The 115,343-nt window shown below is 56.8% G+C and carries 100 protein-coding genes (2 of these 100 running past the window's edge); 55 read left to right on the forward strand and 45 right to left on the reverse strand.

Annotated features, from left to right (window positions below; genetic code table 11):
• Both murA and D6851_RS04570 read left to right on the forward strand, forming a co-directional pair.
• Positions 1-282, forward strand: partial view of a UDP-N-acetylglucosamine 1-carboxyvinyltransferase gene (murA, locus tag D6851_RS04565; RefSeq protein WP_120323699.1) — the end only. Its footprint begins 999 nt before the window's first position; the window shows 282 of its 1,281 coding nt (coding positions 1,000-1,281); its start codon lies off the left edge, out of view; its stop codon occupies positions 280-282.
• Positions 283-441: 159 nt separating this feature from the next.
• Complete coding sequence (locus tag D6851_RS04570; RefSeq protein ID WP_338014730.1) at positions 442-669, forward strand: hypothetical protein; 228 nt, start codon at positions 442-444, stop codon at positions 667-669.
• A gap of 40 nt (positions 670-709) precedes the next feature.
• Here D6851_RS04570 and D6851_RS04575 read toward each other — a convergent pair whose 3' ends face one another.
• The 3 genes from D6851_RS04575 to D6851_RS04585 form a co-directional block, all read right to left on the reverse strand.
• Complete coding sequence (locus D6851_RS04575) at positions 710-973, reverse strand: ribbon-helix-helix domain-containing protein (protein WP_120323700.1); 264 nt, start codon at positions 971-973, stop codon at positions 710-712.
• A 56-nt stretch (positions 974-1,029) separates the two neighbouring features.
• On the reverse strand, positions 1,030-1,752 hold the full coding sequence (gene phbB / locus D6851_RS04580) for an acetoacetyl-CoA reductase (RefSeq protein WP_120323701.1): 723 nt from the start codon (positions 1,750-1,752) through the stop codon (positions 1,030-1,032).
• 172 nt (positions 1,753-1,924) lie between these two features.
• Positions 1,925-2,629, reverse strand: coding sequence for a hypothetical protein (locus D6851_RS04585; RefSeq protein ID WP_238473939.1), 705 nt, complete (start codon positions 2,627-2,629; stop codon positions 1,925-1,927).
• Between the two features lie 569 nt (positions 2,630-3,198).
• Between D6851_RS04585 and D6851_RS04590 the strand changes: the two genes are divergently transcribed.
• Genes D6851_RS04590 through holA form a run of 4 tightly spaced genes read left to right on the forward strand, consistent with a single transcriptional unit; the run spans position 3,199 to position 7,693 of the window.
• Positions 3,199-3,606 carry a DUF3576 domain-containing protein gene (locus D6851_RS04590; protein WP_238473961.1) on the forward strand — a complete coding sequence of 136 codons (408 nt, stop codon included), beginning with the start codon at positions 3,199-3,201 and terminating at the stop codon, positions 3,604-3,606.
• A gap of 21 nt (positions 3,607-3,627) precedes the next feature.
• A complete protein-coding gene (leuS, locus tag D6851_RS04595) occupies positions 3,628-6,156 on the forward strand; it encodes a leucine--tRNA ligase (RefSeq protein WP_120323703.1) in 2,529 nt (842 codons plus the stop codon).
• Positions 6,156-6,650, forward strand: coding sequence for an LPS assembly lipoprotein LptE (gene lptE / locus D6851_RS04600; protein WP_420797093.1), 495 nt, complete (start codon positions 6,156-6,158; stop codon positions 6,648-6,650). The genes leuS and lptE overlap by 1 nt, the downstream gene beginning before the upstream one ends.
• Complete coding sequence (gene holA / locus D6851_RS04605) at positions 6,647-7,693, forward strand: DNA polymerase III subunit delta (protein ID WP_120323705.1); 1,047 nt, start codon at positions 6,647-6,649, stop codon at positions 7,691-7,693. Before lptE ends, holA begins: the two co-directional genes overlap by 4 nt.
• Before the next feature lie 28 nt (positions 7,694-7,721).
• Here the strand turns inward: holA and D6851_RS04610 are convergent, their stop codons facing one another.
• Genes D6851_RS04610 through D6851_RS04620 form a run of 3 tightly spaced genes read right to left on the reverse strand, consistent with a single transcriptional unit; the run spans position 7,722 to position 9,627 of the window.
• The gene (locus tag D6851_RS04610) at positions 7,722-8,288 is read right to left on the reverse strand and encodes an LptA/OstA family protein (RefSeq protein ID WP_120323706.1); all 567 of its coding nucleotides are present in this window, start codon (positions 8,286-8,288) and stop codon (positions 7,722-7,724) included.
• Between the two features lie 52 nt (positions 8,289-8,340).
• Positions 8,341-8,985 (reverse strand): LPS export ABC transporter periplasmic protein LptC, encoded by a 645-nt coding sequence (gene lptC, locus D6851_RS04615; RefSeq protein ID WP_120323707.1) that lies wholly within the window; start codon positions 8,983-8,985, stop codon positions 8,341-8,343.
• 24 nt (positions 8,986-9,009) lie between these two features.
• Positions 9,010-9,627, reverse strand: a complete 618-nt coding sequence (locus D6851_RS04620; RefSeq protein ID WP_120323708.1) for a ribonuclease D — start codon at positions 9,625-9,627, stop codon at positions 9,010-9,012.
• A gap of 78 nt (positions 9,628-9,705) precedes the next feature.
• On the opposite strand from D6851_RS04620, the gene ung reads away from it, so the two are divergent.
• Positions 9,706-10,404 (forward strand): uracil-DNA glycosylase, encoded by a 699-nt coding sequence (ung, locus tag D6851_RS04625; protein ID WP_120323962.1) that lies wholly within the window; start codon positions 9,706-9,708, stop codon positions 10,402-10,404.
• A gap of 50 nt (positions 10,405-10,454) precedes the next feature.
• Positions 10,455-11,621, forward strand: a complete 1,167-nt coding sequence (locus D6851_RS04630; protein WP_120323709.1) for a S41 family peptidase — start codon at positions 10,455-10,457, stop codon at positions 11,619-11,621.
• A 46-nt stretch (positions 11,622-11,667) separates the two neighbouring features.
• Here D6851_RS04630 and D6851_RS04635 read toward each other — a convergent pair whose 3' ends face one another.
• Positions 11,668-12,348, reverse strand: a complete 681-nt coding sequence (locus D6851_RS04635) for a YggS family pyridoxal phosphate-dependent enzyme (protein ID WP_120323710.1) — start codon at positions 12,346-12,348, stop codon at positions 11,668-11,670.
• Between D6851_RS04635 and D6851_RS04640 the strand changes: the two genes are divergently transcribed.
• Positions 12,332-12,979, forward strand: a complete 648-nt coding sequence (locus D6851_RS04640; protein WP_338014731.1) for a thiamine phosphate synthase — start codon at positions 12,332-12,334, stop codon at positions 12,977-12,979. The genes D6851_RS04635 and D6851_RS04640 overlap by 17 nt on opposite strands.
• A 68-nt stretch (positions 12,980-13,047) precedes the next feature.
• Positions 13,048-15,399 carry a DNA translocase FtsK gene (locus D6851_RS04645; RefSeq protein ID WP_120323712.1) on the forward strand — a complete coding sequence of 784 codons (2,352 nt, stop codon included), beginning with the start codon at positions 13,048-13,050 and terminating at the stop codon, positions 15,397-15,399.
• Positions 15,400-15,516: 117 nt separating this feature from the next.
• On the opposite strand, the gene D6851_RS04650 is transcribed toward D6851_RS04645, so the two are convergent.
• Positions 15,517-17,943 (reverse strand): TonB-dependent receptor, encoded by a 2,427-nt coding sequence (locus D6851_RS04650; protein WP_120323713.1) that lies wholly within the window; start codon positions 17,941-17,943, stop codon positions 15,517-15,519.
• Positions 17,944-18,099: 156 nt separating this feature from the next.
• On the opposite strand from D6851_RS04650, the gene D6851_RS04655 reads away from it, so the two are divergent.
• Together D6851_RS04655 and ald are read left to right on the forward strand one after the other, a co-directional pair.
• Positions 18,100-18,579: a MarR family winged helix-turn-helix transcriptional regulator gene (locus tag D6851_RS04655; RefSeq protein ID WP_120323714.1), complete on the forward strand. Its 480-nt coding sequence runs from the start codon at positions 18,100-18,102 to the stop codon at positions 18,577-18,579.
• A 94-nt stretch (positions 18,580-18,673) separates the two neighbouring features.
• Positions 18,674-19,789, forward strand: a complete 1,116-nt coding sequence (gene ald, locus D6851_RS04660; protein ID WP_120323715.1) for an alanine dehydrogenase — start codon at positions 18,674-18,676, stop codon at positions 19,787-19,789.
• Here the strand turns inward: ald and D6851_RS04665 are convergent, their stop codons facing one another.
• Both D6851_RS04665 and D6851_RS04670 read right to left on the reverse strand, forming a co-directional pair.
• Positions 19,790-20,200 (reverse strand): acyl-CoA thioesterase, encoded by a 411-nt coding sequence (locus D6851_RS04665; RefSeq protein ID WP_120323716.1) that lies wholly within the window; start codon positions 20,198-20,200, stop codon positions 19,790-19,792. It abuts the gene before it with no gap.
• Entirely contained in the window at positions 20,197-22,290 is a 2,094-nt protein-coding gene (locus D6851_RS04670) for a S9 family peptidase (protein WP_120323717.1), read from the reverse strand. The genes D6851_RS04665 and D6851_RS04670 overlap by 4 nt, the downstream gene beginning before the upstream one ends.
• Positions 22,291-22,317: 27 nt before the next feature.
• Here D6851_RS04670 and D6851_RS04675 point away from each other — a divergent pair, with 27 nt between their 5' ends.
• The 5 genes from D6851_RS04675 (at position 22,318) to D6851_RS04695 (ending at position 29,799) form a co-directional block, all read left to right on the forward strand.
• Positions 22,318-24,126 carry an aminopeptidase P family protein gene (locus D6851_RS04675; protein ID WP_120323963.1) on the forward strand — a complete coding sequence of 603 codons (1,809 nt, stop codon included), beginning with the start codon at positions 22,318-22,320 and terminating at the stop codon, positions 24,124-24,126.
• Positions 24,127-24,361: 235 nt separating this feature from the next.
• Positions 24,362-24,904 (forward strand): EF-hand domain-containing protein, encoded by a 543-nt coding sequence (locus D6851_RS04680; RefSeq protein ID WP_120323718.1) that lies wholly within the window; start codon positions 24,362-24,364, stop codon positions 24,902-24,904.
• Between the two features lie 17 nt (positions 24,905-24,921).
• Positions 24,922-25,659 carry a response regulator gene (locus tag D6851_RS04685; protein WP_120323719.1) on the forward strand — a complete coding sequence of 246 codons (738 nt, stop codon included), beginning with the start codon at positions 24,922-24,924 and terminating at the stop codon, positions 25,657-25,659.
• Complete coding sequence (locus D6851_RS04690; RefSeq protein ID WP_120323720.1) at positions 25,659-27,047, forward strand: sensor histidine kinase; 1,389 nt, start codon at positions 25,659-25,661, stop codon at positions 27,045-27,047. The genes D6851_RS04685 and D6851_RS04690 overlap by 1 nt, the downstream gene beginning before the upstream one ends.
• A gap of 82 nt (positions 27,048-27,129) precedes the next feature.
• Positions 27,130-29,799, forward strand: coding sequence for a M1 family metallopeptidase (locus D6851_RS04695; protein WP_120323721.1), 2,670 nt, complete (start codon positions 27,130-27,132; stop codon positions 29,797-29,799).
• Between the two features lie 58 nt (positions 29,800-29,857).
• On the opposite strand, the gene D6851_RS04700 is transcribed toward D6851_RS04695, so the two are convergent.
• The gene (locus D6851_RS04700) at positions 29,858-31,456 is read right to left on the reverse strand and encodes a helicase HerA-like domain-containing protein (RefSeq protein ID WP_120323722.1); all 1,599 of its coding nucleotides are present in this window, start codon (positions 31,454-31,456) and stop codon (positions 29,858-29,860) included.
• Positions 31,457-31,561: 105 nt separating this feature from the next.
• Between D6851_RS04700 and pabB the strand changes: the two genes are divergently transcribed.
• The 8 genes from pabB to ribA all read left to right on the forward strand — a co-directional run bounded on the left by pabB (position 31,562) and on the right by ribA (position 38,791).
• Positions 31,562-33,376 carry an aminodeoxychorismate synthase component I gene (gene pabB, locus D6851_RS04705; RefSeq protein ID WP_120323723.1) on the forward strand — a complete coding sequence of 605 codons (1,815 nt, stop codon included), beginning with the start codon at positions 31,562-31,564 and terminating at the stop codon, positions 33,374-33,376.
• The gene (locus D6851_RS04710) at positions 33,373-34,560 is read left to right on the forward strand and encodes a pyridoxal phosphate-dependent aminotransferase (protein WP_238473940.1); all 1,188 of its coding nucleotides are present in this window, start codon (positions 33,373-33,375) and stop codon (positions 34,558-34,560) included. Before pabB ends, D6851_RS04710 begins: the two co-directional genes overlap by 4 nt.
• A complete protein-coding gene (locus D6851_RS04715; RefSeq protein WP_120323724.1) occupies positions 34,557-35,216 on the forward strand; it encodes an RluA family pseudouridine synthase in 660 nt (219 codons plus the stop codon). The genes D6851_RS04710 and D6851_RS04715 overlap by 4 nt, the downstream gene beginning before the upstream one ends.
• Complete coding sequence (gene arfB / locus D6851_RS04720; RefSeq protein WP_120323725.1) at positions 35,209-35,613, forward strand: alternative ribosome rescue aminoacyl-tRNA hydrolase ArfB; 405 nt, start codon at positions 35,209-35,211, stop codon at positions 35,611-35,613. Before D6851_RS04715 ends, arfB begins: the two co-directional genes overlap by 8 nt.
• Positions 35,614-35,748: 135 nt before the next feature.
• A complete protein-coding gene (gene rpmG / locus D6851_RS04725) occupies positions 35,749-35,916 on the forward strand; it encodes a 50S ribosomal protein L33 (protein WP_120323726.1) in 168 nt (55 codons plus the stop codon).
• A gap of 77 nt (positions 35,917-35,993) precedes the next feature.
• Positions 35,994-36,665 carry a LolA family protein gene (locus D6851_RS04730; RefSeq protein ID WP_420797089.1) on the forward strand — a complete coding sequence of 224 codons (672 nt, stop codon included), beginning with the start codon at positions 35,994-35,996 and terminating at the stop codon, positions 36,663-36,665.
• Between the two features lie 261 nt (positions 36,666-36,926).
• Positions 36,927-37,721, forward strand: a complete 795-nt coding sequence (locus D6851_RS04735) for an exodeoxyribonuclease III (protein ID WP_120323727.1) — start codon at positions 36,927-36,929, stop codon at positions 37,719-37,721.
• Between the two features lie 8 nt (positions 37,722-37,729).
• Positions 37,730-38,791, forward strand: a complete 1,062-nt coding sequence (gene ribA / locus D6851_RS04740; RefSeq protein WP_238473941.1) for a GTP cyclohydrolase II — start codon at positions 37,730-37,732, stop codon at positions 38,789-38,791.
• A 19-nt stretch (positions 38,792-38,810) separates the two neighbouring features.
• On the opposite strand, the gene D6851_RS04745 is transcribed toward ribA, so the two are convergent.
• From D6851_RS04745 to recQ, 3 genes are all read right to left on the reverse strand, one after another.
• Positions 38,811-39,077 carry a DksA/TraR family C4-type zinc finger protein gene (locus D6851_RS04745; protein WP_120323729.1) on the reverse strand — a complete coding sequence of 89 codons (267 nt, stop codon included), beginning with the start codon at positions 39,075-39,077 and terminating at the stop codon, positions 38,811-38,813.
• 82 nt (positions 39,078-39,159) lie between these two features.
• A complete protein-coding gene (locus D6851_RS04750) occupies positions 39,160-40,149 on the reverse strand; it encodes a right-handed parallel beta-helix repeat-containing protein (protein ID WP_238473942.1) in 990 nt (329 codons plus the stop codon).
• A gap of 67 nt (positions 40,150-40,216) precedes the next feature.
• A complete protein-coding gene (gene recQ / locus D6851_RS04755; RefSeq protein WP_120323730.1) occupies positions 40,217-42,004 on the reverse strand; it encodes a DNA helicase RecQ in 1,788 nt (595 codons plus the stop codon).
• A 149-nt stretch (positions 42,005-42,153) separates the two neighbouring features.
• On the opposite strand from recQ, the gene D6851_RS04760 reads away from it, so the two are divergent.
• Both D6851_RS04760 and D6851_RS04765 read left to right on the forward strand, forming a co-directional pair.
• Complete coding sequence (locus tag D6851_RS04760) at positions 42,154-42,465, forward strand: hypothetical protein (protein ID WP_120323731.1); 312 nt, start codon at positions 42,154-42,156, stop codon at positions 42,463-42,465.
• A gap of 181 nt (positions 42,466-42,646) precedes the next feature.
• Positions 42,647-42,898: a hypothetical protein gene (locus D6851_RS04765; protein WP_238473943.1), complete on the forward strand. Its 252-nt coding sequence runs from the start codon at positions 42,647-42,649 to the stop codon at positions 42,896-42,898.
• A 99-nt stretch (positions 42,899-42,997) separates the two neighbouring features.
• On the opposite strand, the gene D6851_RS04770 is transcribed toward D6851_RS04765, so the two are convergent.
• A complete protein-coding gene (locus tag D6851_RS04770) occupies positions 42,998-43,372 on the reverse strand; it encodes a nuclear transport factor 2 family protein (protein ID WP_120323732.1) in 375 nt (124 codons plus the stop codon).
• Between the two features lie 238 nt (positions 43,373-43,610).
• On the opposite strand from D6851_RS04770, the gene phhA reads away from it, so the two are divergent.
• The gene (phhA, locus tag D6851_RS04775) at positions 43,611-44,549 is read left to right on the forward strand and encodes a phenylalanine 4-monooxygenase (RefSeq protein WP_120323733.1); all 939 of its coding nucleotides are present in this window, start codon (positions 43,611-43,613) and stop codon (positions 44,547-44,549) included.
• Between the two features lie 94 nt (positions 44,550-44,643).
• Here the strand turns inward: phhA and D6851_RS04780 are convergent, their stop codons facing one another.
• From D6851_RS04780 to D6851_RS04795, 4 genes are all read right to left on the reverse strand, one after another.
• Positions 44,644-44,901 (reverse strand): hypothetical protein, encoded by a 258-nt coding sequence (locus D6851_RS04780; RefSeq protein ID WP_120323734.1) that lies wholly within the window; start codon positions 44,899-44,901, stop codon positions 44,644-44,646.
• Positions 44,902-44,986: 85 nt separating this feature from the next.
• The gene (locus D6851_RS04785; protein WP_120323735.1) at positions 44,987-45,256 is read right to left on the reverse strand and encodes a GlsB/YeaQ/YmgE family stress response membrane protein; all 270 of its coding nucleotides are present in this window, start codon (positions 45,254-45,256) and stop codon (positions 44,987-44,989) included.
• Between the two features lie 160 nt (positions 45,257-45,416).
• Complete coding sequence (locus tag D6851_RS04790) at positions 45,417-47,576, reverse strand: M13 family metallopeptidase (protein ID WP_120323736.1); 2,160 nt, start codon at positions 47,574-47,576, stop codon at positions 45,417-45,419.
• 166 nt (positions 47,577-47,742) lie between these two features.
• Positions 47,743-49,533 carry an ABC transporter transmembrane domain-containing protein gene (locus D6851_RS04795; RefSeq protein ID WP_120323737.1) on the reverse strand — a complete coding sequence of 597 codons (1,791 nt, stop codon included), beginning with the start codon at positions 49,531-49,533 and terminating at the stop codon, positions 47,743-47,745.
• A gap of 160 nt (positions 49,534-49,693) precedes the next feature.
• Here D6851_RS04795 and D6851_RS04800 point away from each other — a divergent pair, with 160 nt between their 5' ends.
• The gene (locus D6851_RS04800) at positions 49,694-50,926 is read left to right on the forward strand and encodes a polyhydroxyalkanoate depolymerase (protein ID WP_120323738.1); all 1,233 of its coding nucleotides are present in this window, start codon (positions 49,694-49,696) and stop codon (positions 50,924-50,926) included.
• Positions 50,927-50,971: 45 nt separating this feature from the next.
• Here D6851_RS04800 and D6851_RS04805 read toward each other — a convergent pair whose 3' ends face one another.
• Both D6851_RS04805 and D6851_RS04810 read right to left on the reverse strand, forming a co-directional pair.
• Positions 50,972-52,375, reverse strand: a complete 1,404-nt coding sequence (locus tag D6851_RS04805) for a putative O-glycosylation ligase, exosortase A system-associated (protein WP_120323739.1) — start codon at positions 52,373-52,375, stop codon at positions 50,972-50,974.
• Positions 52,368-52,550: a hypothetical protein gene (locus D6851_RS04810; protein ID WP_120323740.1), complete on the reverse strand. Its 183-nt coding sequence runs from the start codon at positions 52,548-52,550 to the stop codon at positions 52,368-52,370. The genes D6851_RS04805 and D6851_RS04810 overlap by 8 nt, the downstream gene beginning before the upstream one ends.
• A 93-nt stretch (positions 52,551-52,643) precedes the next feature.
• Between D6851_RS04810 and D6851_RS04815 the strand changes: the two genes are divergently transcribed.
• From D6851_RS04815 to D6851_RS04830, 4 genes are all read left to right on the forward strand, one after another.
• Positions 52,644-53,849, forward strand: a complete 1,206-nt coding sequence (locus D6851_RS04815; RefSeq protein WP_120323741.1) for a TIGR04063 family PEP-CTERM/XrtA system glycosyltransferase — start codon at positions 52,644-52,646, stop codon at positions 53,847-53,849.
• Positions 53,850-53,914: 65 nt separating this feature from the next.
• Complete coding sequence (locus D6851_RS04820) at positions 53,915-55,675, forward strand: hypothetical protein (RefSeq protein ID WP_120323742.1); 1,761 nt, start codon at positions 53,915-53,917, stop codon at positions 55,673-55,675.
• 275 nt (positions 55,676-55,950) lie between these two features.
• On the forward strand, positions 55,951-60,594 hold the full coding sequence (gene gltB, locus D6851_RS04825) for a glutamate synthase large subunit (protein ID WP_238473944.1): 4,644 nt from the start codon (positions 55,951-55,953) through the stop codon (positions 60,592-60,594).
• Between the two features lie 11 nt (positions 60,595-60,605).
• Complete coding sequence (locus D6851_RS04830) at positions 60,606-62,042, forward strand: glutamate synthase subunit beta (protein WP_120323744.1); 1,437 nt, start codon at positions 60,606-60,608, stop codon at positions 62,040-62,042.
• 88 nt (positions 62,043-62,130) lie between these two features.
• On the opposite strand, the gene D6851_RS04835 is transcribed toward D6851_RS04830, so the two are convergent.
• The gene (locus D6851_RS04835; protein ID WP_120323745.1) at positions 62,131-64,905 is read right to left on the reverse strand and encodes a [protein-PII] uridylyltransferase; all 2,775 of its coding nucleotides are present in this window, start codon (positions 64,903-64,905) and stop codon (positions 62,131-62,133) included.
• A gap of 129 nt (positions 64,906-65,034) precedes the next feature.
• Here D6851_RS04835 and lgt point away from each other — a divergent pair, with 129 nt between their 5' ends.
• On the forward strand, positions 65,035-65,898 hold the full coding sequence (gene lgt, locus D6851_RS04840; protein WP_120323746.1) for a prolipoprotein diacylglyceryl transferase: 864 nt from the start codon (positions 65,035-65,037) through the stop codon (positions 65,896-65,898).
• Positions 65,895-66,947 carry a class I SAM-dependent methyltransferase gene (locus D6851_RS04845; protein ID WP_120323747.1) on the forward strand — a complete coding sequence of 351 codons (1,053 nt, stop codon included), beginning with the start codon at positions 65,895-65,897 and terminating at the stop codon, positions 66,945-66,947. Before lgt ends, D6851_RS04845 begins: the two co-directional genes overlap by 4 nt.
• Here D6851_RS04845 and D6851_RS04850 read toward each other — a convergent pair.
• Genes D6851_RS04850 through D6851_RS04860 form a run of 3 tightly spaced genes read right to left on the reverse strand, consistent with a single transcriptional unit; the run spans position 66,944 to position 70,767 of the window.
• Positions 66,944-68,497: an ABC transporter permease/substrate-binding protein gene (locus D6851_RS04850; protein ID WP_120323748.1), complete on the reverse strand. Its 1,554-nt coding sequence runs from the start codon at positions 68,495-68,497 to the stop codon at positions 66,944-66,946. The two genes, D6851_RS04845 and D6851_RS04850, sit on opposite strands and share 4 nt — an antisense overlap.
• Positions 68,494-69,261 carry an ATP-binding cassette domain-containing protein gene (locus D6851_RS04855; protein ID WP_120323749.1) on the reverse strand — a complete coding sequence of 256 codons (768 nt, stop codon included), beginning with the start codon at positions 69,259-69,261 and terminating at the stop codon, positions 68,494-68,496. The genes D6851_RS04850 and D6851_RS04855 overlap by 4 nt, the downstream gene beginning before the upstream one ends.
• Before the next feature lie 3 nt (positions 69,262-69,264).
• Positions 69,265-70,767, reverse strand: coding sequence for a sensor histidine kinase (locus D6851_RS04860; protein ID WP_238473945.1), 1,503 nt, complete (start codon positions 70,765-70,767; stop codon positions 69,265-69,267).
• Positions 70,768-71,013: 246 nt separating this feature from the next.
• Here D6851_RS04860 and D6851_RS04865 point away from each other — a divergent pair, with 246 nt between their 5' ends.
• Positions 71,014-71,499, forward strand: a complete 486-nt coding sequence (locus tag D6851_RS04865; protein ID WP_120323751.1) for a hypothetical protein — start codon at positions 71,014-71,016, stop codon at positions 71,497-71,499.
• A 96-nt stretch (positions 71,500-71,595) separates the two neighbouring features.
• Here the strand turns inward: D6851_RS04865 and D6851_RS04870 are convergent, their stop codons facing one another.
• Positions 71,596-73,359: a bifunctional metallophosphatase/5'-nucleotidase gene (locus D6851_RS04870; RefSeq protein ID WP_120323752.1), complete on the reverse strand. Its 1,764-nt coding sequence runs from the start codon at positions 73,357-73,359 to the stop codon at positions 71,596-71,598.
• 151 nt (positions 73,360-73,510) lie between these two features.
• On the opposite strand from D6851_RS04870, the gene D6851_RS04875 reads away from it, so the two are divergent.
• A complete protein-coding gene (locus D6851_RS04875) occupies positions 73,511-74,035 on the forward strand; it encodes a MarR family winged helix-turn-helix transcriptional regulator (RefSeq protein WP_120323753.1) in 525 nt (174 codons plus the stop codon).
• A 260-nt stretch (positions 74,036-74,295) separates the two neighbouring features.
• A complete protein-coding gene (locus tag D6851_RS04880) occupies positions 74,296-75,324 on the forward strand; it encodes an alpha/beta hydrolase (RefSeq protein WP_120323754.1) in 1,029 nt (342 codons plus the stop codon).
• A 68-nt stretch (positions 75,325-75,392) separates the two neighbouring features.
• Here D6851_RS04880 and gyrB read toward each other — a convergent pair whose 3' ends face one another.
• Positions 75,393-77,876, reverse strand: coding sequence for a DNA topoisomerase (ATP-hydrolyzing) subunit B (gene gyrB, locus D6851_RS04885; protein WP_120323968.1), 2,484 nt, complete (start codon positions 77,874-77,876; stop codon positions 75,393-75,395).
• Between the two features lie 121 nt (positions 77,877-77,997).
• On the opposite strand from gyrB, the gene D6851_RS04890 reads away from it, so the two are divergent.
• Positions 77,998-78,696: a ZIP family metal transporter gene (locus tag D6851_RS04890; RefSeq protein ID WP_120323755.1), complete on the forward strand. Its 699-nt coding sequence runs from the start codon at positions 77,998-78,000 to the stop codon at positions 78,694-78,696.
• A gap of 72 nt (positions 78,697-78,768) precedes the next feature.
• On the opposite strand, the gene D6851_RS04895 is transcribed toward D6851_RS04890, so the two are convergent.
• The gene (locus D6851_RS04895; RefSeq protein ID WP_120323756.1) at positions 78,769-79,080 is read right to left on the reverse strand and encodes a UrcA family protein; all 312 of its coding nucleotides are present in this window, start codon (positions 79,078-79,080) and stop codon (positions 78,769-78,771) included.
• 331 nt (positions 79,081-79,411) lie between these two features.
• Positions 79,412-79,534, reverse strand: coding sequence for a hypothetical protein (locus D6851_RS18180; RefSeq protein ID WP_274379043.1), 123 nt, complete (start codon positions 79,532-79,534; stop codon positions 79,412-79,414).
• A gap of 169 nt (positions 79,535-79,703) precedes the next feature.
• Here D6851_RS18180 and guaA point away from each other — a divergent pair, with 169 nt between their 5' ends.
• The 3 genes from guaA to D6851_RS04910 all read left to right on the forward strand — a co-directional run bounded on the left by guaA (position 79,704) and on the right by D6851_RS04910 (position 82,632).
• Positions 79,704-81,278, forward strand: coding sequence for a glutamine-hydrolyzing GMP synthase (guaA, locus tag D6851_RS04900; RefSeq protein ID WP_120323757.1), 1,575 nt, complete (start codon positions 79,704-79,706; stop codon positions 81,276-81,278).
• Positions 81,279-81,291: 13 nt separating this feature from the next.
• On the forward strand, positions 81,292-81,534 hold the full coding sequence (locus D6851_RS04905) for a YrhK family protein (protein WP_120323758.1): 243 nt from the start codon (positions 81,292-81,294) through the stop codon (positions 81,532-81,534).
• 120 nt (positions 81,535-81,654) lie between these two features.
• Positions 81,655-82,632, forward strand: a complete 978-nt coding sequence (locus D6851_RS04910; protein ID WP_120323759.1) for a zinc-binding dehydrogenase — start codon at positions 81,655-81,657, stop codon at positions 82,630-82,632.
• A gap of 30 nt (positions 82,633-82,662) precedes the next feature.
• Here D6851_RS04910 and D6851_RS04915 read toward each other — a convergent pair whose 3' ends face one another.
• The 5 genes from D6851_RS04915 to D6851_RS04935 all read right to left on the reverse strand — a co-directional run bounded on the left by D6851_RS04915 (position 82,663) and on the right by D6851_RS04935 (position 85,915).
• The gene (locus D6851_RS04915) at positions 82,663-83,217 is read right to left on the reverse strand and encodes a DUF924 family protein (RefSeq protein WP_120323760.1); all 555 of its coding nucleotides are present in this window, start codon (positions 83,215-83,217) and stop codon (positions 82,663-82,665) included.
• Between the two features lie 5 nt (positions 83,218-83,222).
• Positions 83,223-83,618 carry a hypothetical protein gene (locus D6851_RS04920; protein WP_120323761.1) on the reverse strand — a complete coding sequence of 132 codons (396 nt, stop codon included), beginning with the start codon at positions 83,616-83,618 and terminating at the stop codon, positions 83,223-83,225.
• A gap of 70 nt (positions 83,619-83,688) precedes the next feature.
• On the reverse strand, positions 83,689-85,113 hold the full coding sequence (tldD, locus tag D6851_RS04925; protein WP_120323762.1) for a metalloprotease TldD: 1,425 nt from the start codon (positions 85,111-85,113) through the stop codon (positions 83,689-83,691).
• A gap of 105 nt (positions 85,114-85,218) precedes the next feature.
• Positions 85,219-85,479 carry a zinc-finger domain-containing protein gene (locus tag D6851_RS04930; protein WP_120323763.1) on the reverse strand — a complete coding sequence of 87 codons (261 nt, stop codon included), beginning with the start codon at positions 85,477-85,479 and terminating at the stop codon, positions 85,219-85,221.
• A 61-nt stretch (positions 85,480-85,540) separates the two neighbouring features.
• A complete protein-coding gene (locus tag D6851_RS04935) occupies positions 85,541-85,915 on the reverse strand; it encodes a hypothetical protein (protein WP_120323764.1) in 375 nt (124 codons plus the stop codon).
• A gap of 152 nt (positions 85,916-86,067) precedes the next feature.
• Between D6851_RS04935 and D6851_RS04940 the strand changes: the two genes are divergently transcribed.
• Positions 86,068-87,009 (forward strand): ABC transporter ATP-binding protein, encoded by a 942-nt coding sequence (locus tag D6851_RS04940; RefSeq protein ID WP_120323765.1) that lies wholly within the window; start codon positions 86,068-86,070, stop codon positions 87,007-87,009.
• A gap of 551 nt (positions 87,010-87,560) precedes the next feature.
• A complete protein-coding gene (nadB, locus tag D6851_RS04945; protein WP_120323766.1) occupies positions 87,561-89,159 on the forward strand; it encodes an L-aspartate oxidase in 1,599 nt (532 codons plus the stop codon).
• Here nadB and D6851_RS04950 read toward each other — a convergent pair.
• Together D6851_RS04950 and D6851_RS04955 are read right to left on the reverse strand one after the other, a co-directional pair.
• Positions 89,124-89,543 (reverse strand): MerC domain-containing protein, encoded by a 420-nt coding sequence (locus tag D6851_RS04950; RefSeq protein ID WP_183029990.1) that lies wholly within the window; start codon positions 89,541-89,543, stop codon positions 89,124-89,126. The genes nadB and D6851_RS04950 overlap by 36 nt on opposite strands.
• Before the next feature lie 175 nt (positions 89,544-89,718).
• On the reverse strand, positions 89,719-89,961 hold the full coding sequence (locus D6851_RS04955; RefSeq protein WP_120323768.1) for a GlsB/YeaQ/YmgE family stress response membrane protein: 243 nt from the start codon (positions 89,959-89,961) through the stop codon (positions 89,719-89,721).
• Between the two features lie 454 nt (positions 89,962-90,415).
• Here D6851_RS04955 and D6851_RS04960 point away from each other — a divergent pair, with 454 nt between their 5' ends.
• Together D6851_RS04960 and D6851_RS04965 are read left to right on the forward strand one after the other, a co-directional pair.
• Complete coding sequence (locus D6851_RS04960) at positions 90,416-91,117, forward strand: 2OG-Fe(II) oxygenase family protein (protein ID WP_120323769.1); 702 nt, start codon at positions 90,416-90,418, stop codon at positions 91,115-91,117.
• Between the two features lie 590 nt (positions 91,118-91,707).
• Positions 91,708-93,693, forward strand: coding sequence for a ribonucleoside-diphosphate reductase subunit alpha (locus D6851_RS04965; RefSeq protein WP_120323770.1), 1,986 nt, complete (start codon positions 91,708-91,710; stop codon positions 93,691-93,693).
• Positions 93,694-93,776: 83 nt separating this feature from the next.
• Here the strand turns inward: D6851_RS04965 and D6851_RS04970 are convergent, their stop codons facing one another.
• Both D6851_RS04970 and D6851_RS04975 read right to left on the reverse strand, forming a co-directional pair.
• Positions 93,777-95,846 carry a TonB-dependent siderophore receptor gene (locus D6851_RS04970; RefSeq protein ID WP_120323771.1) on the reverse strand — a complete coding sequence of 690 codons (2,070 nt, stop codon included), beginning with the start codon at positions 95,844-95,846 and terminating at the stop codon, positions 93,777-93,779.
• A 93-nt stretch (positions 95,847-95,939) separates the two neighbouring features.
• A complete protein-coding gene (locus tag D6851_RS04975) occupies positions 95,940-97,172 on the reverse strand; it encodes an MFS transporter (RefSeq protein ID WP_120323772.1) in 1,233 nt (410 codons plus the stop codon).
• Between the two features lie 250 nt (positions 97,173-97,422).
• Between D6851_RS04975 and D6851_RS04980 the strand changes: the two genes are divergently transcribed.
• Complete coding sequence (locus D6851_RS04980; RefSeq protein WP_120323773.1) at positions 97,423-98,070, forward strand: YitT family protein; 648 nt, start codon at positions 97,423-97,425, stop codon at positions 98,068-98,070.
• Positions 98,071-98,077: 7 nt separating this feature from the next.
• Here the strand turns inward: D6851_RS04980 and D6851_RS04985 are convergent, their stop codons facing one another.
• A complete protein-coding gene (locus D6851_RS04985) occupies positions 98,078-98,809 on the reverse strand; it encodes an Nmad3 family putative nucleotide modification protein (protein ID WP_120323774.1) in 732 nt (243 codons plus the stop codon).
• Between the two features lie 138 nt (positions 98,810-98,947).
• Between D6851_RS04985 and D6851_RS04990 the strand changes: the two genes are divergently transcribed.
• From D6851_RS04990 to D6851_RS05005, 4 genes are all read left to right on the forward strand, one after another.
• A complete protein-coding gene (locus tag D6851_RS04990; protein ID WP_120323775.1) occupies positions 98,948-99,778 on the forward strand; it encodes a CmcJ/NvfI family oxidoreductase in 831 nt (276 codons plus the stop codon).
• A gap of 134 nt (positions 99,779-99,912) precedes the next feature.
• A complete protein-coding gene (putA, locus tag D6851_RS04995; RefSeq protein WP_120323776.1) occupies positions 99,913-103,032 on the forward strand; it encodes a bifunctional proline dehydrogenase/L-glutamate gamma-semialdehyde dehydrogenase PutA in 3,120 nt (1,039 codons plus the stop codon).
• A 56-nt stretch (positions 103,033-103,088) separates the two neighbouring features.
• A complete protein-coding gene (dcd, locus tag D6851_RS05000) occupies positions 103,089-103,643 on the forward strand; it encodes a dCTP deaminase (RefSeq protein WP_120323777.1) in 555 nt (184 codons plus the stop codon).
• A 126-nt stretch (positions 103,644-103,769) separates the two neighbouring features.
• Positions 103,770-104,390, forward strand: coding sequence for a nuclear transport factor 2 family protein (locus tag D6851_RS05005; RefSeq protein ID WP_120323778.1), 621 nt, complete (start codon positions 103,770-103,772; stop codon positions 104,388-104,390).
• 84 nt (positions 104,391-104,474) lie between these two features.
• Here the strand turns inward: D6851_RS05005 and D6851_RS05010 are convergent, their stop codons facing one another.
• The 4 genes from D6851_RS05010 to D6851_RS05025 form a co-directional block, all read right to left on the reverse strand.
• The gene (locus tag D6851_RS05010) at positions 104,475-106,550 is read right to left on the reverse strand and encodes a TonB-dependent receptor (RefSeq protein ID WP_183029991.1); all 2,076 of its coding nucleotides are present in this window, start codon (positions 106,548-106,550) and stop codon (positions 104,475-104,477) included.
• A gap of 196 nt (positions 106,551-106,746) precedes the next feature.
• Complete coding sequence (locus D6851_RS05015; RefSeq protein WP_238473946.1) at positions 106,747-108,885, reverse strand: TonB-dependent receptor plug domain-containing protein; 2,139 nt, start codon at positions 108,883-108,885, stop codon at positions 106,747-106,749.
• A gap of 111 nt (positions 108,886-108,996) precedes the next feature.
• Positions 108,997-109,416 (reverse strand): DUF2946 family protein, encoded by a 420-nt coding sequence (locus D6851_RS05020; protein ID WP_147395433.1) that lies wholly within the window; start codon positions 109,414-109,416, stop codon positions 108,997-108,999.
• A gap of 71 nt (positions 109,417-109,487) precedes the next feature.
• Positions 109,488-110,111, reverse strand: a complete 624-nt coding sequence (locus D6851_RS05025; RefSeq protein WP_120323781.1) for a DsbA family protein — start codon at positions 110,109-110,111, stop codon at positions 109,488-109,490.
• A 235-nt stretch (positions 110,112-110,346) separates the two neighbouring features.
• Between D6851_RS05025 and paoA the strand changes: the two genes are divergently transcribed.
• The 3 genes from paoA to paoC are packed head-to-tail and all read left to right on the forward strand — an operon-like array spanning position 110,347 to position 114,172.
• Positions 110,347-111,003, forward strand: a complete 657-nt coding sequence (gene paoA / locus D6851_RS05030) for an aldehyde dehydrogenase iron-sulfur subunit PaoA (protein WP_120323782.1) — start codon at positions 110,347-110,349, stop codon at positions 111,001-111,003.
• Positions 111,000-111,950, forward strand: coding sequence for an FAD binding domain-containing protein (locus D6851_RS05035; RefSeq protein ID WP_120323783.1), 951 nt, complete (start codon positions 111,000-111,002; stop codon positions 111,948-111,950). Before paoA ends, D6851_RS05035 begins: the two co-directional genes overlap by 4 nt.
• Before the next feature lie 14 nt (positions 111,951-111,964).
• Positions 111,965-114,172 (forward strand): aldehyde oxidoreductase molybdenum-binding subunit PaoC, encoded by a 2,208-nt coding sequence (paoC, locus tag D6851_RS05040; protein WP_120323784.1) that lies wholly within the window; start codon positions 111,965-111,967, stop codon positions 114,170-114,172.
• Positions 114,173-114,280: 108 nt separating this feature from the next.
• Here the strand turns inward: paoC and D6851_RS05045 are convergent, their stop codons facing one another.
• Both D6851_RS05045 and D6851_RS05050 read right to left on the reverse strand, forming a co-directional pair.
• Entirely contained in the window at positions 114,281-114,505 is a 225-nt protein-coding gene (locus tag D6851_RS05045) for a DUF2171 domain-containing protein (RefSeq protein ID WP_120323785.1), read from the reverse strand.
• 211 nt (positions 114,506-114,716) lie between these two features.
• Positions 114,717-114,935: a hypothetical protein gene (locus D6851_RS05050; RefSeq protein ID WP_120323786.1), complete on the reverse strand. Its 219-nt coding sequence runs from the start codon at positions 114,933-114,935 to the stop codon at positions 114,717-114,719.
• Positions 114,936-115,156: 221 nt separating this feature from the next.
• On the opposite strand from D6851_RS05050, the gene D6851_RS05055 reads away from it, so the two are divergent.
• Positions 115,157-115,343, forward strand: the 5' end (the start) of a protein-coding gene (locus tag D6851_RS05055; protein WP_120323787.1) for a ribonucleotide-diphosphate reductase subunit beta. It continues 872 nt past the right edge of the window; 187 of the gene's 1,059 nt are visible here — the first part of the coding sequence; it begins with the start codon at positions 115,157-115,159; the stop codon falls past the right edge of the window.

Here is a 115,343-nt window from a genome sequence, read left to right on the forward strand (position 1 = left end):
ACCATTTTTGAAAACCGTTATATGCATGTGCCTGAACTCAATCGCATGGGAGCCAATATCGAAACCTCGGGGCGGACGGCGATTGTTCACGGTGTCCCCAAACTGATGGGTGCTGAAGTCATGGCCACCGATCTGCGCGCTTCGATGAGTCTGGTTATTGCCGGGCTTGCTGCAGAGGGCGAAACGGTGGTGCATCGGCTCTATCACCTCGACCGCGGTTACGCGCGGCTTGAAGAAAAGTTGGCGCTGGTGGGCGCGGATATCGAACGGGTCGGCGAATAAGCAGGCGGGCAGGTTGCCTCGGACGATACGCCGGAGCGAGGCAATTCGGCCACTATTATGAAAAGTAAAGCGCGGCAGGGCAATCGCTCTGCTGTGCTTTGTTTTGGACCTTTCCGATCATGCGGGCGTTGGGCCTATGTAACGGAAAGGAGTGCAATTATGCTTCTTAAGCTCGCAGTTCTCGGTGGCCTCGGTTATGCAGGCTACAAATATTATGAAAAAAACCGGCGCGACCATGCCGCTGCCTATGCTGGCGGACAGAAATCGGGTTCGGTGCGCGATGCCGGCCCGGAGGCCATGGCGGATAAGCCCAGACGGCACTGGAACGATGTAGATCAGGCCAGCGACGAGAGTTTTCCGGCCAGTGATCCGCCTGCAAAATATTGAGAAAAGCAATTCGGCATGATGGCAGGAGCATGTCCTTCCATCATGCCCCTTGCGAATGTTTGCTCGTTTCCCGGCTGAGATAAAGCGTCAGCCAGATGCGTATAGCGCTTGCAAGTCCGGGAGGATTATCCGCACGAATACGCTGCGCGTCTATTTCCGCAATCAGAGCGTTGAGCGGAAGGGCGCGACTGGCAGCAGCCTGGCGCAGCAATTCCCAGAAAACCGGCTCAAGACTGATCGAGGTCTTGTGCCCCGCAATTTCGACCGAATGTTTGACCGGTGGATGATACGGACTGTCCGTCAAGGATAATGCTCCTGGAAACGGTGTGCCCCGGGTTATTTTCCCGGAGCACATTGCCATCAATACATGTGCTGGCCGCCATTGATGGAAAGTGTGGAACCGGTAACGAAAGCACCGTCTTCCGCGCAAAGAAATGCCACGCCACGGGCGATTTCATGCGCATGGCCCAAGCGCCCGATCGGGATGCGGGACACAATCTTCTGAAGCACATTTTCGGGAACGGCTGCAACCATATCGGTGTCTATATAACCCGGCGCAATCGCGTTCACGGTCACACCGTATTTTGCACCTTCCTGGGCTAGCGCCTTGGTGAAACCATGAATGCCGCTTTTGGCTGCGGCATAATTCACCTGACCATATTGTCCGGCCTGCCCGTTGATCGACCCGATATTGACGATGCGGCCCCATTTGCGTTCACGCATGGCCGGAAAGCAGGCTTTGGCCATATTAAAGCAGCCGCCCAGATTGATGCGGATAACTTCGTCCCAATCCTCGAAAGACATTCTCTGCAGCGTACCGTCGCGCGTGATGCCGGCATTATTGACTACGATATCGATGGGGCCGACTTCCTGTTCGACTCTTTCACAGCCAGCCAGCGTCGCCTGATGATCGCCAACATCCCATTTATAGGCCGGAATACCGGTTTCCTCAGTAAAGGCCTTGGCCTTTTCTTCATTGCCGCCATAATTGGCGACAACAGTGACGCCGTCTTCCTGAAGTGCAAGGCAGATAGCCTTGCCGATGCCTCTTGTTCCGCCGGTAACGATTGCCACACGTGCCATAATTGCCAGTTACTCCTCTCTCGTCATGGTAACCAGAGGGCAGCGTAGGCAGCAAAAATCACGTAATCAAAGGAAAATCAGGCCCGAGACAATATAGCCTCTGAAACGGGTTGAGCCGCATTATTCATACGATGAATTGCTGATTTAACCGAGACTTGTAAGTTTGATGGAATCAGAAGCGGAACTGGGTTCCGACATAAACAGCCTGACTGTCTTTTTCATCACTGTCGGTCAGCGGTGCGAGGCGATCGCGTTCCTGCGAATAGCGCACACCGGCTGTAACATTGAGGTTGCGTGTCAGGCTGTAGCTGCCAGCGACATCAAGCGTCTGATTGCTGACCGAATCGACCGTGTTGGGCGCGCGACCATGCTTGCTTTCTTCCTGCAGCGAGATACGGGCGCCGAAACGACTCTGTTTGGACGCTGTGCTTTCCTTGTCTTTCTCGGGCACGAACTTGAATTCGGCCAGATCGGGCATGGCTGCTTCGCTTAATGCTTTATTGAGCGAGGAAGGTGCCTGAGATGCTTGCGCGAAACTCTGATAACCGCGGGAAATGCCGAGATTGTAGCGTGTCGGAGTGATACCGAGATTGCGCTCCAGGCCAACCTTATCCTTGGTTTTAGCCAGAGCCGAGCGCACCGAAATAGCACGGGCGGTTTCTTCATCGACGCGAACGGCCACAGTGACTGCCCGGTTGGGCCGTTCATCCATACCCGCAGGCGTAAAGCGCATCAGACGGCCTTTGCCATTGCCATAATCGGCAATCAGTCTGGCCATTTTGGGGTCGACAGAAGCAGGGGTGAAGGAAGCGAAACTACCGCGTGCCGCGAGACTTACCGGCTCATTGCTATCCCGGACGAGAGATCCAACGGCCATGCCCGCTGTCGGTAAAGCAGCAATGCCGAGGGCCGCCGTACCAAGCAGGCAAACGGCCTTGCCGCTGCTCCAACGCCTGATCCGCTTAAACCCCATCTTACCAACTAGCCCCTAAATTTCAGACCTGCACTATGCTCAATCATAATTCCGCTGAACACAGGATGACTTGCGCCATCGCCAGGCAGGCTTCTCCAATTACCACAACATATGCTCTTATTTTGAATGCGTGTTACGCTTCTAGTCTAGGGATGACCAGTTCTTTTGCCTTTTGCAACTCCGGGTTTTGTCTGAGTGTTGCACAGAGTACACATAAATCTCAGTGTTAAGCGCCTATTCACCGCGTTTCCCGCCAATGTCCTGCCAAAACGCGGCCTTGTCGCAGGCTGTGTGCAAGGTATAGAGACCCAAGAGAAAACAGCACTGAATTTGCCCTGGAGGTCGCCCGCTTCATTCTGCACAGGTGGCCTTCATTCTGAACAGGACCAAGCATGGTAATTTCGAATATCCGCAAGACTGGAACCGGCATGTCCCCGCGCCTGACAAAAGGCAGACTGGCTTTGCGGGCTGCAATGGCCGGTGGCGTTGCTCTGGGTCTGGCGGCCTGTGGCGGCGGGAATGACCGTCCCAAGGCGGATGTGGCGGCAGCCAAGATCACGACAATCGGCGTGAATTCCTATCTCTGGCGCGCTTCGCTCGAAACTCTGTCTTTCATGCCGCTGGCACAGGCCGACAGTTCCGGCGGTGTGATCGTGACCGACTGGTATTCCAAGCCCGATTCTCCCGGCGAGCGGATGAAGGTTTCGGTATCGATTCTCGATCAGGACCTGCGTGCCGATGCCCTGCGGGTAGCAGCGAGCCGTCAAGTTTATCAGAACGGTGTCTGGGTCGACGCGCCGGTACAGGCTGCGACCGTGCAGAAGCTTGAAGAAATTATCCTCACCAAGGCCCGCGACATTCGTCGCTCCGCAATCGGTTGATCGCGGCAGGGGGCACGGCAAATGAGCGAGACACGTTTCGATCCGTCACAGGCTGACGGGCGCTGGCAGCGCGCATGGGACGAAAAAGACTGCTTCAGGGCTGACAGCGCGAGCGACAAGCCGAAGAGCTATGTACTGGAGATGTTCCCCTATCCTTCGGGGCGCATTCATATCGGCCATGTCCGCAATTATACGATGGGCGATGTACTGGCGCGTTATAAACGGATGCGCGGCCATGAAGTGCTGCATCCGATGGGCTGGGATGCTTTCGGCATGCCGGCGGAAAATGCTGCGATGGAAAAGAAAGTCCATCCGGGCGAATGGACCTATCAGAATATCGACAATATGAAGGCGCAGCTGAAGCGCCTCGGTTTCGCGCTCGACTGGAGCCGCGAAGTCGCTACCTGCGATCCCGCTTATTACGGGCATGAACAGGCACTATTTATCGATTTCTACGAATCAGGCCTCGTTTACCGCAAGGAAAGCGCGGTCAACTGGGATCCGGTAGACCAGACCGTGCTGGCCAACGAGCAGGTGATCGACGGGCGGGGCTGGCGTTCGGGCGCTCTGGTCGAGAAGCGTAAGCTCAGCCAGTGGTTTCTCAAGATCACACATTTCGCGCAGGATCTGCTGGACGGGCTGGAAGGTCTCGAAAACTGGCCCGAAAAGGTCCGGCTGATGCAGGAAAACTGGATCGGCAAGAGCAGTGGCCTGCAGTTCCGCTTCGCCCTGTCCGATGGCGATTCGGTGGAAGTCTATTCCACTCGGCCCGATACGATTTTCGGGGCGAGCTTCGTGGCTGTTGCAGCCGATCATCCGATCGCGCAGAAAGTGGCCGAAGGTAATGCCGGGGCGCAGGCCTTTATTGAGCAATGTCGTGCAGGCGGGACCACGGCTGAAGAGCTGGAAACGGCGGAAAAGCTCGGTTTCGATACCGGGCTGACCGCGCAGCATCCGCTCGAACCCGCGCGGCAACTGCCCGTCTATATCGCAAATTTCGTATTGATGGATTATGGTACGGGTGCGGTTATGGCCGTACCGGGGCATGACCAGCGCGATTTCGAATTCGCGACCAAATATGGTCTGCCGATCCCGCGCGTTGTGGCGCCGACGGTGGAAGAAGCCGACAAGCCGTTCGAAGGCGAAGCAGAATCCGGTGACGGTGTACTGGTCAATTCAGGGCCGCTCGATGGAATGAGTGTGGCTGAAGCTAAGGCTCTGGTGATTGCACGTGCCGAAAGCGAAGGCTGGGGCGAAGGCAAGACCGTCTGGCGTTTGCGCGACTGGGGTGTGTCGCGCCAGCGTTACTGGGGCACGCCGATTCCCTTTATCCATTGCGAAAGCTGTGGTGTGGTGCCGGTGCCCAAGGATCAGCTTCCGGTCACATTGCCCGAGGATGTCGATATCTCGACACCGGGCAATCCGCTGGAACGCCATCCGACCTGGAAGCATACGACATGCCCGCAATGCGGCGCGAAGGCGCTTCGTGAAACCGATACGCTCGATACATTCGCCGACAGTTCATGGTATTTTATCCGCTTTGCCAGCCAGCCGGCGGACAAGCCGTTCGATCCGGCGGAAGCGGCAGCCTGGTTGCCGGTGGACCAGTATATTGGTGGCATCGAACATGCCATTTTGCATCTGCTCTATGCCCGTTTCTGGACCCGGGCACTGAAATATATCGGCCAGCTCGATGTAGCGGAACCTTTCGCCCAGCTTTTTACGCAGGGTATGGTTACGCATGAGACCTATTCGCGCAAGGAAGCGAAGAGCGGTCAGACTATCTATTATAATCCGGCGGAAGTGAATCGCACCGGCGAGGGGGCGGTTCTGAAAGTCGATGGCGATCCGGTCGATGTCGGGCGGGTCATCAAAATGTCCAAGTCGAAGAAAAATGTCGTCGACCCGGATGAAATTATCGATTCCTACGGGGCCGATGCGGTGCGCTGGTTCATGCTGTCCGACAGCCCGCCCGAGCGCGATCTTCCCTGGTCCGAAGCAGGCATTGAGGGCTGTGCGCGTTTTGTGCAGCGCCTGTGGCGTTTGTTCGGGCAATATGACCCTGCTGCAGAAGGTGATGACAAGGTTCTGGCGCGAAAAACGCATCAGACCATTGCCGCTGTGGCCGAGGATATAGAAGCGCTTTCTTTCAACAAGGCAGTGGCACGGATTTACGAACTGGCCGGGGCAGTCGAAAAGGCCAGCCCCTCAGCCAGTCGCAGCGAGGCGATCCGCGCGATATTGTTGCTGATTGCCCCGATGATGCCGCATCTGGCCGAAGAAGGCTGGGTGTCCATGCAGGAAAGCGGTCTCGTGGCCGAGACGGCATGGCCGGCGGTCGATGAGAATCTGCTGGTGGATGACGAAGTCACCATCGCCGTTCAGGTGAAGGGCAAATTGCGCGATACGCTGACTGTGGCCAAGGGCTTGCCCAAGGATGAGCTGGAAGCGCTTGCGCTTGAAAGCGAGAAGGTGCAGCGTTTCCTCGATGGTGCCGATATCCGCAAGGTGATCGTGGTGCCTGACCGTCTGGTGAATATCGTTATATGATCCGTTTTGCGCTTCTTCTGCTTCTGGCCACCGCTCTTTCGGGCTGTGGATTGCAGCCCATGTATGCGGGTGGCAGCAATGGTGCCGTGGCGCGTGGGCTGGCAGCGGTGGAAGTGGCTCCGATCAAGGGCAGGGCCGGCTGGCTGATGCGCAACGAATTGCGCGACCGGCTCGGCCAGTCCGGCGCGGATGTCAGCCCGCGTTACCGGCTCGATGTCGTGCTGGACGACAAGCTCGAAGGGCTGGGGCTGCTGACGGACGATACGATCGGGCGGGAAAGGCGCACTTTGCGGGCGCGTTATCAGCTTGTCGATACGGCCAGCGATGAAGTGCTGCTCGATGCCACTGCCGGTTCGGATGCCGGTATCGATGTGGTCTCCTCGGAATATGCCACGATTGCGGCGGAACAGACAGCGCTGGAAAATCTCGCCAGGGAAGTGGCCGACCGGATTGTGACCCGGCTGTCGCTGACGTTGCGCAAGCAGGATTCGTGAAAGCCACTCAACGCGACTTCAACGCAACGGCCGTGAAAGCGGCCCGGCAATGCCGAATCTTTTTCTTTTGCGGCCCGGATGAGGCAGGCGCTTCGGCGGCAGCAGCCAAGATTACCGCGGCACTCAACACTCCCGGGGAGCGGATCGAGATGGGCGGATCGGATCTGCGACGCGATCCGGTGCGACTGAGCGACGAAGCCCGCTCGACCTCCTTATTCGGCGATGCACGGCATCTTTTTGTGCGCGCTTCGGGCGATGAAACGCATGATGCACTGAAAATTCTCACCGAAGCAATCGATTCGGGAGAAGCGAAAGACGCCTGGCCGGTGCTGATCGTCGCGACATCGGCGACCGATAAGTCTCGCAGTGCCAAACTGCTTGCCGGTCGGGACGATGCGCTGGTGGCGATGTTCTATCCGCCCGATCTGCGCAGCGTGACGGCCGATGTGCGCAGTATGGCCGACGCGGCTGGCCTGCGCCTCAATGGTGATCTGGCGGAACGGATCGCCCGCAGTGCCGGGCTCGATGTGCGGCTGGCGCAATCGGAAGTGAACAAGCTTGCTTTGTATCTCGATGCTTCGCCGCAGGCACCGCGGCTCGCCGATGCCGAAGCGCTCGATGCGGTCGGTGCGAGTACGGAAGAAGAAGGCTTCATGCCGCTGGTCAATGCCGCGCTCGCAGGGGACGGAGCGAAGCTGCCTGGCGAGCTGAAACGTATGCGCGAACTGGGATTGAATCCGGTCGGTCTGTTGCTGGCGTTAGAACGGCGAGCCGCGCAACTTGCTGCGCTGGCTGCCAAGCTCGGCCATAGCAGCGATGTGAACGGATTGCTCGAAGCAGAGCAAAAGGCGCGGCGGATTTTCTGGAAAGACCGCGCCGATCTCGCCGTGCAATTGCGCAACTGGCGGGGGCGCAAGCTGGACCGGCTGGTGGCGCGGCTGGTGGAAACGCATCGCGCTTTGCTGGCCGATAATCGTTCGGCCGAATTACTGCTGGCGCAGGCGCTGGCGGAAATCACCCGCGCTGCTGCGCCGCGCCGGTGAACGGGCCTTCTGCGGACTGTTCTGCCTGTCAGTTCTGGTCGGGAACCGAGAAGGTGCCTGTCACACGGCCATTGTTTGTGCTGGTGTTCCCTGGCCCGCTGCTGCTGCCCGATGAACGGCCATCGACGCTGGACAGCCCGGTATTGAGATCGATCACCAGCCGTCCGCCGTTCAACGTATCGCCTCCGCGCCGCAGGGCCACATTGCCCGTCAGCGTGATGATCCGTTTATTGAAATCGTAGACTCCGGCAGAGCCACGCGCTGATTCGTTGCCGCGCGTGACATTCACACCGCCGGTCGCATCGATCCGCTGAATGCGCAGCTTGTCGCCATTCTGATAGGCGACGGTGGTGCGCGCAGCGGTTAGCCGCAAATCACCCTGATCGATGATGACATTACCGGAAAGCACAACCCGTTCCTGCCGGTCCTGCAATTCGATCCGGTCAGCAGCGAAATCCACCGGCGCGTTGGAATTGAAACCGGCAATATCCTGTGCGCCAGCCAGCGTGTTGAAACCGATCGTGGCGATGCCGCCAGCCAGCAGGCCACCGAACAGGCTGCGCAAGGCAAGGTGTTTGAGCGAAAGACGGGTCATGAAACGCTGATAGAACCTTCCTGCTTTTTCGCCAACTGAATAGGGCGATAGATCATGGCGTTTGCACTTTGTTGGGAATCATGCGCAGGCCCGCATTGCCCTCCAGAGAAAGGGTGCGGTCGGCGAGATTGCCGCGAATCGCATCCCCATGGAATGTTCCGGCCGGGCCGGAGCCTTCCACCCTGCCATCGCCATATAACGTCTTGTCGGCCAGATTGACCGTCACATTGCTGGCGGACATGCGATAACCGTCTGCGGCTGTGAAACGAACCATGCCATCGATGAACATTTTGTCTTCACCGAAATTATAGCGCCCCTTTCCGGCCTGCAACATAGCGGGGCCATCGGGCAGCAGAATGCGGGCGATCAGGTCGTTCATTTCCACCACCGGAGTGGCGGCGCTTTCCTGCACTGCTTCTCCGGCGCGCAGTGAAAAAGGCCGTCCGCGATTATCCTGTCCGCGATACATGGCATTGTCGACCCGCAGGCGATCCTGCGCCACATTCACTTCATTACGATCGAGCAGAAAACTGACTTCGCCGCGCGGGCTGAGCGGTGTGAGGAGCATCAATGCGGCGACCACCCCGACCAGCCCCGGCAGAACGATGGCCAGCCAGCGCACCATTCGGTCATGCGCACCACCGGGAGCCGCGACGTGGCGGCGCCTGTTGCGCATCTGATCAGCCTGAATGGTCATCGGGGTATGTCGCGGTTTCGGGGCCTATTCGTGGCTAAAAATATCCTTGTCTTCCCAGCCGGCTATGTCGAGCCGGGCACGGGTCGGCAGGAAGTCGAAACAGGCCTGGGCAAGCTCCAGCCGATGCTCACGCCGGAGCCGTTCGATTAGAATTTCGCGCAGGCGATGGAGAAAACGCACATCGGATGCGGCATAATCGCGCTGCGCATCGCTCAGGACCGCGCCACCCCAGTCGCTCGATTGCTGCTGCTTGGAGATTTCCGCACCGAGCAGCTCGTTGACCAGATTTTTGAGTCCGTGGCGATCCGTATAGGTTCGCGTCATCTTGCTGGCGATTTTGGTGCAGAAGATCGGAGCAGCCATCACGCCGAGATAATATTCGAGTGCAGCAATATCGAAGCGGGCGAAATGGTAGATCTTGATCCGTTCGGGATCGGCCAGCACCTGTTTCAGATTGGGCGCATCATATGCACTGTCAGGACCGAAGCGCACCAGATGTTCATCGCCTTTACCATCGCTGATCTGCACCACACACAGGCGGTCGCGCCGGGTGACGAGCCCCATGGTTTCGGTATCGACGGCAACAGGCCCGGGCGCAAGCACGCCTTCGGGCAAATCTTCTTCGTGGAAATATACAGCCATGTCTGAGGCCTTAGGCGCATTGCGGAAAGAGGGAAAGTGGCGCTTTTGCAACTCTGATTAACGCGCTAGATGGGGATCATGGCCAAAGAGGCAATCCCCCCTAGCTGGGCTCCCGTGCTGGAGCCTGTTCTTTCGACACCCGAAAGCCGTCGTCTGGGCGGCTGGCTGCAAGCTGAAGAAGCGGCGGGCAAGACCGTTTATCCTCCGCGCGGCCAGCGTTTGCGCGCATTGGAGCTGACACCGCTCGACAAGGTGAAGGTCGTGATCCTGGGGCAGGACCCTTATCACGGACCCGGGCAGGCGCACGGCCTGTCTTTTTCGGTGCCACCGGGCGTGAAAATCCCGCCCTCACTGGTCAATATATACAAGGAATTGCGCGAGGATTGCGGTGTGCCGATTCCCGACCATGGCAATCTGGAACACTGGGCACAGCAGGGCGTGCTGTTGCTCAACAATTCGCTGACCGTGGAAGCGGGGCGCGCCGGATCGCATCAGAGGCGTGGCTGGGACGCAATCACCGACGCTGCGGTGGCGGCCGTGGCCGCGCGTGAAGAACCCAGCGTGTTCATTCTATGGGGCAGCCACGCGCAGAAAAAGGCTCGCAATGTTCCCGAGCTGGGTGCGGACACGCGCCATCTCGTGATTGCATCCCCGCATCCCAGCCCGCTTTCCGCCCATCGCGGCTTTTTCGGTTCCAGACCGTTCAGCCGGGCAAATACGTTTCTCGAAGAACATGGCCGTGGTGCGATCGACTGGGCCGTTCCGCCAGTGAGCTGAGAGGGACAGACGGCATCCGCTCTATGTATTAGCAAAAGGGAGTGAAGACTATGCGGCTCGGGATCAGGCGATGCGTTCTGATTATGTGTGCGGCATTGTCACTGGGGGCGGCTGCGGAAGAGAACCGTTATGCCATCGCTGCCCGGGCGCTGGATGATACGATTCGCACCGAATATGCCTATCCCGACAAATTACCGGGTGGTGTTTTGCCGCAATCGCCTGAATTGAGCCGACAGCGCCTGGCGGTCCACGACCGGACTTCCCTGTTGCATTATGCGGAAAACAGAATGGCTTCTCTGGCGGATCACCATGCCATTACCGGAAGCTCCTTTGCCGATAGCTGGGCTATTATTCCGACCTATACGGACCTGTGGATCATACAGGCCGATGACGGTTTCCTTGTCGATGCGGTTCGCGAAAACAGCGTCGCGGCGAAAGCCGGGATCGAAAAAGGGCAGCGCCTTGTCGCGGTGAACGGTGTTCCGGCGGATCAGGCCGTCAAGGCATTCTGGGACGAACTCGGTCTCGAAGTCACACCCCGCCGGGCTGCCTATGCCGCGCGGGTTCTGGCAGCCGGGCGCCGGGATCGCGACCGGCATCTGACTATTGCCGATCGCGCCGGTACGTTGCGGCAAGTGGTGTTGCCCTCCTTATATGGCCAGCAGGTGTCGCAGGTGCCGCTCAGCGTCAGTTCGGACGGGTCGCATACGGTCATCCGGTTTAACAACAGTCTTGGCGATGAGCGGACGATCGCTGCTTTCGATGAGGCCATGCGCCGGGTTCCGTCTCAAAACGATCTGGTGCTCGATCTTCGCGACACACCGTCGGGCGGTAACACCACCATTGCCAGGGCGATCATGGGATGGTTCGTCAGCAAAGCGCAGAATTACCAGATTCATAATAGGCCTGCTGAAAAGCGTGAAACGGGTATTGCCCGGCAGTGGGTGGAACAGGTTCTACCCCGTGAGGGCAGGCATCGCGACAGGTTGCCGGTCATTCGTGTCGGGCGCTGGACAGGCAGCATGGGAGAGGGGCTGGCTGTCGGTTTCGCGGCAATGGGGGCTTCTGTGCAGGGGGCACCCATGGCAGGATTGAATGGCGCGGTGGAAGATCTGCCTGTCGGGGACACCGGGCTGACGGTCAAATTGCCGACAGAACGGCTCATGACGGTTTTCGGCCAGCCCCGGGAGGATTTCGTACCGGAGCCCTTATCCTGAGAGCGACGGTTTCAGAGCTTCAGCGTCAATTTCCCATCGCTCTGTTTCAGCCTTCGCGAGTTCCGAATAATGCACTGCCGACACGAATATGTGTGGCGCCCAGCATGATAGCGGTTTCGAAATCGCCGCTCATACCCATGCTGAGCCCGCCGCCTTCTGCTTCCGACAGGCCATTGTCGCGCGCCAGCTTGTCGAGAAGGGCGAAAAAGGGGGCCGGTTCGACGCCGAAAGGTGGCACACACATCAGCCCGGCAAGAGGAATATCGGCCTCGCGCGCCCGTTCCAGCAGATCGGGCAGATCGGTGATGGCGCAGCCGCCTTTCTGCTCCTCCTCGCCGATATTGACCTGCACGAAACAGGGCACACGCTTACCGGCTTTTCCCATGGCTTTGGCGAGGGCTTTGACCAGGCTTGGCCGATCGAGCGAGTGGATGCAGTCGAACAGCGCGACCGCTTCATCGGCCTTGTTGGATTGAAGCTGGCCGACCAGATGCAGTTCCGTATCGGGATAGCGTTCCAGCAATTGAGGCCATTTGCCTTCGGCTTCCTGCACGCGATTCTCGCCGAAAATACGCTGCCCCTCTTCCAGCAGAGGTGCGATTCGCTCCGCCGGATGCGTCTTGCTGATGGCTATCAGCGTGATATCTTCCGGCTGGCGTCCGGCGATCCGGGCGCTGCGGGCGATTTTCTCGTTAATCTGGCTGAGGGGTGTGACTGCGCTTTCCATAACATTGCGCTATACAAATCCCATGCCTGAGCGCCAGACCCAGAAATGTCCCGAATTGCCGGAAATATGGCTGATCTCCGATTCACGGAACGATGCAATGCTCGAACAGTCACTGGCAGCCCTGCCGCGCGGATCGGGTTTTATCTATCGTCATTATCACCTGTCTGCCGAGGCGCGTGAAGCGCGTTTCAAATCGCTGAAATCGGTGGCACGACGCTATGGGCATATCGTTATTCTGGCCGGACCGCCGCCAGTGGCGCGATGCTGGCGGGCCGATGGTGTCTATGGTGCAGCAGAGCAAATCCGCAAGGCGCCCGCCGGGCTGCTTCGGCTCGCCACAGCGCATTCGCTGCGCGAAGTGGGTGAGGCCGGTCGGATCGGAGCCGATGCGGTTCTGCTCTCCCCGGTTTTTTCGACCCGTTCGCATCCGGGGGGCAAGCTACTTGGTCCGCTGCGTTTTCGCCTGCTGGCGCAACGGGCTGCCATGCCGGTTATTGCGCTGGGCGGGATGACCCGGCACAAAGCGGCCATGCTTGCCAGAGGCGGCCCGCTGAATCGCGATCATGCGTTTCACTGGGCCGCCATTGACGGGCTGTCCCGCCGGAATCCGGTCCCTCGCGCCTCCGCGTAGAATCACGATTCTTGACGGCGAGTCCGCAGTGCGGGCATTATCCGGTTCTGCTTTGAAGGGGATTTGACATGGCGACACGCGCAGGCGGTAAAGCGCCCGCAGCCGACTGGCGCGCGGCTTTTCGCCGTTCGATGCGGCGCGCCGCGCAGCTTGGCGGGGCCGGAATCCTGATTCTGGGAGCGGTCTTCCTCGCTCTGGCGCTGCTGTCCTATCATCAGACGGATCCTTCGCCATCCACCGCGGCCGGGGGTTTGGTGGAGAACTGGATGGGCCTGCCGGGGGCCTGGATCGCGGAACGGGCGCTGTTTTTCTTCGGCCCCGTGGCCATTCTGTGGCTGCCTTTGCTCTATGTCTTTGCCAGCAAATTATGGCGCGATGCGGAAGAGGAAGAAACGCCGCATGGCCGCCGATGGTGGCGTACAGTGGCGATGGTTTTGCTGGCCATGCTGCTGTTCTGCACTGTCATGTCGCTGACTTTCGATGCACCGGGTGGCAGCCTGCCGGCTTCGCTGGGCGGGATATTCGGCCTGCTCGGGGCCGGGGCAATCGAAGCTTTGGCCGGGCGGCTGCCCGATGGCGTGCAGGGCTGGGCCATTCTGGGTGTGGCGCTGTTGTGTCTGGCCGGAGGGGGTGTGCTGGTCACCCGGGTCTTTGCGATAGACTGGGCACAATTGCTGACATTGCCTGCCGTACTGAAACGGGCGCCTTCGCTATCCACGAAGGATCTGCCTTTCGTTTCCGCCAGGGAAAAGCCACCCAAAGAGGTGAAAAGCATCAGCAATACGCCCGTTTCCGAAAGCGTGCCGCAGCCGCAGCCTTCGCGCAAACCGCCGGAGATTTCCGACCCTTCGGCACCGCCCAAACTGGCGACCTTTACCGGCAAACCCAAGCAGAAGGATTTCTTCGACGAATTCGACCTGCCCAGCCTCGATCTCCTCGAAGATGCACCGGCCGATACCGGGCCTGCGCTCGACAAGCTGGCGCTGGAGCGCAATGCCCGTCTGCTCGAAAATGTGCTCGATGATTTCAATGTGAAGGGTGAAGTCACGGCGGTGCGGACCGGTCCGGTCGTGACGATGTATGAGATGGAGCCGGCACCGGGTACCAAAGCGGCGCGTGTGATCGGTCTGGCAGAAGATATCGCCCGTAATATGAGCGCTATTTCCGCGCGTGTGGCGACCATTCCGGGTAAGACGGTGATGGGTATCGAACTGCCCAATGCCGACCGTAAAATGGTGTCTTTCAAGGAGCTGATTGCCTGCGAGGCTTTCGCCAATGCCAAGGGCAATCTGCCGATTATTCTGGGCAAGGATATTGCCGGGGAGCCAGTAGTGGCGGACCTTGCCTCCATGCCGCATCTGCTGGTTGCCGGGACGACCGGTTCGGGTAAGTCGGTCGGTCTCAACTGTATTCTTCTCTCGCTGCTCTATCGCTTCAGCCCCAGTGAATGCCGGATGATTCTGATCGATCCGAAGGTGCTGGAACTGAAGAGCTATGACGATATTCCGCATCTCCTTTCCCCGGTGGTGACCGAACCGCATAAATCGGTTCGGGCGCTTAAATGGGCGGTCGAGGAAATGGAGAAGCGCTATCGCATGATGTCCTCTATCGGTGCGCGCAATCTCGGCGGGTTCAACGAACGCGTTCGCGCCGCCAAAGCCAAGGGCAAGCCGCTCGGTCGCCGGGTGCAGACCGGCTTCGATCCCGATACGGGGGAAGAGCTCTATGAAGAGGAGCAGCTCGATTACGAAGTGCTGCCGCAGATCGTCCTGATCGTGGACGAGCTGGCCGATCTCATGGTTACGGTGGGCAAGGAAATCGAAGTGCTCATCCAGCGCCTCTCGCAGAAATCGCGTGCGGCGGGTATTCATCTCATCATGGCAACACAGCGGCCTTCGGTCGATGTCATCACCGGGGTTATCAAGGCCAACCTGCCGACCCGGATCAGCTTCAATGTCACCAGCCGGATCGACAGCCGCACCATTCTGGGCGAACAGGGGGCTGAACAGCTTTTGGGCAAAGGGGACATGCTTTATAAGCCGACCACCGGCCCGCTGGTGCGTGTCCACGGCCCTTTCGTCTCGGATGAGGAAGTCGAGCATGTGGCCGAACACTGGCGCGCGCAGGGGCAGCCCGATTATGTCGCTTCGGTCACCGAAGAGCCCGAGGATGGCGGACTGACATTCGAAGACGATCTGACCGCTTCGGATAATCCCGAGGAACGCAAATATCGTCAGGCCTGCCAGATCGTGATCGAGAATCAGAAAGCTTCGGGAAGCTGGCTCCAGCGACAGATGAGTGTGGGATACAATACCGCCGCCAAATGGATCGAGCGCATGGAGGAAGAAGGGCTGGTCGGCCCGGCCAACCATGTCGGCCGCCGCGAGATTTTCCGTGACCGGGACGGGAATCCTCTCTGACCGGAGTTTCAGCCGGGATTTCGCGCGCAGGCGCGATCATTCGCCGGCCCACAGAAAAGCAAGAGCGGGCCGTCCCCTCGGGGATGACCCGCTCTTTTTGTCCGTCAGGCAGGCAGGTCAGAACTCGGCGGAGATCTGCACATACCAGTTGCGCGGACGGGCATAGATTTTCTCGGCATAACCCAGCGTGGCGAGTGAGGCATTACCCTGGATGAGATAATCCTTGTCGAACAGGTTGATAACACCGGCCTGCACTTTCCAGCGATCATCCACCGCCAGTTCGAGCGAGGCATTGGCCACGAAATAGCCATCCTGTTCGATCTCCGGCACGCTGCCGGTGATGAAAGTGACATGCGATGTATAGCTGCCGTCGAAGCGCGGCGTGAGCGTGTAGCGCTCGCCCAGCGGCAATTCGTAACTGATCGCGAAATTGCCCTGGAAGGACGGGGTCAGAGGCAACCCCTCGCCCGGCTCGACCGTGGCGGTGGCGCCGGGAATTTCGGTAATCGAGAGAATCTTGTCGTCCAGCGTGCTCATCCCGGCATCGATCCGCAGACCGCTGCCCCATGGATGGTAGCTCGCTTCGGCTTCGAAACCGCGAATCCGCGCCTTACCGGCATTGAAGAGCAGCGGCACCGCGCCTTCGCGGAAGACGAGCTGGATATCCTTGTAATCGGCCTGAAAGGCAGCGAGGTTGAGGCGGAAATCACCGAAATCCATTTTCGCCCCGATTTCATAGCTGTCGACGGTTTCTTCATCGAAGGGCACCGGTTCGAAATCGGGCGGGGGCGCATTGTAGCGCGTGTTGAAACCGCCCGATTTGAAGCTGCGGGCATAGGATATATAGCCATTCAGCCAGTCGGTGAATTCATACCGCGCACTGGCCGATCCGGTCAGCGCATTGAAGGTTTCGCGATTGGGCGTGTTGTAAATGTAAAGCGGGCCGCCATCGGGGATCGCTTCTGTCGGCAGCGGGTCCGGATCGGGCAGCGTTTCGGGGAACAGGTTGAAGACGGTGCCCTGATAGGTTTTCCGGTCTTCGGTGTAGCGCAGCCCGCCGGTCAGTTCGAGGCCGGTGAGGATTTCATAGGATAGTTCCCCAAAAGCGGCGATGGAACGGGTTTCGAGATCCGAAACCTGCAAATCGCGCGAACCGGGGCCACCTGCGAGCAACGATCCGATCACTTCCGGCGTGGGCGGGAAGGCGAGCGGCACGGTGGCTCGCTCATCGGTGTCCTCATCGAAATAATAGGCCCCGAGAATGCCGCTGACCGGCCCCGAATCATATTGCAGTTGCAGTTCCTGACTGAACTGCTTGGATTTGGAGCCGACATCGGTGGTGAGTATCGGGAAAGGCGTATTGTCGGCATCGCGAATGCCGCGCGATTCCGTCGAACGGTAAGCGGTGATACTCTTTACGGTAAAAGCGTCGCTGAGGTCGAGCGTGGCCGTGCCCGATACGCCCCAGACTTCGGACGTGCTCAGGACATCGGCGGTGCCGCCATTCACATATTTACCGTCGGCCTGAAAGTCATTGGCGCAGCGTGCATCGTCGATCATCGGCACGAAAGGGGCACCGAAACGCGGATCGCCGGGGGTGAGCGGGGCGAAGGGAATGGTCGCGCCGGGGCATCCTGCTGCCACGCTGGCAATCGCGGGTACGGGCGCGTTTTCATTGATTCCGGCAAAGACGAAAGGCGCACCGTTCTCGTCACGCTTGGTATAATCGCCGCGCAGCGAAATGGTGAGCGCGGAAGTCGGCTCCCAGCGGAAGGCGGCATTGAGCGTCCGGCTGTCATCATTGCCCAGATCGAGCCCGTCAAAGGCGCGGATGACATAGCCATCGCGCTTGCGAAAACCACCGGACACACGCGCCGCGGCATTGTCGGCAATCGGCAGGTTGAAGGCGGCAAAGCCTTCATACAGGCTGTCCGACCCGACGCGGAACCGGCCGCTGCCGGATAATTCGTTGAATTCGGGGTCTTTGGTGCGGACCAGAATGGCCCCGCCGATCGTGTTCCGGCCGAACAGCGTTCCCTGCGGGCCGCGCAGCACTTCTACACTGGCAATATCGCCGAATTCGATGGTCCCGCCGACCGAGCGGCCGACATAGACATCGTCAATATACATGCCGACACCGGGGTCTACCGCAGCGGTCGGGTCGAGTTGCCCGATGCCGCGAATGAAAACGACCGATGCTGCGCTGTTGCCCGAAAGCTGCCCGGCGGGTTTGAATTGCAGGCTGGGGGTTATCTTTTCCAGATCCTGCGTCTGGGTTACCTGCCGGTTTTCGAGCGTATCGGCGGAAAAGGCCGAGACGGCAATCGGGGTTTCCTGAAGCGATTCTTCACGCCGCCGCGCAGTCACTACGATAGTGGTATCGGGCTGGGCCTGTGTGCGGGCTGCAACACCCTGCTGTGCTGTATCTGTATCGCTATCCTGTGCGCTGGCAGGCACGGCCCAGCACAGGCCGGCCGAGACAATCCCGGCCCAGGCGCATTCTGACAATAGAGGTGCCTTACACCACGTCGAAAAACGTTTCATACCCTGTCCTCTCCCTGTTGAGTCCCTGCTTTATGCAGTTTGACTAATCGCTGTATTTGTTAATCACTATAACAAATACAGGCAATAACAATTGGGTTGCCAATAGGTAATCATATCGTAATTCTTGAGAGAAAGGGTCGTGTGAGATTGAGCGATATGACGAATTTGTCCGAAGATTCCGCCGTTTTACGGCTTCCCCGGCTGGCTGATGAGGAGGTGGATTTCGGTCTGCTGGCCGAGATGACGGGCTTTTCCGTCAAGCTGGTGTGGATTTTGGGCTACACTTATCTCACCCGGGCGATCGACGATGCAGGGATTACACCGCAGCGATTCTCCATGCTCGAACTGATCGGCGTCAATCCGGGACTGACCCAGACACAGCTTGCCCGCGCGCTGGGCCTGTCCCGTCCGGCCACCTCTCTGACGATCGATTTCTGGGAAGGTCGTGGCCATGTGGAGCGGCGCATTGCGGCGCAGGATCGCCGCTCTTTCGGCATTCATCTGACGGCACAGGGTAAAACGGCGCTGGAAGGGCTGCGGGTCCGTGTGCGCGAAGCCGATGACGCCCTGACGCGCAAGCTCGGCCCGGAGGAAATCGATCAGTTGCGCGGGTTGCTGGCCAGGATTTACGAGTAGGCCGCGTGTCAGGCGAGTGTCTGGCGGGCACTCAAAAGCCTCTCCGCCGTTGACGGGTAAAGATTTAAAACTGCCCCGGCACAGGAGAGAGCGTATGCGTATTGGCTGCCCCAGAGAGATCAAGAATCATGAATATCGCGTCGGGCTCACACCGGAAAGCGCTTTCGAACTGACCACGCATGGTCATGAGGTGCTGATCGAAGCCGGGGCGGGCGAGGGGATTGGCGCTGCCGATGCGCAATACCGGCAGGCTGGCGCTGCCATTGCCGACAGCGCAGCGGATATTTTTGCCGCTTGCGACATGATGGTGAAAGTGAAGGAGCCCCAGCCCGAAGAGCGTGTGCAATTGCGCGAAGGGCAAATTCTTTACACCTATCTCCATCTCGCGCCCGATCCGGCGCAGACGGCCGATCTGGTGAAAGCCGGTGTCACCGCCATTGCCTATGAAACGGTGACCGGGCCGGGCGGCCGCCTGCCTTTGCTGACACCGATGAGCCAGGTCGCCGGGCGAATGAGCATCCAGGCGGGGGCTACTGCACTGGAAAAAGTCCATGGCGGGCGCGGGGTACTGCTGGGCGGCGTGCCGGGTGTTATGCCGGGCAAGGTGGCTGTGATCGGTGGTGGTGTGGTGGGCTTCAATGCTGCGCAGATGGCTGTCGGGCTCGGCGCACAGGTCACTATTCTCGACCGTAATCCGGCGGTTCTGGAAACCGTAGGAACTCATTTCGAGAACCGGGCAGCCACCCGTTTCGCCAATCGGACCAATATTTATGAAAGCGTGTGCGAAGCTGATCTGGTGATTGGCGCGGTTCTGATTCCCGGAGCGGCCGCACCCAAGCTGGTGGCGCAGGAGACGCTGAAGGATATGAAACGCGGTGCGGTGCTGGTCGATGTCGCCATCGATCAGGGGGGCTGTTTCGATACCAGCCATCCCACCACGCATGACGATCCGACTTATGTGCAGGACGGGATCGTCCATTATTGCGTTGCCAATATGCCCGGCGCGGTGGCCCGCACCAGTACCTATGCGCTCAACAATGTCACATTGCCGCATGCTTTGCGGATTGCCGATCTCGGCTGGCAGGAAGCCATGCGCACCGACCCGCATCTTGCCGCCGGGCTCAATGTCCATGCCGGGCATGTCACCTATCCCGCAGTGGCGCAGGAACTGGGTTACGATCTGCTCAGTCTGGACGAAGTGCTGGGCTGATCAGTTGGTGGATTCCGGCAAAAAGGGTGCCGCCACTTCGGGCGGGACACGCATGACGCGCCCGCTTTCGAGATCGATCATCGCCCATTGTGTCTGGGCGCGGACAATTTCTTTTCCCCCGGCATTGGTGAAGCTGTAATGCCGGGTGAAGCGGGCGCCGCGCGGGCCTTCGCGGATTTCAGTGAAACCGCGCGCGCTTTCACCTTCCTTTATATTGCCACGATAATCGATCTCGTGGCGCGTCACCACCCAGGCATAGCGGCGCTGATGTTCGGGCGGGGCGATGGCTTCCCAATGGGCCGTGGACAGGTCTTCCATCCACTGCACCCAGACGGCATTGTTCACATGCCCGTTCACATCGATATGTTCTGCCCGGGCGGTGAAAGTCAGGCTGTAACTATTCGCGCTCATCCTTCGATGCCGAGCTGCCACAGGATAAAGGCGAATTCCTCCGCGGTTTCATGCAGCGACTGGAAACGGCCCGATTTGCCGCCATGGCCTGCGCCCATATTGGTCTTGAAGATCAGTTCGTTGGAATCGGTCTTCAGTTCGCGCAGACGGGCGACCCATTTGGCGGGCTCCCAATAGGTTACGCGCGGATCGTTAAGCCCGGCGGTGACCATGAGCGGGGGATAAGCCTGCGCACGGACATTGTCGTAAGGGCTGTAGCTGCGGATCAGTTCAAAGGCTGCGCGATCCTCGATCGGATTGCCCCATTCGGGCCATTCGCCCGGTGTCAGCGGCAGCGATGCGTCGAGCATGGTCGCCAGCACGTCGACAAAGGGCACATGGGCAACACAGGCGCCGAACAGTTCGGGATCGGAATTGATAACCGCGCCCATCAATTCGCCACCGGCCGAACCGCCTGAAATGCTGATCCGGCCTTTTGCAGTGTAATCACGGTCGATCAGCCCTTTCGCTACATCGACGAAATCGGTGAAGGCATTGGTGCGGTGTTCGAGCTTACCCGCTTTATACCAGGCGCGCCCGAGATCGTCTCCGCCGCGAATATGGGCGATGGCATAGGCAAAGCCGCGATCGACCAGGCTGAAGCGCGTGGTGGAGAAGCCGGGCGGAATGGAAATGCCGTAAGCCCCGTAGCCATAGAGATGGAGCGGGCCGGGCCGGGGGCGATCCTTGCGATACATGATGCTTACCGGAATATCGGTGCCATCGCGCGCAGGGATGGTCAGCCGCTCGGTCGTATAAAGATCGCGATTATAGCCCGAGGGGATTTCCTGAACCTTGAGCACTTCGAGCTGCCGTGTTTCGACATGGTAGTCGTAGGTGGTCGCCGGGCTTATCATGCTTTCATAAGAAAGGCGCAAAGCGCTCATGTCCCATTCGGGATTATCCGCCAGACCTGCCGAATAGCTTTCTTCGGGGAAAGGGATCTCTTCAACCGGCTTCTGGCCCTCATAGGTCCTTATCTGGACCTTATCGAGTCCGTTCAGCCGCCCTTCGGTCACGAAAAAACGCTTAAAAAGTTCGAAGCCGGTGAGATAAAATTCGTCGGATCCTGCAATCAGCGTGGTCCATTCGGCAGGATCGGATAGCGGTGCCGTGGCGAGACGAAAATTTTCATGCTCGTCATTCGTATGGATAAAAAGCGTATCCTCGCGCAGATCGACATCGTATTCCACGCCGGTTTTCCGCGGTTTTACGAGGATCGGCGATGCCAGCGGATCGGCCGCGGGGACCAGCCGCACTTCGCTGGTTTCATGGTCTCCGGTGCCGATAATCAGCCATTCCTCATTGGCCGAAAGCGAAGCGGAAACGCGGAAACCCTCATCGTCTTCGTGGAATAGCTCGACATCGTCGGAAAGCGGTGCACCAAGCCAGTGAAGCCGTGCATTATCCGTCCGCCAATTCGCATTAGCCAATGAATAAACTATGCCTGTATCGTCCGCTACCCAGATAAGGGAAGACAGAGTCCCGGGAATTTCATCAGTAAGTAATTCGCCCGTTTCGAGGTTTTTGATCCGCGCAGTAAACCGTTCCGACCCGTTATCGTCCACAGCATAAGCGAGCAATTTGCCGCTCCGGCTGATCGAGAAAGCGCCGAGGCGGAAATAGTCTTTCCCTTCTGCCAGAGCCACTTCATCGAGGATCAGCTGATCCTTGCTGCCATCTTCGGCAGCCCCCACCGGGCGGCGCCACCATTTCTTATATTCGGCACCTTCCTCATATTCGACCCAGTAGAGATAATCGCCATCTTTCTGCGGTACGGATTTATCCGCTTCCTTGATCCGTCCGCGCATTTCTCTGAACAGATTATCTATGCGCGGCTGATGCGGCTTCATTCGCGTTTCAAACCAGGAATTTTCCTGTTCGAGATGCGCAAGAATCTTCTTGTCGGAGACGTCCGGATAATTGGAATCGCGAAGCCAGGCATAGGAATCCTCAACGGTAATTCCATGATGCGTGAAGCTGGAGGGTTTCTTGGCCGCAACGGGCGGGTGAGCGGGCAGGGTGCCGGTGGAATTGGTCATGCGAAGCATCTATGTATGCAGGGAAAGGACCGCAATATGTTGATGCAAACCCATGAAGCCCGTCTCGACGCTCTGCGCAAGGAATTGCAACGCCGTGAGCTCGACGGTTTCGTCGTTCCGATCTCCGATGAGCATATGAGCGAATATGTCGGAGCTTATGCGCAAAGGCTTGAATGGCTGACAGGTTTCGGCGGTTCTGCCGGTTCCGCTGCGCTACTGGCTGACAAGGCCGCTATTTTTGTGGATGGCCGTTATACCAGTCAGGTGCGGGATCAGGTCGATGGTTCGCTGTGGGAATATAAGTCCGTTCCGGCAGACAGCATGGCTGAATGGCTGGGGCAGAACGCAGCGAAGGGAGCAAGGATCGCCTATGATCCCTGGCTTCATACGAGGGGCTGGGCGCAAGCTGCCGCGAAAGTGCTGGCTGGATATGATGTTGAGCTGGTTGAAGCGGACAGCAATCCGCTCGATGCCGTGTGGAAAGATCAGCCTGTTCCGTCCGATGCGCCGGTTTTTGTGCAGGATGAAGAGCTGGCTGGGCAGTCGAGCGCGGATAAACGCGCAAAAATCGCCGAATGGCTGCAGGAGATGCGTTACGATGCCACGGTGATTTCAGCACTCGATTCTGTGGCCTGGCTGCTCAACATTCGCGGAACCGATGTTGTGCACACGCCGGTGGCCCTGTCTTACATTATCCTCAATCAGGACGGTACGGCGGACTGGTTTATTGCTCCCGACAAAGTGCCCGATGATGTAACTCGTCAACTCGGCAATGCGGTGCGCATTCGTCCTCGTGATGGCTTTGAAGAAGCGCTGAAGAAGGATTATGCTGGTAAGCGCTTAGCTGTCGACCCCGATCGCACTGTCGCGGCGGTTTTTCAGGCTCTCGAAGCCGGCGGAGCTGAAACAGTCAGGGCGATGGATCCGGCGGTTTTGCCCAAGGCGATCAAGAATGAGGCGGAAATTCGCGGCCAACGCGCTTCGCAAAAACGCGATGGGGCTGCGGTTTCACGTTTCCTTCACTGGCTGTCGGTCGAGGCACCGCAAGGCCGGGTGGATGAACTGTCGGCAGCTGCCAAGCTGCATGAATGCCGTAAAAATTGCGGCGATTTGCGAGATTTGTCATTCGACACGATTTCCGGTTCGGGCCCCAACGGTGCCAATCCGCATTATCGGGTGAATGAGGAAACCAACCGTCAACTGGAACCAAATAGCGTCTATCTGGTCGATTCCGGAGGGCAATATCCCGATGGAACAACCGATATTACGCGGACCGTTTGGGTGGGGCCCGATACGCCGCCGGCTGAAGTGAAAGACCGTTTTACCCGCGTGCTCAAGGGGCATATCGCACTCGACAGACAGGTTTTTCCGGCAGGAACGAGCGGCGGACAGCTCGATACGCTGGCGCGACAATATCTGTGGATGGCAGGAGTCGATTACGGCCATGGCACGGGTCATGGTGTCGGCAGTTTCCTTGCCGTGCATGAAGGGCCGCAACGTATTGGTAAATCACGCGGCGGTCAGGCCGGCACGGGACAGGAATTGTTTGAGGGTATGATCCTCTCGAATGAGCCGGGTTACTACAAACCAGGCGCCTTCGGTATCCGGATCGAAAATCTGGTATTGATCGAAAAACGCAAGATTGAAGGTATGGAAGGGGAATATTTCGGTTTCGAAACGCTGACCTTTGTGCCGATCGACAAGACTCTGGTTGAGCGTGATTTGCTGACAGCGGATGAGCGGGAATGGTGGAATCTTTACCATGCTAAAGTGCATGATCTGCTTGCTCCGCAGCTTGAAGGCGAAGTGCGTAGCTGGCTTGATGAGGCCTGTCAGCCTCTTTGAACGAGCAGAAGAGTAAGGCAGGCGGCCTATATGAGAGACCGGTCGCCTGCCTCCTGCTTGCTCCTGTGTGAACAGGCTGCGCCCCTTGCGACAAATTGCGACATTTTTTGTCCGATCAGGCAAATCTGTGCGACAAGCGAACCATAGAAAGCATCCTGTGAGTGGCGGGGTTGCCGGTTTTCCTCCCCCTTCTGCCGGCCCCTGTCATTCTCCAGATTATTGGAGATTGAAAACGATGCGTAAATTGACCCTTTCTATCGCCGCTGCCACAGTTGCTCTTGCCGGTGGTGCTACGCTTGCCTTCGCCCAGCCCAAGGGAGGTGGCGATTTCACCCGTGAGCAGGCTCAGGAACGCGCTTCATCTATGTTTGACCGGATGGATGCGAATGGCGACGGCGTGCTCGACGATGCAGATCGCGAAGCGCGAGAAAAGCAGCGTTTCGAACGCCTGGATACCGATGGCGATGGTTCGATCAGTCCTGAAGAATTCGCTGCCCGCAAACAGGCTGGCAAACGTGGTTCCGGTATGGGCAGGCGGGGACACCACGGAATGCGTCACGGTGGACCAGGTGGTTCAGGCCCGATGTTCATGATGGCCGATGCGAATAAAGACGGTACCGTTACCCGCGCGGAATTTGATGCGCAGGCGCTGTCAATGTTCAGCCGGATGGACACTAATGGCGATGGCACGGTAACTGCGGATGAACGTAAAGCTGCGCGCGATGCAATGCGGGCCAAGTTCCGCGAGGCACGTAAAGCGCAGACCAGCAATAAATAAGGCAGATCGGCTCAGTTATGACGGACATGACGGCATCCATCCATGTGTTGCTTGTCGATGATGAGCCCGACCTTCGCGAACCCCTGGCGGAATATCTTGCCCGTCAGGGGTTCCGTGTAAGCGAGGCTGCCGATGCAGCCAGGGCACGCAGCCTCATGATCGAACAAAACCCGGATATTGTTCTGCTGGATATTATGATGCCTGGCGAAGACGGATTGTCGTTATGCCGCCACCTGACTGAGACGAAGAGTCTGCCTGTCATCCTGCTGACTGCCAAGGGTGAAGCGATGGACCGGATTATCGGTCTTGAGATCGGGGCGGACGATTATGTCGTCAAACCTTTTGAGCCGCGTGAGCTGGTCGCACGTATCCGCTCGGTGTTGCGGCGCGTACAGAAGCATCCTGCCGAACCCGAAGAAGATGCACTTTATACTTTTGAGGGCTGGCTGCTCGATCCGCTGAAACATCGCCTCACAGATCCGGAAGGCACGGTTGTGCCGATTTCCTCTGCTGAATTCCGTCTCCTTAGGGCTTTGCTCGATCATCCCCGGCAAGTGCTTGATCGCGACCGGCTTCTCGACATGGTGCAGGGGCGTGAAGCTCATCTGTTTGACCGGGCGGTGGATAATCAGGTCAGTCGTTTGCGTCGTAAGATAGAGATGGACAGCCGCGACCCCAAACTGATTCAGACGGTCTGGGGAGGCGGATACCGGCTCGCGGCGGATGTAAAGCGAGTGGCTGCAGAAAGCTCCTGATGACTCGATTTCTTCCGAAGAGCCTGTTTGGGCAAGTTATGCTGGCCATCGCTCTGGCCTTGTTTCTGGCGCAGGGGCTCTCTGCTATTCTGCTTTATCGTGCACAGCAGCAGCGGCAGGAAGCTCTGCTGATTAATGCGGTGGCTTTTCGGCTCGGTTCAACACTGGATGATCGCCGGCAGGAAGACAGACGCCGCCATCGCCGCCGTGAACTAGCCATTGAACGACGAATGATGCCGCCGATCCAGCCGGATGAGACGCGACAGCCAGGGCGGGAAGCCATGCTGCGCAATATTCTGGCCGATCATGGTGTGACAAATGTCAATATTGCGGTGACCGAAAGGCATCCCAGGGAAGACCCTTTTATCCTCGAACAACTCCGTCAGCGCCCGCGTCTGGCGCGGCGGAGCGATAAATGGATAGACACGCCGATACTGGTGGCGGCGATCCGACCTCAGGGAACGGCATCTCCCTGGGCCATAGTACGTATGCCGATTCCGCAAGGCAGTTTCTGGGCGATTGGTGGTCTGCTTCTTAACACGGTGCTGCTTTTCATCATTCTTGTCGGTGGTTTGGCGATTGTTCTGAGGCGGATCACGCGGCCTCTTGCGGCACTGACCCAGCGGGTCGACAGCTTCGCCGAAACACGCGCGCTTGAGGGGCAGCTCGAACCGCAAGGGCCGCAGGACATGCAACGGCTCATTCTCGCTCATAACCGGCTGGAAGGCCGGATTGCCGCACTACTGAATGAAAAGGATGTGATGCTCGGTGCTATAGGTCATGATCTTAAAACACCTCTCGCCTCGCTTCGGGTACGTATCGAATCGGTTGAAAACTCGGTTGAGCGCGAACGTATGGCGACGACGATTGAAGACATTACCCACACGCTGGACGATATTCTCTCGCTGGCTCGCGTCGGACGACCGACCGATCCTCTTGAAAAAACCGAGCTCGGGGCGCTGACTGCTTCGGTAGTTGAAGAATATGAAGATATGGGAGAACCCGTTACCTTAGGAGAGTGCGAGCGAATTTCTTTACCCATACGTGCAACCTGGTTGCGGCGGGCCTTGCGCAATCTCATCAGTAATGCGCTGCGTTATGGTGCTGATGCTGAAATTTCCCTGTGCCGCGAAAAAGACGAAGCCGTGATTTGTATTGCGGATCACGGGCCTGGGATTGCCGATGCCGATATGGATGCCATGTTTCAGCCATTTCAGCGCGGCGATCCGTCACGCAATCGGGGGACGGGCGGTGCCGGACTGGGCCTAACGCTGGCGCGTGCGATTGCCGAGCAGCACGGGGGCCAACTAGCGCTCGAAAACAGGCTGGATGCGGATGGCCAAATCTGCGGATTGGTAGCGGAATTACGGTTGCCGATTCACAATTGAACGCTTGTGACAAACACGTCGCCATAGAATGTGACAGCTGCTAGGTGATTGCATCCGAAACTTCTATCCGGAGCGACAATTCATGCGTTTTGCTTTTCCTGCTCTGGCTGCTGCTTTGCTGTCAGGTAGTGCCGTCATTTTTACACCACCTGCTCTGGCTGCCGAAAGCCGCATTGCCGATGCCCCGCTTCCCGAAACCATTCCCAGCGACCTGCCCCGTATGGCTCGCCCTTCGCATTATGCTATTGCCATTCGTCCGGATGCCGAAAACCTGACATTTTCCGGCAGAACCAGCATCGATTTGCAAGTCTATGATGCCACCGATGTGCTGACGCTGAGCGCGGCGGCCCTCGATATCAGCGAAGCCAGCCTTGTTCCAAAGGCGGGAGGGGCAGCGATTCCGCTCACCATTTCATTCGATGCTGGAAAGCAAACTGTCCATTTCGCGGCGGCACAGTCGATTACTCCAGGAAAATATCGGTTGAACACGGTCTATACGGGAACGATCAATACGCAGGCTAACGGGCTTTTTGCACTTGATTATCCGGACAAGGAGACGGGCAGCGAAGTACGTGGGCTGTTCACGCAATTCGAAGCGCCTGATGCCCGTCGTTTTGCGCCGATGTTCGATGAGCCTAGCTACAAGGCGACCTTCGATCTTTCCGCTGTGGTTCCGGCCGATCAGATGGCGGTCAGCAATATGCCGGTAAAAAGCGAGAAGGATATGGGAGATGGCACCAAGCAGGTCGTGTTCGGCACGACGCCAAAAATGTCATCCTATCTGTTGTTCTTCGGGCTGGGCGATTTTGAGCGAATGAGTGAGCCCACCCCTAGCGGCACAGAAGTTGGTATCGTTGCCCCCAGAGGCAGTGGCGAGCAATCCCGCTATGCGCTGGATTCTCTGGCACCGCTGGTAGGCTATTATAATGATTATTTCGGAGTCGATTATCCGCTGCCCAAGCTCGATAATATTGCTGGCCCGGGCCAATCACAATTTTTTGGGGCGATGGAAAACTGGGGGGCGGTGTTTACATTCGAACGCATTCTGCTCAACGATCCTGCTATCACCAGCCCGGCTGTACGTCAGCAGATTTATGTAACGCAGGCACATGAAGTGGCTCATCAATGGTTTGGCGATCTCGTCACCATGGCTTGGTGGGACGATCTCTGGCTGAATGAAGGCTTCGCAAGCTGGATGGAGACCAAGGCGACCGATCATTTCAATCCGCAATGGCAGGCGCTGCTTGGCCGGGTGAACGGGCGCGAATATGCGATGAAGCTCGATGGTTTTGAAACGACCCATCCGGTTGTTCAGACTATTCGCACGGTCGAGGAAACCAATCAGGCCTTTGACGCCATCACCTATCAGAAGGGTGAAGCGGTCATTGCCATGCTCGAAGCCTATGCCGGGGAGGATGTATGGCGCGACGGTATCCGTCATTATATGAAGGCTCATGCCTATGGGAACACGCAGAGTAACGATCTGTGGAATGCCGTGGAGCAGGCCGGTGCACCGGGTCTGAGCGAAATCGCTAACCAGTTTACCCGTCAACCCGGTGTGCCGCTGGTCAAAGTCTCCGGCACATGTGCTGCCGGCCGCACACGACTTTCGCTGACGCAAAGCGAATTCAGCCGTGACCGCCGGCAGGAAACCGCTGCTAATCCGCAAAGCTGGAAAGTTCCTTTGCTTATTTCTGTTGGATATGGCGATGCCGAGCGCAAAGTACTTGACGGTTCCGCTTCGCTGACAGTGAATGGTTGCGGACCGGTGATCGTCAATAGTGGGCAGCTTGGCTATTTCCGCACGCTCTATGCGCCCGATATGCTCGAGCAGCTGGCTGACACACTGCCGCAAGCGGCCCCGATAGACCAGATGGGGCTGGTAGATGACAATATTGCGCTCGCTGAAGCGGGTTATCAGCCGCTTGGTTCGGCTATTAACCTGTTATCTGCTGTGCCGGGTGATGCTAATCCGGTCGTAGCTGAAAATGCCGTCGAAACCTGGGGCGAACTGTCGAAACTGCTTGAAGACCAGCCCGAACAAGCCGATCTCAACACGCTGATCGAGCAAAACTGGTTACCGCGTCTGGAACAGCTCGGTTTCGATGCCAGCGATGACGATACTCTTATCGACGCCAATCTTCGGGCGGCCCTGATCGTAACCCTCGGAAATATTGGTAACGAGCAGGTTGTGAATCAGGTTCGCACTCGTTTCGCCAGGCTGAAAAACGATCCGAAGGCGCTGGATGGCCCGCTGAAGACCACTTTGCTGAGCGTCGCCGCGCGTAACGCTACCGCCGATGACTGGGATCTGCTGGCAGAGCTGGCGGCCGGTTCTAACTCGGCTGTCGAGCGGCAGACTTATTATAGTCTGCTGGGGGCAGCGCAGGACCGGGCACTGGCGCAAAAGGCCCTGGACCTTGCCCTGACCGATATTCCGGGCAAGACGGTGAGCGCGTCTATTATCAGAAGCGTGGGACGCAATTATCCCGAAATGGCTTTCGATTTCGTGATGGCGCATCAGGCGCGTGTCGATGAACTGGTCGATAACTCCGCCCGGTCACGCTTCATTACCCGGCTGGTCGACACAGCCAAGAATCCTGCTGTGCTTGAAAAACTTGAGGCTTATGCCGACACGCTCGATGCGGATGAGCGCAAGCCGGTCGATCAGACAATTGCTAGCTTGAAGCAGAGATTGGAAAGCCGCCCGCGAATGCAGTCTGAGCTTAAGGCATGGCTGAAGCAGCAATAATATCCTGATGTCACGCATACATTCCTGCCGGATAATACCGGCAGGAATGCACTTTTGGTTAGCGCATCAATCCGCCAATCAGATTGCGAGCGAAACGGCCGATACCGGGAATGCCGATAGCCTTGCCGATCTCGTTGCCGATTGTCCCTGCCGCAGCACTGGAGGCACGAGCGGTGGGGCTGGAACGCGATTTTCTACCCCGTAGTTTACTGGCAAGGATCGTCCCGGCACTTGCTGCGGCGGCCGATGCAGCGGCCCTGGCCACCTTATCCCCCAGTCCGTCCCATAGGCTTGTGTGACGCCGTTCCCGCTTGCGGACTTCAATTTCACCTTTGTCGGCTACTTCTTCCGCTGTGGCAGCGGCATCTGCGGCTTTAGCGAGCAATACTTCTTCGGCACTCTCCCGATCCACTTTTTCATCATATTTATTGGCGACCGGTGAGGCCGAACGAATGATAGCGCGTTCCTTGTCACTCACCGGACCGAGCCGTGAGCGGGGCGGTTTGATCAGGGTACGCTGGACGATCGAAGGCGCGCCATCTGCAAGCAGAGTGGAGACAAGAGCTTCGCCCACACGCAATTCGGTTATGGCTTGTTCGACATCCAGATCGGGATTGATACGGAAGGTTTCGGCAGCCGTCTTGATGGCTTTCTGGTCACGCACCGTAAAAGCGCGCAGCGCATGCTGCACCCGATTGCCGAGCTGGCCTGCAACATCTTCGGGTATATCTGCCGGATTCTGTGTGACGAAATAGACCCCAACACCTTTGGAACGGATCAGGCGGACGACCTGTTCGATCTTGTCTTCCAGCACTTTGGGAGCATCGTTGAACAGCAAATGGGCTTCGTCGAAAAAGAAAACGAGTTTCGGTTTTTCAGGATCACCCACTTCCGGCAGAGTTTCGAACAGTTCGGCGAGCAACCAGAGCAGAAATGTGGCGTAGAGTTTTGGACTGCGCATCAATCGATCCGCAGCCAGTACATTGATATAGCCACGACCCTGTTCATCGCATCGCAGGAAATCGTTGATCTCAAGCGCCGGTTCGCCGAAAAACTGGCTGCCTCCCTGACTGTCGAGGCTTAACAATTGCCGCTGAATTGCACCGACACTGGCACGGCTGACATTGCCGAAACGTGCACGCAGATTCTGCGTATTTTCCGCAGTATAAGCGAGCATGGCCTGCAGATCGTCGAGATCGAGCAGAAGTAGCCCTTCTTCATCCGCAAAGCGGAACACGATATTCAGTACACCTTCCTGTGTGTCGTTAAGGTTGAGCAGGCGTGCGAGAAGCAACGGCCCCATCTCTGAAATGGTGGTGCGGATTGGGTGACCCTGTTCACCATACAGGTCCCAGAAAATTGCCGGATTATCGCTGTAGGTATAGTCTTCCATGTTCAGATCGCGAGCACGGCTTTCCAAACTGTCGGCATGTTTGAAGGCGGGAGATCCGGCCAGGGCTATTCCGGCAAGATCGCCTTTCACATCGGCTACGAAAACCGGCACGCCTTGTGCTGAAAAACTTTCCGCAAGGCCTTGCAGTGTTACCGTCTTGCCGGTTCCGGTCGCGCCTGCAATCAATCCATGCCGATTTGCCCGGGAAAGGTCGAGATTCTGCTGCTTTCCATTGTTTCCAAGGCCGAGAAAGATATGCGCCATACGGAGTCCGTTTGCTGTTATCGGGATCGTTCGACAGATCTGGCGCAGTGATCACTTACCGGTCAAGCAATAGACTTGCGCGGATTTGTCATTAAGGCGGGGAGAATGGTGGCAAGAGAACCGTTTATATTGCTTGATGATGCTCGCAGCGAAGGAGCGGGCGATGCGCATATCTTCGAATCGCCGCGCGAAATATTCGTGGCGCGGCGCCCCGAAGAGGTGGCGGATGTGCTGGCGCGCGCGGACGCGGCGAGGCAGGAGACAGGCGGCACACTGGCGGGCTATATCGCTTATGAGACCGGTTTGGCACTGGAACCTCGCCTTCAGCCTTTGGCTGCTGCACGTAGCGGGGCCGACGGGCCACTGGTCTGGTTCGGTCTTTTCGAAAAAGAGGAACGCCTTCCGGCGGCGCAAGTGCCCGCCTGGCTCGCGGCGCGAGCCGAACCTGGCCCTGCCACTATCGGGCCGTTAGAGCCACAAATTTCGACCGGAGCCTATCTCGCTGCTTTCGAGCGCTTGCAGGAGGCTATTCGGGCCGGGGATATTTATCAGGCCAATCTCACATTCCCGCTAGCAGGAGCGGCGCGCGGCGATCCGCAGGCCATCTATGCTGCAATTCGTCCGGCGGCGCATGCAGGCCATGGTGCGTTGTGTTTTGACGGGATGCACTGGCTGCTTAGTTTCAGTCCGGAGCTTTTCGTCACGCTGGAGGAGAATCAAGTCACGGTTCGCCCGATGAAGGGGACGCGGCCACGCGGTGCAGATGAGAAGCAGGATGCGGCTTTTGCTGCGGAACTGGCGCAATCGGTGAAGGACAAGGCAGAAAATCTCATGATTGTCGATCTGATGCGCAATGATCTCGCTCGTGTGGCGATACCGGGCAGTGTGAGCGTAGAAGGTCCTTTCGCGATCGAGAGTTATCCCACTGTGCATCAAATGGTTTCCACGATTACGGCAGAACTCGCAGAAGGGCAGAATGCGCTTGCGCTGCTCCGTGCTTTATTCCCTTGCGGGTCGATAACCGGTGCTCCGAAAATCCGCGCTATGGAGCTGATCGACGAAGTGGAATGCGATCCACGTGGGCCCTATTGCGGGGCGATTGGTATGATCGATGGCGCCGGGAATGCCCGCTTTAATGTTGCCATTCGAACTGTGCGCCTCACACCGGGCGAAAATAATCGGCATCATGCGGTTGCTGGTGTCGGCGGAGCGATTGTGGCGGATAGCGATGGCATGGCCGAATGGCGCGAATGTCTGGTCAAGGGCAGTTTCCTCCGCCAGTCCTCTACCGAATGTCAGGCCCCTTCCTTCGAGCTGATCGAAACGATGCGCTTCGATCCGCAGGAGGGGATACCGATGCTGGAGCTTCATCTTGAACGGATGAAGGCTAGCGCGGTGGAACTTGGTTTTTCCTTCGACAGACATGAAGCCCGCAATCAGATACAGGCGCTGTGTTTTGAACTGGACGCGGCGGCCCGGTTGCGCCTGCTTCTGTCACGCAGCGGTGCTATCACCTTGCAAACCGGACCATTGCCGGTTCCGTTTAGCGGAACGATGCAATGTGTTGCTTTACCGCATCCACTGGTAGCGGGAGACTGGCGTCTGGCTCACAAGACCAGTGATCGCAGTTTTTATGAGGCGGCGCTCGATGTAGCGAAACTGACCAATGCCAATGAAGCGCTGCTGGTGCGTGAGAATGGCCAGGTGGTTGAAGGCAGCTACACCAATATTTTTGTGAAACGAGGCGATACGTTTCTTACTCCCCCGACATCGTCAGGTTTATTATCGGGTATTTTGCGTCGGGCGCTGATTGCTGAGGGTAAGGCTGCAGAAGCTGAATTGACGCTCGATGATCTGGGCGATGGTTTTTTCCTTGGCAATGCATTGCGAGGATTGATGCCGGCAAGGTTGCAGTCATGAGCGGACACACTGTACCCCATATCCTTTCCCCGGCGCTTAACCGCATGGAAGTATCTGGCACCAATGCGATGACCGATCGCGCACAGGCACTGCGCGAAGCCGGCCGGGATATTATTTCGTTATCGGTGGGAGAGCCTGATTTTTCTACTCCTGCTCATGTGGTGGAAGCCACGAAGCAAGCGCTAGATGACGGATTGACCCGCTATACGCCAGTCACCGGGATGCAGAAGCTCAAGGAAGCAGCGGCACGCCATTACCGGCGCGATCTTGGAATTGAGGCCGATCCTGCGCGTATTCTGGTAACGGTGGGAGGAAAACAGGCCATTTTCGAAGCGCTGGCTGCGACTGTCAGCGAAGGAGATGAAGTGATCGTGCCATGCCCCTGGTGGGTGAGCTATCCGCAGATCGTGCGTTATGCGGGCGGTACCGTTGTGCCGCTCATAACCCATGCGCAGCATAAGTTTCGGTTCGATCCGGGCGATCTCGAAGCCGTTATAACGCCGCGTACGAAATGGCTGTTGCTCAATTCGCCCGGCAATCCCACCGGTGCCGTTTATCCGCGTGAAATGCTGCTCGGCATCGCCGATATTCTGCGCCGCCATCCGCAGATGATGGTGCTGTCTGACGATATTTATGCGCCGTTGATTTACAGCGAAGAACAGCATCAGACATTGGCGGCACTTTGTCCGGATCTGGCAACGCGCATCTGCACAATTTCCGGCGTGTCCAAAAGTCATGCGATGACCGGATTCCGTATTGGTGTCGTCACCGGGCCGGACTGGCTCATCGAAGCGATGGGGCGATTGCAATCCAATTCGACCGGCAATGCCTGCTCAATCGCGCAGGCCGGTGCTATTGCTGCTTTTAACGGGCCTCAGGGCTTCCTCACTGAGTGGCGGCAACAGTTTCGCCAAAGACGGGACAATGTCGTGGCGGCGATCAATATGATTCCGGGACTTTCCACGCCAAGGCCCGACGGTGCCTTTTACTGTTTTATCGATGCTACGCCGCTGATGGAGCGTTTTGGGGACGATCAGTCCTTGTGCCTTCATCTGCTGGAACATGGTGTGGCTGTTGTCGCTGCATCGGCCTTTGGCGGCAAGAATGGTTTCCGTATCAGTTTTGCTGCAGATGTTTCGGTGCTGGACGAAGCCCTGCATCGTATCGCAAAGGCTTTGGCGTGAGTACTATACCGATTCTCTTCGAAGATGCTGAAGCGCTGGTGATCGACAAACCGGCGGGTCTGCCTGTGGAACGGCCGCGTTCAGGCAAAGTGTCACTGGAGGATTATCTCGATTCTCTCAAACTGGGATTTCAGCGTTCACCGGTAGCGGTGCATCGAATTGATACCGACACCTCGGGTTGTTTGTTGCTGGCGCGTAACCCCAAGGCCCTGAAACGGTTCGCCCGCAGTTTTGAGGAAAAGCTGGTCAGCAAGCGCTATCTCGGAGTGATTGCCGGCGTGCTGGAGGAAGAGGAAGGAACGATTGCCCTGTCCTTATCGAAAGTGAGCACGCCGAAACAGGGCTGGCGAATCATTCCGGCGAAGAAAGGCAAGCCATCGGTCACCCATTGGCGGCGGCTGGCTGAAGCGAATGGCCGTACTTTCGTCGAATTCCTTCCTGAAACGGGGCGAACCCATCAAATTCGCGTTCATGCAGCTTCTGGTCTTGGGGCACCACTATTAGGCGACCCTGTTTATGGGGGCCGCGATTCGCAAGCTAGTCGTATGATGCTTCATGCCAGCCGCCTTTCTCTTCCGCGAGAAGGGAAAGAGGCAATCGAGGCCCTTTCACCGCTTCCTGAGGCTTTCAGGGATCTTGGTTTTAGCGATGAGTGATCTGGCCAATCGGGCTGTTGCTTTATCCGAAGAGAGCTTCATCGCTTCTTCCGGGCCGGGCGGCCAGAATGTGAACAAGGTAGCGACCGCTGTGCAATTGCGGCTCGATGTTTTTGCTTTGCGTTTATCACCGCCTGTTTTTCACCGTTTGAAAGCGCTCGCTGGCAGCCGCATGAATGCCCGTGGTGAAATCGTGCTGACTGCGCGCAATTACCGGACGCAGGAAGCGAATCGGCAGGATGCTCGTGAAAGGCTGGCTCGCCTCATCGAACAGGCACAGGAAGAGCCCAGGACGCGAAAGAAAAGTCGGGTTAATCGCGTTGGCAAGACGAAGCGCCTCAAAGGCAAGAAAGCGCGTTCTCAGGTTAAGGCCAACCGCGGCAAAGTGGACTGGTAAAACCGCTTCATAACGTCACAGGCTTGACTTTTACTTCACTCTGCCGCAATGGCAGCGCCGGAAGGGCGGCGTACTATGCGCCGCCTTATTGTTTCGGCCCGCCGGGCCATTTTTCGAGAATTCTAGGATCACGCCATGGCGAAGCCCGCAACTGTCAAGATCAAGCTGGTCTCCACTGCTGACACCGGCTTCTTTTACGTCACCAAGAAGAACCCGCGCAATCAGACCGAGAAGTTTACTTTCCGTAAGTATGACCCGGTCGTACGCAAGCATGTCGAGTTCAAGGAAGCCAAGATCAAGTAATCTTGGGTTCCTGCCTGAACCGCAGGAACCAGGCAGGTTCAGTGCGGGTTCAATGGCGTAATGCTTTTGGAACTCGTATGACAGACAAACTCGCTTTTTATGCTCGTAAACCAGCCCGTGCCATGATGGCCGGGCTGCTCGCTTTTGCTTTGCCGGTTGCTGTTGTAGCCCCGGCCGATACTGCTATGGCTGCGAATGACGATGCGCAGCTCGATAAAGCGGTTACTGCATTGCGCGCAATTTCCACCATGAAAGCCGATTTCACCCAGACTGACCGGTCCGGGCAAGTGGTACGTGGTGAATTGACGCTCAAACGGCCGGGCAAGATTCGGTTTGAATATGAAGATGCGGTCAACATGCTGATCGTTTCGAATGGCAAGGTGTTCACACTGGTGGATTACGATGTCCGTCAGGTCGAACGCTGGCCGATCAGCAAGTCCCCTCTTGGCGCATTGCTCGACCCGGAACGCGATGTGAGGCAATATGGCACGGTCCAGCCCACCGGGGACTCCAATGTTATCAGTGTACAGGTACGCGATCCGAAAAAGCCTGAATTCGGTACAATTACGTTGATTTTCGTTCGCGATTCATCGGCTCCGGGTGGCTACAAGCTGGCAAGCTGGGTGGCACTCGATTCGCAGAACAAGCGAACCACTGTACGCCTCGATAATCAGCGCTACGGGGTGTCGGTGAAGGATTCCGCTTTCACATATAAGGACCCGCGACCCTCATCCCGTCGGCCTAAGTGAACCGCTTGTCGCAGCAGCCGGTTTCTTAACCGACTTGCGGATTTTGTTCATAATACCGAAAGGCATAAACGCCTAGACAGAATGGGCAAGGCAGCGAAGACCGGGTTTCCCCCCTGTTGCCCCGGTTTCGACAAACGCCTTGCAAGCGTGACGAACGCTCAAGAGAAACCCTCGTCCCCATGCCCCCGGGGCGAGGGTTTTTCCATATCCGGTCGGGCCTGACAGCTTGCAGCCCTCCTATACGCCCCCTAAAGCCCTCCCATGGTCAAGATCACGAGCTGGAACATCAATTCGGTACGTTTGCGGATGCCGATCGTCGAACGTTTTCTCCGGGAGGAAGCGCCCGATGTCCTGTGCCTGCAGGAGATCAAGACGGTTGAGGAGCTGTTTCCCTTTAAGGCTTTCGAAGAGTTGGGATACACCTATCACGCTGTTCACGGTCAGAAAGGGTATCACGGAGTGGCCACGGTCAGCCGAATTCCCCTTCGGGAATTTTCCCGGCATGACTGGCAGGATAACGGTGAAGCGCGCCATGTTGGTGTGGAGCTGCTGGGGCCGGGACAAGGCATGATTCTGGAGAATGTCTATATTCCTGCCGGAGGTGATGTTCCCGATCGTGAGGTGAATGTAAAATTCGGGCAGAAGCTCGATTTTCTGGAGCGTATGACACGCTGGGCCGAGGCTATCGATCGGCCGACCATGATTGTTGGTGATTTCAATATTGCGCCACTTGAAAGCGATGTGTGGAGCCACAAGCAACTTCTGAAGGTAGTCAGCCACACACCGATCGAAGTGGAAGCTTTGCAGCGTTTCAGGGATGCGCATGGCTGGACCGATATCGGGCGCGACCATATCCTTGATCCTGAACGCTATTATAGCTGGTGGAGCTATCGCTCCAAGGACTGGAAGAAAAACGACCGGGGGCGGCGGCTCGATCATATGTGGGCTTCGCCTGAGCTGGCGGGGCAGGCGGTTGGCCATAGTGTGCTGGAAGCTGCCCGGGACTGGGAAAAACCCTCGGATCACGTGCCGATTACCACGGAGTTTGATCTCTGATTCCGACCGTGCCATCCCCGTCCCGCCGTGTTGCGCAGGCGGTGGATGCTTTGCGCCATGGCTGGCCGCTGGCCATTGAGGGCGCTCCCATACTGGCGCCGGTGGAAACCTCGGCGAGGCACGATTTGCGGGCCCGGCATATGCTCCTTGGAGCGAGCCGTGCAGCGACCTTGAAGCTGACCAATCAGCGCGAGGCTGCGCGTGATGAAGGGCCGGTACTGTTGCGCGGTGCAGAGCCCTTTACGCTGATTGCAGCTTTACCGGTGGCCGATCCTTCACGCGATCTGGAAAGCCCGTTGAAAGGGCCGTTCCGGGCGGAGATACTTGACTGGCAACAGGCGGCCGATACGGCATTGGAACTGGCCCGAATCGCCGGAATTCTGCCGGCTTTTCTGGTCGCACCGGACAATGCCGAAGAGGCGCAGCCGGTGGAGTCAGGCGATCTGGAGGCTTGGCGCGATGCAACTTCGCTGGCCATCGCAACACGTGCCCGACTGCCGGTTGAGGCTTGCGAAAATGCGGAAATCGTGGCTTTCCGCTCGCCCGATGATATGCGGGAGCATGTGGCACTGATTGTGGGGAATCCCTCGGGTGAAACCACGCCGCTGGTGCGGTTGCATTCGGAATGTCTGACCGGCGATATTCTGGGCAGTCTCAAATGCGATTGCGGGCCGCAACTCGATGCGGCTTTGCGCGCTATGGCGCAGGAATCTGCGAAAAATGGCGGTTGGGGCGTGTTGCTCTATCTGAGGCAGGAAGGGCGCGGGATCGGTCTTATCAACAAGTTGCGCGCCTATCGCTTGCAGGATCAGGGATTCGATACGCTGGAAGCCAATCGGCGGCTGGGATTGCCGGAAGAGGCAAGAGACTTTCCGGTGGCGGCAAAAATGCTGGATTTACTGGGGGTTGAGGCTATCCGGCTAATGACCAACAATCCTGAAAAAGTTACCGCTCTGGAAGGAGCGGGAATGCGGGTTGTGGAACGGGTTCCGCATCAGTTGCCAGCCAATCGGCATAATGCGCATTATCTCGATACCAAACGTGATCGGGCGGGTCATCTGCTTGATTAATAAGAGGAAAAATCGTCTTTTAGCGTAGCTGACTGTCTTTGCTGCCGCGGCGATTGAAGGCTGAGGATGCCCGGCTGGTGCGATCGCGTTCCTGCTGACAGGCAACGCAGGTCCGCGCCCCGGGAAGGGCTTTGCGACGGGCTTCGGGAATTTCCTCCCCGCATTCCTCGCAATATAAACTTCCTTCACGATTTGAAAGGTTTGCGCGTGCCCTTTGCACCGCATCGCTGATTGTATCGTCGATCTGTTCCTGCACCGCGCCATCGCGGCTCCAGCCACCTGCCATGGGAAACCTCCTTGCACAGGATCAATCGACAAGGGGGCCAGAGCGTTCCCTAACAGGGCCAGACCGGCCCCGAAGAGGGCCATTAACGCTTTTCATAGGGCCTGATACCGTTGCTCAGCGCATTGCCTTCCATATCGAGCTGATCGTCCGACCAGTTGGCGACGAACACCGTGCTCCATCCGACTCCCGGAGCCAGTCGGGCATCATTGCCGACAATCGTCAGCCCGGCGGAAGAATTGTGACGGTTCTCGGCCGCCACGGCGATCAGTGCGGAGTGATTTTCCTTGTCGCGCCCCTGCACGAACCAGTTATTGCTGATCTGCCCGGTCGCCCCGGCTGGCAGATCGATCATGTAATTGGTCGCCCGCCCCTGCGAATCGTCGAAACTGCAACTGGCGATCTGCACCTGCCCGGCCCGGGATTTTACATAATGGCCGCCGCGCCCTTTCTCGAATCGGCTGCGGGTGACGCGCAGCAATTTGTAATCGCCGATATAGAGCGAATGGGCGCAACCGCCCGGTCCCGCGCAGGTGCCCAGCCCGGTGAAAGTCGAGCGGTCGATGACAATGGTGCCGGTCGGGTCGCCAGCGCTCAGAATGCCCTGCTGGCTGTTCTGAAACCAGCTTTCCGCCACAGTCAGATCGCCACCTTCGAGGCGGATGCCGGCCCCGTTATAATCGCGCACTTCGATATTGCGGAAAGTGAGCCCCGACACTTCGGCGCTTTGCCCGCGCAATACCAGCGCGGCTTTACCTTCGCAGGCGACGCCGTCGAAAATCACTGTGCCCGGCTCTTCGGCGAGATAGGAAATCGCGCCCCCTTCCTGCACCGCGCATTCGCGATAGGTGCCCGGCGCAATCGAAATCGTGCCGCTGCCCGTGCCGATGGCTTTCACTGCCGCCTGCAATGTAGGGAAATGCTGCCCCGTGCCGGCCAGGGTGAAAGGCGCGTTGCCGCTCTGCGCCCATGCGGCATTGCCGGACAGGGAAAGCCCTGCGGCCAGACACAGCGCAATGCCGGGCAGATGTTTCATCGAAAAACGTGCCGCGATTGCGGAAGGGTTTCTATCCATGGCCGGTCGTCCTGCCCCCAAACGGTTAATAATGCCGTAAGGATAAGGCGGTGGAGCGCCAGAGCAATCAATATTGGCGGATCACGGCCAGAAAAGCATCGCCATAGGCATCGAGCTTCTTCTGCCCGACTCCGCTGATCCGGCCCATTTCGCTGAGGCTGGACGGGGAAGAGAGCGCCATTTCGCGCAGCACCGCATCGTGAAAGATCACATAAGGCGGCACACCGGCCTGTTCGGCCATTTCGCGGCGCAGGGTGCGCAGCGCTTCGAACAGCGGATTGCCCACCGGATTCGCATCCTGACTGGCTCGCTTTCCGCGCGAGCGGCTGCGGGCCGGAGGCCGGGCAATCGAAACCGGTTTTTCGCCCAGCAGAATGGCCCGCGCAGCACCGCCCAGCGCCAGCCCGTTATGTTCGGTCTGTACCAGCACGCCATGGGCTTTCAGCGTGTGGACCAGCGGTTGCAGCAGAGGCGCTTCTTCGCGTTCGACAATGCCGAACACGCTGAGATTGTCATGCCCGCGCTGGCGCACCCGCTCATCCTCCATGCCGACCAGCACTTTCTGGATATGGCCGAAACCGAAAGTCTGCCCTGTGCGATAGACCGCGCTCAGCAATTTGCGGGCCAGCTCGGTCGCATCGATTACTTCGGGCGGGGCGAGGCAATTGTCGCAATTGCCGCATTGTTCAGGCGGATCTTCGCCGAAATGGCGCAGCAGAATCGCGCGGCGGCAGGCAGGCGTTTCGACCAGTGCGGCCAGCGCGTCGAGCCTTTTGCGCTCGCCTTCCTGGCGGGCATCGCCCATTTCGCCGAGCCGCTGGCGGGCAATGGCGAAATCTTCCGCGCCCCAGAACATCACCGCCTGCGAAGGATCGCCGTCACGCCCCGCACGGCCGGTTTCCTGATAATAGGCTTCGATCGATTTGGGGATGCCGGCATGGGCGACAAAGCGGACATCGGGCTTGTCGATTCCCATGCCGAAGGCCACCGTGGCGACGATCACCATATCTTCGCTGGCGACGAAGGCGGCCTGATTGGCGGCGCGTTCCTCGGGCGGCAGACCGGCATGATAGGGCAGCACGTCGCGCCCTGTGGCAGCGGCGAGTTTGACCGCCATATCCTCCACCTTGCGCCGGGTGGGGGCATAGACGATGCCGGGGCCGGGCTCGTCTTCCATCAGCCGGGCAATCTGGCGCACCGGATTGTCGCGGTGGCGAATCGTGTAGCGGATATTGGGCCGGTCGAATCCGGCCACGATCAGCCCGTCTTCGGGGATGCCGAGCTGGGTGAGAATATCGCCGCGCGTATGATGATCGGCAGTCGCCGTCAGAGCGAGGCGCGGCACTTCGGGGAAACTGTCCAGCAAGGGGCGCAGCCCGCGATAATCGGGGCGGAAATCATGCCCCCATTCGGAAACGCAATGCGCCTCGTCGATCGCGAAAAGTGCCACCGGGGCACTGGTCAGAAAATCGAGAAATTGCGGCTGGCTCGCCCTTTCGGGCGCGACATAAAGCAGATCGAGCGTGCCGGCGCGAAAAGCATCCATCGTTTCGCGCCAGTCGGCATCGGCGCTGGTCAGCGTGGCGGCGCGCACGCCATTCGCCCGGGCCGAGCGAAGCTGATCGTGCATCAATGCGATCAGTGGCGAGATCACGATGCAGGTGCCTTCCAGCATCACCGCGGGGAGCTGATAGGTCAGCGATTTGCCTGCCCCGGTAGGCATCACGGCCAGAGTGGACTGCCCGTTCAGCACACGATCCACCACCTGCCGTTGTACGCCGCGGAAATCGGGGAAGCCGAACACATGTTGCAGCGTGTCGCGCGGGTCGGGAAGCAGCGTGGTGTCATCAGCCATGACGTATCCCTGCCAGAAGGCACGGGTTTGGGGAACACCTCGCAGTGGGATAATTAACGATTTGCAACCGGGCGTCTCGCGGCTAGTTTGCCCGCCGCGCAGGGAAGCATTTGATTCCCTGCATTCGAAATTGATGAAGGGGTTACCCGATGAAGAAGATTGCTTACACCGCCATGGCTTCGGCTTTTGCCCTGGCTCTGGCTGCTTGTGGCGGCACGGACAACGCCTCGGACGATGCGACGGCCGACAATGTCGAAATGCCCGCTGACGAAGCTATGAGCACGGAAGGCGTGGAAGCGCCGAGCGCGGATGACGCTGCCGAAGCTGCAACGGATGCTGCCGAAGCCTCCGAAGATGCTGCCGATGCCACGCAGGCTGCTGCCAATGATGCCGAAGAAGCTGCCAATGATGCGGCGGCTGCGGCAGAAGCCGCCACCAAGGCTGCTGAAGACGATATGTAATTCAAGGCCGTTATGGCTTGTGATGCAAAAGCGGGCGGAGCCGGGTGCTCTGCCCGCTTTTTTGCTGGCACCGGGAAGGCGGTTCGGGCTGCGCGCCTTGCCGGTATTATTGCCCGCTGGCGGAGGATGCCGTTATGATGCCGGCCTATCCTTCGTTCATATGCTGAGGACTGTTTCTGAAATGCCCCGAATTTCGCTGCCTTTCCTTCTGCTGATGACCCTCTCATCGACCCTCGCCGCCTGCCAGAAAAGTGACAGCGATCCTGGCCCCGGCGGGGTTACTGTGGGGGAAGCCAAAGCGCTGGATGAGGCGGCCGAAATGCTGGAAAAGCCACAATTGCCCGAGGAAGCGCTGGAGCCCGGGCAGGAACCCGCGCCCGACGAACAACAGGCCAGGCCGCAGGAAGTGTCCGAAGGTCCCGAGGGGGCCTGAACGGCATGGGCACATTCCGGTAGTGCCCGCCGGTATTTTGATGCCGTCAATGCCGCGCGCTTGAGCTTTTTTGCCGAAAGCGGACGGTAAAAAGCCGGTCTACAGGTCGCCGATCCGGGAGCAGTGGCCGGCTGCGACACGCCATCCCTGTGCGCCCTTATGCCAGAGACGGGTATAAGCGAAGATGCCCGACACCGGATGCTGATCGTATGTCGCTTCGAGCTTTGCCTTGGTCATGGCGACGATAAAGCCATGGACGGGGTGGAGCGCTGTCTCGAACAGATCGAGCTGCTGAATCTGCAAGGTCCGGCTACGATGCGCTTCCAGATCCTCCGTCTTGGTCGTTACATCTCCCATCGGACCCGTGAAGACGAGATCATCTTCGATCAGTTCGGACAAGGTCTCCACATCGCCCGCCACCATGGCGGCCCGCAGGCGCTCTTCGCAGTTCAGTACGTCCTGTTTCTGGTTCATGGCTACTCTTCATATTTTCGATTGCCGCAAGCGGTACAGCCGGTTGTCCTCCTATGGAAGGGCGGCGTGGGCGCGTTTCTCCACCAAATTATGCCATTGGGGTTTCCATTGGATTCTGGTCGTTCGCCATCGCGCCATCCCTGTCTCTAAGTCTTTCCTTTCGCCGGATTTTCCTCTGTGGAACCTTTGCAATGATTTGCTTTCACATGGTTTGAATGGTATTGTTTCATTCGTAACCATGGCTGTGCAAACCTCTTCTTCTGCCGATTTTACGGAACTGCCTGTCGTCCCGGCGGGCACGTTTACGGCACCGCTCCGCCGTCCGGCGCATATCGGGGAAGACTGGCTCGAACCGCAGCAGCGTAGCTATGACAGCGATGAGGATGCGATCTGGAACGACCTGTTCGCGCGACAGATGGAGATTTTGCCGGGCCGGGCCTGCAGTGCCTTTATGGCCGGGCTCGACATGCTCGATCTCGGCCGCGGCGGTGTGCCCGAATTCGGCCTGTTGTCGCAGGAGCTGACGCGGCTGACCGGCTGGCAGGTCGTTCCCGTACCGATGCTGATTCCCGATCATGTGTTTTTCTGGCATCTGGCCAATCGCCGTTTCCCGGCGGGCAATTTCATTCGTACCCGCGAAACATTCGACTATGTGCAGGAGCCGGATGTGTTTCACGACGTGTTCGGCCATGTGCCTTTGCTGACCGATCCGGTGTTTGCCGATTATATGCAGGCGTATGGCAAAGCGGGGTGGACCGCTTTGCAGCGTAACCGATTGAAGGCGCTCGGGGCCTTATACTGGTATACGGTGGAATTCGGCCTGATCCGGGAAGAAGCGGGGCTGCGCATTTACGGGGCGGGTATTCTCTCCGGCCCGCGCGAAGCGGTGTTTTCGCTCGAAGCGCAATCGCCCAACCGGCTGATGCTGAGCGTCGATCGCGCGATGCGAACCGATTATGTCATCGACGATCTGCAGCCGACCTATTTCGTAATCGATAGTTTCGCGGATCTATATCATCAGACGGTGGAGCGCGATTTCGGCGATATTTACGACAGCCTGCCGCCCGGCTTCACCTATGCCAACAGTGCGGTGATCGATACCGACCATGTGCTGCATCGCGGGACGCAGGAATATCACCTGTGCGGCGGGCGCGGATCGGATGCCGCACCGGTATAAGCACCCGATGCGATAGTGGCGCAGACGGATGGCGGACATGAAAAAGCCGGCCCCGAACGGATCGGCGCCGGCTCTGTCATACCATAGAAATGGCTTATTGCGGATCGGCATCCATATCGTCAGCCGCGTCTTCCATGGCATCGGCCTTGGCTTCACCGGCATCTTCGATAGCGTCAGCCTTTTCTTCGGTAGCTTCACTGACATCGCCTTCGGTCATGGCATCGGCCGTAGCATCGGCCTGATCTTCGACCGCGTCGGCCTGGTCTTCCATGTTGTTTTCAGCAGCGCTGTCACAGGCAGCAAGGCCCAGACCCATAGCTGCGGCGGCAGCGAACATAGCAATCTTTTTCATAACTTTCCCCTTCTTTGAATAGGTTAACCCGATACAGGCTAGCCTGACGAATTATATTTTGGAACAGGCTATTTGCCCATAACGTTTATCGCAACTGGCGATTGCGAATAAAATTGAACGCAACAAGCAGGGCCACCGATCCCAACAGGGACACCAACAAGGTGCCTACCGAATTGGTTCCGCCAAAAATGCTGCTATTACTCAATAAGGGGCTGATAAATATATCCGCCAGCAAAGCGCCGACAATGCCGATCCCCATATTCAGCAAGATGGCGCTGCTGCTTTCGGCTCTCACCCAGATCGAAGCCAGCCATCCGAAGATGGCCCCCACAACGATCAAAAAGACAACGCCCATGTAACAATCCTTCACAACTCTCAGCATTTGAAAATGTTGAGAGGATAGATTGTTCCGCAAAGGTGTAACCTAGTTAACTTACGTATGTTCCTGAAGGTAGCATGAATAAAAGCCGGTTCCCGTTGTATAAAGTTATATAAAAAGGAACCGGCTTTTAGCTTTACCAGATCTTGATGCGCTTATCGGGCGGCAGATAGAGATCGTCGCCCGGCTTCACATTGAAGGCCTTGTACCAGGCATCGATATTGCGCACCGGCCCGTTGACGCGATATTTTTCCGGGCTGTGCGGATCGATCAGCAGACGCTGGCGCCCGGCGGCTTCGCGCTGGGTGGACCGCCAGACCTGCGCCCAGGCGAGGAAGAAGCGCTGATCGCCGGTCAGCCCGTCGATGACCGGCGCCTCTTTGCCGTTGAGCGACATCTTATAGGCGCGATAAGCAAGGCTGAGGCCGCCGAGATCGCCGATATTCTCACCCAGAGTGAACCGGCCGTTCACACAGGTCTTGCCGTCATCATAGGGGCAGAAGGCATCGTACTGGCTGGCCAGCGCGCTGGTCGCCGCTTCGAACTTCTTCTTGTCTTCGGGTGCCCACCAGTTGCGCAACATGCCGGTGCCGTCGGATTTGGCGCCCTGATCGTCGAAACCATGGCCCATTTCATGCCCGATCACCCCGCCGATCGCGCCGTAATTGACCGCCGGATCGGCATCGGGATTGAAGAAAGGCGGTTGCAGGATCGCGGCGGGGAAGACGATCTCGTTCATCACCGGATTGTAATAGGCATTCACCGTCTGGGGCAGCATGAACCATTCATTGCGATCGACCGGCTGGCCGAGACGCGACAATTCGTCCTGATGCTCCCATTTTGCGGCCGCAACCGCATTGGCCAGCGGGTCGTCCGGTGAAATAGTCAGCCCGTCATAGGTCTTGAAGGTGTCGGGATAGCCGATTTTCGGGGTGAAGGCGTCCAGCTTGGCTTTCGCTTCCACCTTGGTCGCATCGGTCATCCAGTCATTTTCGGCAATCGACCGGGCCAGTGCCTTGCGCAGATTGGCCACCAGATCGTCCATCGCCGCTTTGCTTTCGGGCGGGAAATAGCGCTTTACATAAGCCTTGCCGAGCAACTCGCCCAGCTCGCCTTCAGTGGCGGCAACTGCCCGTTTCCAGCGTGGACGCTGCTCTTCCTGACCGCTCAGCAGCTTGCCGAACAGCGCAAACCGCGCATCGTCGATTTCGCCGGGCAGAACAGCGGCGTGGCCGGAGAGGAACTGCGCGGCCATGAAGGCCTTGAGCGTGGCGAGATCGGTATGCGCCACCAGTTCCATCATGGCCGGAAGGCCGCCGCCGATGCCCGACAATGTGTCTTGCGACAGGCCAAGCTTTTCGGCTTCTTCGTCGCTCGGCGGCAATTGCGGGACGAGGAAAGCGGCCTGATCGGCCACGCCTGTGTCAGCGAGCATTTTCTGCGTCGGGAAATCGGGCGCCAGTGCGATCAGTTCGTCACGGCTCAGCTTGTTATAGGTGATGTCCCGGTTGCGTAGCGCGGTGCGATCCCATTCGAGTTCGGCCACCTGATGTTCGAAATGATAGACCGAATTGGCTGCGCTTTCAGGATCCTGATAACCTGCCTGGCCCAGCAGGAAAGCGAGATATTTCTTATAGGCCGCCTGAATGGTCCGGTTCTGTTCACTGTCGACCAGATAATAATCGCGGTCGGGCAGACCCATACCGTCAAAACCGATGCTGACAATATAGGAATCGGGGTCCTTGGAATCGACCGTAACTCCGCCGGTAATCAGTGCGGGCAGACCCGGCTCTTCCATTACTTTGACCAGCGCATCGAGATCGGGCGCGGCAAAGATCCGGTCGAGATAAGGCTGTGCCGGAGCCAGACCGGCGGCATCGATGGCGGCCTGATCCATATAGGACTGATAGGCATCGACAATCCTGCGTTCGTCGGTGCCGGGCGCCGGATCGGAAGCGATCAGATCGTCGACCACCGCTTTCACATCGGCAGTCGATTTCTCGCTGAGCAGATTAAAAGCACCAAAACGGGTATATTCGGGCGGGATCGGATTGTTGCGGACCCATTTGCCGTTCACATAGCCAAAGAAATCATCGCCCGGCTTGACGGATGGATCGAGCGAATCCGGATTGAAGCCCCATGTGCCGAAATCCATGGTCGGGGTGGGAATTGTCTCGCTCTGAGAGCTTTCGCTTGCGGATGTCTGGTCCTGTGCGGCGTTGTCCTGCGCCAGAACAGGCGTCGTCAACGCCAGAACGGCCGCGGAAACGCCGGCCGTCAGAAGGTATTTTAGCATATTCGACCTCTTTAAAGGTAGCCGCAGAACGGAAAAGCGCTGCGGATCGATGCTTTACTCCTATCGCAAGCGAGGCCCCCAGAGCAAACGCTGGTCGCTCCGTAATGGCGGTTCGTCGATTTGTAGCGCATCGGGGACCTGCCGGGGGCAGCACTGCAGCACCGCCTTACGCCGCGTTTACGCCGTCAAATTGCAGTGAAGCGAGATGGGCATAGAGCCCTCCGGCGCCGGACAGGTCGCCATGCGTGCCCTGTTCAACGATCCGGCCTTTGTCCATCACCACGATTCGGTCTGCCGCGCGTATCGTAGCGAGGCGATGGGCGATGACCAGCGTGGTGCGGTTTTCCATCAGCCGGTCGAGCGCCTGCTGCACCAGCCTTTCGCTCTCGGCATCGAGTGCGCTGGTCGCCTCGTCGAGCAGCAGGATCGGCGCATCACGCAGCAAAGCGCGGGCAATGGCTATGCGTTGCCTCTGCCCGCCCGAAAGCCGGGCGCCCCCTTCGCCGAGAAACGTGTCGAGCCCCTGCGGCAGATCGCGCAGAAAATCCTCGGCATTGGCGGCAGCGGCGGCATCCCAGATCTGTTCGTCGCTCGCATCCCACTTGCCATAGCGCAGATTGTCCCGCGCGCTGGCGGCAAACAGAATGCCTTCCTGCGGCACAAGGGCGATTCGGCAACGAATGGCGGCGGGATCGGCGCTGGTGAGCGGCACGCCATCGATCCGCACCCGCCCGGCCTGCGGGTCGTAAAACCGTTCGGCAAGCTGGAAGATGGTCGATTTGCCCGCACCCGAGGGGCCGACAATCGCCACCGTTTCGCCCGGTTCCACTGTCAGATCGAAATCGGCAATGGCGGCCTGTTCGGGCCGTGTGGGATAGCGGAAGGTGACATTCTGGAAAGCGATGCTGCCACGCGGCGGTTCGGGCAGGGTCTGCGGGCGGGCGGGCGGTGCGACTTCGGGTTTTTCCTGCAGCAATTCGCCCAGACGGCTGGCAGCGCCTGCACCGCGCAGCAAATCGCCATACACTTCGGTCAGCGAGCCGAAAGCGCCCGCTACCATCACGCCGGTCAGCACGAAAGCGGCGATCGTGCCGCCGCTCAGCGTGCCTTCGGCGACCTGAATTGCGCCCCGCCAGAGCAGTAGCGTGATCGAACCGAATATGAAGGTGATGAGCACACCGGTCATGATGGCACGCATCAGAATTCGTTGACGTGCCGTATCGAAGGTCGCTTCGACGGCTTTGGAAAACCGCCCTTCCTCACGCTTTTCCTGATTGAAACCCTGCACGATCTTCATGGCGCCGAGCACTTCGGATACCATCGAGCCGACATCGGCCACCCGGTCCTGACTTTCGCGCGAAATCCGGCGCAGGCGGCGGCCGAACCAGACCAGCGGCAGAACCACGATGGGTACGGCAATGACCAGCATGGCGGTGAGGCCCGGGGCGAGAAACAGCAAATAGGCAATTCCGCCAAGCACCATGATGAGATTGCGCAGGGCGACCGAGATGGTCGTGCCCACGACATGCTCTATCTGGGCGGTATCGGCGGTCATGCGTGAGGAAATTTCCTTGGGGCTGTTTTCCTCGAAGAAAGACGGGGAGAGGCGCAGCAGATTATGCTGCACCGCAAGACGGATATCGGCCACCACCCGTTCGCCCAGCCAGCTCACACTGTAGAAACGGCAGGCTGTACCGATGGCGAGAACCAGCACGATCAGGAACAGATAGCGGAACCAGCGACCGATATCGGCCATATCGCCGCCGGCTTCGAAACCGCGATCGATAATCAGGCGGAAAGCCGCCGGAATGGCCAGTGTAGCGGCTGCCGTGACGAACAGCGCCAGGCAGGCAAGAGCGACCCGGCCAGGATAATGCGCCGCAGCGCGCCAGATCATTGTCAGCGGGCCGATGGAATCGGCAGGCTGCACATCGCTTCGTGTGGAAGAACGGGCCATGCAAGCCCGTTAGACCATCGGGCGGCAAGTTTGAAGGGCCCGAGATTATCCTGCACTTGAAAGATCTTTCCGCAGTGCAACATAATGTGTAAATAATCGTTATCCATACGAATCCAGCCAGTGGCGGTGCTTTGGGCCGCACACTATCAGGGGATAAACCATGCTGTATCAGGCGTATGAACTGCAACGCTCGCTGCTTTCCAGTGCCAGTAACTGGGCCTCTATCGGTGCGCAGCTTCTCAATAATCCCGCTTTGCCAATGGGATATTTCGGCGGCGGACCGGCGGTCGCGAGCGCCTTACAGGTGTTTGCGCATCTTTATGAAGATCGCGGTAAGCCGGAATTCAACATCCCCGATGTCGAACTGGACGGCAAAAGCTGGCCGGTGGCGGAAGAGGTGGTGCTGGAAAAACCTTTCGGCAGCCTGCGCCATTTCAGGCGCGAAGGCCTGCCAGAAGATGCTCCGCGCCTTATGATCGTCGCTCCGATGAGCGGGCATTATGCCTCGCTTTTGCGCGGAACGGTGGCTCGCATGGTCGATCATCAGGATGTCTGGATCACCGACTGGGCCGATGCCAAGATGGTGCCGCTGGAAACGGGCCATTTCGACCTTGACGATTATATCGATTATCTGATCGAATTTCTGACTTTCATCGGAAAAAATACGCATGTTCTGGCGGTTTGCCAGCCTGCTGTCCCGGCCTTTGCGGCAGCGGCGATTATGGGCAAGGAAGACCATCCCTACCGTCCGGCTACTCTGGCGATGATGGGCGGACCGATCGATACACGGGCAAGCCCGACATCGGTTAACGACCTTGCCATGGAACGGCCGCTGAGCTGGTTTCGCAACAATGTGATCGCTTCGGTGCCGTTCAACCATCCGGGTGCCGGACGGCAGGTCTATCCCGGCTTCCTTCAGCTGGCGGGCTTCATTTCGATGAATCTCGAAAGCCATATGATGAGCCATTACGAGATGTTCAAATATCTCAATGTCGGCGATCAGGAGAGTGCCGAAGCGACCAAGAAATTCTATGATGAATATCTCTCGGTCTGCGACATGACGGCGGAATTTTATCTTCAGACGATCGAGCATGTCTTTCAGCGCCATACGCTGCCCAAAGGTGAATTTGTTCATCGCGGCACGCCGATCGATCCTCATGCGATCAAGGATACGGCGCTGCTGGCCATTGAAGGCGAAAAGGACGATATTTCGGGCATCGGACAGACCCGCGCGGCGCTCGATCTGGCGGAAAAACTGCCCGAACGGATGAAGAAATATCATCTCGCCCGCGATGTTGGCCATTATGGCATTTTCAACGGCAGCAAATGGCGCAAGCGCACCGCGCCGGTGGTCGAGGAATGGATCCGGGCCAATCCGGGCAAGGTGAAGTAAACCTTTTCATTGCCCTGTAGCGGCAGAGTAGCGGCGGGCAAGATTTCAGGAGCCGGTGACAGAACTTCCTGTCACCGGTTCTGTTGTTTGCGGGTTTTGCCGGAGCCAGGGTTGCGTATGGGGACGCGCCCGTTCGATTTCCTCGCGATCGACTCGCCGGACATAGCTCCACAGCGCGCATTGCATCCCCACGATCATGAAGGCGAAGGGCTGATAGGCAATGCCGACAAAGGCCGCGCCGGTCAGATAGACGATCTGCGCCTGTTGCAGGCTGGTGGCGAGACCCCATTGCCAGCTTTCCTTGCCGCCTTCGCGTTTGCCGAAGCGCCAGCGCAGCCTTTCCATCTGCCAGATCCCGAGCAGGTGCAGCCAGAGCCACAGGATCAGCCCCGGCCAGCCCTGTTCGCCCAGCATTTCGAAATAAGAGGAATGGAAGGCGCGGCCTTCGTCGGTAACGGTATCGTAATGCACTTCGGTGGTGTCGCCGACTTTGGTGACGGTGCGGGTCTGATAGGTGAAGCTGTTGGCGAGGTAGGAATTGAACCCGCCACCCAGCGGATGCTGCGACGCGTAATCGATGGTCCATTGCCAGACGGCAATCCGGGTGGAGGCGGATTCATCGCCTTCGTGGCTGCTGATCGTATCCATCCGCTCGGTGAAGCTTTGCGGCAGGAACGGAATGGTCATGAGAACCGCAGCGACCGCGAGACCCAGATAAAGGAAGCGGTGTTTGACAGAGCGCAGCATGAGCGCACCCAGCACTGCAATGCATAGGAGGCCGGTGCGGGCCTCCGTGCCGACGAGCATGAGGAGCGCGGCGAAGATCAGCCCGGCAGCGAATAGTTTTACCCGGATGTCGGGTTTGAAAATCGTTCCGTATCTGGTGAGCCACAGCGCCAGCGGGATCATGGCGATGGCAGCGCAGGATACGATCGAGCTTTCGTAAATTCCGGCATTTTCCACCACCAGCAGTTTCAGTTCGCCGTACCCGCCGCCGCCGGCCAGCGTCTTGATTCCCCCGTCGATGATGATCGCGGCGAGCGACAGGACATAGATCAGCACCATAGCCTCTATGCGCAGTCTGGTGCGTAATGTGAGCGGCAGGAACATGGCGAAAAGCAGTGCTTTCCACACCCAGTCCCATTTGGTCAGGGCGGATTCTGGGAAGGCGGCGGTCAGCGTAGTTATGCCGCAATAGAGCAGTAGGATCGCCAGCAGCCCCTGCCGGAAGGTGAAGCGCCCGCCTTTTTTGGAATCGAGCGCGAGCCATCCGCCAAAAGCGGCAATAAAGCTGAGCAGCGAGAGCGGAATGGCGCTGATGATCGACCAGCCGATCTTCTGCGGGATGACGATATCGATATAAATATAGGCCAGCACCCAGATGAAAGGGCGGCGAAGCCCCGCCAGCATCAGCAGGGTGACAAAACCGAGCAGGGCAAGATCAGTCATGCCTGCCCGAATCTCCGCCAGCGTTGCTGTCCGGTCCGGATGACTTTAGCCAGGGGCGCCTGCGCCCTTCAGCGGCTGTATCGCTGTCATGATCGAGATCGTCGCGCATCAGCAACCGCCATATGGCGATGGCGATCAGACCATGCGTCAGGCCAATGGCAAAAAGGTCGACCACGAATTCATATCCTTTAAAAGGAGTACCCGTCCCATGCGCTAATATAAGCCGGTTGATACCTCGTTAAGGTTCCTGAGGCAGAGCTATAAGGCAATGACCCGGATTTTACATATTCTCGACCATTCGCTGCCCTTGCAGAGCGGCTACACATTTCGCAGCCGCGCAATTCTGAAAGCGCAGCAGGCGCTCGGGCTGGAAGTGTGCGGCGTAACCGGCCAGCGCCACAGTGCCGGTGGCCCGCCGGTGGAAGAGGTGGACGGATTGCGCTTCCATCGCACGCCAGGCGGCCCCTCGGGCCCTGCCGGCCTGCGTGAATGGCGCGAAATAAAGCTATTTGCCGACAGTATTGAGCGTGTGGTGGAGGACTGGCAGCCCGATATTCTCCATGCCCATTCACCGGCTTTGTGCGGTGCGGCGGCGGCGCGTGTGGCGCGCCGGCACGGCCTGCCGCTGGTCTATGAGATCCGCGCCTTCTGGGAAGATGCTGCAGTCGGCAACGGCACGGGGCGTGAGGGATCGGTCAGATATCGCCTGACCCGCGCACTGGAGAATCACGCCATCCGGTCGGCCAATGCCATCGTGACGATCTGCGAGGGTCTGCGCGATGACCTTCTGGCGCGCGGTTTTCCAGCCGAACGAATCAGCATCATGCCCAATGGCGTCGATCTCCGGCTTTTCGGTAAGGCTCTGCCGCGCGACGACGCACTGGCGGAAAAGCTCGGGCTGGGGGATGGTCCGGTGATCGGATTTATCGGCAGCTTTTACGATTATGAAGGGCTCGACGATCTGATTGCCGCCATGCCGCTTCTCACAGCGCGCCATCCCCATGTGCGTCTGCTGATGGTCGGAGGCGGGCCGATGGCGGAGCGCCTTGCCGCGCAGGCGGAGAATTCACCTGCCGCTGCGGCGATCCGTTTTACCGGACGTGTGCCGCACGATCAGGTCGAACGCTATTATTCGCTGTGCGATATCATGGCCTATCCGCGCAAAAGAAGCCGTCTCACCGATCTGGTGACGCCGCTCAAGCCGCTGGAAGCCATGGCGCAGGACAAGCTGGTAGCGGCATCGAATGTCGGCGGGCATCGGGAGTTGATCCATGATGGCAAAACCGGCATTCTTTTTGCGCCGGACGATCCCGAAGCCTGCGCACAGGCGCTGGCTGCAATGATCGATCGCAAGGAAAGCTGGCCTGTGATCCGTCAGACTGCACGCGATTATGTGAAGGATCATCACGACTGGGCGCATAATGTCCGCCGTTATCAGGACGTTTACAATGCGCTGCTAAGTGAGAGGAAATAAGCTTCAATCCTGAGATACGCCAATATGCGGCGATTCGCTCAGGCTGCACAGGAAGAGTGGATAACATGGCGAGCAATTATAGCGACAAAGCAACCGGGCGGCCGCACAGATCAGCGCCGATCAGTGCGCATCCGGCTTTCCCTGCTATCGTCGCCTTGTGGTTCGCAGCTTTGCTCGGACTGGGCAGCCTCGTTCTGCCGATAGGGCTGTTCGAACGGGTTGTTTCGCTGACCGGCCTGTCTTCTCTCGTTCCACAGGCTGCCCCGCCGCTTGGTGGAACCGCGCGTTTTGTTATTGCTTTCGGTGCAGCGATTGCCGGTTGCCTCGGGGGATGGTTGCTGGGGCGGCATCTGTCGACCCGTTCTTCCGGACTGGCCGAATCCCATGAGGATGAGGGTTATGGTGACGGATCGATCCCGGCCCGGCGGCGCGATTTTGCCAATAACAGCGAAAGACGGCCGCTTTCCGCCCGCGAAGAACTGGGGGAAGCAGGGCTCGATGCACCGGCGGATATGCCACCCGATCTGTTCGAATTGTCGCAACTGGCCGAACACAGAACTGCGGCGCAGGATCAGTGGATTGCAGATCGTGAGGCCGAACGTAATGAACGCGCTGTGGCCAGCGATATGATGGGCGGCTGGGACTGGAACGATTTTGCCAGAGAACGGTCCGCTGGCGAAGATATGGCAGACTGGCAGGATGAAGCGGAGCCGGGTGAAGAGGAGGATTCCGCCCCTTCGACCGACATAGCGGATCGGGCCGATGAGAATTTAGCATCCGATATGGATGGTGTGCCTTCTTTCGGTGCCAACCAATCGCCTGAGCCTGCCGATGCGCAGGACCATGTGGAGCCGACAAGGGCCGATATGTTGGTGCCTGATGCTGAAATGGAAGAGGCCGCGCCCGCGCGTATCAACGAGCTTGATACTATGGGGCTGGTCCAGCTGGCTGAACGGCTTGGCAAGGCGATAGAGAAACGACGTGCCTGGTTACAGGAAAAGGCGCAGGCAAAAGAATCGGAAGGGATTATTCCCTTTTCCTCGGAGCCGGACCGCGAAGAGTCCGAAAAGAATACCTCCTTCCCTGTGCAATCGGGGGGAAGCCAGACACCGCTATCCGACGATATCGAAGCGGCCGAGGCCGGTGATGCGCGTCTGGCCATGGCCGAGTTTTTCGGCAGACAGAATACCGAAAAGCCTGCTGAAACAGACAATGGTGCTGCGGGCACGGTGAATCCGGTCGATAACAAGCCAGACAAGCCGGCTGCTTTACGTGGCATTCCGGCGGACTGGATCGACGATTCCGGGGAGGATGAAGCCATTGCGCGCTCGCTTTCTCTGCCGCTTGGGCAACGGACCCAATCGCATCCACGTCCCGCACCGGAGCAGTCGGAAACCGGTCGGCCCGCAGCCGAAGCTCAGGCGGGAAATGATGAAGCAGCACAATCCGCACCGGAGAAAAAGGATTCCGGCCGCCTGTCGCTTGTCTCCAGTCAGGAGCGAAACCGGACGCAGGAACGCTCCGCCCCCAAACCGATTGCGCGCCTGTCGCCACGGCGCAGAGCGCCCGGAAATCCACGGCCCTCTGCCGGGGACAGTTCCGGTCCCGACGTAAAGGATGAGCCAAAGGACGGGGCCGGGCAGGCTATGCCGGTCCAGCAGGCGCAACGGCGCTTTGATCCGCCTGCGGAGGATACGGCGAAGGCGTCGCGGGACGGCCAGTCGCCTTCTGACTCTGAAGAGGCGCCTGCAGGCGACAGAGCCGAGACTGAAAGAGCCTTACGCGCGGCTTTGGAAAAATTGCAGAAAATGACCGGAGCGGCCTGAGGCCTGTTGCCAAAAGGCCTCCCTCGCGCAGGAAGCTAAAAATTCATACTTGCCTGCATCTTGGCAAAGGTGAGGAAAAGTGGGATTGTTGCGTCAATGCTCCCGCAAAAGGGAGCAGATGATGTCTCCCGAGGCTTGCAAAAAAACAATCATGTCGCCATGGGGGCATTTCGCGACATTTTCGGTGCCACCCGAAGAGGGTGAGTCGCGCCTCATTGCCGGACTGGGCCGGGCGATGAGGTGGTGATTATGCCGGGCAAAACAGGATGGAAGAATTGACCGAGTTTCCCGCCCCCCAGGGCCTTTACGATTCGCGCAATGAGCATGACGCATGCGGTGTTGGTTTTGTGGCCAATATCAAAGGCGAGAAAAGCCACGCAATTGTAAGTCAGGCGCTGGAGATTCTTGCCAATATCGATCACCGCGGTGCGGTGGGTGCCGATCCCTTGCTGGGAGACGGCGCGGGTATCCTTATGCAAATTCCGGATGCTCTCTATCGAAAATGGGCACAGAACGAAGGGCTGACCCTGCCGCCGGAAGGTGATTATGCAGTGGCTATGTGCTTCCTGCCGCAGGGTGAGAAGGCGCGCAGCTTCGTCGTCGAACAGTTCGAGAAATATATCGCCAAGGAAGGTCAGCAACTGATTGGCTGGCGCGATGTGCCCACCACGCTGGACGGTCTGGGCAAGGCGGTGCTCGATTCCATGCCGCTTATCCGTCAGGCTTTCATCGCTCGCGGCGAAAGCTGCGTCGATCAGGATGCGTTCGAGCGCAAGATTCTGGCGATCCGCAAGCAGTTGCAGAATCCGCTCAAGGAACTGGCCGAAAAGCATGACGATCCGGATATCGCCCGGCTCTATATGCCGAGCTTTTCGAGCCGGACGGTGGTCTATAAGGGCCTGTTGCTCGCCAATCAGGTCGAAACTTTCTATGACGATCTGCGCGATCCCGAATGTGTCTCGGCGCTTGGCCTCGTGCATCAGCGTTTCTCGACCAATACTTTCCCGAGCTGGCGTCTGGCACAGCCTTTCCGCCTGATCGCGCATAATGGTGAAATCAACACGGTTCGCGGCAATGTGAACTGGATGAATGCCCGCCGCCGCACGATGGAATCGGACCTGCTGGGCGCCGATCTCGACAAGATGTGGCCGATCATTCCGCATGGCCAGTCGGATACGGCTTGCCTCGACAATGCGCTCGAATTGCTGCTGGCGGGCGGTTACAGCCTTGCCCATGCAATGATGATGCTCGTGCCTGAAGCGTGGAACGGTAACGATCTGATGGATCCGGCCCGCCGCGCCTTTTACGAATATCACGCGGCGCTGATGGAACCGTGGGACGGCCCTGCGGCGCTCGCTTTCACCGATGGTCGCCAGATTGCCGCCACGCTTGATCGTAACGGTCTGCGTCCGGCACGTTATTGCGTGACAAAGGACGATATGGTCTGCCTCGCTTCCGAAAGCGGCGTTTTGCCCTTCAAGGAAGAAGATATCGTGCGCAAATGGCGCCTTCAGCCGGGTCGCATGCTGCTGATCGATCTCGAACAGGGCCGCATCATCGAGGATGAAGAGGTCAAGGCCGATCTCGCCAATGCGCATCCTTATGCCGAATGGCTCGATCAGGCGCAGTATAAGCTGAAAGATATCGAAGCGATCGAGACCGATCATGAAGCGGTGCGCTATACGGGCAGCAGTCTGCTCCAGCGCCAGCAGGCTTTCGGTTATACGCAGGAAGATATCGACCGTTTCCTCGAACCGATGGCAACGGCGGGGGACGATCCGATCGGTTCCATGGGCACCGATACGCCGATTGCTGTGCTCTCCAATAAGAGCCGCCTGCTCTACGACTATTTCAAGCAGAATTTCGCGCAGGTCACCAACCCGCCGATCGATCCGATCCGCGAGGAACTGGTGATGGATCTGCTGTCCATGATCGGTCCGCGCCCCAATCTGCTGGGCCGCGATGCGGGCACGCATAAGCGTCTCGAAGTCAGCCAGCCGATCCTGACCAATGAAGCGATGGAAAAGATCCGTTCGGTCGAAAAGAGCTTGGACGGCGCTTTCCGCACCGAAACCATCGACATTACCTGGGATGCGTCGACCGGGGCCGAAGGTCTCGAAATGGCGATCAAGGAAATGTGCTGGGCGGCCACCGAAGCGGTGTTGCAGGATCGCAATATTCTGATCCTGTCAGACCGGGCCGAATCGGAAAATCGCATTCCGATGCCGGCTGCACTGGCCACCGCAGCGGTGCATCATCATCTCGTCCGGCAGGGCCTGCGAATGCAGACCGGTCTGGTGGTCGAAACCGGCGAAGCGCGCGAAGTGCATCATTTCTGTGTGCTGGCCGGTTACGGAGCCGAAGGGGTCAATCCCTATCTCGCTTTCGAGAGCATGGAAGCGCTGCGCGCAGCGAAATTCCCCGATCTCGATTGTGCCACAGTGCGCAAGAACTACATCAAGGCCGTGGGCAAGGGCATCCGCAAGGTCATGTCCAAGATGGGTATTTCGACCTATCAGTCCTATTGCGGTGCGCAGATTTTCGACGCGGTGGGCCTGTCCTCCGAATTCGTCGAGAAATATTTCACCGGCACCGCCACGACGATCGAAGGGATCGGCTTGCTGCAGGTGGCCGAAGAAGCCGTGAAGCGACACGATTCGGCCTATGGCGATAACCCGATCTATAAAAACATGCTCGATGTAGGCGGGATCTATCAATATCGCCTGCGGGGCGAAGATCACGCCTGGACGCCATCCAATATCGCCAATCTCCAGCATGCAGTGCGCGGCAATAACCCTCAGAATTATGAGGAATTCGCCCGCAGTATGAATGAGCAGTCGGAACGTCTGCTGACGATCCGCGGGCTGATGGAGTTCCATAAGGCCGATCAGCCGGTTCCGCTCGAAGAAGTCGAACCGGCAAGCGAAATCGTGAAGCGTTTTTCCACCGGCGCGATGAGCTTCGGCTCGATCAGCCGCGAAGCGCATACCACGCTGGCCATCGCCATGAACCGGATCGAAGGTCGTTCGAATACCGGTGAAGGCGGCGAGGAAGTGGACCGCTTCACGCCGATGCCCAATGGCGATTCCATGCGCAGCCGCATCAAGCAGGTCGCTTCGGGTCGCTTCGGTGTGACGACCGAATATCTCGTCAATTCGGACGATATCCAGATCAAGATGGCGCAGGGTGCCAAGCCCGGCGAAGGCGGGCAGTTGCCCGGCCACAAGGTCGATAAGAATATCGCTTCGGTGCGGCATTCTACACCGGGCGTCGGCCTGATCTCGCCGCCGCCGCATCACGATATCTATTCGATCGAGGATCTTGCGCAGCTCATTCACGATCTCAAAAATGTGAATCCGACGGCGCGGATTTCGGTGAAGCTCGTCTCCGAAGTGGGTGTGGGCACGGTGGCTGCCGGTGTTTCGAAGGCACGGGCCGATCACCTGACCATTTCGGGTTATGAAGGCGGCACCGGTGCATCGCCGCTGACCAGCCTCACCCATGCAGGATCGCCATGGGAAATCGGCCTTGCCGAAACCCAGCAGACCTTGCTGCTCAACGATCTGCGCAGCCGGATCGCCGTGCAGGTCGATGGCGGTCTGCGCACGGGTCGCGATGTCGCTATCGGCGCTTTGCTCGGGGCCGATGAATTCGGCTTCGCCACGGCTCCGCTGATTGCGGCGGGCTGCATCATGATGCGCAAGTGCCACCTCAACACCTGTCCGGTGGGTGTGGCGACGCAGAACCCCGAATTGCGCAAGCGCTTTCTGGGTCAGCCCGAGCATGTCATCAATTATTTCTTCTTCGTGGCTGAAGAACTGCGCCAGATCATGGCCGAAATGGGCTTCCGTACGATTGATGAAATGGTTGGCCGGGTCGACCGGCTCGACATGAAGAAGGCAATTCATCACTGGAAGGCGGAAGGCATAGACCTGTCGCGCATCCTTCATCAGGTTCCGCCGGTGGAAGGCCATGCGCTTTACCATACCGAACATCAGGAACACGGTCTGGCTGCGGCCATGGATGTGGAACTGATCGAAGCCGCCCGGCCCGCTATCGAACAGGGCGAAACGCTGGTGCTCGATCGCACGGTACGCAACGTCAACCGTACGGTCGGCGCGATGCTTTCGGGTGAAATCGCCAAGGCGCATGGTCATGCCGGCCTGCGCCCCGAACAGCTCCGTATCAACCTGACCGGTGTGGCCGGGCAGAGCTTCGGTGCATGGCTGGCCCATGGCGTGACGCTCGACCTGGTTGGCGATGCCAATGACTATGTCGGTAAGGGCCTGTCGGGCGGCCGCGTGATCGTTCGCCAGCCCGACGATGTGAACCGTACGGCCAATGACAATATCATTGTCGGCAATACGGTCCTTTACGGTGCCGTTTCAGGAGAAGCCTTCTTCAATGGTGTGGCCGGTGAACGTTTTGCGGTTCGCAATTCGGGTGCCGTTGCAGTTGTCGAAGGTACGGGCGATCACGGTTGCGAATATATGACCGGCGGTGTGGTCGTCGTTCTCGGCAATACCGGGCGCAATTTTGCGGCGGGTATGTCGGGCGGTATCGCCTATATTTACGATCCGGAACGCACATTCGAACAGCGTTGCAATATGGCGATGGTCGAACTGAGCGCAGTTTCCGCTGAAGGGGATGCCGATGAAGGTACCGGCCGGCCGCAGCAGCGCGCTCAGAGCGTCAACGATCTGGGTATGGGCGATATGTTGCGCCACGATGCGGAACGGCTGAAAATTCTGGTGGAGCGCCACAAGCTTCACACCGGATCGACACGTGCGGCGGAATTGCTCGCCGATTGGGACAATGCACTCGGCAAATTCGTCAAGGTGATGCCGCGCGATTATGCCCGCGCGCTGAAGCAGCTCGAAGCCGAACGGGAAGAAGCTGCTGCTGAAGCGGCTGAGTAAGGGTTACGAAAATGGGTAAGGAAACCGGCTTTCTCGAAATCGACCGGCAGGATCGCACCTATGACGATCCCAGGGAACGGGTGAAGCATTATAAGGAATTCTCGATTCCGCATAGCGAGGAAGGCCTGAAGAATCAGGCCGCCCGCTGCATGAATTGCGGCATTCCCTATTGTCACAATGGTTGCCCGGTGAATAACATCATCCCCGACTGGAACCATATGGTCTATGAAGGGGACTGGAAGAATGCGCTCGAAGTGCTGCATTCGACCAATAATTTTCCGGAATTCACCGGTCGCGTCTGCCCCGCCCCGTGCGAGGCAAGCTGCACGCTGAACATTATCGACCAGCCCGTGACGATCAAATCGATCGAATGTGCGATCGTCGATCGTGGCTGGAAGGAAGGCTGGATCAAGCCGCAGGTTCCGGAAAAGCGGACCGGGCGGACGGTCGCTGTGGTCGGTTCGGGTCCGGCTGGCATGTCCTGCGCCCAGCAGCTCGCCCGTGCAGGCCACACAGTGACGGTATTCGAAAAAAGCGACCGTGTAGGCGGTTTGCTGCGCTACGGCATTCCCGACTTCAAGATGGAAAAACATCTGATCAATCGCCGCATGGTGCAGATGGAAGCCGAAGGCATTACTTTCCGTACATCGACGGAAGTCGGTGTCGATGTGTCAGTGAAGTCTCTCAGGGAAAATTTCGATGCCATCGTGATGGCCGGCGGTTCGGAAGAAGCCCGCTGGCTCGACATTCCGGGCTCGGAACTGTCCGGCGTGCGTCTGGCGATGGAATTCCTGACCCAGCAGAACAAGCGCAATGCGGGCGACGATGAAATGCGCGCCGCCCCGCGCGGTTCGCTGACGGCGACGGGCAAGGATGTGATCGTGATCGGCGGTGGTGACACCGGCTCCGATTGCGTGGGCACGTCCAACCGGCAAGGGGCGAAAAGCGTGACTCAGATCGAGATCATGCCCCGCCCGCCCGAAAAAGAAGATAAGCTGATGACCTGGCCTGACTGGCCGATGAAGCTGCGCACTTCGACCAGCCATGAAGAAGGCGTTGATCGTGAATGGGCTATTCTGACCAAGGAAGTGGTCAGCGAAGATGGCAAGGTCACCGGTCTCAAATGTGTCCGTCTCGAATGGGAAGGACGCCAGATGAAGGAAGTCGAGGGCAGCGAATTCGTCTTGCCTGCCGATCTCATTCTGCTGGCCATGGGTTTTGTCGGCCCGCGCAAGACCGGTCTGCTCGATCAGTCCGCCGTTGAATTGACCGATCGCGGCAATGTGGCGGCTGACACCCAGAATTACCGGACCAGTCAGGATATGATCTTTGCCTGCGGCGATATGCGCCGCGGCCAGAGCCTTGTTGTCTGGGCGATCCGCGAAGGCCGTCAGGCTGCACGTGCCGTTGATGAAGCCTTAATGGGATTCAGTGAATTGCCGCGCTGATTGTCCTTTGCCAAATTAAGGAAAAGGCCGGGGTGCTCAATGGAGCGTCCCGGCCTTTTCGTTCATACAGAGCTTGCAGACGTAGTTTTCAGGCGTCTTCCACCTCTTCTACCTGCCGGGCTTCCACCTGTTCGCTGGCTGCTTCGAGCAGCAATTGTTCAACCCCTTTGCGCCGGTCGGCCGTATCGAGTTTGCCGCCCAGCAGATCGGTGACATAGAATGTGTCTACCGCACGTTCGCCATAATGGGTGATATGCGCGGAATTGACCATCAGATTGGCTTCGAACATGGCGCGGGCCAGCCGGTTGAGTAAAGCAGGGCGATCCTTGGCATTCACCTCGATCACGGTGAAGCGTTCACTGGCCATATTGTCGAAAAAGACACGCGGACGTACTTCGAATGTTTCGGCGCGTGCGCGGGGATGGGGGCGCTTGGCCAGTTGAGGCAGCAATTCCACCTTGTTCCCCAAGGCATCCTCAATGGCGACACGCAGACGGTCGAGCTGCATTTCTTCCCGGAAAGGCCGCCCAAGCGGATCCTGTACGAGGAAATTGTCGAGTGCCTTGCCGACCCGCGTCGTGTGAATGCGGGCATCGATCACATTGCCGCCGGCCAGATGAATACCGCCGGCGATGCGATAAAACAGACCGGGATGGTCGTCACCGATCACCGTGACCAGCGTCGCTCCCCGGGCTTCGTAATATTCTGCATGAATGGACAGTTTGTCCTGCTTTTCCTTAGCGGCGTAATAATGCGGCAGATTGATTGCGATGACGTCTTCAGGTTCGGCAATCCAGTAGGAATCGTCGAAGCGGTCATCCAGCGCCTCGATAATATAGGCCTTGTCTCCCAGAAGTTCCGCCACGACCGCCTTACGCTGCGCAACACGTTCTGCCCGTCCGCGCCGTTTATGACCCAGCCGCAGCCTTTCCTCGGATAATTCGAACAACTCGCTCAGGAGCTGGCCTTTCCAGCTATTCCAGATGCCCGGGCCGACAGCGCGAATATCGACAATCGTCAATGTGGCGAGCAAGCGGAGGCGATCGAGACTTTGCACCTGGCTGACGAAATCGATGATCGTTTTCATATCCGACAGGTCGCGCTTGAAAGCAGTGGCGCTCATCAGCAGGTGATGGCGGACCAGCCAGGCGACCAGTTCGGTTTCCTCTGCACTGAGGCCCAGACGCGGGCACAGTTTCATCGCTACCTCGGCCCCCAGAACCGAATGGTCTCCTCCGCGCCCCTTGGCAATGTCATGCAGCAAGGTCGCGGTATAGAGCACGCGGCGCGAAGATACGGTGCCGATGATTTCGCTGGCCAGCGGATGTTCCTGCTCCAGCGAGCCTTTTTCGATACGGGACAGCAGACCGATGGCCTGAATCGTATGCTCATCCACCGTATAATGGTGATACATATCGAATTGCATCTGCGCATTGACCTTGCCGAAATCGGGCACGAACCGGCCGAAAACGCCTGCTTCATTCATCCAGCGCAGCACCACTTCCGGATTGTTATGGCCGGTCAGCAGTTTCATGAACAGATCGTTGGCGCGTTTATCCTTGCGGATTTTTCCCTTGATGAGGCCTGCATCACGGCTGGCCATGCGCATCGTTTCGGGATGGACTTCCAGATTGTCCTCTTCGGCAATCTGGAAAATCTCGATCAGCCTGACCGGATCCTGCTGGAACCACAGATCGTGCGGTGCGGCGATCCGGCCCCCGCTGACACGATAGCCGCGGACATTGCGCGGTTTGGCGCGGAACCCGGCCAGCAATCCGCGTGCCTTGCGCTTGCTGGCAATCTGCTCATCGAGCTGAGCGAGGAAGACGCCGGTCAGATGGCCGACATGTTTGGCCTGCAGGAAATAGAACTGCATGAAACGTTCTACGGCACTTTTGCCGGTGCGGTCTGCGAAATGCATCGCTTTGGCAATTTGCGGTTGCAGGTCGAATGTCAGCCGGTCTTCGGCCCGGCCTGTGATCGTGTGGAGATGGCAGCGCGTGGCGAGCAGAAAATTTTCCGCCCGGCGAAAAGCTCGATACTCCGATTTGGTCAACAGGCCGACATCAACCAGCTCGGCCGCATTGCGCACCTTGTGAATATATTTACCGATCCAGTAGAGCGTCTGAAGATCGCGCAACCCGCCCTTGCCGTCTTTTACATTGGGTTCGACGACATAGCGGCTGTCACCCATACGTTTATGCCGGGCATCGCGCTCGGCAAGCTTTTCAGCGACGAATTGCGCTTCGCTGCCGCGAACCACTTCGGCCCAGAAGCGACGACTGGCCTCTTCCATGACATCCTGATCGCCCCACAGATAGCGGCCCTCGAGCAGGGCGGTGCGGATGGTGAGATCCTGTTTCGCCATGCGGATGAGATCGTCCAGCGAACGGCTCGAATGGCCGACCTTAAGGCTTAAATCCCACAGGAAATAGAGCATGGCCTCAATGACCTGCTCGCACCAGGGCGTGTCTTTGGTTGGCGTGACAAAGCCGATATCGACGTCGGAATGCGGGGCCATTTCGGCGCGGCCATATCCGCCCACAGCGATAATCGCGAGCCTTTCCCCGGATGAGCGGTTGGGTGCCGGATAGACATGCGTCACAACATGATCGTGCATCACGCGAATAAGCTGATCCATCAGGAAGGCATGGCCATGCGTGCATTCATGCCCGGCCGAGGGCTTTTCCTGCAAACGACGGGCCAGTTCCGCCCGGCCATTGGCCAGTGCTTCACGCAGCAGCTCAACAACGCGCGGGCGCGCCTTTTCGGCTGAAGTGGCAGCGACTTCCTCCGCAATGGCGGCGGTAAGCTTGCGCCGGTCGATCACCGCGCGCTGATTGGGGATTCTGATGGCAGTCACAAATCCTAGATAGCTATGCGACGAGCCTATGCAAATGCTCCTCTTGGCCTTTCGCACAGGGCCGGCCTGTGCCAAAGACGGCGTGCCCGCATGGTTTGCGGTCAGGACAGTGGATATAAGGCAAGGTCTATGATGGAATTTCTCGCCGCCGGCGGCAGTGATGCGATTCACTGGGCGGATCTGGGCTTGCGGCCCGGTATCGATCTCGGCTTTTTCACCTTGCGCTATTATTCGCTCGCTTATCTTGCGGGAATCCTGCTGGCATACTGGCATCTCGGGCGCATGATAAAGGCCCCCGGCGCGCCTATGGCCCAGCGCCATGTGGACGATCTGTTCTTCTATTGTACGCTGGGTGTAATTCTCGGCGGCAGGCTTGGCTATGCCACATTTTACGAACCCGATCTGTGGACCGATCCGGCGGCGCTGGTGGCCGTGTGGCATGGCGGTATGAGTTTTCACGGCGGGCTGATCGGTACGGTAATCGCCATGGCCTATGTGTCATGGCGCGGAAAGCTGCCTTTTATCCGCGTGGCGGACTATATTGCCGTGAACGTACCGTTCGGCATGATGTTCGGACGCATCGCCAATTTTATCAATGGTGAATTATGGGGACGCCCGGCCGGGCCGGATGTACCCTGGGCGATGATCTTTCCGGGGGCAGGGCCACTGCCGCGCCACCCCAGCCAGCTCTATGAAGCAGCGCTGGAAGGTTTTTTGATGATGGTCATCATGTTGCTAACCTTCTGGCTCAGCCGCGCCCGTTTCCGTACCGGCCTGCTGACCGGCATTTTCGTGACCGGCATCGCTATGGCGCGTTTCACCGTGGAATTTTTCCGTGAACCCGATGCCCAGCTGGCCGATTTCGCTGCCCGCAGCGGGCTTAATATGGGGCAATGGCTGACCATTCCACTGATTCTTCTGGGAATTGCACTGATTATCTGGTCGCTTTCACGTCCGGCGATTGCCAGTGGAGCCAAACGGGACGAGGCATGAGCGAACAGCCGCTTGCCGAGACCTTTCGCCGGCTGATTACCCGCACGGGGCCGATCAGCATCCAGCATTATATGGGGGAATCGAATGCCCGCTATTATGCGGGGAAAGACCCGCTGGGCGGGCAGGGCGATTTTATCACCGCGCCTGAAATCAGCCAGATGTTCGGCGAACTGATCGGCCTGTGGCTGGTCGATATCTGGATGCGCGCGGGCAAACCTGCACCGGTACATTATGTCGAGCTGGGGCCCGGGCGTGGCACGCTGGCCAGGGATGCGTTACGCGCAATGGGGCAATACGGACTATCACCTGAGGTGCATTTCGTTGAAGGCTCGGCGGCTTTGCGGACCGCTCAGGGCGGCCTTTTGCCCAATGCGCAGTTCCATGACGATCTGTCGTCTCTGCCCGATGATGCGCCTTTGCTAATGGCTGGCAATGAATTTCTCGATGCGTTGCCCATTCGACAGCTGGTGAAGACCGAAAGCGGATGGCGCGAACGCATGGTGGCGCTGGAGAAGGAATCCTTTATCTGTGTAGCCGGACAGAACCCGATGGATGCAGCTCTTCCGGAAGAGCGCCGCAAGGCCGAAGAGGGAACGATTATCGAAGTGTGTCCCGGCGCTTCCGCAGTGATGGAGGAAGTCGTCCAGCGGCTTGACAAGCAGGGTGGGGCCGCTCTGCTGATCGATTATGGCTATGATCGGGTGCAGACAGGTTCTACTCTTCAGGCGGTGCATGCGCATCGGAAGGTCGATCCTTTTGCCATGCCGGGTGAAGCCGACCTCACAGCGCTGGTGGACTTTGCGACTTTGCGTGACATTGTGGCCCATAGAGGCGGTGATTGTCTGGGTGTTACGACACAGGGCGAATGGCTGCGGGCTATGGGTATCGATCATCGTGCTGAAGCGCTTGCGCGGCGGTCGCCCGCGCATCGGGAGAGCCTGCAGGTGGCAAAGGACCGGTTGACTGGCGATGATCAGATGGGCCGGTTATTCAAGGTAATGGGCCTGGCTGCGCCGGGCTGGCCGCGGGGGGCAGGTTTTAAGGCTTAGCTGCCGGTGCTGTTTCCAGTTTCGATGTCTTTGGCCAGTTGTCTGGCGGCTTCACGCGGAGAAAGCTTGTTATCCTTGCGGTCGACCGCATAATTGGCTTCGCGCATCCGGGAAACCGGAATGGCTCCGACCAGCGGGCGCAGTGCATTTACGAAGCGTTTCTCTTGCACGCGCTGGGGCGTAATGAGCAACAGGGCATCATAGGCAGGTAAGGCGCCTTTCGGGTCTTTCAGAACGGTCAGATGGTCTGCGGCAATGCGGCCGTCGGAAGAGAAGGCCGCAATCACATCGGATTGCCCGCTTTGCAGCGCATTATACATGAATGTTGCTGTGTAATTGCGAATTTGCGCAAAGTTAAGCCCATAGGCATCGCGCACGGCATGCCATTCGGGTCGTTCGAAAAACTCCACATCTCCCCCGACATTGAGGCGTGAGGATAGCGACGCCAGATCGGTGAGCGAACGGATTCCCAGTTCCTGTGCCCGTTCCCGCCGCATGGCGAATATATAGGCATTTTCGAAACCGAGCGCTCCGAGCATGCGGGTTCCGGTGCTGTCCTTCTCCCATTTGGCGATTTCGGCGATCATCCGGCTGCGTGCCGGTGTTTCTTTCCGCTCCATCTGATTGGCCCAGAGCGTACCGGCATAATCGACATAGACATCGATGGCTCCGCTGGTGAGCGCAGTGTGGATGACGGCGGATCCGAGACCTTCGCGATATTCGACATTGTAGCCCGCCTGTTCGAGGCGCTGTCCGATCAAACGGGCGAGAATAAATTGTTCGGAAAAGTTCTTCGCACCCACCACTATCGTGTCCCGCTCGCCAGTGTCTCTACTGCTCCAGCCCGCCACTGCTATTCCGGCCAGCGCTAAGCTCAGTCCGATCCAGACCAGCAGAGGTTTGCGGATGGCAAAGCCGCGTTCGACCAGTCCCAGAAGCGTATCGGCGATGAGGGCGAGGGCTGCAGAAGCAATACATCCGGCGAGCACAAGAACCCAGTTCTGGGTTTGCAATCCAGCGAATATCGGATCGCCGAGACTGGGTTGCCCGATAGTGGTGGCCAGCGTAGCGGCGCCGATGGTCCAGACCGCGGCGGTACGGATTCCGGCCATGATATAAGGCGCGGCCAGCGGTGCCTCCACCAGTCGTAATTTCTGCGCGGCAGTCATCCCCATGCCATCGGCGGCTTCGAGTATACCGGGATCCATATTGGCACGTGCGGTGACCGCGTTGCGCAGGATCGGCAGCAGGGCATAAAGTGTCAGAGCCAGCAAGGCAGGAAGGAAGCCCAGTGTTGGCAAGCCCTGCCCGAACAGGCCCCGCAGAGCGAGGAGCAGGGGGAAAAACAGGGCAAGCAGGGCAAGCGCCGGAATTGTCTGAATGAGGCTGGCAAAACCCAGCGTGAGACGGGCGATATGGGGCGCGCGGCTGGCCCAGATAGCAAGCGGCAAAGCAATCAATGTGCCAAGGGCAATAGCAGAAGCACTGAGCAGCACATGCGAGGCCAGCGGGCCTCCCAGACGGGAAAGAGCGAGGATCAGATCGCTCATCGCGTCAGATCTGCCAGCGCCTGCGCCTGTTCGCGCGGAACGGCGACCAGTGCCTGCGCAATCTTTCCCCCTTGCCCGGCAAGCAATTGGGCGGGTGTCGCATCGGCGACGATCATGCCGGCATCCATCACAAGAATGCGATCGGCCAGAAGCAGAGCTTCGGCCATATCGTGGGTCACCATAATAGTGGTCAAATCCAGTTCCTGATGAAGGTCGCGCACCCTTCGGCCCAGCGCGTCGCGCGTAATCGGATCGAGTGCGCCGAACGGTTCGTCCATCAGCAGCAGATGGGCATTGCCGGCCAGCGCGCGTGCCACACCGACACGCTGGCGTTGTCCACCGGACAATTCATCCGGCCTCCGCCGGGCTAGTGCCGGCTCCAGTTCCACCAGTTCAAGCAGACGAGCGATTGCACCGTGGCCGATTTTCTCGCCTTCCAGCCGCGGGACAATGGCGATATTTTCCGCCACTGTCATATGCGGGAACAGACCGACACCCTGAAAGACATAACCGATCCTGCGGCGCAGCCGCGATGGCTGAGAACCTGCCACGTCCTTTCCTTCGAGAAGTACTGTGCCAGCGGTCGGTTCGATAAGTCGATTGACGGTTTTGAGCAGCGTTGATTTGCCCGATCCCGAAGCACCCACGAGGGCAACGAAGCTGCCTTGCCGGATATCGAGTGTAACACCGGCAACAGCGGTGGTTTCACCGAACTGCCGGGTTACGCTGTCGAAGCGAAGGAAAGGGCGGTCGCCTGCCGCCATCCCTTAACGGGCGAGAGCCGTTTTGGGCAGGTGAAGTTCGACAAACAGTCCATCATCTTCCCAGCGCCGATCCCACGATCCGCCCAGCTGCCCCGCCACACTGGTATCGATCAGACGCGATCCGAAACCCGTAGAGCCTTTGAAATCGCCCGGCGGAGCATCTTTCTCACGCCATAGCAAAGCCACCATGTCGCCCTGTTCGAGGATTTCGAGTTCCACCGAGCCTTCTTCTACCGAGAGTGCGCCATATTTGGCGGAATTGGTCGCCAGTTCGTGAAAGACAAGCGCAAGCGGGGTGACTGCCCGTGATCCGATCTGCACTTCATCGCCGGAAATGCGGATACGGGCATGATCGCCCGTGCCGTAGGGGGCGAATAATTCTTCGAGCAGACCCCGCAGATTATCCCTGACCGCATCGGTGGCCGGGCGAACGAAGTCATGCGCGCGGCCTAATGCACGAATAGTCTGGATCAATTCCTCGCCGAAGGCCTTATGTTCTGGCTGACGCCGGACGGAAAGTGATACGAGCCCAGCGACAACAGCAAATATGTTTTTGATTCGATGAGATAATTCTTTCGCCAGTAAATCCCGGCTTTCGGACAGGCGATGAATTTCGTCTACATCGACAGCCGTGCCGAACCAGCGGATAATTTCTCCACGTGAATTATGGACCGGCACGATTCGGGCCATCATCCAGCGATATTCGCCATCATGGCGCAACAGTCGCAATTCTCTCTGGAAAGCTTCGCCTGTCTTCAATGAGGAAGCCCATTTTTCCTGCACGGCGGGCAAATCGTCAGGATGAATAGTCGTGCGATCCGGCCCGAAGCCGGTGAATTCGATCAGTCGGCGATTGAAATAGTCGAAATTGCCCTGCGTGTCGGCGGACCAGGCAATGGCAGGGATCGAGTCGGCAATCGCCTGAAACTGGCTTTCACTATATTCCAGTTCGCGCCGGGCGGCGAGGGTCTCGCGCCGTGAGCGGAGCCGTCGCATCACGGCATTGGCCAAAACAGCCAGCCCTTCTCGCTGAAATTCGGTCAGGCCTTCAGGTCTTGGCTGCGAATCGATCACACATAGTGCTCCCAGCGGCACACCTTCGGGTGAGCGCAGGGGCTGCCCGGCGTAAAAGCGAATATTGGGCGGGCCTGTGACCAGCGGATTGGTATGAAAACGTTCATCCCGCGTGGCGTCTCGCACCTCCATGATGCTACCGAGCAACATGGCGTGGGCACAGAAGGAAGAACTTCGCGGTGTTTCGCGCGTAGCCAGTCCCTGACGGGCGATAAAGCGTTGTCTTTCTTCTTCCACCAGACTGACCAGCGCAATGGGTACGTCACAAAGTCGGGACGCGAACTGAACGATTTGTGCCAGCTCAGGGTCATCTTCCAGCGCTTCGAGTCCATACATCTCCATCAGATGCATACGTTGCTTTTCCCCTTCGGCTGTGCCCGTCTGGACGGGAGGAAGGGGGGAAGATGCGGGGGAGGGAAAGACGGTCTTCAAATCATGTATCCTGCGTTACGCGGCGAAATTACCTGAAAACCAAAAGATTAAAAGGGGGACTGGTGGTTTGTACCCTTTTTGTTTCATTGTATCGGTTTGTTTTCCTCAACCTGTATCGTTTTCGAATCACACAACGATTGTAGAATATGCGCCGCTTTGCCTGCCTTCGATTTGCGGTTAACGGCGTTTGACGCGCGCCTGTCTATGCGCGAAGAGTTGGCTCGACCATAACAAGGAGATTTTGTGATGCGTAAAATCATTCCTGTTCTGATTGCAGCGCCATTGGCTGTTGCTCTGTCCGCTTGCGGAGAAACAACACCGGCCGATGAAGCGACACCGGAACCGGTTGAGGCAGATGTGCCGGTGACTTTGCCGACCATTCCGGTCAATTCGCTTACTACGATCGAATATCCCGGCACATACAGCAAGGAAACCGAGGACGGGGGCATCGCCCATATCACGCTGAATGGCGACGATACGTATGAATATGATCCTGGTGACGGCAATATTGTCAAAGGCTCTTATACCCGGATGGAGGATGGCAGCCGGGTGCAGCTGGAAGATTTCAATGGCGAGTCGGCCATTTTTGCCGTTGGAACGGGCGCTATCTATCGGATGGAAAGCGCCGATACGCCGCTGACCGAGGTGAGCGAAGCAACCATGTATTCGCGCGATAAGGATTACGATCCGGCCGCTGAGGTGGAAGAAGCCGCTGAAGATACAGCCAATTGATTTCGGTTTGATGCAATTGGAAAAAGGCTCATGCCCGTCATCGGGCATGAGCCTTCTATTTACGGTCAACGCGAAGGAAGTCAGCTTGCGGCCGGTTCATTCATCTGCGTTGATAGCGCGGGGTTCCTGCGGAAGCGGGCGCGGATGATCGATATCCAGCCACTGTTCGAGCGCCACCAGGTCCTGCACACCGATGGTAGGATCGCCTCCTTCGGTGAATACTGTGAAGAAGTCCCCGCCTCCGGCCAAAAAACTGTTGCTCGTGATGCGGTAGGTCTCCTGCGGCATGACAGGCTGACCATTGAGCGACATGGACAGAATTCGCTCGCCTTCCGGGCGGCTCGTATCATAGGTGAACCGGAAACCTTGTGAGGCGGAGAGAATCTGCGGTGGACCCTCGGCATCGAATTGCTGTTCGAGCAGACGTTTCAGCTGTGCGCCGGTAAAAGTCGCAGTGATAAGCTGGTTATTGAATGGCTGAACCTTGTAAATGTCAGCGAAGGTTACCGATCCGTCCTCGGCCGGAGCAAGGGTGGCCCGGATACCGAATGGATTCATAAAAGCGATCTGGGCTCCGGCATCACGCGTGGCCGCGAGCTGGGAATCGGCGATTAGCCGGCCCAGCGCTCCGCCGCGATCGGGATGCCCTTCCTCCTTTTCGGCGACACCCGCGAGCTGGCCCACCTTGCGAGAGGCGAAGCGGTCGGCCGCTGCAGTGTAAAGGCCTACATAATCGGCAATGGCTTGGTCCGGTGTGAAATGCGGGAAGGCGGCATGGACCGGATAAGATGTGTCGCCCTGCCGGAAGGCTTCGGACTGAACCACCACATTATGTGCTGAGCGCGATTGCACTATGCCTGAGCGCGGATCGATCTTCAGGCGAATATCGGTGAGCATCGTACCATATTTACCGGCACTGGTGACAAGCAGCTTCCTGTCGCTCCCGGCCTGCGGTAATTTGCAAATATAGGCGCGATGTGTATGGCCTGAGACGATCAGGTCCACGCCGGGATTGAGACGGTTGACGATCGGCAGCAGGCCCCCGGCAGCGCCGTCGCAACTATTGGGATCGTTGTCTTCCGCCGGATCGAGCCCCTGATGGATCAGCACAATCACCGCATCGGCACCGCGTTGGCGCAGCGATGCAGTGGCGCGATTGATCGTATCCGCCTCATCCGTGAAGGTAAGGCCCTTTACACCGCCGGGCGAAACCAGCGCGGGCGTACCTTTGAGTGTCAGCCCCACCAGACCGATGGTGACCTGTTCGGCACCATGACCGAATTGACGCAGCGCCGTGCCCGGAAAAAGCGTCGAGCCATCCTGTCTCACCACATTGGCGGCGAGATAGCGATAGGAGGCGCCGGGAAAATGGTCTTCAACTGCACAGGGCTGGCGCAGACTGTTCTTTTCGCACCCACCATTTTGCAGGCGTAACAATTCCTTCGATCCGCGGTCGAATTCGTGATTGCCCACTGCGTTAAAGTCGAGCCCGATGCGATTCATGACCCCTACGCTCGGTTCATCGAGGAAGAGCGAAGATGCCAGTTGCGATGCACTGGTAAGATCGCCGGCCGAAACCGTCAGGCTATAGCGATAATGGGCACGCAACTCTTTCACGGCGTCGGCCAGCCATGCAGCTCCGCCGGCGGGCAACAGGACCTTGCTACCATTCCGGGATGTAACGGGGATTGCCAGTTTAGGCGGTTCAAGCGCGCCATGAAAATCGTTCAGCGCAATGATCCCCACTTCCACCGGCTCGGGCGCTTTTGCTGAGGGAGCGGCCGGAGCCGGGGCTTGCGATATGCTGGCACAAGCGCCGAGCAGAGCGAAGAAAGGTAAAATCAAAGGGAAAAGACGCATGGATCGGGGCCGTTTTGCTGGGGGACTGGCAAAGAATTAAAATGAGAGTGTAATTTTCTTCTACTGGGGGCTTCCCCGGGGGGAAGACCCTCGATAGGGACGTAACAAATTAAATGGGGAGGATAATTCTAGGTTTGGACTCGAAACGCGCATGAGCAATATTCCCAAGACCGGCAAGCAGACTTCTCAAGAGGATGCAAGCAGGTTCCCCAATTATCGCGAAGGCAATACAACCTCTGAAATTCGTTTCACCATTTATATGGTGCTCGCCGCAAGGCGCTGGCGCGGATTACTGGATGAACATTTGCGGCGGATCAATCAGAGTTCGGCGCGGATGGAAGCCATGGCGGCTATCATGAATGCACCTGAGCCTAAGGCTCAGGTTAATATTGCGCGCCGTTTGCGTATCGAAGGACCTACCCTGACCCGAATGCTCGATACGCTGGAAAAAGACGGGCTGGTCAAGCGTCTGCCCGATCCGCGCGACCGGCGGACAAAGCAATTGCGTCTGACCGAAAAGGGTGAGGCGGCGCTGGAAGACATTCTCGGCATAGCTGACGATTTGCGCATGCGCCTGTTACAGGGTTATTCCGAGGAGCAGGTCGAAATGTTCAATACATTTTTTGAAGAAATTCTCGACCGGCTGGATCACGGCCTCCCTGCGATAGAACGGTAAATATGGCCCTCTGAAATGATCTGGCCATCAGAGGAGAGGCGGCATCGCTCCCGCAACCATGTTTGCGGTCTGTGTAGAGCGCCTCTTAGCCGATGCCGCACGTTGACCAATGCAGAAAACTGCTCCCACTCTTTTCTGCCCAATGACTGATCTTGATGATATTGCATGGCGGTATCAAAAAGATATAGGGGCCGGTTGAAAGGGAGCGGTATATCGTGATTTCCGGCAGACTTTTTACGCTCATATTTGGCATCTGTCTCATGCTCTGGTTGTCGGCAGGGCATCCGGCATCGGCTCACAACAGCGTTGCCCCAGCAGAGGATATTCCACCTGCCGGTACGCCAGTCGGTCACTCCCCTTTCGAACGCGCTGTCGGTCCCACGATCGTAAATCGGGGTAGCGCCCTGTATGATTTTACGTCCTTCAAGCTCGATTCCGAGGATGGCAAGCGTCATTACTGGGTGCAGATCGGCATTCCGAAACGCGCCGCACCGCCCAGGGGCTTCCCTGTTCTTTACATGGTGGATGGCAATGCGGCGATGGGACTGATCGACGAATCCACCCTCGAGGCGCTGGATATTCTGTCCGCGCCTGTTCTAGTGGCGCTTGGTTATGACACCTATGCGCGCGTCGATACGATGTCGCGCGCATTGGATTATACCCCGCCGGTTATGCAGGATGGCCAGCCGATCACGCCGATTGTCCGCGGACGTCCAGGTGGCGGAGCGGACGCCTTCGCGAAGCTGATCGAACGAGAAATCAAGCCGCGTGTAGAACAACTTGCGCAGATCGACCGCCAACGGCAAACCTTGTGGGGGCATTCCTATGGAGGATTGTTCACCCTTTATATGCTGCATGCGCATCCCGCCGATTATCAGGCCTATGTCGCGGGTGATCCGTCTCTATGGTACCATGACGGAGAACTGGTAGACGACCTCCTTGCGACATCTCAGGGGAGCTTGTCCGGTAAGAGCGTAAGGGTGATGCGCGGTGCGGGTCATAGTGCGGCGGGAAGTGACAAGTCTCGCTTGCAGCAGCGCAAAACCAGACGGCACCAGTTTAGCCCTTCCGGTGATGCTCCTCGCTTGCCGGATACCAGCCGCGGCCGATCTCCTATGCCGAATGTGATGGAAAAGGTGGTCACAGCATTGCGCAAAGCCGGAGCCGATGTTCATTACCGTCGCTTCCCCGAACTAAGTCACGGGGAGATGATGCAGGCCTCTTTGCTGCCGGCGTTAATTCTGGCTGCTCGTCCTAACCTCGTGGACGCAGCTAATAGCGCTGAATAATGTCATCACCTGTAAGCCTGTATAGCGGTATAGCCTACAGGCGATGAGTATTTCCCCGTAAGATGCGATCAGATATCGAGATTAGCGACATTCAACGCGTTTTCGCGGATGAAATCGCGGCGCGGTTCCACTACGTCACCCATCAACCGCGTGAAAATCTCGTCCGTCACATCGCCATCTTCAACCTTCACCTGCAAAAGAGCGCGGTTTTCGGGATCGAGCGTCGTTTCCCAAAGCTGCTCGGCATTCATTTCGCCAAGACCTTTATAACGCTGAATCGACAAGCCCTTACGACCCGCAGCAAGAACCGCCTCGACCAGCTGGGTCGGTCGAATGATGGCATCGTCATCGCTGGCGCTGATTTCGATATCTTCGCCTTCCGCAGGTGTTTCGGTTTCCGCGTCGCCGCGCACAAGCCGTGACGGGGCTTCATAAGCTTCGGCCTGCGGCGCAGCGATCGAATGCAGCTTGCGGGCTTCGGCTCCGGTGAGGAATGCCGCTTCGATGCGGCGTACATCGCGCACGCCGCGCCATAAACGATCCACCCTGACGGCACCGCTCTCTTCGACTTCGGCAGTCCATACGGCTTCGGTGTCACCAGCCTGCATCCGCCGGGCGGCGAGCGCAATGGCTTCTTCCAGCCCGGCGCGATCCTGTTCGGGCTTGAACGCGCCTGCCAGCGCCAGCGATTCTACAATTGCCGGATCGTATTTGCGTGGAATGAACGCCATCATATTCTTGAGACGCAGGGCCTGTTCCACAAGCGTTACCAGATCGGCGCCGGCCCGTGCACCGTCTTTGGTTTCCAGAATACGATTCTGCAAGCCGCCATCGATCAGATAACGGTCGAGGGCTGCCTGATCCTTGAGATAGACTTCGGATCGGCCTTTGGCCACCTTATAGAGCGGCGGCTGGGCAATGAAGAGATGCCCGGCTTTTACAATTTCCGGCATTTGCCGATGGAAGAAAGTGAGCAGCAATGTCCGGATATGCGCCCCGTCGACATCGGCGTCGGTCATGATGACGATCTTATGATAACGCAGCTTGTCGAGATTAAATTCGTCACGCAGGCCAGTGCCCATTGCCTGAATCAGCGTACCGACTTCCTTGGACCCGATGATGCGGTCAAACCGGGCACGTTCAACATTGAGAATCTTACCCTTGAGCGGCAGAATAGCCTGCGTCTTGCGGTCACGCCCTTGCTTGGCCGATCCGCCGGCTGAATCCCCTTCGACGAGGAAGAGTTCGGACTTGGCCGGATCGCGTTCCTGACAATCGGCCAGCTTGCCGGGCAGTGAAGCAATATCCATCGCCCCCTTTCGGCGGGTCAACTCACGGGCTTTGCGTGCTGCTTCGCGCGCCGCTGCCGCATCGATGACTTTCTGGATGATGTTTTTGGCGTCGGCCGGGTTTTCTTCCAGCCATTCGCTCATTTTGTCGCTCATCAAACTTTCGAGCGGCTGGCGTACTTCGGATGAGACCAGCTTGTCCTTTGTCTGGCTGCCGAATTTGGGATCGGGCAGTTTGACCGAGACGATTGCGGTCAGCCCTTCGCGCATATCCTCGCCAGAAAGCGATACCTTCTCTTTTTTCAGAAGGCCCGAACGATCGGCATAGCCATTGAGGGTGCGGGTTAACGCAGCGCGAAACGCTGCGAGATGCGTACCGCCATCGCGTTGAGGAATGTTATTCGTGAAGCACAGAACATTTTCGTAATAGGAATCGTTCCATTCGAGCGCCACATCGATACCGATTCCGTCTTTCTCTGCGGAAATGGCGATCGGTGCGGGGATCATCGCCTGCTTGTTCCGGTCGAGATATTGTACGAAGGCTGCAATGCCGCCTTCATAAAACAGATCATGCTCCTGAATTTCTTCCCCGCGGCGGTCGCGTAGCAGGATGTGGACGCCCGAATTCAGAAAAGCGAGTTCGCGATAGCGTTTCTCCAGCTTTTCGAAATCGAATTCAGTGACGTTTTTGAATGTTTCGGTCGAAGGCAGAAATGTGACTCGCGTGCCCGTCTTCTCGGGCGGACATTCGCCTTGCACTTCGAGCGGGGCCACGGTGTCACCATTCTCGAACCGCATCCAGTGAACTTTGCCGTCGCGCCAGATAGTCAATTCAAGCCATTCGGAAAGCGCATTCACCACCGAGACGCCCACCCCATGCAGGCCGCCCGAGACCTTATAAGCATTATCATCTGAAGTATTTTCGAACTTCCCGCCCGCATGAAGCTGGGTCATGATGACTTCAGCGGCGGAGACACCTTCCTCTTTATGCATATCCACCGGAATGCCGCGGCCATTATCTTCCACGGAGACGGAACCGTCCGGGTTGAGTTCTATCAGGACAAGGTCGCAATAATCGGCCAGCGCTTCGTCGATTGCGTTGTCGGAGACTTCGAAGACCATGTGATGAAGGCCGGAACCATCATCGGTATCGCCGATATACATGCCAGGGCGCTTGCGGACTGCATCCAGCCCTTTGAGAACCTTGATCGAATCCGCGCCATAGGCGTTGGTGTGTGCCGGGGTTTCAGGTGTTTCTGCCATGCGTGACATATAAGCATGGCAAGCGCGTGAAGGAAGCTTTGCTTGCTCTCATCCACAGCCAAATGCGCCTGAGAGGCGGAAAAAGACCGATAGAGGGCAAGAAGGGGGCCATAAGACTTCGATGATGATGACTGTAATTGTGATAATAGTGGTCTCCGGCGCCCTACTTCTCGGTGCGGCATGGGGCTCGTTTGGCCATTTGCCCGACAGGCTGCGGGGTTTTCTGATCGCTCTTGCAGGAGGTGCGCTTGTGCTCTCTCTGGTGACAGAGCTGATCGAACCGTCGGTGGAGCGCAGTTCGGCGATCGTGGCATTGGGCGGTGTTGCTGTTGGGGCGGCGGTTTTTACTTTTGTCGACTATCTGATCGACGAGAAATGGGGCCCCGATTCAGGCGGCGGGCTGCTGGCGGCGCTTTCGCTCGACGGGATTCCGGAAAATCTTGCGTTGGGTGTGGCTTTGATTGGTGCAGGGCCGACGGAAGTGGCTGCGCTGGCGGGATCGATTTTCCTGTCCAACCTTCCTGAAGCGGCCGGAGGTGCGCGCTTGATGGTGCAGCAAGGCCGTTCCGGCTGGCGGGTGCTAGGTATCTGGGCGTTGACTGCTCTCATTTTGTCGGCCGCAGCCCTCATTGGGTTTTTATCGATGGAAAATGCGGGAGAAAGAACGCTGGCAGCGATTCGCTGTGTCGCCGCAGGTGCGGTTGTGGCCAGCCTTGCCACTGAAGTTTTTCCCCAGGCCTATCGCGAAGATCGCCATCTCGCCGGAATTGCTACGGCCCTTGGCCTCATTTTGGCCCTATGGCTTGGTGAATTACGTTAGGCTGAAAATGAGAAGCGGGCGTTCTTCCGTGGAAGAACGCCCGATGTCTGTTCAATTATGGTGCCGATAATCTCAGGTGCGCTTTGCCTTGAGTTCAGCAGAGGCCAGTGCCTGACGCTTTTCGAGCTGTTCGAAAGCGAGCTGCGTGCTGGCTTTGCTGCAGTCCTCAAATGCGGCCGCGTTGAAGAGCGGGCTGCCTACCTTGTTGCGGCAGGCTTTATCGGTTGCTTCAGCGATGCGGCCCTTAACGACAGCAATATCGGCCGGATTTGTCAGATCGAGATCGGCAACGTCAACGCGAACTGTCACTTCTGCTGCGGCTGCCGGTGTGGCAATGGCAGCGAAGCAGGCAGCGGCGAAAACAGGGAGGGTGAATTTACGCATAAGATGTCCTTCCAATAGGTTTCAGCCGCCTTTCTCTGGTCATCCCGAATTGTTTTCGTTGTTCTTTGAAATGTATCCTGCATGGACAGGCTGCTGCGCACAAATGCGAAATATGCCAAAGTCGTTGCAAAACGTGCAACTCTACCTCTATTTTGAAAAATAGTGTTTTAAAACATATTCTTATGGGTTTTCGATCATCTCGAAACATGCTCAAAATAAGGAGCATTTATGTCGCTGCAGCGGAAAATTGGATGCAAGATGAGTCCGTTTGCAAACCGCTCATAAAAAAGGCCGCCCTGTAAGGCGGCCTTTCATATACTTGCAGATCTGCTCAGATCGGCCAGTTCATCATCAGGGGGCGCTGTGAGGCTCCGGCGATGAACATGTCGATGAAGCGCTTTGCGAAGATGAGCATGGTGTCCTCCATAAATATGTTGGGCACCTTCCCGGTCATCCGTGGGTCTTTTCTGTTTCTTGAGGCTGCATATGCTGTGCAGTCCGGCAATATTCAAATGACAAAAAGGTCAAACTTGTTGCACCTTTTGCAAGTTCTCTATGCTTTGTCGGGATCAGGTGTCCAAGCCGTCTGGACAGGCTCGAACAGGAACCTTAACGGGGCTGGCATGGACGCAGCACATCTTCCCGATTCCATCCTTATTGTCGATTTCGGCAGCCAGGTGACCCAGCTTATCGCGCGTCGTGTGCGTGAAGCAGGTGTTTATTCCGAAATCGCACCCTTTACGCAGGCGGAAGACGCCTTCAACCGGATGCAGCCGAAAGGCATTATCCTGTCCGGCTCGCCTGCTTCGGTATGTGACGAGGGGAGCCCGCGCGCACCGCAAATCCTGTTTGATAGCGGCGTGCCGATCCTTGGCATTTGCTATGGACAGCAGGTGATGACCCATCAACTGGGGGGGGAAGTGCGGCCCGGTCATGAAACAGGCGACGGTGGCGAATTCGGCCGTGCTTTCCTGACAGTCAGCGATGAATGTGTGTTGTTTGACGGTCTGTGGAAGGTCGGCGAACGTCATCAGGTCTGGATGAGCCATGGTGACAAAGTCACCGAATTTGCACCGGGCTTCCGGATCGTTGCCACATCCGATGGTGCGCCTTTCGCGCTGATCGCCGATGATGAACGACGCTATTACGGCACGCAATTCCACCCTGAAGTGTTCCACACGCCTGATGGCGGGCGGTTGCTGGCCAATTTCGTGCGCCATGTCTGCGGTCTCGCCGGAGACTGGAGCATGGCAGAGTTTCGCAAGACGAAGATTCAGGAAATCCGCGAACAGGTGGGTGACGGTAAGGTCATTTGCGGCCTTTCCGGCGGGGTCGACAGCGCGGTGGCGGCGGTGCTGATTCACGAAGCTATAGGCGAACAGCTCACCTGCGTCTTCGTCGATCATGGTTTGATGCGGATGAACGAAGCCGAACAGGTCGTGACTCTGTTCCGCGACCATTACAATATTCCGCTGGTGCATGTGGATGCCGAAGAAGAATTTCTCGGCGGGCTTGCCGGCGTCACGGATCCGGAAAAGAAACGTAAATTCATCGGCAAAGCCTTTATCGATCTGTTCGAAGCGGAAGCAAAGGCTATTGGCGGAGCTGACTTTCTCGCTCAGGGTACACTCTATCCCGACGTTATCGAGAGCGTGAGCTTTACCGGCGGTCCTTCGGTGACGATCAAGAGCCACCATAATGTGGGTGGTTTGCCCGAGCGAATGAATATGAAGCTGGTTGAACCCTTGCGCGAACTTTTCAAGGATGAAGTGCGCGATCTGGGGCGTGAACTGGGGCTGCCCGAAATATTTGTCGGCCGTCATCCCTTTCCCGGGCCGGGTCTGGCGATTCGCATTCCAGGTGAAGTCACCAAGGAGCGTTGCGATATTTTACGCAAAGCCGATGCGATCTATCTAGAAGAGATTCGTAACGCCGGCCTGTACGACGCGATATGGCAGGCTTTTGCGGTGTTGCTCCCGGTCAAGACAGTGGGCGTAATGGGCGATGGCCGCACCTATGACAGCGTATGCGGCTTGCGCGCAGTGACATCGACCGACGGGATGACGGCAGACGTCTACCCATTCGATTCAGCCTTTCTTAGCCGGGTGGCCACCCGAATTATCAATGAAGTGCAGGGCATTAACCGTGTTGTCTATGACTACACCTCCAAGCCGCCCGGCACGATTGAGTGGGAGTAAAAGGGAGCAACTATTGATCGAACTGTTGAGACTGATCGTAAAGGATTACGGTTGGATTCACGGCACGATTGGTCTGGTCGGCAATTGCGCTTTCTTTATTGGAAGCATCTTTTTTCTGCCTGATTTCGAAGCCTGGAAAACTGCAGGCGTCTGGCTGTTTATCGGCGGGTCTTTGCTTATGCTGGTCGGTGCGGCGGGAGATCTGGCCGTCAAGTTTTTCGATAGTAGCGAACGGCGCTCGCCACCTGCATCGTGAGGGTGGAGGTGGACAGCTGGTCCGTTTGTTTCGTTTGCCGCCTGACCGTCAACAGCTTTCAACAGCTTTGGGTCGGAACATCTGTAAGAATGGTCCATTGGGGCAGCGAAAGGAATTGCCATGAAAGCTGCCATTTTTGACGAATTTGGTGACCCTGCAGAAGTTCTCAGTGCTGCTGAAACCGAAATGCCCGAACCCGGTGCCGATGAAGTCCGAGTGCGCACAGGGCTTGCCGTCATTCATAATCACGATCTGAGCCTTGTTAGCGGTAATTACGGCTACCAGCCGGAGCTTCCGGCGATTGGTGGCAGTGAAGCCATGGGTGTGATCGACAAGGTTGGAGAAGGTGTTGGCAACCTGAAGCCCGGCATGCGGGTGGCTACCGGTTTTACCAGCGGAACATGGGCAGAGTATTTTACGGTCAAGGCGGACTATGTGGTTCCTTTGCCAGATACGGTTGCTGATGAAGCGGCGGCTCAAATGTTGGCTATGCCGTTGAGCGCGCTATTTGCGATAGAGACACTGGGTGCGAAGAAGGGCGACTGGATCCTGCAGAGTGGCGGTACCGGTGCAGTGGCCAAAGTTGTGGCTCAGCTCGGCAAGGCGTGGGGTATCGGGGTGGTGAATCTCGTCCGTCGGGAACATGCCGTTGCGGAGCTGGAAGAGCTGGGTATCGGTAATGCAGTGGTGACGGCCAGTGAAGACTGGCCGGATCGTGTTGCCGAAATTGTCGATGGTGAGCCCATCACCGGCATCATCGATAGTGTGGGCGGTGATCTCGCCGGTCAGATGCTACATCTTATGGCGAACAACGGCCTGTTTCTCAGTTTCGGTGCGATGTCCGGTGAAGCGCTGCAATTATCGCCTCGCGATCTGATTATGAAACAAGCAGAGGTAAAAGGCTTCTGGCTTGGAAAAATGCTGGAAACCATGCCAATTGAAAAGCTCAGGCAGTCGATTGGCGCACTGGTGGAACTGCTGAGCGAGGGAAGCGTGACCCTGCAAACCGGAAATATATATTCTCTGGATCGGATTGGCGAAGCCGTGAAAGCTGCACGCGAGAAAGCCAGGGGCGGAAAGATACTCATTCGGCCGTGATATGCCGGTGCTTCAACGGTCTCCCGGTTTTTACCAGACGAAGCCGGCTTTTATCGCACGCTTTTCGGCTGGTGTGCTGATCCGGCCAAGCAGCTTGTTGCGATGAGGGAATCGCCCGAAGCGAGCTATCATTGCGTAATGGGAGCGGGCATGGGGCATGCCATAGTTGCGGCCAAGACCGGTAAAATACTCGCGACTCCAGAGCTGGTCGGCAATAAATTCACTATGCATCAGCGGCATGGCAAGGAAGTGACGTTGCTGCCGCGGTAAGGTCAGATCGTAACGATCGACCAGTGCCCGGCGTGTAATTGTTCGGGCGAGCGGATCGAAGGCAAAGCTGCGCCGCGTTTCGCGATAAATATTGCGAGGCACCTGATCGAACAGCAGCACGGCTGCCAGAGCGGTCTGCGCATTACCCAGAAACTCGTGTGCAGGACGATTCCACAACATCAGCAAGTCAGGCTCGAAGCGCTTGCGTAGCTCGGCATCGACCGTCGGAGCTGGTTGAAACCAGTCCGACGGTTTGAGTGTATGGAACCAGAAGTGCAGCAATTCTCTCGCCCAGCGGCGATGCGGGGCGGTCATGCAGCTTAGTCCTTCTTGGTATAAGGAACGAAGTCGCTCAGGAAGACAAAGCCGGTAGGGAAACCGCTGCTGCGATCAACCGTACGGATGACATCCTGCCGGCAAAGCTGGCTGCCGAACCGCTTGAACACGAAAATATCCCGGTCATCCAGATCTTCCGGCCGGTCGGGGCGGGCAACATAAATGGTTTTGCCAGCATCATACACGACTGCCGTCTGATTGATGATTTGCAAGCGATCCTGAATAGGCGTGGAAATACAGTTTCGCGGTTCCCCCGCCTCTCGTCCTTCAAGCATTTTTGCGAGACGGGCCTCACCCTTTTCTTTCTGGGTTTCGGCATAAGCGACAGTGCTGGATAACGCCATGGACGCACCAGCAAGAGCCAGGATCAATTTCTTCATGATAACCTCCTAACGAGGAGCATAGTCTAGCAAACAGGGGTTAATCTGTTCTGACTCAACGACAGGCCGTTCAACCGGTTCCGCCGACGGTCAGGCCGTTCACCAGAAGAGAGGGCTGGCCGACTCCTGCCGGAACGCTTTGACCGCCTTTACCGCAAGTGCCGACACCTTCATCAAGTGCCAGATCATTGCCGATGCCGATCACGCGGGTCAGCACTGAGGGACCATCGCCTATCAGGGTGGCACCTTTGATCGGTGCACCCAGCTTGCCATTCTCCACCTTGTAGGCTTCAGTGCAGGAAAAGACGAATTTGCCCGATACGATATCGACCTGACCACCGCCGAAACTCTTGGCAAAGATTCCGTTCTTCATGCCGGACAGGAGCTCGGCAGGATCATCCTTGCCTGCCTTCATAAAGGTGTTGGTCATGCGCGGCATAGGTGCATGAGCATAGCTCTGGCGTCGGCCATTGCCGGTCGCTTCCACACCCATCAACCGGGCATTGAGGCGATCTTGCATATAGCCTTTGAGCACACCATCCTCGATCAGCACTGTTTCGCCTGTTGGTGTGCCTTCGTCGTCGATCGAGAGTGATCCGCGCCGGTCAGCGATTGAACCGTCATCCACGACAGTCACACCCGAGGCGGCAACCTGTTCACCTATCCGGCCGGAAAAAGCACTGGTCCCTTTTCGGTTGAAATCACCTTCCAGCCCGTGGCCCACTGCCTCGTGAAGCAAGACACCGGGCCAGCCCGGACCGAGCAGAACGGTCATTTCACCAGCAGGTGCAGCTACACTCTCGAGATTGACTGTAGCCTGTGCTAGCGCCTCGTCGATTGCACGGTTCCAGTTCGCTTCGTCGAACAGGCGATCGTAGAGATAGCGCCCGCCCATACCGAAGCTGCCGCTCTCGCGCCGTCCATTGCTTTCCGCGACAATGCTGACATTGAGTCGGACGAGCGGGCGGATATCGGTGGCGACAAAACCATCCGGGCGGACGATTTCGATCACGCTCCAGCTTCCCACCAATGAGGCGCTTACCTGGGCAACGCGAGGGTCGCGGGCGCGGGCCGCCGCATCGATTTTTTCGAGAAGCGCGCGTTTGTCTGCGAAGGGAATGAGGTCGAGTGGAGACTGGTCAGTATAAAGATGGCGATTGGTTGCGCGCGGCGGAGCGGATCGTTTCGCTGTCGTCGGATCGAGCAGCTTCAGCGTTTCTCCCGCGCGGGCAATAGCGGCCGCACTGAGATCACTGGCATGGGCAAAGCCAGTCGTTTCGCCCGTGACGCCACGCAGACCAAAACCGGCATCGCGCGAATAATCGCAGGTTTTCAGCCGCCCGTCATCGAACACAAATGTTTCGCTGGCGGAAAACTGAAGATAAAGCTCCCCGTCATCGCAGGTTGCCAGTGTCCGGGAGGCAAGACGCTGAGCTTCGTCAGGAGAAAGTTTATCCTCTGTGTAGAGAAAAGCGCGCGGATCGGATTGTGTCATGACCTACGCTATAGGCTGATAGGTTCTCCGGGGAAAGATCGTCTGTAGAAAGAGGCTCTGCTACACAGGCTCACCACTCCGCAAAGACCGGACCGCCATTACCTTTCAGGCGACGCTTGCATCGCCAGGTTCCGGCAGGTCGCCGGCTTGCAATTCGTGAATGCCGTGTTCGGCCGGGCTGCCCTTGAGCACAAAGCGACGATCACAATAACCGCATTCGACATAACCCTTTTCGTCAATTTCCATATAGACGCGGGGATGGCCGAGAGCAGCAGGCTTGTATCCTGCACCGGGGCGGATCGAGCCGGAACCGTCACACCATACACGGTGGGTTTCGACAATGGTTGTTTCAGGCACGTCGGTCATGCCTCGTTCTTACCGCCAAGCGATGATTCCCGCAATATGTCATGTCGCGTGAAGCCCGGACTCACTCGGTCGGATGGTAGCCAGGCAGACAAAAATGCCGATACATTTGCTGTGAATCCGCCACCAAAGCTTCCGGATCATTATAATATTGCGGATCGCTTTCCATAACATGTTCTCGACTCGCGATGAAGCGCTGTGCCTGAGATGCTCCCATCGAACTGGAGAGCTGGTCCAGATAATAGTTTCGCACCTGCTGTGCTCGCAGTGAACCGGTTGGCCCCTTGGTTCGCATAACATTGTCGGAAACGAGATAGCAGTCCGCTTGATCGCGTTGCGATGTGCGGTGTTCCTGCGCAATACCTGCACCGGCAAGAGCAAGGCTCAGACCGGCCAGTATGGCGGCACAAAAGCGGTGCTTGCGTTTAGATACTGGCATTGATCACCTGTCATCGGGAGAGTGTGTGGGTGTTTGTGAGGCGTGTTATGAACCGCGGCTGAGCTGGTGAATATTTTTCGTGTGAACGAGAATGGCGTGTTGCAATTAAGAGGTGCTTGGCGAAACTGACTTGGAAGCCTAGAGACGCCCTCATGAGCGAAGCAGCAATCTCGATCCGTAATCTCGTCAAGGAATATGCCGGAGAAGGGCAGTCGCCACCGAAGAAGGCGTTGAAAGGCGTCAGCTTCGATGTGCCGCAAGGCGGTGTTTTCGGATTGCTGGGGCCGAATGGCGCGGGCAAATCTACCCTCATCAACATTTTGGCCGGACTGGTCATGAAAACCTCTGGTGAAGTCTCAATCTGGGGGCACGATATCGATCGCAATCAGCGTAATGCCAAAGCCAGTATTGGCATTGTCCCTCAGGAAATCGTGTTCGACCCTTTCTTTACTCCCTTTGAGGTTCTGGAAAATCAGGGCGGCATGTACGGTGTTCCCAAAGCGCTGCGTCGCTCAGAGGAACTATTGCGGGCTGTCCATCTGGCTGACAAGCGTGATGCCTATGCAAGATCGCTTTCGGGGGGGATGAAGCGCCGTCTGCTGATTGCCAAAGCTATGGTCCATTCACCGCCTATTCTTGTTCTGGACGAGCCTACTGCCGGTGTAGATGTGGAGTTGCGCCGCCAGCTCTGGGAACTGGTGGGCGAGCTCAATGCTGAGGGTGTCACAGTGGTTCTCACCACGCATTATCTGGAGGAAGCCGAAGAACTGTGTGAACGGATTGCGATTATCAATCATGGCGAGTTGATAACGAACAAACCGACACGCGAATTGGTGGGCATGATGCGGGAGAAAATCATTGTGCTGACAGTCGATCAGGACATCGAGATCATTCCGCAAAGCCCGGCCTTTCTGCGTTGTGATAAACAGGGTGACCGGATACTTGAGATTGCTTATAACAAGGACGAGATCACTGCAGGGCAGGTGATGGGGCTCATTCAGGATGAGGGCTTCCGAATCAAGGACGTTTCTACTCGCGAAGCTGATCTGGAAGATGTCTTTGTAAAGCTTACCAGCGAAAATAACGCGATCTGAAGTTGGCTATCGGTCTCTATCTCGGAGCAAACGCCATACTTTATGGCGTTTGCGAATGATGGGGGCCTCACAGAATGCACAGCGACTGACATAGGTTTTACCATTCCATTTAGCGGCATGGTTGGCGGGTGTGTGACGATTCAAGATGCAAAATAGGCGGTGCCAGCCGGAAGTCCTGCCCGTCTTGGGTTTGTCGGCTATCCAGTGCCCTTGATGGTCGAGATGAATGGGACTGTCGCAGTGGCGGCACTGTGCCCTGCGTTGCAGATTTTCTTTATATTCACTTCCCGGTTCAGGGTCGTGCTTGTCCATGCTGCAAAGCAGCGGAGAGAGCGGCTTGGGTGTCATATATGGCACTCCTTCGGCAAAAGTGCGAAAAAGTGAGGCTTCAGCACTTTGTTAGGTCTTGCCTGTCGATCGATTTCCGAGCTGGCGACTCATCATCAATGGTGCGCTGCAAAATTTGCGGCAAAAAAGGAATCGGCGCAAGAGGCGTATGATGAATCGACAGGATGCTTGCGGCTGACCGATTGGCGCGGCATGAGCGCTTAATGGACACAAACAGTCACGAAACATCGTCTTATGATGTTATTGTTATCGGTTCGGGTGCCGCCGGGCTTACCGCTGCTCTGGCGCTTGCTGCGAAACTGAAAGTTCTGGTTCTGGCGAAAGGCAAGCTGACCAGCGGGTCGACAGCCTGGGCTCAGGGCGGCATCGCTGCAGTTCTCGATACCGGGGACACATTCGAAAATCATATCGCAGATACGATGGATGCCGGGGCCGGGCTTAATCGCCGGGAGACGGTGGAATTTGTGATTGAGCGAGCACCTCATGCGATTGAAGGGCTTGTGGAATTGGGTGTGCCTTTCAACACTGAGGGCAGCAATCTTCATTTGACCCGGGAAGGCGGTCATTCACATCGTCGTATTGTCCATGTCAACGATGCGACCGGTTGGGCGGTGCAGACGGCACTGCTCAAAGCGGCGGAGGAAAATCCCAATATCACTCTGCTGCCCGACCATACCTGTATTGATCTGATTAATGGCCAGCATGAGAAGCGTTACTCAGGATCTGGCCGGGTCTGGGGCGTCTATGCGCTGGATGCTGCAACCGGAAAGGTGCAGGCCTATACCGGGCGGGCGACGATTATGGCATCAGGTGGTGCGGGGCGGGTCTATCGTTTCTCTACCGCTCCGCGCGGGGCGACAGGGGACGGTATCGCGATGGCCTGGCGGGCCGGCGCACGTGTGTCCAATATGGAAATGATGCAGTTCCATCCGACTTGTCTCTATAATCTCGAAGTCAAAAATTTCCTCATAACGGAGGCGGTGCGGGGTGAAGGCGGTCAACTGAAGATTCCCGAAACGGGAGAGCGCTTCATGCCCTATTTCGATGACCGTGCTGAGCTTGCTCCAAGAGATATCGTTGCACGTGCTATCGATCATGAAATCAAGCGTCTTGGCCTTGATTACGTTCACCTCGATATAAGCCATCAGCCACCCGAATTCGTGAAGGAGCACTTCCCGACTATTCATGAAAAGTTGCTCGGGCTCGGTATCGATATGACGAGAGAGCCGATTCCGGTCGTGCCGGCGCAGCATTACACTTGCGGTGGCATTCTGATCGATCTTAACGCTCGCACCGATTTGCCAGGACTATGGGCTGCAGGCGAATGTACTGAAAGTGGTCTGCATGGCGCTAACCGTCTTGCCTCGAATTCTTTGCTTGAATGTTTTGTTTTTGGTGAAGCGGCCGCGCGGGACATTCTTGCGTGTTGGGAGACGCTCGATTCTCCTCCTCCGATCCGCGAATGGGATGAAAGCCGTGTGACCGATTCCGACGAGGAAGTGGTTATCAAGCAGAACTGGACCGAGATCCGCCGCTTTATGTGGAATTATGTCGGGATCGTGCGCACCACCAAACGGCTGGAACGTGCGGCACATCGGATCAAACTGCTGACCGACGAGATCGAAGATTATTATGGGCATTTCCGTGTCACCACTGATCTCATTGAATTACGTAATTTGTTGCAATGCGCCGATCTGATTGTCCGGAGTGCTTTAAAGCGGCATGAAAGCCGCGGGCTACATTTCACACTGGATTACCCGCAATCTTCAATGGCGCCGCGCGATACTGTGCTGGTTCCCTGACTGGCAATGCGTTTCCCGGCGCTTGCGCCAGTTCCAGATATGGCCTGTAACCAGTAAAAGGCTCCCTGCTACGGTGATCAGAGTCTCCCAGTCATGTAGCCGAGGCAATAGAGCGGCGGCGAGGCAAATGACGCCTGCTAGACCCGTCAGAGCGGGAACTATGGCGCCATGCCGGCGATAGCCGAGCCAGAAAGCGATAAAAGCGGCCGGAGCGACCAACAGGAATGCTGCCAGATGGAATCCTTCGGAGGCCGCGAAAACACCAAGAATACCAGGCAGTATGAGCAATAAAAGCGGGAGGGCAAGACAGTGGATCAGGCACAGGAATGAGGCAGTCAGGGCAGTGCTCTCGACAATATCGGTGACCTGTTTTCTGCTTCTCAAGGCATATCCTGAAGGCATGGTAAACTCTCAATGATGTATGATATAACATCACATAGATAAGATGTGATAAAAAGGGCAAAAGGTCTTTCCCGAAAAATTTTATGAACTGTGCTGGCATATGTCCGCGGGACTGTGCTGCGCATGCCAGTTTTTGTGTCGAAGGCAGCTGCCTATATCATCCGATTCCCAGTGCCCGGCCGATCAGGATCAGCGCCATCGCGCCAACTATCGATGCAAGGCAACCAGCCTGATTGAAATCCCGACTGCCGCGTGAAGTGAATAGTCCGGCGAAAAGCGATCCGCCAATGCCGAGCAGGATTGTTGATATCCAGTCCATATCGACATTGCCGGGATAAAAGAGTCGAGCGAGCCCTCCGATCAGCAGACCGGCCAGAATGGCACTAAAAACATTTAGCATTAAGCGTTTCCTCCGGTTTGGTTTTCCATGTCTGTGTAAATAATGCCTGAAAAGCATGAACACTCCGACTGGTTGCTTAGCTTTTGTAGCTTCGATGCATCGAAGTCTTCGGGCGGTTGATCGCTTGTGGACAAATCCCTTTAAAAAAGCAGTTGACGAATTGCAAATGCGTCGCAATAACCGTTTTACACGAAGTAAGGGAATATATGAAAATCACAGCTTCGCTTCGCCGGCCACCGGTGGCCATGATTGACCTAGCCGACCCATCCTTCGCGGTTGTCCGGCTGGTCGGCGAGCGGAGGATCCGCCAGTGAGGGGAACCGATGTCTGCCCTCCAGTCCTGTTCCAGCGCCCGTTCCACTCCCATTGCGGGCGAGGTTGTTCGGGGCGGCACGGTTGCGGCGGATTGGGTGGGTTGGGTCTGGCAATGTCGCTCGCCAGACCTGACCCGCCAATGTCCGAACCCCTAAAACAGCTTCCTTCTCCTACATGGCTGGGGGATTCCATGGTTGTGAAACTGCAGGATGTTCTAACTCCCGATATGGCTGCCAGACTCAGCGAAAGCGTGCGCATGGCAGGCTATGAAACGGATGCACCGGGTCGGGATATAACCGCTTGTAGTCGGGCGAGGCAGGCCGCACAGGCGGAAATCACAGCGGCGCTAATGGATCATTCCGGTTTCCTATCCTCCGTATTGCCCCATTCCGTTACCCCGCCTTCTTTCGAGATTTCGTCAGATGGGGATAGGCTGACACGACAAATGAGCAAAGTGCCGCAATGTCATCCGGAGACGGGGGCGCCGTTTCGGCCGGATATGGCGGCGATGCTATTTTTGTCCGATCCGGCAGATTATGAAGGAGGTGAATTGCAATTATCCGGCCGTTTTGCGCAGGCAGGCTATCGTTTACCTGCTGGGCATATGCTGATTTTTGCGCCTGGTAGCTTCCGCCGCATGGCTCCGGTCGTATCGGGGAACCGATTGGCCTGTTTTTTCTGGATGCAGTCGCTGGTTGGGGACAGTGCTGCACGGCGGACATTGTATGAGCTGGATCGGGCGATCCAGAGTCTGACAGCCGAACGAGGTCGTAAGGATGATCAAGTCGGTCGTCTCACGGCCATATACCATCAACTGATCCGGCGGTGGGCGGAAGCCTGACCTTCTGTTGATTTGATGTCAAAGACGGTGTTCGGGCTTCCGGATACCGTCTTTTTACATATTGAACACATCATAAAGTCGGTGAATCACAGTGACGCAAACGATCTTTCCGACGCCAAAAAATTGCTGAAATTTTATCGAAAGATTCACACCGCGGTAACATCGAAAGTGAACAATCTTTTTTTCTTCAGAACGGTTTTTCCTCTTGCGCAGATCGTAAAGCCAGCGGACCTCCTGCGTCGCGTGTATTATGTGAATATATCACCAGCACCTAAACACCGTTCTGCACGTCAGGCAGGACGAATTGCCCCTTGTCAGGAGACTCGTGTTGAACCACTATCTGTAGTGGTAGGGCAATGTGATGGCCCCACAATACTGAGTTTCCGAACTGTCTCGCTTTGGTGCAAGACGGCTCACGGATTCGGGTCGTGGTGAAGCAAAGGCCAACAGCTGGACGGGCAAAAGCCGGGGATAAGTTTCCCTTTTGAGCTGCCGTTCGCTTGGTATGAGAGCTGCTTCGCCCCGGCGCGGCAATACTGATTCCGGCACTTTTTAGGTAGTGCCATCGCAACGATAGCGGGGCTTTGAGCATGGATTTCACGACTGGAGATAAGGCGGCGATGAACCTCGACGATCTGGATAGTGCTGTGGTGGAAAAGGAACCGGCAGTAACGACGCCTGAAGCGGACTTTGAAGCAAGCAAGGCTGAAGCCAAGCCTGCTGTAGCGTCTGAGGATAACGCGGCGGCCAAGCCGGATTCCAAGACAATCAATCCGCGACGCTTTGATGTGAAAACCGATACGTCTCGCGATGCGCTGCTGACCGAATTCGGTAAGGAAACACTGACGGATCGTTACTTGCTTCCAGGTGAATCCTATCAAGATCTTTTTGCCCGTGTCGCTGATGCCTATGCGGACGATGCCGAGCATGCGCAGCGCCTGTATGACTATATTTCCAGTCTCTGGTTCATGCCGGCAACACCGGTACTTTCCAATGGCGGCACCAATCGGGGTTTGCCGATCAGCTGCTATCTGAACTCGGTTGAGGATAGTCTTGAAGGGATCGTCAATACCTGGAACGAGAATGTCTGGCTGGCCTCACGGGGCGGTGGCATTGGCACCTATTGGGGCAATGTGCGTGGCATCGGCGAGCCGGTGGGTCTCAATGGCAAGACCAGTGGTATCATTCCTTTCGTGCGCGTTATGGACAGTCTGACGCTGGCCATCAGCCAGGGTTCGCTGCGTCGCGGTTCAGCGGCCTGCTATATCGATATCTCGCATCCGGAAATCGAGGAGTTCCTCGAAATTCGTAAGACCAGCGGCGATTTTAACCGCAAGGCGCTGAACCTGCATCACGGTGTGCTGGTGACCGATGAATTTATGGAAGCGGTTCGGGCCGGCACGGATTTCGAACTGAGAAGCCCGCGGGATGGTTCTGTGCGCGGTAAAGTGCATGCGCGTTCGTTGTTTCAGAAGCTGCTTGAAGTGCGTCTCGCCACCGGTGAGCCCTATATCGTCTTTTCCGATACGGTGAATCGTATGATGCCCAGGCATCATCGTGATTTGGGGCTCAAGGTTTCGACTTCCAATCTATGTTCGGAAATCACCTTGCCGACCGGTTTCGATCATCTCGGTAATGACCGTACAGCTGTATGCTGCCTGTCTTCACTCAATCTGGAGCGCTGGGATGAGTGGAATACGGATAAGCAGTTTATTGAGGACATTATGCGCTTCCTCGATAATGTCTTGCAGGACTTTATCGATCGCGCTCCAACAGAAATGGCGCGCGCCAAGTATTCCGCATCGCGCGAACGGTCTGTTGGTATGGGTGTGATGGGCTTCCATTCCTTCCTTCAGTCCAAACGGATCGGCTTCGAAACCGCCATGGCGAAGGCATGGAACCTGAAGATGTTCAAACACATCAATGCCAAAGCCAATGAAGCCTCGATGATGCTCGCCAAGGAACGTGGTCCATGTCCCGATGCCGAAGATATGGGCATGATGGAACGTTTCTCCTGCAAAATGGCGATTGCGCCAACCGCTTCGATCAGCATCATTTGTGGTGGCACAAGTGCCTGTATCGAGCCCATTCCGGCTAATATCTATACGCACAAAACGCTGTCAGGCAGTTTCATTGTGAAAAACCCGTATCTGGAGAAAATTCTCAAGGAGAAGAGCAAGGATTCCACGAATGTGTGGAACTCAATCCTTGAAAAGGGTGGTTCAGTACAACATCTCGACTTTCTCTCGCCTGAAGAAAAGGCTGTGTTCAAGACCAGTTTTGAAATCGATCAGCGCTGGTTGCTCGAATTTGCAGGGGACCGTACGCCCTTTATCGATCAGGCGCAGAGCCTTAACCTCTTCATTCCGGCTGATGTCGATAAATGGGATCTGGCCATGCTGCATTTCCAAGCATGGGAAAAAGGCATTAAATCGCTTTATTATCTGCGCTCGAAGAGTGTGCAGCGCGCCGGTTTTGCCGGAGGTGTGGAAGCGGACAATACGCCTGAAGCTGCCAAATACGAATTCAACGCGGCAGAACAGACCGATTATGAAGAATGTCTTGCCTGCCAGTAAGTGTAGATCGCATCGATTAAAAAAGGGAGCCGGAGCGATTGAACGCTCCGGCCCCCTTTTTGTTGGGCCAATAGTCAGATATTTCAGAAAGTATAAGTCAATGATCCGGAGATACTGCGTGGGGCTCCGTAAAGCGCCTGCGTCCACATCAGGCTGGCCAGATAATCTGCATTAGTGACATTGCGCAGATTGACGGTAGCCCGCAAATTGTCGACCACATTTACACCCGCCATTAGGTCCAGCACAGCGTAATCGTCCTGCGACACTGTAATATCGGCGTTGGGTCCGATACCGTCCTGACGGACAGCATTCTGCCAGCGCAACTGAGCTCCGAATTGCAGATCGTTCAATTCCGGAATGGTGTAAGTGGATGCAAGTTTGAGCGACTTGGTCGGCACATAGATACGAGTATCTTCACCAACATCATTTTCGATATCGATACCGGTGTACCCACCGCTCAATGTCCAGTGATCCGTTATCCGACCATTGACTTCGATCTCGAATCCCTTGGAAGTTGTGTCGACTCCTGCATAATAGGTATCGCCATTCGCAAATTGTCCGGCCGCTTCAGCAAGATTGTTCTGCTTGGCTTTAAACAGCGCGGCGGTTGCATATAGACGTCCGTCTAGCCATTCGCTCTTGATACCACCTTCGATACTCGACCCTTTGACCGGATCAAGGCGCTGGCGTGTGTCGTCTACTTCATTCTGCGGATTGAAGATATTGGTGTAGCTTGCATAAAGCGAAATGTTTTTCGTCAGATCGTAGGTCAGTCCGAAATAGGGGCTGAGTGCACTTTCATCACGTGCCGCATCTTCTCCGTAGGATGTGCCGCTTGTAGTTAGCCACATGGCACTGGCGCCGAGCAGAACTTTTAACCGGTCCGAAAGGTTAAGATGCATGGCGACATAGGCGCGCTGCAATTCATCATGTGTGTCGGCTTCAACCAGAGCTTCGGAGACGGCCGGTTCATCGATTGTATAGGTGTCGATCCCGGGAATGCCAGGATATTGAATTGTGGCTCCTAATCCCTGTGCCTCTATATAGTCCTGATAGGCAGAGGATAGACCGATCGATAATTCATGCTCACGGCCAAATGCTGTAAATGGTCCACTGGCAACGACGTCCCCGAGATATTGATCGCTCGTGTCGGGATAATAACCCACCATGCCGAAAATCCCTTCATGAGAGTTTCGATCTGGATAACCATAGCCGTAAAGCAGCTTTGCATCGCCTTTCCAGCCATTATAGGTGAAGGTTCCGCGAAGATCCCAGCCATTGCCGAGCTCATAAGCCAGTTCGGCAAACGCGCTTTGGTTGGTCTGATCCCAATAGGTCCAGTCCTGCGAGCTGGATGAGGACCGAGGATAATCAATCCGTCCTCCGTCTGCATAAACCAGTGGCAGCGCACCCCACATTACCCCGGTTGCATCGTTTTCCTGACGCGTATAGCCAACAGTTGCAGTGAGATCCGGAGAAGCATTCCAGGACAGGATTGCGCCATAGACATTGCGATTGGTGTGGCGATAATCGAGATAGGAATCGCCTTCATCATGGGCGTAAATCAGTCGGGCAGCCAATGTGCCGGAACTGTTGATAGGCCCAGAAATGTCCGCTTCAGCGCGCCACTGATCCCATTTACCGTAACGGCCTGATATGTTGCTGCGCAACTCTTCTGTCGGGCGTTTGCGAACATAGTTTATCGTGGCAGCCGGTGTGCCGATCCCGCTGCTGAGGGCATTTGCGCCCCGGATAACCTCAACACGCTCAAACAAAGCTGTATCGAGATCACCATACTGAATATTGAACAGTAGTGGCAAGCCGATCCCATCGACTTCGAAATTGCTCACTTCAAAACCGCGCGCCGTGTAATAGGTGCGGTCGGTTTCGGCGCGTTCCACATTTACGCCGACTGTCTGGTCGATCACATCGTTGATATTGTTAAGCGCGAAGTCTTTGATCCGTTTTTCGTCGATAATGGTGACTGATTGGGGAATTTCGCGCAGAGTCAACGGCATGCCGATGGCCGTATCGCTTTCCTGTTCTACGATACCGTTAACGATGATGTCGTCTCTCGGCGCGCTTTCCGCAAAGGCTTGGGAAGGAATCAATATGATAGCGGTGGTTAATGACAGTAATGTGGAGGTTTTCATTGCTTTCCCCTGAGGACAGGGCGCGCGCTAAATGCAGCCATAATGCAAGTCAATAGCATTATGGCTGCATTTTTTGTGAGATGATCTTCTGTGTCAGGTTTCTTGGGTGTAGGCATTGTATCGCCGGTTGGCGTTAAGCTTATCCAGAAAGCCGACACCGGACGAAATCGCCAGCAGCACAGCACTGGCCAGAAAGGCTAGTTGATAGCCAGCCGCGTCGAAGAGCAGGCCACCGCCAGCTGCACCTAAAGTAATGGATAACTGAATGACCGCGACCATGAGGCCTCCGCCGGCTTCTGCATCATCGGGCAAACGCTGTGCGAGCCATGTCCACCACGCAACCGGTAGTGCTGTGCCGATAAGTCCCCAGAGCGTAATAAGTACTGCACTGGGGACTGCTAGTGTGCCCCCGGTCACCAGGCCGATGGCAATGGCGGCCAGAGCAAGCGGTGCCAAAATAAGAATGGAAGAAAGATGGCGTGCTACGATCCGGCCGATCAGCCATGTGCCTATCAAGCCTGCAATGCCCATTAGTAGTAGAACAAAGGAAAGCCACGAAACGTTTAATTGAGTGACGTTTTCTAGAAACGGTCGCACATAAGTGAACAAGCCGAACTGCCCGGCAAATAGAAGGGCGATGGCCGTCATACCGAGCCTTGCGCTGGGTTTGCGCAATACACCCAGCGCACTACTTTCCTGAATGGTGCGATCCGAAGGCATCGAAGGAAGGGTAAACCATTGCCAGACAAAGGTCAGAACAGCGAGCGGCACGACCAGAAAAAAAGCACCGCGCCATCCGATATACTGGCCAAGGAAGCTGCCGAGCGGGGCGGCGACTGTTGTAGCCAGGGCATTGCCGCCATTGAGCATCGCTAAAGCACGTGGCACTTGCTGGCTGGGAACCAGACGCATGACTGTGGCGGCAGACATCGACCAGAAACCGCCTATTACAACACCAAGTATCGCACGGCCTGCCATCAGCATGAGAAAACTGGGCGCTAGCGCCACAAGGATGCCGGAAATCAGCATCAATACGGTTAGCCCTAGCAATAATGACCGGCGATTAATGCCTTGAGTCAAAGATGCGATGGATAAGCTAGTAAGAACAGCAAAAAGCCCCGAGACAGAAATCGCCTGCCCTGCGGTACCTTCAGTCAGATGCAGATCGGAAGCGATGGGAGTCAGGATGCTGACCGGCATAAACTCTGAGGCAATCAGGGTGGACACACATAATGTGAGCGCAAAGACGGCGCTCCAATGCGCGGGTTTTTGGTCTGATCCCTCAGTGTTTGGATTGAGTTGATCGAGACCGGCTGTTTTGGCCATGTTTCGCTCCATTCGATAATGTCTCATGCGAGACAGCCCGCAAATAGCGTCCTCTTTAGATGATGCGCTTCGCAATGATTATTCCCAGTCTGTGCGATACTTCGATGAGCGTGACTCAACCGCCACTGTATGATTGCTGCCCGCTGCGGAGTGTAATATGCCGCGCGCGTATAATTTAATTACAAATCTATTGTCGAAAAATCTGCTCTCTTGTAAGTTCATTATGCTCATAGGAACCGGATAATTTACAATGTCGATGTCGCCCGAAACCGGACGCCCTCATACCCGGCTGGAAGATGCTTATGCGTTAACCGTTGGCTGCATCATGCTGGCGCTTGGTATTGCGATCCTGAAAGCTGCCGGACTGGTGACTGGCGGAATGGCTGGACTGGCTCTGCTGGCGGGGCAGTTTCTACCGGTTTCACCGGGCTTTCTTTTCGCCTTGCTCAATGTGCCGTTCTTCATTTTGTCGATGCGCACAATGGGAATGACTTTCACATTTAAAACGCTGATCGTCAGCATAGGTGTGGCTGGGTTTTCACTTCTGTTTGACCACACTGCCGATTTCACGATCCACAACGCTGCACTGGCAGCTTTTGCGAGCGGAATCATTCTGGGTCTTGGCACGTTGGCTATAGCCCGGCATGGGGCTGGTGTCGGTGGCGTCGGCATCGTTGCATTGTGGTTGCTGGCCACCCGGCAATGGAATGCAGGACGCACGCAAGTTATTTTGGACATTTTTATTCTCGGTGCTTCGATACGCTTTCTTGGTCCGACTGCCATTGCTTATTCGGTCATTGGTGCAGTGGCTATGGGATCGATTGTTTATCTGTGGCACCGACCGGAGCTTTATTCGGGTATATCGCCCCCTTTCCGGACTGCACGCGATGATCGCTGAACTGGCTTTAAGTGGCTTCGATCTCCTTAATGATCGTTTTCAGCCACTCGCGCGGGGTTTTGCGACGACCAATATTGGCGACAAATTCCTGTCCGCGGGCAACACTTTGCAGGCGATTGCCGCGTAGCCAGCGTTCGGGCTTATGATGATAGGAAAGTCCCGTGTGTTTCAACCATGAAGGGATGGCCCAGAGGCTAGGTTTCGTATCCTGTGCCGTAAGGCGCAAAGCAGGCGATGCATGCGCTGCAGTAGTGCCGGGTCCACAATAAATCGTGTCATTGTTGCCCAGTGGCGAAAGGGCATGCGGGTGCCCCTGATCGGCGAAAAAACGGAGCTTTTCTTCCGGGCATTCATGCAGGGGCACAATCTCTTCGATGCGCAGATAGCCAAAGATCCGATGGTGCGGTTTTTCCTGTTTTTCCCGGAAGAGACCGAAAAAAAGAAATACGTCACCGGTTCGTATCTTGTGATTGGCGAGATGCGTCTGCGCGGCACCGACCTGTCCGAAAAGACATGTCCCTTGAGAGGTGAATAAAGGATCGTAGTGGCAAGGCATCTCAGCGCATACGCGGCCCTTGCTGGCGTTTTCCACCATCGTTTCCATGCCAAGCGACGCGTAGCTGACACCTGTGGACACGGAGGCCGGGATCGGAAGACTGACCGGGCGTCCATCGATGATCGGAGACGGCCCGCCGCCCGAAGCACTGTCAAAACCTTTGCGGCTGAAAATGATCCTCATCGTGCCGCTCCGTTTCGCACCGGCAAAGCAAGTGGTAGACCGAGCGTTGTACCGCTCGTGCAAAAGCAGACAACATCAAAAAAGCCCTTTTCTCGGGACAGGCAAAACGGCAATCTCTCTCAAAAAGGGAGAGAGTTAATGACTGATATGCTGACAAAGCCTCGGACGGTTGAAGGGCGATTGTTTTATTCGAAAGATACGGGACAGATCGAGAGCTTTCACGCCAATGATCTCAGTCTCGATACAGTGCAAAAAGAGGCGCACGATGTTGCGATCACCGATGCACGAAGTCTCGCCGAACCACCGCAACTCGATCAAAACGGTTTCGAACTGTTTACAATGCCGTCCGTTATAACTGACTGGCGTGACACTGACAGGGTCAATGCGCTGCATCCGGATGAGATTGCTGCTTTCGTAAAGAAAATTACGGGGGCTGACGAGGTATTGGTGACAGGTCCGCCAATTTTGCGCTGGGGGGAAAGGTCGAAAGAAGCGGGTACGCGCAACAACTCCTATGCTGCGCGGCTGGTTCATTCGGATTCCTATTTCACCGCGGCTAAAGAGCAGACGATCGAGAACAATCCGCGCCCCGACTGCAAGGTGAAACGCTGCGCGCATCATAATGTCTGGCGCACTTTTTCCGGGCCGCCCATAGATGTACCGCTGACCATTTGTGATGCCCAAAGCGTGTCGGATGACGATGTGATAGAGGCTAGCGCGGCGTTTGATGTGGACGGTAAAGTCATCTGGCGTCTTCCTTCGATGAATTTCCGTTATTCGCCAGGTCATCGCTGGTATTATTTTTCCGGCATGACGCCCGATGAAGTACTTGTTTTCAAGAGATGGGATACGGATGCAGGGCGTGCGCGTTATGTCCCGCATACAGCCTTTACGGACCCGTCTGTTGGCGAAACCAGCGAACCGCGTGCCAGCGTGGAGATGCGCACATTTGCTTATTGGTATGAATAACAGGCTGTAAAAGGCTTGTTTATCATGAAGTCATGGCAAGGGAGCGAACTTCATCCAAGGTTTGCAAGGGGTTGAAGCCGAAAGATATGGGGCCAGATGACTAATGACTAACCCATATTTCAGGAAGCCCGCCCATGATCGATCGCACCGCCCTTCGCTCTGCTTTTCGCCAGGACGAGCCCGAATGCAATGCGCAGCGGATCGCCCAGGCGAAAGATGCCAGCAAGGCCCATGAAAAGGCCGCGGCACTGGCCGTCAAACTGATCGAAGGAGCCCGCGATCATAAGGAAGACGGTCTGGATGCCTTTCTTCACGCTTATGGTCTCGGTACTGAGGAAGGCATCGCACTTATGTGTCTTGCCGAAGCCTTGTTGCGTGTTCCCGATACCAAGACGCTCGATGCGCTGATTCATGATAAGTTAGGCGATGCCAAATGGCAGGAGCATCTGGGGGAAAGTAGCTCCAGCTTCGTTAATGCTGCGACATTCTCTTTGATGCTGACGGGCGAAGTGCTGCGTGGGTCGGGTCTGAAGGAAGCAGGCCTTGGCAGCGCTTTGCGCCGTTCGGTGAGTCGTCTGGGTGAGCCAGTCATTCGTAATGCGACCTTGCAGGCCATGCGCATTCTGGGTGGGCAGTTCGTCTATGGGCGCACCATTGAGGAAGGGCTCAAACGGGCTGTGCCGGAGCGCAAGAAGGGCCTGACGCATTCCTATGACATGCTCGGTGAAGCAGCAATGACCTTCGAGGATGCGGAGCGCTATCGGGTATCTTACCATGATGCGATCGAAAAGCTGAAACGAGGTGCCGGTGACAGTATCGTCGCTTCGCATGGCATCTCAGTAAAACTGTCGGCGCTCTATCCTAAATATGATTATCTTCATGGGAAGGCGGCCATCGAAAAGCTGGTGCCGATTACTCGTGAGCTGGCTGTGGCGGCGCGCAACGCCAATATTCATTTTACCATCGATGCCGAAGAGGCAGACCGGCTTGAATTGCAGCTTGATGTCATAGAAGCTCTGGCAGCTGATGATGAGCTTTTCACCCGTGATGATGGTTCGCAATGGGAAGGCTTCGGCATGGCCATTCAGGCCTATCAGAAACGAGCTGCTCCCCTCTGTGACTGGGTTGTCCGGCTTGCGCGTAAGCATGACCGCAAATTGATGGTTCGTCTGGTGAAAGGGGCGTATTGGGATACGGAGATCAAGGCTAGCCAGGTCGGTGGTTTTGAAGAATATCCCGTCTTTACGACCAAAGTAGCAACCGATGTGTCCTATTTGGCCTGTGCTTCCAAACTGCTGCGGGCTGACGATGTGATATTTCCTGCCTTCGCCACGCATAACGCTTACACGATCGGGTCAATCAAAGAACTGGCTCGGGGCCAGTCTTTCGAGTTCCAGCGCCTTCATGGCATGGGTGAAGAAGTGTATGGCGCTCTCGCGCAAATCGAGAAGAAAAAGGGCGAGCCGCGGACACCTGTCCGTATCTATGCGCCGGTGGGCGGACACAAGGATTTGCTCGCCTATCTTGTGCGCCGTCTGCTTGAAAATGGAGCCAACAGCTCTTTCGTTAACCGTATGGCGGATGCTGCTGTTCCGGCAGAGGATCTGGCGCGTAATCCAATGGAAGAACTGGATGCGATGCAGCCGATGCGCAATATGTCCATCCCGCTGCCACCTGAGATTTTTGGCAATCGCCTGAACAGTGCCGGAGTCGATGTGGCGGATCGCAATATCCGTGCGGATATTCTTGCGAAGCTGGATGAAATGAAAACGCATCAGTGGAGCGCTACGCCCACCGTTCTGGTCGATGAGGGCGGGGAGGAACATGATGTCATCTCGCCGCAAGACCCCGATGATGTGGTAGGGACTGCCCTTTATCCCACATCTGACGATGTCGATCTGGCCATTACCCGTGCTGTGAATGCTCAAAGGCGCTGGGATGCTGTGGGGGGACTTGCCAGAGCCGATATTCTGGAAAGCGCGGCCAATAATCTCGAAGCGCATACGCTCGAACTGATTTCGCTTTGCCGTCGGGAAGCCGGCAAAACACTTATCGATGGCATTCTGGAGGTGCGTGAGGCGGTCGATTTTCTGAGATTTTATGCCAGTGAAGCACGAATGCAATTTGCGTCGCCCATGCCACTGCCGGGGCCGACGGGTGAAGAAAATCGTTTGCGTCTTGCCGGTCGGGGTGTCTTTGCAACTATTTCGCCGTGGAATTTCCCACTGGCTATTTTTGTCGGTCCGGCTGCTGCCGCATTAGCGGCAGGCAACACCGTAATTGCCAAGCCCGCAGAACAGACCCCGCTCATCGCTGCTCATGCGGTACGTGTCATGCACGAAGCAGGTATTCCCAATGATGTGCTGCAATTGCTGCCCGGCGGAGGTGAAGTCGGGGGCATGATTACCAGCGATCCGCGTCTTGCGGGCGTGGCCTTTACAGGGTCCACGCATACGGCTCGTGCAATCAATCGCAGTCTGGCCGAACGCGATGGGCCAATTGCGACATTGGTGGCAGAGACGGGTGGACAGAACGCCATGATCGTGGACAGTTCCGCCCTGCCGGAACAGGTAACGCGCGATGTGGTGGCATCTTCCTTCCAGAGCGCGGGTCAGCGGTGCTCGGCTTTGCGTATTCTTTATCTCCAGGAAGATGTCGCGGATACCATGCTGAAGATGATCAAAGGGGCTTTCGAAGCGCAGGTGATTGGCGACCCGGCCGATCTGGCTACCGATGTGGGTCCGGTGATCGACGCTGAAGCCAAGCAGGGGTTGGATGACCATGTCGCTAATATGCGTGAACGAGGCTTCCGTGTCTGGCAGCGAGACCTGGCTCCCGAATTGCAAAAAGGTAGCTTCTTTGCGCCCGCCATCATCGAGATCAATTCGATTGAGGATCTGGATAAGGAGAATTTCGGCCCGATCCTGCATGTGGTGCGCTTCAAGGGGGCTGAACTCGATAAGATCATCGATGAGATCAATTCGACAGGCTATGGCCTCACACTGGGGCTGCACAGTCGTATCGACGGCACGCGTCAATTTGTTGAAGCCCACGCCAAAGTCGGTAATTTCTATGTTAATCGCAATCAAATCGGTGCGGTGGTAGAGAGCCAGCCTTTTGGGGGGGAAGGCCTTTCCGGCACTGGCCCCAAAGCCGGCGGTCCGCATTATGTAGCTCGCTTCGCCACAGAACGGGTAACGACGATCGACACCACGGCTGCAGGCGGTAATGCCAGTCTGATGGCCGGTGCCTGAACTTTTGTAGAAACTTTCCGCTTGCTCCGAGAAGCGCCATCCGCAATCCCGTGCGGATGGCGATTCTGAGTGATAAATGGATCCGCGATAAAGCGGTCACCGAACAAATGATTGAGCCTTTCGTTGAAGGACAAAGGCGGGATGGATGTATCAGCTACGGCCTGTCATCCTACGGGTATGACGCGCGCGTGGCTGATGAGTTCAAGATCTTTACCAATGTCGATAATGCGGTGGTGGACCCAAAGGATTTCGCATCCAACAGCTTCGTCGACCGGAAGACGGATGTCTGCATCATTCCGCCTAATAGTTTTGCGCTGGCGCGGACGGTCGAATATTTTCGCGTACCTAAGGATGTACTGGTGATATGCCTGGGGAAATCGACCTATGCACGATGCGGCATTATCGTGAACGTCACTCCGCTGGAGCCGGGTTGGGAAGGCCATGTGACACTGGAGTTTTCCAACACCACACCACTGCCGGCAAAGATCTATGCCAATGAAGGCGCCTGCCAGTTTCTTTTCCTGCAGGGGAATGAACCTTGTGAGACGAGTTATGCCGACAGGGCCGGAAAATATATGGGGCAGAAAGGTGTTACGCTTCCTCGTCTTTAAAAGCATGAGCAGGGGATGATTACCTGTCTGCGTAACAGGTGAATATTGTGCTGCATTGTGCTTGATCTCTCTGATCGTGCGCTTCCATACTGGCTGGAAACAAGCTGGAAAGCGTGGGAGAGAGATATGCATGCCGAAATCACCGCTTTACGCGAGGAAATCGCTGTCTTGAAAGCAGAGCAGCGGCGAATGGCTTGCCGCTTGCAAGAAAGCGAGGACTATCGTGACCTTATGAATCTGCAATCGGCCTATGGCTATTATGTGGATAAGGCAATGTGGGACAAAGCCGCCGATCTTTTTGCCGAAGACGGTACGTTGGAAATTGCCGGTCGCGGTATCTACGTAGGCAGAGAGCGGGTGCGAGCTTATCTCACACGTTTACCCGAATATGGCTACGGCGTGATTTTCAATCATATGCAGCTTCAGCCTGTGATTCATATCAATAGCGAATGCGGCACTGCCAAGGCCCGGTGGCGTACATTCATAATGATCGGCTGGCTAGGTAAGGAAGCACGCTGGGGCGAAGCCACTTACGAAAATGAATATAGTCGCGAAAATGGCAAATGGCGCATAGCGAAACTGCATGGCATCATCAATTTTTATGCCGAATATGACAAGGGCTGGCATAAAGGTGGCATACCGCTCTTGCGGTCGGTTGATGGGCTGAAGCCGGATCTACAGCCAAGCTTTAACTATGAAGCTTATCCCGAGCCGGTAGTGGCCCCCTTCCATTATGATGAGCCTTAAAAAGGACGAGCCTCGATGGGGGGCTTCGAGGCTCGTCCGGGGGTGTGCCGCGCGGGACTGGAGGTTCGCGCGCGGCACCAATCACTAAATGCTCATACGCAAACTCAGCTTAACATTGCGTCCTCTCAGAGGTGCGAAATCCTTCGTAGCACTGGTATGCATCCGGCCTTCGACATCGAAAATATTGTTGCCTTGCAGCATGAGCGTCACATTGTTGTTGCCGCGCATCGGCTTCCACGAAACTGAGAGATTGACGAAAGTGTACCCATCTGTGGGGGTTTCATAATCGGCTGTACGATTCTGGTCGTCGAACCACTGGACTTCGGCTCTCGCTCCCCAGCGCGGACTCTTCATTTCAAGAGCACCCAGCAAGCTGAGCGGCGGGATCAGCGGTACCGCGGATCCGTCATCCAGCGTAGCGCGAATATAGTCGCCTCGCAGATCGGTCAGGAAGCGCATCCCGCTCTCGGTAGTATAAAGCGGAACGGTCACTTCACCTTCGAGACCGAAGTAGTCGGCATCCTGCTGCAGATAGTAATAAACCGGCAGATTATCTTCTATGTCATCCGAACCTTGCAGATAAACGTAGTTTTTGAACCAGTTCTTATAGATGGAGAAATTGACAGTAGCCGGGCCTACTTCGCCGCGCAGATAGCCTTCAAGGCCCCATGCGGTTTCCTTGCTCAGGTCCTGACTGCCGATTTCAAATTGTTCAGTTGCTTCATGCGGGCCATTGGCAAATAACTCTTCAGCATTGGGAGAACGCGACGCGCGTGAGCCATTGATACCCAACCGCAGACTGTCAGCGATTTCATAGGATGCGCCGAGCGATGCCGAAATGTTGTCGTAGCTTTTCGACGTATTGAGCGTATCGACGTCAATATCGGTATGGCTGTAGCGCAGACCGCCCTGGAATTGCGCAGGACCTCTATTAATTTCTTGCAGCGTGAAGAGGGCGTATTCATCTGTTGTGCTCGGGGGCACAAAAGCTTCATCACCGATGGCTTCGAAGTCACGATGAACGAATTGCCCGCCTAGCGAACCGGTCCAGTCGCCGACCTGCTGTTGTACCAGTTCGAGCCTGCCTTCGAGGTTTTTTACGTTAAAGGTGGTGCCCGGTTCTCCATTGGCAAATTCGGTATGACTGTAGTCGGAGTATCCCCAGCGTGTATGGACTTCGGAAAATGGGCCGCTTGCGAGATTGAGCGAACCTCTCAGGTCACCGCGGTATTGGCGCATATGAATCTGGACCGGACCTTCTTCCTCTTCTTCGCCTTCTCCGCCAATATCCACGCTAGGGCGGTCCGGCGTGCCGTAGCGTGTATTGTAATAGCCGAAAGAAGCGCCCAATGAACCATTTTCGCCGACCCAGGCGAGGCCTGTGCCAAGTGAATAGGTCCGCGTATCGCTATTCGGCAGTGTACCATGCTGATTGGCGGTTTCACGTAATTCGGCGGCCTTGTCGGGATCGGAGCCTTCGATCGCATCGGCTGCATCCAGCGCATCCTGCCGCAGGCCCGATGCCAGGACATATCCTGGAATATCAATGTCGTCTGTCTTGCGGTAGGAGCCGTCTACATGGAAAGCGATTTCCTTGCTGACCGGTACATCCAGAGAAGCGCCACCTTCGCGCAGGTCGGATGCTGAGTCGAGCCCTGCCAGTGCGTCAATATGAACCGGTTCATCAGGAACCGAACGTGGAATGCGCTTGTCGTGAATATTAACCGCGCCGCCAATGGCCGAACTGCCATAGAGGAGTACAGCAGGACCTCGCACCACATCAATGCTCTGGGCCGTCAAAGGATCGGTAGATACGCCATGATCGGCGGACACGCCTGATGCGTCGCTAAGGCCGATCCCATCAACCATAATGCGAACACGATCTCCCTGGAGACCACGTAACACAGGACGTGAAACACCCGGTGCGAAGCTGGATGTCGAAACACCCGGGAGCTTGGCCAAAACATTGCCGACCTGGCCGTCGAGATTGCGCTGTAATTCGATGCCGCTCACTACCGACCTGCCGGCCAATAGATTCAGTTCGGAAAGGCCGGGCGCCTTCACGATGATATCCGTGTGATAATCGTCATCGCTTTCGGTCGTGCCACGCGAGGTCTGGGAGGAATTCGTATTCTGGGCAGTTTGTGCATGGGCTGGCACAAATGGGAGCAGTGCGCCCGCACAGAGCAACGCATATTTGGACAACATAGAGAGACTTTCTGGACTTGAATTCGCGATGAGATGTTACACTATCTCATAGTTAAATTTGTGTCCAGCCTTTTTGCGCAGTGCAGCATGTCAGATGCAGAGAGCGCCCTTTAGGGAGGGCTTGTACCCTCCCTAAAGGGCTTTTGTTTCAGAAGTTTGTGCTCAGACCGAGGTTGATTGAGCGGCCGCGTCCCGGAATATTGCGCAGATTGCCCGTCACACCGTAATCGCCAAGCGAAACACCACCCATCGGCAAATCATAGGCTTTGTCGAACAGATTGGTCGCTTCCACGCTCAGGCGAATTCCGGCGATTGTATAAGCCGCAGTAAGATTCATCAGAGCATAATCACCGGTTTTCATCTCATGGCGTGTAGCATCGAGGCGAGTCTTGGCATCGACCCATTCCAGTTCTGCGCCCAGTTCCAACGCGCCCTGCTTGTGTGTCAGTCCCAGAAGCGCATGAAGCGGCATCTGGCGATAAACCGGCCCGTCATCACTCAGATTATTCGCTCGCAGCCAGGAGGCGGAGGCAGTAATACTGGTTTTCTCCTGCGCCTTACCTGTCCAAAGATCCACAGAGCCGGATAGATCTGTACCGTAAAACTCTGCTTCCTGATTGGCGAATTGCAGCTGTACAAAGCCGGTTGGCATGCCCATCATATCGGTGAGATCTTGCAGAAAGATCGTATCGATATAATCGTCGACATGGGTATAGTAAGGTGCAATCCGGAGATGCCAGCCGCTTGTGTCGTTCCCTAATGCCAATGCAGCACTGACTGTATCGGCGCGTTCGGGTTTGAGATCCAGATTGCCGACATAGCCATTGCCGTCACCATACCAGCCGATCATTCGGCTTGCCATAGAGCCGCGGCCCCATGTGTAGCGTTCATAAATATTCGGCGAGCGTGTTTTATGGGCATAGCCCAGTTCAAGCACCGCCCAGTCATTCATGGCATAGGTTAGCAGTATGGAGGCGTTCCAGTTATTGTCATGGCGCTTGTGCCCAACGGAGTTGAAAGCGTCGGCTGCCATGGCATCGGCCATATTCATCATACCCGTACCATAAGGCTGTACATCGCCCGTATTCATTCGCAAATGTTCATAACGGATGCCGGCTATGGTTTTGAGCCGGTCGCTCCATTGCGCCTCCCATTCACTGTAAAGGCTAATGCGGTCGCGCGTGGCTTCATTGATATTCAGAAAAACGTCAGGCCCCATCATCATGCTGCCTTCTACAGGCGGCCAGTAATCATTGAGCCACTGATGGTGGAATTCCCCACCCAGTCGCAACGTGTCGCGGCTTGAGACCGGCAGGCTGGTTTTTGCCGAGGTATTGAAGCTATGCACCTCGGTATTCATCGGCATGTCGCCAGGTAATTTGTCTTCGAGAAAGTTCATCGCGTGATCGGTGTCGCGATAGGCTATCGCCAGATCGAGATCGCCCCAATCATAAATTCCGCGATAGCTTCCGTTGAGGAACCAGCTCTTATTGGACGTCATGTCCATATATTGATTGGGGAACCCTTCATACGGTGAGAAGTGGTAACCGGCTTTCAATCTGAACAGCCCGGCACCTGCCTGATAGGCAAGTTCCAGCGCGTGATCGGTCTTGGCATATTCGGTTGAGCGGACGAGTTCGTCACTGCCACCACCCTCATATTGCTCTGACCGGGTATAAGAGCCGGTATAGCTCGCACTGAGCTTGCGTCCCGCTGCAGTCAGTTTCACCGCTCCGCCGAATCCATCTCCATTAGACCGGTAAAATGTGGAAACGCTCCCTGTGACCAGCAATGAATCGGAGACAGAAAAAAGTGGTGGCGCACTCTCGACCGAGATGATGCCACCAATATTGTCACCTCCTGAACTGACAGGTGCGACGCCGGTCAGCACATTGACTGAAGAGAGAGTTTGCGGATCAGTATAGGAAAGAGGGGAATTCATATCATTGGGACAGGCTGCATCAATTGTCTGGCCATCGACCAGTATGGTCAGACGCTGTTCACCCAAGCCCCGAATGGCAGGCATCGTAGAAATGCCTCCTCCAGTCGCGCCGCTGACCCCGGGTATGCGTGTCAGTAATTGTGCTGTATCGCTCGTTCGCGCCTGCTGTTTTTCCAACCCGCTGCGATCTAGCTCGGCGGCTGGGTCAGGCAGGGCTATGTTGATCCGCGCTCCCAGAGAGTCCTCATCTTCGGCAGATGAATCTGTCTGAGCCTGTGCCAATATTGGTAAAGAACAGCAGCCAGCAGCCAGCGCAGCGCGAAACGCGATTTTCCATGAGATCATTGTCATCATCCATCATGGCCCAACTATATGAGCCATCCATCATACAGTTCCGCTCCTCGATGGAGCGGTAAGTGAAAGAAGGGGGCGTGCGCCATTCGGGACGCAGGCCGTTCAGATGATGGCAGGAGGGCCGCGCAAGGGTGGTCTGGCATAAACTATCCGCCGCACGCATGGTGTGACGACAGGTGCGAAGCCAAGGGCCAGAATGAAAGCCAGTGCAATAGCAAAGAAAAACGGATCATCCGCTTCCAGCCCGCTCACGGCCATGGTTGCGAAAGGGCAATGCGTGGCGGCATGGTCGGTATGCTCGCCTTCTCCAGAGCCATGAGAATGGCCTGTTTTATTTGTCTGGACTTTGATGAGCAACGCTTTGCCGCCGACCTGTCCGTCACAGATCCGGACAGACAGAAAACGGTCTCCGGAATCGATCATATAGCCGGTTGGAACCAGAACTTTCAGGCATAGCGCCAGAGCCACCAGCATGGCAGCAAGATGACAATGCGCCTGACAAAGGGACCGGGCTTTGGGCATCAAAGTGCTATACGGGCGCGTATCCGGCGTGTCATCCTCATTTCATGCCGGTTGAGCAGTGCGGAATATAGTCAGGAAGCTGAGCGCGCTTCCGCCACCGCGTCGCGCAAGGCATCCAGGTCGAGCGCACCAGGGACCAAAAAGTCGCCGATTACAAGGCCGGGCGTCCCTTGCAAGCCGAGAATACGAGCCTGCCGGTCACTTTGAGCCAAAACCGCTTCGATCTTGCTTTCGTGTTTGGCGATATCGGCCGTGAGCCGTTCCCAGTCCACCCCGGCTTGGCGTGCTGCAGCTTTTATGCCGGCTCGATCAAGTTTGCCCGGATGGCGCATCAGCGCATCGTGAAAGGCATCGTGACGTCCCTGAAATTGGGAAGCAAGGGCGGCCCTCGCTGCAAAATTGGATTCGCCGCCAAAAATGGGCCAGTCGCGATAGACTATCCGAACTCTGGGATCGCTTTTCGCTAATTGCTGAAAGGCGATATGCTGCTTCTTGCAATAGCCACATTGATAATCGAAAAATTCGACAATGGTGACATCGAAACCTTCCGGTGCATCTTTGGGCACGAGGGGCGCTTCGCGTAAGGCATTGCGGAAACGCGCTATAGCTGCTGCTTCGTCATCACTCTGCGCTATCGCGGCAGGAGAGGAACACAGTACGCACAAGGCGCCAAGGAGAAGAGCCAGCTTTTTCATAACCCTGTCATGGCTGTTATAGGCGATTTTGCCAAGATGCCTCGAACTGGAAGAGGCCCCACTTGACCGCCGGTTGCAAAATGAGGGGGCGGTGCGAAAGCATATTCGATTGCTGCGACAGGGTAAGGCTTTGTGATTGAAAGCTAATTTGAAAGCTTATGCAACCTCGAGCCATTTCATGCGTTATCTTTGAAAGCCGAATAGTCTGAACATCTGGTATCGAAGGGGCCTATCCATGACTCGAGAGGGTTTTCTCAACCTGTCCCGCCGCTCCGTGCTGGCAAGTGGCGTGGCATCTGCGGCGTTGACCGCGGTTCCGCCTGTTGCGGCACAAGCGAAAAGCGATACATCCTCCAGGGGGCCAGCTATGAACAAGCTCAATTTAATCGTGAATGGAGAGCGTTACGAACTGGAACTCGACACACGGACGACGCTGCTCGACACTTTGCGTGAGCATTTGCACCTGACCGGTACCAAGAAGGGCTGCGATCACGGTCAGTGCGGAGCATGTACCGTGATGGTAAATGGAGAGCGGATCAATTCCTGCCTCAGCTTTGCGGTCATGCATGATGAAGATGAAGTTACGACGATCGAAGGATTGGGCGAACCTGACAACATGCACCCGATGCAAGAGGCATTCGTGAAGCATGATGGCTATCAATGTGGCTATTGCACGCCGGGCCAGATCTGTTCCGCCGTGGCGGTGCTGGATGAGATTCGCAAAGGTGTCCCCAGTCATGTCACGGAAGACATCAACGCCGTACCGGATTTCACTAACATGGAGATGCGAGAGCGGATGAGCGGCAATATCTGCCGCTGTGGAGCCTATTCCAACATTGCCGAAGCTATGGCGGATGTGGCCGGGCTTGAAATGGCGGGGAATGCTGCATGAAAAGCTTCACTTACGAACGCGTGAAAAGCCCCGAAGAGGCTGTAAAAGCAGCTATGGCCCGTAAGGGAGCGAAATTCATCGCCGGCGGGACCAATCTTATCGATCTGATGAAGCTTGAAATCGAGACCCCAACGCATCTGATCGATGTGAATGGCCTTGGTTTGGATGACATCAGAGAAACCGAAGAAGGCGGCCTCAGAATCGGCGCACTGGTCAGTAACACCGATCTTGCCAGCGATCGGCGCGTGCGGCGTGACTATGGTGTGCTGACGCGGGCTATTGTAGCAGGGGCATCGGGCCAGCTCCGCAATAAGGCGTCGACAGGTGGCAATCTTCTGCAGCGTACGCGTTGTCCCTATTTTTATGACACGAATATGCCTTGCAACAAACGTCAGCCGGGTGAAGGATGTTCGGCGAAAGAGGGTTATAGCCGTCAGCTTGGTATTATGGGGGTCAGCGATGCCTGTATTGCCACCTATCCCGGCGATATGGCTGTGGCTCTGCGGGTACTTGATGCCACTGTCGAGACCGCGCGGCCTGACGGTACCGAACGGACTATACCGATAGCTGATTTCCATCGCCTGCCCGGTGACAGTCCCGACAAAGACAATGTGCTGGATAAGGGAGAGCTGATTACTGCTGTCACCTTACCCAAACCGCTGGGCGGTCGCCATTTTTATCACAAAGTTCGCGATCGCCGATCCTATGCTTTTGCGCTGGTTTCTGTTGCGGCTGTGGTGCAGCCAGATGGTACCGGACGTGTGGCGGTAGGTGGGATCGCTCCGAAACCTTGGCGTGACGAAGCTGCGGATGCACAACTGCCGAACGGGGCATCTGCTGTGGCTCGTGTGCTTACCAAAGGGGCCCGGACCACGGAGCATAATCGCTTTAAACTGGCCCTCATCGAACGCACAATTGCCGCGGTGCTTCAGCAAGCGCGCGGCTGAAGGAGGACATCTCCATGAAATTTGACCAACGTGCAGACAGCAATCCGATCGACCGATTGAAAGTAGTGGGACGGGCGCAGGATCGGATTGACGGGCCGCTTAAAGTTACCGGTCGGGCCAAATATGCTTATGAACGGCATGAGGCCGTGCCGGGGCAGCTTTACGGCTATATTCTTGGCTCGGGTATTGCCTGCGGGCGCATCACCGACATGGCACTTGATGATGCCCGGAGGGCATCCGGAGTGGTGGATGTCATATCCACTCTCGACTATGAGCCGGTGCCACTCAGCGATTACAATACTGCCAATTTGTTCGGTGGAGATGAAATTCAGCATTACCATCAGGCAATTGCTCTTGTCGTGGCTGAGACTTTCGAACAGGCCCGGGCGGCAGCGCATCTGATCCGTGTGGACTATAACCGTACAGAAGGCCAATTCGACCTGGCCGCCGCCGCACCTTCTGCACCGCTCTACACAAATGGAGAAGATGATACGGGTGAAAACCGTTATGGGGACTTCGAAGGAGCTTATGCGGCATCCCCAGTGCAGCTGGATGCTCATTATAGCACACCCGACGAAACCCATGCGATGATGGAGCCGCATACAACGCTGGCGCATTGGGAAGGCGATACAGTCACCCTTTGGACGTCCAACCAGATGATTGCCTGGTCCAAAGCCGCTCTGGCCAAATCGCTACAAATGCCGGCTGAAAATATCAGGCTGGATTCGCCCTTTCTGGGCGGAGGCTTCGGGGCGAAATTATTTGTTCGTGCTGATGCTATTGTCGCGGCTTTGGCAGCTAAGAAAGTGGGACGACCCGTCAAGGTGACATTCCAGCGTCCGCTGGTGGCCAATAACACCACCCATCGGCCTGCCACTATTCAGCATATCCGGCTGGGTGCGGACCGGGATGGCCGATTGCTCGCTATCGGTCATGAGAGCATCTCCGGCGATTTGCCGGGCGGCTCACCGGAGACGGCAGTCAACCAGACCGAGAGCTTCTATGCTGCGGAAAACCGGCTTACGGCCATGCGTCTGGCGGTGCTCAATCTGCCGGAAGGCAATGCGATGCGGGCTCCCGGCGAGGCGCCGGGGTTGATGGCACTGGAAGTAGCCATGGACGAAATGGCTGAAAAACTGGGCATGGATCCGGTTGATTTCCGTATCCTTAACGATACGCAGGTCGATCCTATGAAACCTGATCGCGAATATTCCGAAAGGCATATGATCGAATGTCTGCGTCGAGGCGCCAGGGAATTCGGCTGGGATAAACGTCATACGGAGCCGGCATCGCAAGTCGAGGGAGACTGGCTGGTCGGCATGGGCATGGCTGGTGGCTTCCGCAATAACATGCTGATGAAATCGGGCGCCCGTGTCCGGCTGGGTCCGGATGGCGTTGTGACGGTTGAAACAGACATGACCGATATTGGAACGGGCAGCTATACAATCATCGCGCAGACTGCAGCTGAAATGATGGGCCTTCCACTCGACAGAGTAAAAGTAGAGCTGGGTGATTCCGATTATCCGGCTTCAGCCGGGTCTGGTGGTCAGTGGGGAGCAGCTAATTCCACGGCTGGCACCTATGCTGCCTGTGTCAAATTGCGTGAACAGGTGGCGCAAAAATTCGGGCTCGATCCAGCGGAAGCGGATTTCACTGATGGGCAGGTCAGGCAGGGCAAACAGTCTTTTGCTTTGCAGGGCGCTGCTGAAGATGGCGAGCTGGTAGCAGAAGATGCGATCGAATACGGGGATTTTGGCGACAAATATCTCCAGTCCACTTTTGCCGGTCACTTTGTACAGGTGTCTGTCAATCGTTTTACCGGCGTGACCCGGATCGACCGGATGCTGGCCGTTTGCGATGCGGGGCGGATTCTCAACCCGAAATCGGCCCGCAGTCAGGTGATCGGTGCAATGACTATGGGCGCGGGTGCCGCTCTGACAGAGGAACTGGCGGTGGACACGCGTTTCGGTCTGTTCATCAATCACGATCTGGCAAGTTATGAGGTACCCGTTCACGCCGATATTCCTCATCAGGAAGTTATTTTCCTTGATGAAGTCGACAGTGCATCGACCCCGATGAAAGCGAAAGGCGTGGGCGAGCTGGGCTTGTGTGGTGTTGGTGCGGCGATTGCTAATGCAATCTATAATGCAACAGGTATTCGAGTGCGCGATTATCCGCTGACTCTCGACAAATATCTTGATCGGCTGCCTGAGGTTGCTTGAACATTTCAGGCCGGGGAAATTTTCTCCGGCCTTGTTACAGTCCTCGGATATATAAAAAGCCCCGAACTCTCCATAGAGTTGGGGGCTTTAGTCTGACTGAACATTATATCAGTTCACGCCGAGAGGAATTTTGGTTCCGGCTTTCAGATAGATGCGGTTGTCATCGATCTTCTCTACGGCGTCGAGCGGCAGGAAGTGGTGCATGTTGTCATCACTGTCACTGCGGGTAAGCTTGATACGGTCATCATCCATAACTTCGTCAACCGTTCCAATATGCTGACCATTAGCGTCGGCAACTTCCATATGTTCTTTGATGCGAATCTTCTCAAACATAAAAACCTCTTTTTTATCCGTTGCTTATATTGAACCAACGGGACGGGTGGTCATGTCGTTCCGAATTTTATCGCAGCTTATAAACAGGTCGCGGATCCTTCATTGATAAGATGGTTCTGATCGAAGGCTTCTATTTGGTGTGAAATAGATATTTCTGCTGTAGAATATTATTGTTGATCGGCAGGGCTCCGCGTTTGGGATGATGTGAAAGTTAATCTTCGGAATTCTTGTTGGATTTTTCTTTCCGGTTCTTTGTTTCCGGTAAAGGTTCATGCCCAATCACATCCTTGCGATCAGACGCTTCTTCTTCCTCTATCGCATCGGCGTCCGCGTCATCGGAATGATCCATCGCGGGTTGATTAACACGATATTGATCGCTGCTTGCGAGGCATCCCTTATTCGGTTTGCTGCTCTGGCCTTGCTGATTCATCCGCCATCCTTTCGCTTGAACTGCAGTGAAGTACTGTGATTGAATAATGCGTTGAAAGCAGATCCCGTTCCGGGAAGTGGGAATCGTGTGAAGATGCCACTTTGCTGTTTCTCAAGAGGGGGAGAGACCAAAATTTATCCCCTATTGTTGCCTGCACCCGATTCCCATTGGCACTGATCTGTGTCTATATGGGTGGTGTAACCTATCCACGGAGACACAACATGTCGTTGCTCGAAGCCCGCAAGACCTACAAACCCTTCGAATATCCGTGGGCCTATGAATATTGGAAGAAGCAGCAGCAGGTACACTGGCTTCCCGAAGAAGTGCCGCTTGGCGAAGATTGCCGCGACTGGGCACAAAACCTGGCTGATCATGAACGCAACCTGCTGACCCAAATCTTCCGCTTTT

Source organism: Altericroceibacterium spongiae, assembly GCF_003610805.1.
Lineage (GTDB): Bacteria > Pseudomonadota > Alphaproteobacteria > Sphingomonadales > Sphingomonadaceae > Altericroceibacterium > Altericroceibacterium spongiae.

Coding starts and splice junctions, on each gene's coding strand:
- D6851_RS04570 (WP_338014730.1), top strand. CDS start 442: ATGCTTCTTAAGCTCGCAGTTCTCGGTGGCCTCGGTTATGCAGGCTAC.
- phbB (WP_120323701.1), bottom strand. CDS start 1,752: ATGGCACGTGTGGCAATCGTTACCGGCGGAACAAGAGGCATCGGCAAG.
- D6851_RS04585 (WP_238473939.1), bottom strand. CDS start 2,629: ATGGCCGTTGGATCTCTCGTCCGGGATAGCAATGAGCCGGTAAGTCTC.
- D6851_RS04590 (WP_238473961.1), top strand. CDS start 3,199: ATGGCCGGTGGCGTTGCTCTGGGTCTGGCGGCCTGTGGCGGCGGGAAT.
- leuS (WP_120323703.1), top strand. CDS start 3,628: ATGAGCGAGACACGTTTCGATCCGTCACAGGCTGACGGGCGCTGGCAG.
- D6851_RS04610 (WP_120323706.1), bottom strand. CDS start 8,288: ATGACCCGTCTTTCGCTCAAACACCTTGCCTTGCGCAGCCTGTTCGGT.
- lptC (WP_120323707.1), bottom strand. CDS start 8,985: ATGACCATTCAGGCTGATCAGATGCGCAACAGGCGCCGCCACGTCGCG.
- D6851_RS04620 (WP_120323708.1), bottom strand. CDS start 9,627: ATGGCTGTATATTTCCACGAAGAAGATTTGCCCGAAGGCGTGCTTGCG.
- ung (WP_120323962.1), top strand. CDS start 9,706: ATGGCCAAAGAGGCAATCCCCCCTAGCTGGGCTCCCGTGCTGGAGCCT.
- D6851_RS04630 (WP_120323709.1), top strand. CDS start 10,455: ATGCGGCTCGGGATCAGGCGATGCGTTCTGATTATGTGTGCGGCATTG.
- D6851_RS04635 (WP_120323710.1), bottom strand. CDS start 12,348: ATGGAAAGCGCAGTCACACCCCTCAGCCAGATTAACGAGAAAATCGCC.
- D6851_RS04645 (WP_120323712.1), top strand. CDS start 13,048: ATGGCGACACGCGCAGGCGGTAAAGCGCCCGCAGCCGACTGGCGCGCG.
- D6851_RS04650 (WP_120323713.1), bottom strand. CDS start 17,943: ATGAAACGTTTTTCGACGTGGTGTAAGGCACCTCTATTGTCAGAATGC.
- D6851_RS04655 (WP_120323714.1), top strand. CDS start 18,100: ATGACGAATTTGTCCGAAGATTCCGCCGTTTTACGGCTTCCCCGGCTG.
- ald (WP_120323715.1), top strand. CDS start 18,674: ATGCGTATTGGCTGCCCCAGAGAGATCAAGAATCATGAATATCGCGTC.
- D6851_RS04665 (WP_120323716.1), bottom strand. CDS start 20,200: ATGAGCGCGAATAGTTACAGCCTGACTTTCACCGCCCGGGCAGAACAT.
- D6851_RS04670 (WP_120323717.1), bottom strand. CDS start 22,290: ATGCTTCGCATGACCAATTCCACCGGCACCCTGCCCGCTCACCCGCCC.
- D6851_RS04675 (WP_120323963.1), top strand. CDS start 22,318: ATGTTGATGCAAACCCATGAAGCCCGTCTCGACGCTCTGCGCAAGGAA.
- D6851_RS04680 (WP_120323718.1), top strand. CDS start 24,362: ATGCGTAAATTGACCCTTTCTATCGCCGCTGCCACAGTTGCTCTTGCC.
- D6851_RS04685 (WP_120323719.1), top strand. CDS start 24,922: ATGACGGACATGACGGCATCCATCCATGTGTTGCTTGTCGATGATGAG.
- D6851_RS04690 (WP_120323720.1), top strand. CDS start 25,659: ATGACTCGATTTCTTCCGAAGAGCCTGTTTGGGCAAGTTATGCTGGCC.
- D6851_RS04695 (WP_120323721.1), top strand. CDS start 27,130: ATGCGTTTTGCTTTTCCTGCTCTGGCTGCTGCTTTGCTGTCAGGTAGT.
- D6851_RS04700 (WP_120323722.1), bottom strand. CDS start 31,456: ATGGCGCATATCTTTCTCGGCCTTGGAAACAATGGAAAGCAGCAGAAT.
- pabB (WP_120323723.1), top strand. CDS start 31,562: ATGGTGGCAAGAGAACCGTTTATATTGCTTGATGATGCTCGCAGCGAA.
- D6851_RS04710 (WP_238473940.1), top strand. CDS start 33,373: ATGAGCGGACACACTGTACCCCATATCCTTTCCCCGGCGCTTAACCGC.
- arfB (WP_120323725.1), top strand. CDS start 35,209: ATGAGTGATCTGGCCAATCGGGCTGTTGCTTTATCCGAAGAGAGCTTC.
- rpmG (WP_120323726.1), top strand. CDS start 35,749: ATGGCGAAGCCCGCAACTGTCAAGATCAAGCTGGTCTCCACTGCTGAC.
- D6851_RS04730 (WP_420797089.1), top strand. CDS start 35,994: ATGACAGACAAACTCGCTTTTTATGCTCGTAAACCAGCCCGTGCCATG.
- D6851_RS04735 (WP_120323727.1), top strand. CDS start 36,927: ATGGTCAAGATCACGAGCTGGAACATCAATTCGGTACGTTTGCGGATG.
- D6851_RS04745 (WP_120323729.1), bottom strand. CDS start 39,077: ATGGCAGGTGGCTGGAGCCGCGATGGCGCGGTGCAGGAACAGATCGAC.
- D6851_RS04750 (WP_238473942.1), bottom strand. CDS start 40,149: ATGGATAGAAACCCTTCCGCAATCGCGGCACGTTTTTCGATGAAACAT.
- recQ (WP_120323730.1), bottom strand. CDS start 42,004: ATGGCTGATGACACCACGCTGCTTCCCGACCCGCGCGACACGCTGCAA.
- D6851_RS04760 (WP_120323731.1), top strand. CDS start 42,154: ATGAAGAAGATTGCTTACACCGCCATGGCTTCGGCTTTTGCCCTGGCT.
- D6851_RS04765 (WP_238473943.1), top strand. CDS start 42,647: ATGCCCCGAATTTCGCTGCCTTTCCTTCTGCTGATGACCCTCTCATCG.
- D6851_RS04770 (WP_120323732.1), bottom strand. CDS start 43,372: ATGAACCAGAAACAGGACGTACTGAACTGCGAAGAGCGCCTGCGGGCC.
- phhA (WP_120323733.1), top strand. CDS start 43,611: ATGGCTGTGCAAACCTCTTCTTCTGCCGATTTTACGGAACTGCCTGTC.
- D6851_RS04780 (WP_120323734.1), bottom strand. CDS start 44,901: ATGAAAAAGATTGCTATGTTCGCTGCCGCCGCAGCTATGGGTCTGGGC.
- D6851_RS04785 (WP_120323735.1), bottom strand. CDS start 45,256: ATGGGCGTTGTCTTTTTGATCGTTGTGGGGGCCATCTTCGGATGGCTG.
- D6851_RS04790 (WP_120323736.1), bottom strand. CDS start 47,576: ATGCTAAAATACCTTCTGACGGCCGGCGTTTCCGCGGCCGTTCTGGCG.
- D6851_RS04795 (WP_120323737.1), bottom strand. CDS start 49,533: ATGGCCCGTTCTTCCACACGAAGCGATGTGCAGCCTGCCGATTCCATC.
- D6851_RS04800 (WP_120323738.1), top strand. CDS start 49,694: ATGCTGTATCAGGCGTATGAACTGCAACGCTCGCTGCTTTCCAGTGCC.
- D6851_RS04805 (WP_120323739.1), bottom strand. CDS start 52,375: ATGACTGATCTTGCCCTGCTCGGTTTTGTCACCCTGCTGATGCTGGCG.
- D6851_RS04815 (WP_120323741.1), top strand. CDS start 52,644: ATGACCCGGATTTTACATATTCTCGACCATTCGCTGCCCTTGCAGAGC.
- D6851_RS04820 (WP_120323742.1), top strand. CDS start 53,915: ATGGCGAGCAATTATAGCGACAAAGCAACCGGGCGGCCGCACAGATCA.
- D6851_RS04830 (WP_120323744.1), top strand. CDS start 60,606: ATGGGTAAGGAAACCGGCTTTCTCGAAATCGACCGGCAGGATCGCACC.
- lgt (WP_120323746.1), top strand. CDS start 65,035: ATGATGGAATTTCTCGCCGCCGGCGGCAGTGATGCGATTCACTGGGCG.
- D6851_RS04845 (WP_120323747.1), top strand. CDS start 65,895: ATGAGCGAACAGCCGCTTGCCGAGACCTTTCGCCGGCTGATTACCCGC.
- D6851_RS04850 (WP_120323748.1), bottom strand. CDS start 68,497: ATGAGCGATCTGATCCTCGCTCTTTCCCGTCTGGGAGGCCCGCTGGCC.
- D6851_RS04855 (WP_120323749.1), bottom strand. CDS start 69,261: ATGGCGGCAGGCGACCGCCCTTTCCTTCGCTTCGACAGCGTAACCCGG.
- D6851_RS04865 (WP_120323751.1), top strand. CDS start 71,014: ATGCGTAAAATCATTCCTGTTCTGATTGCAGCGCCATTGGCTGTTGCT.
- D6851_RS04870 (WP_120323752.1), bottom strand. CDS start 73,359: ATGCGTCTTTTCCCTTTGATTTTACCTTTCTTCGCTCTGCTCGGCGCT.
- D6851_RS04875 (WP_120323753.1), top strand. CDS start 73,511: ATGAGCAATATTCCCAAGACCGGCAAGCAGACTTCTCAAGAGGATGCA.
- D6851_RS04880 (WP_120323754.1), top strand. CDS start 74,296: ATGCTCTGGTTGTCGGCAGGGCATCCGGCATCGGCTCACAACAGCGTT.
- gyrB (WP_120323968.1), bottom strand. CDS start 77,876: ATGGCAGAAACACCTGAAACCCCGGCACACACCAACGCCTATGGCGCG.
- D6851_RS04890 (WP_120323755.1), top strand. CDS start 77,998: ATGATGATGACTGTAATTGTGATAATAGTGGTCTCCGGCGCCCTACTT.
- D6851_RS04895 (WP_120323756.1), bottom strand. CDS start 79,080: ATGCGTAAATTCACCCTCCCTGTTTTCGCCGCTGCCTGCTTCGCTGCC.
- D6851_RS18180 (WP_274379043.1), bottom strand. CDS start 79,534: ATGACCGGGAAGGTGCCCAACATATTTATGGAGGACACCATGCTCATC.
- guaA (WP_120323757.1), top strand. CDS start 79,704: ATGGACGCAGCACATCTTCCCGATTCCATCCTTATTGTCGATTTCGGC.
- D6851_RS04910 (WP_120323759.1), top strand. CDS start 81,655: ATGAAAGCTGCCATTTTTGACGAATTTGGTGACCCTGCAGAAGTTCTC.
- D6851_RS04915 (WP_120323760.1), bottom strand. CDS start 83,217: ATGACCGCCCCGCATCGCCGCTGGGCGAGAGAATTGCTGCACTTCTGG.
- D6851_RS04920 (WP_120323761.1), bottom strand. CDS start 83,618: ATGAAGAAATTGATCCTGGCTCTTGCTGGTGCGTCCATGGCGTTATCC.
- tldD (WP_120323762.1), bottom strand. CDS start 85,113: ATGACACAATCCGATCCGCGCGCTTTTCTCTACACAGAGGATAAACTT.
- D6851_RS04930 (WP_120323763.1), bottom strand. CDS start 85,479: ATGACCGACGTGCCTGAAACAACCATTGTCGAAACCCACCGTGTATGG.
- D6851_RS04935 (WP_120323764.1), bottom strand. CDS start 85,915: ATGCCAGTATCTAAACGCAAGCACCGCTTTTGTGCCGCCATACTGGCC.
- D6851_RS04940 (WP_120323765.1), top strand. CDS start 86,068: ATGAGCGAAGCAGCAATCTCGATCCGTAATCTCGTCAAGGAATATGCC.
- nadB (WP_120323766.1), top strand. CDS start 87,561: ATGGACACAAACAGTCACGAAACATCGTCTTATGATGTTATTGTTATC.
- D6851_RS04955 (WP_120323768.1), bottom strand. CDS start 89,961: ATGCTAAATGTTTTTAGTGCCATTCTGGCCGGTCTGCTGATCGGAGGG.
- D6851_RS04960 (WP_120323769.1), top strand. CDS start 90,416: ATGTCCGAACCCCTAAAACAGCTTCCTTCTCCTACATGGCTGGGGGAT.
- D6851_RS04965 (WP_120323770.1), top strand. CDS start 91,708: ATGGATTTCACGACTGGAGATAAGGCGGCGATGAACCTCGACGATCTG.
- D6851_RS04970 (WP_120323771.1), bottom strand. CDS start 95,846: ATGAAAACCTCCACATTACTGTCATTAACCACCGCTATCATATTGATT.
- D6851_RS04975 (WP_120323772.1), bottom strand. CDS start 97,172: ATGGCCAAAACAGCCGGTCTCGATCAACTCAATCCAAACACTGAGGGA.
- D6851_RS04980 (WP_120323773.1), top strand. CDS start 97,423: ATGTCGATGTCGCCCGAAACCGGACGCCCTCATACCCGGCTGGAAGAT.
- D6851_RS04985 (WP_120323774.1), bottom strand. CDS start 98,809: ATGAGGATCATTTTCAGCCGCAAAGGTTTTGACAGTGCTTCGGGCGGC.
- D6851_RS04990 (WP_120323775.1), top strand. CDS start 98,948: ATGACTGATATGCTGACAAAGCCTCGGACGGTTGAAGGGCGATTGTTT.
- putA (WP_120323776.1), top strand. CDS start 99,913: ATGATCGATCGCACCGCCCTTCGCTCTGCTTTTCGCCAGGACGAGCCC.
- dcd (WP_120323777.1), top strand. CDS start 103,089: ATGGCGATTCTGAGTGATAAATGGATCCGCGATAAAGCGGTCACCGAA.
- D6851_RS05005 (WP_120323778.1), top strand. CDS start 103,770: ATGCATGCCGAAATCACCGCTTTACGCGAGGAAATCGCTGTCTTGAAA.
- D6851_RS05015 (WP_238473946.1), bottom strand. CDS start 108,885: ATGATCTCATGGAAAATCGCGTTTCGCGCTGCGCTGGCTGCTGGCTGC.
- D6851_RS05020 (WP_147395433.1), bottom strand. CDS start 109,416: ATGCCCAAAGCCCGGTCCCTTTGTCAGGCGCATTGTCATCTTGCTGCC.
- D6851_RS05025 (WP_120323781.1), bottom strand. CDS start 110,111: ATGAAAAAGCTGGCTCTTCTCCTTGGCGCCTTGTGCGTACTGTGTTCC.
- paoA (WP_120323782.1), top strand. CDS start 110,347: ATGACTCGAGAGGGTTTTCTCAACCTGTCCCGCCGCTCCGTGCTGGCA.
- D6851_RS05035 (WP_120323783.1), top strand. CDS start 111,000: ATGAAAAGCTTCACTTACGAACGCGTGAAAAGCCCCGAAGAGGCTGTA.
- paoC (WP_120323784.1), top strand. CDS start 111,965: ATGAAATTTGACCAACGTGCAGACAGCAATCCGATCGACCGATTGAAA.
- D6851_RS05045 (WP_120323785.1), bottom strand. CDS start 114,505: ATGTTTGAGAAGATTCGCATCAAAGAACATATGGAAGTTGCCGACGCT.
- D6851_RS05050 (WP_120323786.1), bottom strand. CDS start 114,935: ATGAATCAGCAAGGCCAGAGCAGCAAACCGAATAAGGGATGCCTCGCA.